General features: G+C 73.4%; 103 protein-coding genes, 2 tRNA genes and 1 riboswitch (1 of these 106 only partly in view). Of the genes, 55 read left to right on the top strand and 50 right to left on the bottom strand.

Translation table 11 applies throughout. The features are described 5' to 3' along the window. Positions 1-29, top strand: the 3' end of a protein-coding gene (locus tag BIV57_RS03980; RefSeq protein WP_071655214.1) for a helix-turn-helix transcriptional regulator. It extends 658 nt beyond the left edge of the window; 29 of the gene's 687 nt are visible here — the last part of the coding sequence; its start codon lies off the left edge, out of view; its stop codon occupies positions 27-29. Positions 30-81: 52 nt separating this feature from the next. Here the strand turns inward: BIV57_RS03980 and BIV57_RS03975 are convergent, their stop codons facing one another. Continuing rightward, entirely contained in the window at positions 82-648 is a 567-nt protein-coding gene (locus BIV57_RS03975; protein WP_245797412.1) for a TetR/AcrR family transcriptional regulator, read from the bottom strand. Between the two features lie 145 nt (positions 649-793). On the opposite strand from BIV57_RS03975, the gene hpnH reads away from it, so the two are divergent. Continuing rightward, the gene (gene hpnH, locus BIV57_RS03970) at positions 794-1801 is read left to right on the top strand and encodes an adenosyl-hopene transferase HpnH (RefSeq protein WP_071655212.1); all 1008 of its coding nucleotides are present in this window, start codon (positions 794-796) and stop codon (positions 1799-1801) included. A 99-nt stretch (positions 1802-1900) separates the two neighbouring features. Here the strand turns inward: hpnH and BIV57_RS03965 are convergent, their stop codons facing one another. Both BIV57_RS03965 and BIV57_RS03960 read right to left on the bottom strand, forming a co-directional pair. After that, positions 1901-2197, bottom strand: a complete 297-nt coding sequence (locus tag BIV57_RS03965) for a hypothetical protein (protein ID WP_071655211.1) — start codon at positions 2195-2197, stop codon at positions 1901-1903. A 29-nt stretch (positions 2198-2226) separates the two neighbouring features. After that, positions 2227-3900: a sodium:solute symporter family protein gene (locus BIV57_RS03960; RefSeq protein ID WP_071655210.1), complete on the bottom strand. Its 1674-nt coding sequence runs from the start codon at positions 3898-3900 to the stop codon at positions 2227-2229. 229 nt (positions 3901-4129) lie between these two features. Between BIV57_RS03960 and galT the strand changes: the two genes are divergently transcribed. The 3 genes from galT to galK are packed head-to-tail and all read left to right on the top strand — an operon-like array spanning position 4130 to position 7394. Next, positions 4130-5206: a galactose-1-phosphate uridylyltransferase gene (gene galT, locus BIV57_RS03955; protein ID WP_071655209.1), complete on the top strand. Its 1077-nt coding sequence runs from the start codon at positions 4130-4132 to the stop codon at positions 5204-5206. Continuing rightward, on the top strand, positions 5203-6213 hold the full coding sequence (gene galE / locus BIV57_RS03950) for a UDP-glucose 4-epimerase GalE (RefSeq protein ID WP_071655208.1): 1011 nt from the start codon (positions 5203-5205) through the stop codon (positions 6211-6213). The genes galT and galE overlap by 4 nt, the downstream gene beginning before the upstream one ends. Next, complete coding sequence (galK, locus tag BIV57_RS03945) at positions 6210-7394, top strand: galactokinase (protein ID WP_071655207.1); 1185 nt, start codon at positions 6210-6212, stop codon at positions 7392-7394. Before galE ends, galK begins: the two co-directional genes overlap by 4 nt. 99 nt (positions 7395-7493) lie before the next feature. On the opposite strand, the gene BIV57_RS03940 is transcribed toward galK, so the two are convergent. The 8 genes from BIV57_RS03940 to BIV57_RS03905 form a co-directional block, all read right to left on the bottom strand. Next, a complete protein-coding gene (locus BIV57_RS03940) occupies positions 7494-8264 on the bottom strand; it encodes an LPXTG cell wall anchor domain-containing protein (protein WP_107409430.1) in 771 nt (256 codons plus the stop codon). A 183-nt stretch (positions 8265-8447) separates the two neighbouring features. Beyond that, positions 8448-8912, bottom strand: a complete 465-nt coding sequence (locus BIV57_RS03935; protein ID WP_071655206.1) for a hypothetical protein — start codon at positions 8910-8912, stop codon at positions 8448-8450. A 72-nt stretch (positions 8913-8984) separates the two neighbouring features. After that, positions 8985-9608 (bottom strand): aminoacyl-tRNA hydrolase, encoded by a 624-nt coding sequence (pth, locus tag BIV57_RS03930; RefSeq protein WP_071655205.1) that lies wholly within the window; start codon positions 9606-9608, stop codon positions 8985-8987. A gap of 64 nt (positions 9609-9672) precedes the next feature. Continuing rightward, positions 9673-10281: a 50S ribosomal protein L25/general stress protein Ctc gene (locus BIV57_RS03925; protein ID WP_071655204.1), complete on the bottom strand. Its 609-nt coding sequence runs from the start codon at positions 10279-10281 to the stop codon at positions 9673-9675. Positions 10282-10528: 247 nt separating this feature from the next. After that, positions 10529-11503, bottom strand: a complete 975-nt coding sequence (locus BIV57_RS03920) for a ribose-phosphate diphosphokinase (protein ID WP_071655203.1) — start codon at positions 11501-11503, stop codon at positions 10529-10531. 79 nt (positions 11504-11582) lie between these two features. After that, a complete protein-coding gene (gene glmU / locus BIV57_RS03915; protein ID WP_071655202.1) occupies positions 11583-13055 on the bottom strand; it encodes a bifunctional UDP-N-acetylglucosamine diphosphorylase/glucosamine-1-phosphate N-acetyltransferase GlmU in 1473 nt (490 codons plus the stop codon). Positions 13056-13147: 92 nt separating this feature from the next. Then, positions 13148-13219, bottom strand: a tRNA-Gln gene (locus BIV57_RS03910). A gap of 21 nt (positions 13220-13240) precedes the next feature. Next, entirely contained in the window at positions 13241-14092 is an 852-nt protein-coding gene (locus BIV57_RS03905) for a helix-turn-helix domain-containing protein (protein ID WP_071655201.1), read from the bottom strand. 212 nt (positions 14093-14304) lie between these two features. Between BIV57_RS03905 and BIV57_RS03900 the strand changes: the two genes are divergently transcribed. Next, positions 14305-15288 (top strand): acyl-CoA desaturase, encoded by a 984-nt coding sequence (locus tag BIV57_RS03900; RefSeq protein WP_079169983.1) that lies wholly within the window; start codon positions 14305-14307, stop codon positions 15286-15288. Here BIV57_RS03900 and BIV57_RS03895 read toward each other — a convergent pair. Together BIV57_RS03895 and BIV57_RS03890 are read right to left on the bottom strand one after the other, a co-directional pair. After that, positions 15285-15650: a VOC family protein gene (locus tag BIV57_RS03895; protein ID WP_071655199.1), complete on the bottom strand. Its 366-nt coding sequence runs from the start codon at positions 15648-15650 to the stop codon at positions 15285-15287. The two genes, BIV57_RS03900 and BIV57_RS03895, sit on opposite strands and share 4 nt — an antisense overlap. Before the next feature lie 3 nt (positions 15651-15653). Next, positions 15654-16532, bottom strand: a complete 879-nt coding sequence (locus tag BIV57_RS03890; protein WP_071655198.1) for a methyltransferase domain-containing protein — start codon at positions 16530-16532, stop codon at positions 15654-15656. A gap of 100 nt (positions 16533-16632) precedes the next feature. Here BIV57_RS03890 and BIV57_RS03885 point away from each other — a divergent pair, with 100 nt between their 5' ends. After that, positions 16633-17121, top strand: a complete 489-nt coding sequence (locus BIV57_RS03885) for a MarR family winged helix-turn-helix transcriptional regulator (protein WP_071655197.1) — start codon at positions 16633-16635, stop codon at positions 17119-17121. A 190-nt stretch (positions 17122-17311) separates the two neighbouring features. Here the strand turns inward: BIV57_RS03885 and ppc are convergent, their stop codons facing one another. After that, a complete protein-coding gene (gene ppc / locus BIV57_RS03880; RefSeq protein WP_071655196.1) occupies positions 17312-20095 on the bottom strand; it encodes a phosphoenolpyruvate carboxylase in 2784 nt (927 codons plus the stop codon). Positions 20096-20246: 151 nt separating this feature from the next. Here ppc and BIV57_RS03875 point away from each other — a divergent pair, with 151 nt between their 5' ends. Next, positions 20247-21431: a sensor histidine kinase gene (locus tag BIV57_RS03875; RefSeq protein WP_071655230.1), complete on the top strand. Its 1185-nt coding sequence runs from the start codon at positions 20247-20249 to the stop codon at positions 21429-21431. 28 nt (positions 21432-21459) lie between these two features. Here the strand turns inward: BIV57_RS03875 and BIV57_RS03870 are convergent, their stop codons facing one another. After that, positions 21460-21939 (bottom strand): SUKH-3 domain-containing protein, encoded by a 480-nt coding sequence (locus tag BIV57_RS03870; protein WP_071655195.1) that lies wholly within the window; start codon positions 21937-21939, stop codon positions 21460-21462. A gap of 84 nt (positions 21940-22023) precedes the next feature. Then, positions 22024-22476, bottom strand: a complete 453-nt coding sequence (locus tag BIV57_RS03865; RefSeq protein WP_071655194.1) for a YwqJ-related putative deaminase — start codon at positions 22474-22476, stop codon at positions 22024-22026. Positions 22477-22655: 179 nt separating this feature from the next. On the opposite strand from BIV57_RS03865, the gene BIV57_RS03860 reads away from it, so the two are divergent. From BIV57_RS03860 to BIV57_RS03775, 18 genes are all read left to right on the top strand, one after another. Next, the gene (locus BIV57_RS03860; protein ID WP_071655193.1) at positions 22656-23648 is read left to right on the top strand and encodes an NAD-dependent epimerase/dehydratase family protein; all 993 of its coding nucleotides are present in this window, start codon (positions 22656-22658) and stop codon (positions 23646-23648) included. Further along, positions 23645-24907 (top strand): DegT/DnrJ/EryC1/StrS family aminotransferase, encoded by a 1263-nt coding sequence (locus BIV57_RS03855; protein WP_245797411.1) that lies wholly within the window; start codon positions 23645-23647, stop codon positions 24905-24907. Before BIV57_RS03860 ends, BIV57_RS03855 begins: the two co-directional genes overlap by 4 nt. 337 nt (positions 24908-25244) lie before the next feature. Next, positions 25245-26225, top strand: a complete 981-nt coding sequence (locus tag BIV57_RS03850; RefSeq protein WP_071655192.1) for an HNH endonuclease — start codon at positions 25245-25247, stop codon at positions 26223-26225. A gap of 1 nt (position 26226) precedes the next feature. After that, a complete protein-coding gene (locus BIV57_RS03845; protein ID WP_071655191.1) occupies positions 26227-28806 on the top strand; it encodes an SUKH-4 family immunity protein in 2580 nt (859 codons plus the stop codon). A gap of 172 nt (positions 28807-28978) precedes the next feature. Beyond that, positions 28979-30007 (top strand): coiled-coil domain-containing protein, encoded by a 1029-nt coding sequence (locus BIV57_RS24875; protein WP_071655190.1) that lies wholly within the window; start codon positions 28979-28981, stop codon positions 30005-30007. Between the two features lie 362 nt (positions 30008-30369). Further along, entirely contained in the window at positions 30370-33957 is a 3588-nt protein-coding gene (gene mfd / locus BIV57_RS03835; protein ID WP_071655189.1) for a transcription-repair coupling factor, read from the top strand. A gap of 52 nt (positions 33958-34009) precedes the next feature. Continuing rightward, on the top strand, positions 34010-34936 hold the full coding sequence (locus tag BIV57_RS03830) for a hypothetical protein (protein ID WP_071655188.1): 927 nt from the start codon (positions 34010-34012) through the stop codon (positions 34934-34936). 69 nt (positions 34937-35005) lie between these two features. After that, positions 35006-35599 (top strand): SurA N-terminal domain-containing protein, encoded by a 594-nt coding sequence (locus BIV57_RS03825; protein ID WP_071655187.1) that lies wholly within the window; start codon positions 35006-35008, stop codon positions 35597-35599. A gap of 35 nt (positions 35600-35634) precedes the next feature. Next, positions 35635-36615, top strand: coding sequence for a nucleoside triphosphate pyrophosphohydrolase (locus tag BIV57_RS03820; protein WP_071655186.1), 981 nt, complete (start codon positions 35635-35637; stop codon positions 36613-36615). Positions 36616-36656: 41 nt separating this feature from the next. Continuing rightward, a complete protein-coding gene (locus BIV57_RS03815) occupies positions 36657-37406 on the top strand; it encodes an endonuclease V (protein ID WP_071655228.1) in 750 nt (249 codons plus the stop codon). Further along, complete coding sequence (locus tag BIV57_RS03810) at positions 37403-38683, top strand: cytochrome P450 family protein (RefSeq protein ID WP_071655185.1); 1281 nt, start codon at positions 37403-37405, stop codon at positions 38681-38683. Before BIV57_RS03815 ends, BIV57_RS03810 begins: the two co-directional genes overlap by 4 nt. A 187-nt stretch (positions 38684-38870) precedes the next feature. Then, positions 38871-39070, top strand: a riboswitch (cyclic di-AMP (ydaO/yuaA leader). Between the two features lie 6 nt (positions 39071-39076). Continuing rightward, a complete protein-coding gene (locus BIV57_RS03805) occupies positions 39077-39988 on the top strand; it encodes a LysM peptidoglycan-binding domain-containing protein (protein ID WP_175548650.1) in 912 nt (303 codons plus the stop codon). Positions 39989-40127: 139 nt separating this feature from the next. After that, complete coding sequence (gene eno / locus BIV57_RS03800; protein WP_071655184.1) at positions 40128-41420, top strand: phosphopyruvate hydratase; 1293 nt, start codon at positions 40128-40130, stop codon at positions 41418-41420. Positions 41421-41515: 95 nt separating this feature from the next. Further along, on the top strand, positions 41516-41938 hold the full coding sequence (locus BIV57_RS03795; RefSeq protein ID WP_071655183.1) for an FtsB family cell division protein: 423 nt from the start codon (positions 41516-41518) through the stop codon (positions 41936-41938). A gap of 7 nt (positions 41939-41945) precedes the next feature. Next, positions 41946-42455 carry a DUF501 domain-containing protein gene (locus BIV57_RS03790; RefSeq protein WP_071655182.1) on the top strand — a complete coding sequence of 170 codons (510 nt, stop codon included), beginning with the start codon at positions 41946-41948 and terminating at the stop codon, positions 42453-42455. Positions 42456-42540: 85 nt separating this feature from the next. Beyond that, positions 42541-43698 (top strand): Ppx/GppA phosphatase family protein, encoded by a 1158-nt coding sequence (locus BIV57_RS25775; protein WP_071655181.1) that lies wholly within the window; start codon positions 42541-42543, stop codon positions 43696-43698. A gap of 273 nt (positions 43699-43971) precedes the next feature. Next, positions 43972-45372: an NAD(P)/FAD-dependent oxidoreductase gene (locus tag BIV57_RS03780; protein WP_071655180.1), complete on the top strand. Its 1401-nt coding sequence runs from the start codon at positions 43972-43974 to the stop codon at positions 45370-45372. 187 nt (positions 45373-45559) lie between these two features. Then, positions 45560-46846, top strand: coding sequence for a class I SAM-dependent methyltransferase (locus BIV57_RS03775; RefSeq protein ID WP_071655179.1), 1287 nt, complete (start codon positions 45560-45562; stop codon positions 46844-46846). A 94-nt stretch (positions 46847-46940) separates the two neighbouring features. On the opposite strand, the gene BIV57_RS03770 is transcribed toward BIV57_RS03775, so the two are convergent. Both BIV57_RS03770 and BIV57_RS03765 read right to left on the bottom strand, forming a co-directional pair. Then, positions 46941-49502 carry an ABC transporter permease gene (locus BIV57_RS03770; protein WP_071655178.1) on the bottom strand — a complete coding sequence of 854 codons (2562 nt, stop codon included), beginning with the start codon at positions 49500-49502 and terminating at the stop codon, positions 46941-46943. A gap of 46 nt (positions 49503-49548) precedes the next feature. Then, positions 49549-50355, bottom strand: coding sequence for an ABC transporter ATP-binding protein (locus BIV57_RS03765; protein ID WP_079169980.1), 807 nt, complete (start codon positions 50353-50355; stop codon positions 49549-49551). Positions 50356-50792: 437 nt separating this feature from the next. Between BIV57_RS03765 and BIV57_RS03760 the strand changes: the two genes are divergently transcribed. From BIV57_RS03760 to BIV57_RS03745, 4 genes are all read left to right on the top strand, one after another. Continuing rightward, a tRNA-Leu gene (locus tag BIV57_RS03760) sits at positions 50793-50874 on the top strand. A 60-nt stretch (positions 50875-50934) separates the two neighbouring features. Next, positions 50935-52647 carry an FAD-binding protein gene (locus BIV57_RS03755; protein WP_079169979.1) on the top strand — a complete coding sequence of 571 codons (1713 nt, stop codon included), beginning with the start codon at positions 50935-50937 and terminating at the stop codon, positions 52645-52647. Continuing rightward, positions 52644-53000 (top strand): hypothetical protein, encoded by a 357-nt coding sequence (locus BIV57_RS03750; protein WP_071655176.1) that lies wholly within the window; start codon positions 52644-52646, stop codon positions 52998-53000. The genes BIV57_RS03755 and BIV57_RS03750 overlap by 4 nt, the downstream gene beginning before the upstream one ends. A gap of 24 nt (positions 53001-53024) precedes the next feature. Continuing rightward, positions 53025-54323, top strand: coding sequence for an MFS transporter (locus BIV57_RS03745; RefSeq protein ID WP_336445249.1), 1299 nt, complete (start codon positions 53025-53027; stop codon positions 54321-54323). On the opposite strand, the gene BIV57_RS03740 is transcribed toward BIV57_RS03745, so the two are convergent. Then, positions 54315-54905, bottom strand: a complete 591-nt coding sequence (locus BIV57_RS03740; protein ID WP_245797410.1) for an acyl-CoA-like ligand-binding transcription factor — start codon at positions 54903-54905, stop codon at positions 54315-54317. The two genes, BIV57_RS03745 and BIV57_RS03740, sit on opposite strands and share 9 nt — an antisense overlap. Positions 54906-54983: 78 nt before the next feature. Here BIV57_RS03740 and BIV57_RS03735 point away from each other — a divergent pair, with 78 nt between their 5' ends. Further along, positions 54984-56474 carry a carboxypeptidase regulatory-like domain-containing protein gene (locus tag BIV57_RS03735; RefSeq protein WP_071655173.1) on the top strand — a complete coding sequence of 497 codons (1491 nt, stop codon included), beginning with the start codon at positions 54984-54986 and terminating at the stop codon, positions 56472-56474. Positions 56475-56514: 40 nt separating this feature from the next. Here the strand turns inward: BIV57_RS03735 and BIV57_RS03730 are convergent, their stop codons facing one another. Beyond that, complete coding sequence (locus tag BIV57_RS03730; protein WP_071655172.1) at positions 56515-56745, bottom strand: DUF4287 domain-containing protein; 231 nt, start codon at positions 56743-56745, stop codon at positions 56515-56517. Between the two features lie 160 nt (positions 56746-56905). On the opposite strand from BIV57_RS03730, the gene BIV57_RS03725 reads away from it, so the two are divergent. Beyond that, positions 56906-57226, top strand: coding sequence for a hypothetical protein (locus BIV57_RS03725; protein ID WP_071655171.1), 321 nt, complete (start codon positions 56906-56908; stop codon positions 57224-57226). Positions 57227-57256: 30 nt separating this feature from the next. On the opposite strand, the gene BIV57_RS03720 is transcribed toward BIV57_RS03725, so the two are convergent. The 3 genes from BIV57_RS03720 to BIV57_RS03710 form a co-directional block, all read right to left on the bottom strand. Next, positions 57257-58000, bottom strand: coding sequence for a hypothetical protein (locus tag BIV57_RS03720; protein WP_071655170.1), 744 nt, complete (start codon positions 57998-58000; stop codon positions 57257-57259). Between the two features lie 224 nt (positions 58001-58224). Continuing rightward, complete coding sequence (locus BIV57_RS03715) at positions 58225-59445, bottom strand: acetyl-CoA C-acetyltransferase (RefSeq protein WP_071655169.1); 1221 nt, start codon at positions 59443-59445, stop codon at positions 58225-58227. A 95-nt stretch (positions 59446-59540) separates the two neighbouring features. Next, positions 59541-60584 (bottom strand): SGNH/GDSL hydrolase family protein, encoded by a 1044-nt coding sequence (locus tag BIV57_RS03710; protein ID WP_079169977.1) that lies wholly within the window; start codon positions 60582-60584, stop codon positions 59541-59543. Between the two features lie 168 nt (positions 60585-60752). Here BIV57_RS03710 and BIV57_RS03705 point away from each other — a divergent pair, with 168 nt between their 5' ends. Together BIV57_RS03705 and BIV57_RS03700 are read left to right on the top strand one after the other, a co-directional pair. Next, positions 60753-62153: a cystathionine beta-synthase gene (locus BIV57_RS03705; protein ID WP_071655167.1), complete on the top strand. Its 1401-nt coding sequence runs from the start codon at positions 60753-60755 to the stop codon at positions 62151-62153. A 66-nt stretch (positions 62154-62219) separates the two neighbouring features. Beyond that, a complete protein-coding gene (locus BIV57_RS03700) occupies positions 62220-62522 on the top strand; it encodes a hypothetical protein (RefSeq protein WP_071655166.1) in 303 nt (100 codons plus the stop codon). 295 nt (positions 62523-62817) lie between these two features. On the opposite strand, the gene BIV57_RS03695 is transcribed toward BIV57_RS03700, so the two are convergent. Both BIV57_RS03695 and BIV57_RS23345 read right to left on the bottom strand, forming a co-directional pair. Beyond that, a complete protein-coding gene (locus BIV57_RS03695) occupies positions 62818-63312 on the bottom strand; it encodes a glutathione peroxidase (RefSeq protein WP_071655225.1) in 495 nt (164 codons plus the stop codon). Between the two features lie 43 nt (positions 63313-63355). Next, on the bottom strand, positions 63356-64294 hold the full coding sequence (locus BIV57_RS23345; RefSeq protein WP_079169976.1) for a GNAT family N-acetyltransferase: 939 nt from the start codon (positions 64292-64294) through the stop codon (positions 63356-63358). A 126-nt stretch (positions 64295-64420) separates the two neighbouring features. Between BIV57_RS23345 and BIV57_RS03680 the strand changes: the two genes are divergently transcribed. Next, the gene (locus BIV57_RS03680; RefSeq protein ID WP_245797409.1) at positions 64421-66082 is read left to right on the top strand and encodes a SulP family inorganic anion transporter; all 1662 of its coding nucleotides are present in this window, start codon (positions 64421-64423) and stop codon (positions 66080-66082) included. A gap of 16 nt (positions 66083-66098) precedes the next feature. Here the strand turns inward: BIV57_RS03680 and BIV57_RS03675 are convergent, their stop codons facing one another. After that, on the bottom strand, positions 66099-66779 hold the full coding sequence (locus BIV57_RS03675; protein ID WP_071655164.1) for a GAP family protein: 681 nt from the start codon (positions 66777-66779) through the stop codon (positions 66099-66101). Between the two features lie 82 nt (positions 66780-66861). Continuing rightward, the gene (gene msrA, locus BIV57_RS03670; RefSeq protein ID WP_071655163.1) at positions 66862-67536 is read right to left on the bottom strand and encodes a peptide-methionine (S)-S-oxide reductase MsrA; all 675 of its coding nucleotides are present in this window, start codon (positions 67534-67536) and stop codon (positions 66862-66864) included. A gap of 112 nt (positions 67537-67648) precedes the next feature. Here msrA and BIV57_RS03665 point away from each other — a divergent pair, with 112 nt between their 5' ends. Further along, complete coding sequence (locus BIV57_RS03665) at positions 67649-68806, top strand: cystathionine gamma-synthase (RefSeq protein ID WP_071655162.1); 1158 nt, start codon at positions 67649-67651, stop codon at positions 68804-68806. 19 nt (positions 68807-68825) lie between these two features. On the opposite strand, the gene BIV57_RS03660 is transcribed toward BIV57_RS03665, so the two are convergent. Genes BIV57_RS03660 through BIV57_RS03650 form a run of 3 tightly spaced genes read right to left on the bottom strand, consistent with a single transcriptional unit; the run spans position 68826 to position 70267 of the window. Further along, positions 68826-69137 carry a hypothetical protein gene (locus tag BIV57_RS03660; protein ID WP_139275420.1) on the bottom strand — a complete coding sequence of 104 codons (312 nt, stop codon included), beginning with the start codon at positions 69135-69137 and terminating at the stop codon, positions 68826-68828. A 17-nt stretch (positions 69138-69154) separates the two neighbouring features. Next, positions 69155-69682 (bottom strand): sigma factor-like helix-turn-helix DNA-binding protein, encoded by a 528-nt coding sequence (locus tag BIV57_RS03655; RefSeq protein ID WP_071655160.1) that lies wholly within the window; start codon positions 69680-69682, stop codon positions 69155-69157. Between the two features lie 24 nt (positions 69683-69706). Further along, complete coding sequence (locus BIV57_RS03650; RefSeq protein ID WP_071655159.1) at positions 69707-70267, bottom strand: MarR family winged helix-turn-helix transcriptional regulator; 561 nt, start codon at positions 70265-70267, stop codon at positions 69707-69709. A 325-nt stretch (positions 70268-70592) separates the two neighbouring features. On the opposite strand from BIV57_RS03650, the gene BIV57_RS03645 reads away from it, so the two are divergent. Both BIV57_RS03645 and BIV57_RS03640 read left to right on the top strand, forming a co-directional pair. Next, positions 70593-71633 carry an ATP-binding cassette domain-containing protein gene (locus BIV57_RS03645; protein ID WP_071655158.1) on the top strand — a complete coding sequence of 347 codons (1041 nt, stop codon included), beginning with the start codon at positions 70593-70595 and terminating at the stop codon, positions 71631-71633. Then, positions 71630-72487, top strand: a complete 858-nt coding sequence (locus BIV57_RS03640; protein ID WP_079169975.1) for an ABC transporter permease — start codon at positions 71630-71632, stop codon at positions 72485-72487. Before BIV57_RS03645 ends, BIV57_RS03640 begins: the two co-directional genes overlap by 4 nt. Before the next feature lie 102 nt (positions 72488-72589). On the opposite strand, the gene greA is transcribed toward BIV57_RS03640, so the two are convergent. Together greA and BIV57_RS03630 are read right to left on the bottom strand one after the other, a co-directional pair. Further along, positions 72590-73087, bottom strand: a complete 498-nt coding sequence (gene greA / locus BIV57_RS03635) for a transcription elongation factor GreA (protein WP_071655157.1) — start codon at positions 73085-73087, stop codon at positions 72590-72592. 208 nt (positions 73088-73295) lie between these two features. After that, positions 73296-73709 carry a DUF4307 domain-containing protein gene (locus tag BIV57_RS03630; RefSeq protein ID WP_071655156.1) on the bottom strand — a complete coding sequence of 138 codons (414 nt, stop codon included), beginning with the start codon at positions 73707-73709 and terminating at the stop codon, positions 73296-73298. 124 nt (positions 73710-73833) lie between these two features. Between BIV57_RS03630 and mca the strand changes: the two genes are divergently transcribed. The 3 genes from mca to BIV57_RS03615 all read left to right on the top strand — a co-directional run bounded on the left by mca (position 73834) and on the right by BIV57_RS03615 (position 77039). Continuing rightward, positions 73834-74703 carry a mycothiol conjugate amidase Mca gene (gene mca / locus BIV57_RS03625; protein WP_071655155.1) on the top strand — a complete coding sequence of 290 codons (870 nt, stop codon included), beginning with the start codon at positions 73834-73836 and terminating at the stop codon, positions 74701-74703. Between the two features lie 8 nt (positions 74704-74711). Beyond that, a complete protein-coding gene (locus BIV57_RS03620; protein WP_079169985.1) occupies positions 74712-74969 on the top strand; it encodes a hypothetical protein in 258 nt (85 codons plus the stop codon). Positions 74970-75332: 363 nt separating this feature from the next. Next, positions 75333-77039, top strand: a complete 1707-nt coding sequence (locus tag BIV57_RS03615; RefSeq protein WP_175548649.1) for a hypothetical protein — start codon at positions 75333-75335, stop codon at positions 77037-77039. 7 nt (positions 77040-77046) lie between these two features. Here BIV57_RS03615 and BIV57_RS03610 read toward each other — a convergent pair whose 3' ends face one another. Both BIV57_RS03610 and BIV57_RS03605 read right to left on the bottom strand, forming a co-directional pair. Beyond that, complete coding sequence (locus BIV57_RS03610) at positions 77047-77997, bottom strand: hypothetical protein (RefSeq protein WP_071655153.1); 951 nt, start codon at positions 77995-77997, stop codon at positions 77047-77049. Continuing rightward, a complete protein-coding gene (locus BIV57_RS03605) occupies positions 77994-78350 on the bottom strand; it encodes a PadR family transcriptional regulator (RefSeq protein WP_071655152.1) in 357 nt (118 codons plus the stop codon). The genes BIV57_RS03610 and BIV57_RS03605 overlap by 4 nt, the downstream gene beginning before the upstream one ends. Before the next feature lie 99 nt (positions 78351-78449). Here BIV57_RS03605 and BIV57_RS03600 point away from each other — a divergent pair, with 99 nt between their 5' ends. Continuing rightward, positions 78450-80462: a thioredoxin domain-containing protein gene (locus BIV57_RS03600; RefSeq protein ID WP_071655151.1), complete on the top strand. Its 2013-nt coding sequence runs from the start codon at positions 78450-78452 to the stop codon at positions 80460-80462. A 26-nt stretch (positions 80463-80488) separates the two neighbouring features. On the opposite strand, the gene BIV57_RS03595 is transcribed toward BIV57_RS03600, so the two are convergent. From BIV57_RS03595 to BIV57_RS03575, 5 genes are all read right to left on the bottom strand, one after another. Beyond that, positions 80489-81112 carry an acyl-CoA-like ligand-binding transcription factor gene (locus BIV57_RS03595; protein ID WP_245797408.1) on the bottom strand — a complete coding sequence of 208 codons (624 nt, stop codon included), beginning with the start codon at positions 81110-81112 and terminating at the stop codon, positions 80489-80491. Next, the gene (locus BIV57_RS03590) at positions 81066-82643 is read right to left on the bottom strand and encodes an MFS transporter (protein WP_071655150.1); all 1578 of its coding nucleotides are present in this window, start codon (positions 82641-82643) and stop codon (positions 81066-81068) included. The genes BIV57_RS03595 and BIV57_RS03590 overlap by 47 nt, the downstream gene beginning before the upstream one ends. A 154-nt stretch (positions 82644-82797) precedes the next feature. After that, positions 82798-83466, bottom strand: coding sequence for a PAQR family membrane homeostasis protein TrhA (trhA, locus tag BIV57_RS03585; RefSeq protein WP_071655149.1), 669 nt, complete (start codon positions 83464-83466; stop codon positions 82798-82800). A gap of 82 nt (positions 83467-83548) precedes the next feature. Next, positions 83549-84052, bottom strand: a complete 504-nt coding sequence (locus BIV57_RS03580) for an SCO4983 family protein (RefSeq protein ID WP_071655148.1) — start codon at positions 84050-84052, stop codon at positions 83549-83551. A gap of 89 nt (positions 84053-84141) precedes the next feature. After that, a complete protein-coding gene (locus BIV57_RS03575; RefSeq protein ID WP_107409428.1) occupies positions 84142-85167 on the bottom strand; it encodes a GlxA family transcriptional regulator in 1026 nt (341 codons plus the stop codon). A gap of 70 nt (positions 85168-85237) precedes the next feature. Here BIV57_RS03575 and BIV57_RS03570 point away from each other — a divergent pair, with 70 nt between their 5' ends. Further along, positions 85238-86536, top strand: coding sequence for an MFS transporter (locus tag BIV57_RS03570; RefSeq protein WP_071655146.1), 1299 nt, complete (start codon positions 85238-85240; stop codon positions 86534-86536). Between the two features lie 66 nt (positions 86537-86602). Here BIV57_RS03570 and mgrA read toward each other — a convergent pair whose 3' ends face one another. Beyond that, on the bottom strand, positions 86603-87607 hold the full coding sequence (gene mgrA / locus BIV57_RS03565) for an L-glyceraldehyde 3-phosphate reductase (RefSeq protein ID WP_079169974.1): 1005 nt from the start codon (positions 87605-87607) through the stop codon (positions 86603-86605). Between the two features lie 107 nt (positions 87608-87714). Here mgrA and BIV57_RS03560 point away from each other — a divergent pair, with 107 nt between their 5' ends. Beyond that, entirely contained in the window at positions 87715-88479 is a 765-nt protein-coding gene (locus BIV57_RS03560) for an isoprenyl transferase (protein ID WP_071655144.1), read from the top strand. Positions 88480-88555: 76 nt separating this feature from the next. On the opposite strand, the gene BIV57_RS03555 is transcribed toward BIV57_RS03560, so the two are convergent. Beyond that, positions 88556-90790: a transglycosylase domain-containing protein gene (locus BIV57_RS03555; RefSeq protein ID WP_175548648.1), complete on the bottom strand. Its 2235-nt coding sequence runs from the start codon at positions 90788-90790 to the stop codon at positions 88556-88558. 266 nt (positions 90791-91056) lie between these two features. Between BIV57_RS03555 and BIV57_RS03550 the strand changes: the two genes are divergently transcribed. The 4 genes from BIV57_RS03550 (at position 91057) to BIV57_RS03535 (ending at position 96198) form a co-directional block, all read left to right on the top strand. Next, a complete protein-coding gene (locus BIV57_RS03550) occupies positions 91057-92388 on the top strand; it encodes a PhoH family protein (RefSeq protein WP_071655220.1) in 1332 nt (443 codons plus the stop codon). 460 nt (positions 92389-92848) lie between these two features. Beyond that, a complete protein-coding gene (locus tag BIV57_RS03545) occupies positions 92849-93541 on the top strand; it encodes an aggregation-promoting factor C-terminal-like domain-containing protein (protein WP_071655142.1) in 693 nt (230 codons plus the stop codon). A 132-nt stretch (positions 93542-93673) separates the two neighbouring features. Further along, positions 93674-95158 (top strand): AI-2E family transporter, encoded by a 1485-nt coding sequence (locus BIV57_RS03540; protein ID WP_245797407.1) that lies wholly within the window; start codon positions 93674-93676, stop codon positions 95156-95158. A 134-nt stretch (positions 95159-95292) separates the two neighbouring features. Further along, positions 95293-96198, top strand: a complete 906-nt coding sequence (locus tag BIV57_RS03535) for a hypothetical protein (RefSeq protein WP_139275418.1) — start codon at positions 95293-95295, stop codon at positions 96196-96198. A gap of 34 nt (positions 96199-96232) precedes the next feature. On the opposite strand, the gene BIV57_RS03530 is transcribed toward BIV57_RS03535, so the two are convergent. After that, on the bottom strand, positions 96233-97621 hold the full coding sequence (locus tag BIV57_RS03530; RefSeq protein WP_071655140.1) for a class II fumarate hydratase: 1389 nt from the start codon (positions 97619-97621) through the stop codon (positions 96233-96235). Between the two features lie 151 nt (positions 97622-97772). Here BIV57_RS03530 and BIV57_RS03525 point away from each other — a divergent pair, with 151 nt between their 5' ends. Next, entirely contained in the window at positions 97773-98915 is a 1143-nt protein-coding gene (locus BIV57_RS03525; RefSeq protein WP_175548646.1) for a GDSL-type esterase/lipase family protein, read from the top strand. A 62-nt stretch (positions 98916-98977) separates the two neighbouring features. Here the strand turns inward: BIV57_RS03525 and BIV57_RS03520 are convergent, their stop codons facing one another. Further along, positions 98978-99574: a DUF4245 domain-containing protein gene (locus BIV57_RS03520; RefSeq protein ID WP_175548645.1), complete on the bottom strand. Its 597-nt coding sequence runs from the start codon at positions 99572-99574 to the stop codon at positions 98978-98980. Positions 99575-99677: 103 nt separating this feature from the next. Here BIV57_RS03520 and glpX point away from each other — a divergent pair, with 103 nt between their 5' ends. Then, positions 99678-100742, top strand: coding sequence for a class II fructose-bisphosphatase (gene glpX, locus BIV57_RS03515; RefSeq protein ID WP_071655138.1), 1065 nt, complete (start codon positions 99678-99680; stop codon positions 100740-100742). Positions 100743-100772: 30 nt separating this feature from the next. On the opposite strand, the gene BIV57_RS03510 is transcribed toward glpX, so the two are convergent. Both BIV57_RS03510 and BIV57_RS03505 read right to left on the bottom strand, forming a co-directional pair. Further along, positions 100773-101150: a WhiB family transcriptional regulator gene (locus BIV57_RS03510; protein WP_419185683.1), complete on the bottom strand. Its 378-nt coding sequence runs from the start codon at positions 101148-101150 to the stop codon at positions 100773-100775. 121 nt (positions 101151-101271) lie between these two features. Then, positions 101272-102036, bottom strand: a complete 765-nt coding sequence (locus BIV57_RS03505; protein WP_336445216.1) for a DUF1707 SHOCT-like domain-containing protein — start codon at positions 102034-102036, stop codon at positions 101272-101274. Positions 102037-102191: 155 nt separating this feature from the next. Here BIV57_RS03505 and BIV57_RS03500 point away from each other — a divergent pair, with 155 nt between their 5' ends. Then, positions 102192-103874, top strand: a complete 1683-nt coding sequence (locus BIV57_RS03500; RefSeq protein ID WP_071655136.1) for a fumarate hydratase — start codon at positions 102192-102194, stop codon at positions 103872-103874. A gap of 94 nt (positions 103875-103968) precedes the next feature. Here BIV57_RS03500 and BIV57_RS03495 read toward each other — a convergent pair whose 3' ends face one another. Genes BIV57_RS03495 through BIV57_RS03485 form a run of 3 tightly spaced genes read right to left on the bottom strand, consistent with a single transcriptional unit; the run spans position 103969 to position 106823 of the window. Then, positions 103969-104208 (bottom strand): exodeoxyribonuclease VII small subunit, encoded by a 240-nt coding sequence (locus BIV57_RS03495; RefSeq protein WP_071655135.1) that lies wholly within the window; start codon positions 104206-104208, stop codon positions 103969-103971. Then, complete coding sequence (gene xseA / locus BIV57_RS03490; RefSeq protein ID WP_071655134.1) at positions 104205-105416, bottom strand: exodeoxyribonuclease VII large subunit; 1212 nt, start codon at positions 105414-105416, stop codon at positions 104205-104207. Before xseA ends, BIV57_RS03495 begins: the two co-directional genes overlap by 4 nt. A gap of 9 nt (positions 105417-105425) precedes the next feature. Further along, the gene (locus BIV57_RS03485) at positions 105426-106823 is read right to left on the bottom strand and encodes an APC family permease (RefSeq protein ID WP_071655133.1); all 1398 of its coding nucleotides are present in this window, start codon (positions 106821-106823) and stop codon (positions 105426-105428) included. Positions 106824-106907: 84 nt separating this feature from the next. Between BIV57_RS03485 and BIV57_RS03480 the strand changes: the two genes are divergently transcribed. Together BIV57_RS03480 and BIV57_RS03475 are read left to right on the top strand one after the other, a co-directional pair. Beyond that, the gene (locus tag BIV57_RS03480) at positions 106908-107366 is read left to right on the top strand and encodes an OsmC family protein (RefSeq protein ID WP_071655132.1); all 459 of its coding nucleotides are present in this window, start codon (positions 106908-106910) and stop codon (positions 107364-107366) included. 53 nt (positions 107367-107419) lie between these two features. Next, entirely contained in the window at positions 107420-108385 is a 966-nt protein-coding gene (locus tag BIV57_RS03475) for a 4-hydroxy-3-methylbut-2-enyl diphosphate reductase (protein WP_071655131.1), read from the top strand. Positions 108386-108431: 46 nt separating this feature from the next. Here the strand turns inward: BIV57_RS03475 and BIV57_RS03470 are convergent, their stop codons facing one another. Continuing rightward, a complete protein-coding gene (locus tag BIV57_RS03470) occupies positions 108432-110168 on the bottom strand; it encodes a hypothetical protein (protein ID WP_071655130.1) in 1737 nt (578 codons plus the stop codon). Between the two features lie 197 nt (positions 110169-110365). On the opposite strand from BIV57_RS03470, the gene ppgK reads away from it, so the two are divergent. Beyond that, positions 110366-111166: a polyphosphate--glucose phosphotransferase gene (gene ppgK / locus BIV57_RS03465; RefSeq protein ID WP_079169970.1), complete on the top strand. Its 801-nt coding sequence runs from the start codon at positions 110366-110368 to the stop codon at positions 111164-111166. Between the two features lie 7 nt (positions 111167-111173). Here ppgK and BIV57_RS03460 read toward each other — a convergent pair whose 3' ends face one another. After that, entirely contained in the window at positions 111174-111734 is a 561-nt protein-coding gene (locus BIV57_RS03460; protein WP_071655129.1) for a DUF6542 domain-containing protein, read from the bottom strand. A gap of 332 nt (positions 111735-112066) precedes the next feature. On the opposite strand from BIV57_RS03460, the gene BIV57_RS03455 reads away from it, so the two are divergent. Further along, positions 112067-113413: a hypothetical protein gene (locus BIV57_RS03455; RefSeq protein WP_071655128.1), complete on the top strand. Its 1347-nt coding sequence runs from the start codon at positions 112067-112069 to the stop codon at positions 113411-113413. The last annotated feature ends 308 nt before the right edge of the window (positions 113414-113721 follow it).

The following is a 113721-nucleotide window of genomic DNA, read 5'->3' as shown; positions in this document are numbered from 1 at the left end:
TGGAACGCATGCGGCCCGCTGCCGCCTGACGCGCCCGCGGGGCGGTCGGGGTGCCGGGGCGCAGGGGCGGCAAACCCCGGCTCAGGGCACCTGAAGCCCGCTCAGCAGCCGGTCCACCACCACGCCGGCGTCGTCCCGCCCCTGCACGGGATCCTCGCAGCGCGCCATGTAGAGGCTCGCCTCGGAGATCAGCCCCGCCATCATCCGGGTCAGCGGCGCCACCGGCAGGCGCGCGATCCGCCCCTCCTCCATCGCCTTCTCCAGCCACTGCGCCAGCAGGCTGTACCCGTGCTTCTCGACGAGGCCGTCCCACGCCTCGTGCCCGAAGACCGACGGGCCGTCGACCAGCATCACCCGCTGGAAGTCGCCGTTCTCCAGACAGACGTCCAGAAATGCATGGATTCCGTCGCAGAGCTGGTCCCACGCGTCCACCTCGACGTCCTCGCGGGCACGCTGGAGTTCACGGTCGATCAGGGATTCCGCCATCTCGGTGGCGACCTCCTCCATGACCGCCCGGAACAGGTCCGTCTTGTCCTTGAAGTGGTGGTAGAGCGCGCCGCGGGTGACCCGGGCGCGGCTGACGATCTCCTCGGTGCCCGTCGCGGCGAAGCCCTGCCCGGCGAACAGCTCGCGGGCAGCCGTTATCAAAGCTTGACGGGTATCCGCAACGTGTTCGTCTCGACGGGTGCGTGCCATGCCCCTATCCTCGTACATACAGCCTGTATGTTGCAGGCCGGCAGTCAGGAAAGCGCAGCGGCTGCCGACATCAGCTCGAAGGGAGTCGTGAGGGCCGATGGGTCTGCCGATGCATCTGGTTGCCAAGCAGGGCGCGTACCTGGTCAAGCAGAAGATCAAGGGAGTCAAGAAGTTCCCGCTGCTGGTCGAGGTCGAGCCGCTGTTCGCGTGCAACCTCAAGTGCGGAGGCTGCGGGAAGATCCAGCACCCCGCCGCGCTGCTGAAGCAGCGGATGCCGGTGGAGCAGGCGGTCGCCGCGGTGGAGGAGTGCGGCGCGCCGATGGTGTCGATCGCGGGCGGCGAGCCCCTGATGCACCCCCAGGTGCACGAGATCGTCAATGAGCTGATCCGGCGCAAGAAGTTCGTGGTGCTCTGCACCAACGCCGTGCTGATGCCCAAGCACCTGCACAAGTTCACGCCGAACAAGAACTTCGCGTGGATGGTGCACATCGACGGCCTCAAGGACGTCCACGACGAGGCGGTCTCCAAGGAGGGCGTCTTCGACCAGGCGATCGAGGCCATCAAGCAGGCCAAGGCGGCCGGGTTCCAGGTCTACACCAACAGCACCTTCTTCAACCTGGACTCCCCGCAGGACGTCATCGACGTCCTGGACTACCTCAACGACGAGGTCGGCGTCGACCGGATGCAGATCTCGCCCGGGTACGCCTACCAGAAGGCCCCCGACCAGGACCGCTTCCTCGGCGTGACGCAGACCCGGGAGCTGTTCAAGAAGGCCTTCGGGCAGGGCCGGCGGAAGAAGTGGCGGCTCAACCACTCCTCGCTCTACCTGGACTTCCTGGAGGGCAAGAAGGACTTCGAGTGCACCCCGTGGGGCATTCCGTCCTACTCGCTCAAGGGCTGGCAGAAGCCCTGCTACCTGCTGGACGACGGCTACGCCGAGACCTACCAGGAGCTGCTGGACACCACCGACTGGGAGAACTTCGGCCGCGGCAAGGACCCTCGCTGCGACAACTGCATGGCGCACTGCGGCTACGAGCCCAGCGCGGTGATGGCGACCATGGGTTCCCTCAAGGAGAGCCTGCGCGCCCTCCGCGCGACCGCCTGAGCCGCACAACCGCCGTTCAACGCAAGGAACTGCGCGAGTCACCGGTGTTCTCCGGTCACTCGCGCAGTTCCTTGCGCCCCTTGCGGGGCGCCTACTCGGTCACTCGGTGGACGTGCCGTCCTGCTCGGACGCCTCGGCCGCCGGGACCTTCTGCGGGTTCAGCTTGGCCCACAGCAGGAACACCACGCCCAGCACCAGCATCCCCACGCCGGTCCACAGGTTGATGTTGATGCCCTGCGCCTTGTCGATCTCCGCCTGGCCGTCCGTCAGGCCGACGATGCCCACGATCACGCCGTAGAGCGCGAAGAGGCCGCCGATCAGCAGTCGGATGTCGAAGAGGCGGGAACTGGCGGACTTGCGCTCGAGCTCCTCGACCTCACGCTGGAGTTCGCTCATGATGACGATCTTCCTTTGGTAGCGGCGGGTCAGAAGGAGAAGGGCAGGTAGAGCAGGATCGCCAGCACGATCGCGCTCCAGCCGAGCAGCGCCGGGCGGCGGTACCACTTGCGGTCCGCCGCGTCGACGACCTCCTCGACGCCGGGCGCCTTGGTGCCGTAGACGAGGCCCGCGATCTCCTCGACCTTCCGGGGCTTGGTGACCAGGCTGACCACGACCATCACGACCGCGCCGGCGACGAAGCCCGCGATGGCCGAGACGAAGTTGGCGCCCTGGTCGCTCGGGATCGAGATGACCCCGGTCTTGTAGAGCCCGAAGTAGTTGACCATCGCCGCGGTGGTGCCGGCGACGAGGCCCCAGAACCCGGCCGCGGCCGAGGCGCGCTTCCAGAACAGGCCGACGATGAAGACCACGAACATCGGCACGTTGAAGAACGAGAAGAGCGTCTGCAGGTACGACATGATGTTCGACGCGTGCGAGGCGATGAACGCCGTGGCGATGGAGACGATCACGCCGATCGCGGTGATCCAGCGGCCGAACTTCAGGTAGTACTCGTCGGGGCGGTCCTTCTTGACGTACTTCGCCCAGATGTCGGTGGTGAAGACGGTGTTGAAGCCCGAGACGTTGGCCGCCATGCCGGCCATGAACGCGGCCAGCAGACCGGTGACGGCGACGCCGAGGACGCCGTTCGGCAGCAGCTGCTGCATCAGTGCGGGGATCGCGTCGTTGTAGCCGATCGAGGAGCCGGGGGTGCCGATCTTCGGGATCACGACGGCGGCCACCAGGCCCGGGATCATCACCAGGAAGACGATGAACATCTTCGGGAAGGCGGCGATCAGCGGGGTGCGCTGCGCGGCGGAGAGGTTCTTGGCGGAGAGCGCCCGCTGCACCTCGGCGAAGTTGGTCGTCCAGTAGCCGAAGGCCAGCACGAAGCCGAGGCCCATGACGATGGTGAACCAGTTGGCGCCGAGCGCGTTGGGGTGCCCGATGCCGGTGCCCTCCCAGGCGTGCATGAACGCCGAGCCGTGGCTCTTCGTCAGCGAGTGCGACAGCCCGTTCCAGCCGCCGACCCGCTTGAGGCCGAGGATGGAGAGCGGGATGAGCGCCGCGAGGATGACGAAGAACTGCAGCACCTCGTTGTAGATCGCCGAGGAGAGGCCGCCGATGGTGATGTACAGCAGCACGAAGACGCCGCCGACGACGATGGCCACCCACAGCGGCCAGCCCAGCAGGGCCTGGACGACGAGGGCCAGGGCGTAGAGGTTGACGCCGGAGACCAGCAGCTGCGCGAAGGCGAAGAGGATCGCGCTGAGCAGGTGGGACGAGGCCCCGAACCGCTGCTGCAGGAACTCCGGGACGGAACGCACCTTCGACTTGTAGTAGAAGGGCATCATCACCAGGCCGAGGAAGACCATGGCGGGGATCGCGCCGATCCAGTACCAGTGCACGACGGAGACGCCGTACTGCGCACCGGTGGCCGCCATGCCGAGGATCTCGGTGGCTCCCAGGTTCGCCGCGATGAAGGCGAGACCGGTGATCCAGGCGGCCATGGACCGGCCGGAGAGGAAGAAGTCGAGGCTGGTCTTGACGCTGCGCCGGGCGGCGAAGCCGATGCCCAGCACCACGACGAAGTAGATCGCCAGGATCGCGTAGTCGATGCCGTTGACGGACAGCCTGAGTCCGGAGGCGGCGAGTTCGTTCATGAGGGTCTTTCCGTTCCTAACCGGCCCGTCCGCACTGAGGGGCCGTTCGAGGGCCCAAACACCGTAAGCGCACATCATCGAACAAAGGAACACACGCAACCGCTTTGTGATGTACATATCTGCCCGCTGTGCGATCCGTGGGCGGAAGTAGGTCCAGAGTGTTGACAATTGTTGGCTTGTGTTCGAACCTGCTGGCGTAGGGTGTGGCCCCGGAGCAGGAGGAGACTCAGTGAAGAAGACCGCCACTTCGTTGGCCGACGGTCGCGAGCTCATCTACTACGACCCGGACGACGGCACCGTCCGCGACGCCGTCGACCGGCGCCCGCTGCCCGTCACCCACACCGAGTCGCAGCTGCGGCACGACCCGCTCCTCGACGAGTGGGTCGTCCTCGCCTCCCACCGGCAGAGCCGCACCTTCCACCCGCCGGCGGACCAGTGCCCGCTCTGCCCCACCCAGGGCGACCGGCTCACCGAGATCCCGGACTCCTCCTACAACGTCGCGGTCTTCGAGAACCGGTTCCCCTCCCTCTCCGGCGGCCCCGAGGGGCCCGTCACCGGTGAGCCGTTCGCCTCCCGGCCCGGGGCCGGCCGCTGCGAGGTGGTCTGCTTCACCGACGACCACACCAAGTCCTTCGGGGACCTGACGCCGGCCCAGGCCCGCCTCGTCATGGAGGCCTGGGTGGACCGCACCGGGGAGCTCTCCAGCCACCCCGGCGTCGAGCAGGTCTTCTGCTTCGAGAACCGCGGCAAGGAGATCGGCGTCACCCTGGCCCACCCGCACGGCCAGATCTACGCCTACCCCTTCACCACCCCGCGCACCGAGCGGATGCTGGCCTCCGCGGCCGCCCACCGCCGCCGCACCGGGCGCAACCTCTTCGAGGACGTCCTGGCCGCCGAGAAGGCGGACGGCAGCCGGATCGTCGTCGCGGGCGAGCACTGGACGGCGTTCGTCCCGCACGCCGCCCACTGGCCCTACGAGGTCCACCTCTACCCCAACCGCCGGGTCGGCGACCTGCTCGCGCTCGACGAGGCGGAGAAGGAGGAGTGGTCCGAGATCTACCTCGACCTGCTCCAGCGCTTTGACGGGATCTTCAGCGACGGTGAGCGCACCCCCTACATCTCCGCCTGGCACCAGGCCCCGTTCCGCGGCGGGGAGGAGTTCGCCCTCCACCAGGAGCTGTTCACCATCAAGCGGGCACCCAACAAGCTGAAGTATCTTGCGGGCTCGGAGTCCGGAATGGACGTGTTCATCAACGACGTCCGGCCTGAGGCCGCGGCGGAACGACTTCGGGAGCTCGGAGCATGAGCAGCAGCACCAGCAGTACCGCCGGCAGCGGCGAGAAGGTCCTGGTCACCGGCGGGGCCGGGTACGTCGGCAGCGTCGTCGCCGCGCATCTGCTGCGCGACGGCTACGCCGTCACCGTCCTCGACGACCTGTCCACCGGGCACCGCGGGGCCGTCCCGGCCGGCGCCGAGTTCGTCGAGGGCCGCATCCAGGACGCCGCGAAGGTGCTGGACGGCGCGGGCTTCACCGCCGTGCTGCACTTCGCCGCCTCCTCGCAGGTCGGCGAGTCGGTCGCGAACCCCGAGAAGTACTGGACCAACAACGTCGCCGGGACGCTGGCGCTGCTGACGGCGATGCGCGCGGCCGGCGTCGGGCGGCTGGTCTTCTCCTCCACCGCCGCCGTCTACGGCGAGCCCGCCACCGTCCCCATCACCGAGGACCTGCCGCAGGCGCCCACCAACCCGTACGGGGCCACCAAGCTGGCCATCGACCACACCATCGGGTCGTACTGCGCCGCCTACGGGCTCGCCGCCACCAGCCTGCGCTACTTCAACGTGGCCGGCGCCTTCGGGGAGTTCGGCGAGCGCCACGACCCGGAGAGCCACCTCATCCCGCTGGTGCTGCGCGCCGCCGCCGGGCTGCGCGAGAACGTCGCCGTCTTCGGCACCGACTACCCGACGCCGGACGGCACCTGCATCCGCGACTACATCCACGTCGCCGACCTCGCCGAGGCGCATCTGCTGGCGCTCCGCCACTCCACCGCGGGCGAGCACCTGATCTGCAACCTCGGCAACGGCGAGGGCTTCTCGGTGCGCCAGGTCATCGACACCGTCCGCCGGGTGACCGGCCGCGAGGTGCCGGTCGTCGAGGCCGACCGCCGGGCCGGCGACCCGGCCGTGCTGGTCGCCTCCTCCGAGCGCGCCCGCAAGCGGCTGGGCTGGCAGCCCACCCGCACCGACCTCGACGGCATCGTCGCCGACGCCTGGCGGTTCTTCGTCCAGGCCCACGGAGTGGAGGAGCAGAGTTGAGCGAGCCCGTGCAGCGCACCGCGGCGGAGGTCGCGGCCGCCTTCGGCGAGGTCTTCGGCGGGGAGCCCGCCGGCGTCTGGGCCGCCCCCGGGCGCGCCAACGTCATCGGCGAGCACACCGACTACAACGAGGGCTTCGTGCTGCCCGTCGCCCTGCCGCACGCCGCGTACCTCGCGGTGCGGCCGAGGGAGGACGGCCGGCTGCGGATCGTCAGCGCCCAGATGGCCGTGGACGGCGCCGGAGCCGCCGTCATCGAGGCGGACCTGGACGCCGTCCAGCCCGGCAGCCCGGCCGGCTGGGCCGGCCACCTGGCCGGCGTCGTCTGGCAGCTGCGCCGCGAGGGGCACCAGGTGCCCGGCGCGGACCTCTACCTGGACTCGACGGTGCCGGTGGGCGGCGGGATGTCCTCCTCGCACGCCATCGAGTGCGCAGTCGCGCTCGCCTACGACGAGCTGTTCGACCTGGGCCTGGACCGGCCCGAGCTGGCCCGGGTGGCCCAGCACGTGGAGAACGACTTCATCGGCGCCCCCACCGGGATCCTCGACCAGATGGCGTCGCTGTGCTGCACCGAGGGCCACGCCATGTTCCTCGACACCCGCGACCTGTCGTCGCGTCAGGTGCCGCTGGACCTGGTGGGCGAGGGGCTGCGGCTGCTGGTCGTCGACACCCTCGTCAAGCACTCGCACGCGGACGGCGAGTACGGCAAGCGCCGGGCCGGCTGCGAGGCCGCCGCGGCGGCGCTGGGCGTCCCCGCGCTGCGGGACGTCCCGCTGGACGGGCTGGAGGCGGCGCTGGCGCGTCTGGACGACCCGGAGCTGCGCCGGCTGACGCGCCATGTGGTCACCGAGGACGCCCGGGTGGAGCAGGTCGTGGCGCTGCTGGACGCGGGCCGCGTCCGGGAGATCGGGCCGCTGCTGGTCGAGGGGCACGCCTCGCTCCGCGACGACTACCGCGTCTCGGTGCCCGAGCTGGACACCGCCGTGGAGGGCGCCCTCGCGGGCGGCGCGCTGGGCGCCCGGATGATGGGCGGCGGCTTCGGCGGCTCGGCGATCGTCCTGGCGGACGCGGACGCGGTGGAGAAGGTCGCGGAGTCCGTGAAGGCGGCGTTCGCCGCGGCGGGCTACCGGGAGCCGCGGGTCTTCGAGGCGGTGCCGTCGGCGGGGGCGCGTCGCCTGGGCTGAGCCGCCGCGGGCGGCGCGGCGCCTTGTTGCTGCCGCCCCTTCGCCCCGGCACCCACCCGCCCTGCCGCGCAGGGCAGGGGGTGCCGGGGCGACGGTGTGTCAGCCGCGGGTCGCGCGGCGGCGCATCAGCCAGGCGCCGGCGGCGACCAGCACCGCGGCGACGCCGGCCAGCCCGGCGTAGAGCGGGCCGTTGCTGCCGGTCTCGGCGAGCGAGTCACCGCCCGTGGACGGGGACGGCGCCGGGGTGGCCGTGGTGTCCCCCGCCGGGGCCGTAGAGCCGGGCGAGGACGCCGAGGCGGACGGCGCGGTGCTGCCCGCGGGCGTGCTCGGCGACGCGGTCGGCGTGGACGTCCCGCCGCCGGCCGGCGGGGTGGCGGCCGGCGTGCTCGGGGTGGTGGTCGGCGGGGTGGCGCTCGCCGACGGGGAGGGCGTCGTGGTGCCGCCGCCGGAGGTGCCGCACTCCACCCAGAACACCTTCTGCTTCGCCCGGCCGTGCTCGCCGTCGAAGTTCCAGTACAGCTTGTAGTGCCCGTCGGGCAGCGTCATGACGTCGGTGCGGCCCTGGCCGGCGGCGTCCAGCGTCAGCGAACCGGTCTTCACCACCTCGCCCTTGGGGCCGGTGGGCGCCCAGGCGGCGATCCGCCAGTCGACCTTCTGGCTGCCGTCGAAGTTGAAGCCGTCCAGGTAGAACGCGCAGACATGCGGCTCGTTGCGCTGGTCGTCCGGCGGCGTGCTGTCCTTGTGGATCTTGACGTCGCCGTTGTCGCCCGGCGCCGCGGCGAACGCGGAGGGCGCGGCCCAGACCAGGCCGGCGGCGAGCGGCAGGACCGCCGCGACACGGGCCGAGCGGCGTATGAAGGGGATGGTCATCGAGATACCCCGGGGATTCTCTTGTGGCAGGGAAGAGTTGACCGTGCATGGGATGTTCAGGACAAAAACGCACGGAGGGGTGGATGCGGCACACCCCCACCTATCTGGATTCGCGCCGTCCGCGCAAGGTTGCGCAACGACGGTCACAGATGGATCACAGAATCCCCAGCGCCCCGCGGGCCTCTAGCGCCCCAACCAGGCCGCGCCCAGCACCACCGCACCCGCCAGCGCCAGCGCCCCCGCAGGACGCGGCAGGCCCGCACCCAGCCGCAGCAGCAGCCCGCCCAGCAGCAGCGCCCCGCCGAACACCACCCAGGCGAGCAGGAATCCGGCCACTCCGGTGCGCACCGCCACGTTCGTCCCGGGGCGCAGCGCCACCGCGACCTTCTCGCCCTTGTGCGCCGCGATGGTGGAGATCCGCACCGTCCGGGGCGCGCTGTCGCCGCTCCTGTCCGGCGTGAACGTCCCCGTGCAGCCGCTGGTGGTGGAGCAGGCGGCCACCGCCATGCTGCCGCGCACCCGCGTCGAACCGGTGGCGTCCTGGGTGCCCTTGACGCCCATCCAGAAACCGGACACCAGCAGCACCAGGACCACCAGCTCGAAGAAGACCACCTTCAGGCGACGCCCCGCCGCATTGCTCTTGACCATGGTCCGCCGATCCTTCGGGAACGGGGGACGGATGTCAACGCGAGGGACGGGCCATCACTCCTGAGCGGAGGCTCAGGAGTTGAACGCGGACTGCGCCCGCTCCAACCCCTGGGTGATCAGCGCCTCCGTGGCGTCCGCGGCCCGGTCCACGAACCACTCCAGGTCCTTCTTCTCGGTGGAGGAGAAGTCCCGCAGCACGAACGAGGCGACCTCCATCCGGCCCGGCGGGCGGCCGATGCCGCAGCGCACCCGGAAGTACTCCGGGCCCAGCGCCTTGGTGAGCGACTTCAGCCCGTTGTGGCCGTTGTCGCCGCCGCCGCGCTTCAGCCGCAGCGTCCCGTAGTCGATGTCCAGCTCGTCGTGGATCGCGATCAGCCGGGACGACGGGATCTTGTAGAAGTCCAGGAGCGCGGTGACCGGCCCCCCGGAGGTGTTCATATAGCTCATCGGCTCGGCGAGCACCAGCCGCGGCCCGCCGATGCCGAGCCGGCCCTCGGCCACCCGGGCCCGCGCCCGGTGCGCCTTGAAGGACGCGCCGAGCCGCTCGGCCAGCAGGTCCGCGACCATGAAGCCGATGTTGTGCCGGTTCCCCGCGTACTCGGGACCGGGGTTGCCGAGCCCGGCGACGAGCCAGGGGCCCGCGGTGTCCGCGGGCCCCTGGGCGTCACCGGCGCGCGACGAGGTGGACGCGCTCACGATCTCTTGAACTCCCGTTCGGGATCGGGCCGGATGAAGAGGAAGACGAAACCGTCCGCCGGGCTCAGGCCTCGGCGGCCTCCTCGCCCTCGGCCGCGGCCTCCTCGGCCTCCTCGGCCGGGGCCTCCTCGGCCTGCGCGGCCACGACCTGCAGCACGACGTCGTCGCCCTCGATGGCGAGCGAGACGCCCTCGGGCAGGGTGATGTCCTTGGCCTGCACGGCGTCGCCGGCGGCCAGGCCCTCGACGGAGACCGTCACGGACTCGGGAATGTGGGTCGCCTCGGCCTCGATGGGGAGGGTGTTGAGGACGTGCTCCAGCAGGTTCGGGCCGGAGGCCAGCTCGCCCTCGACGTGGATCGGGGCCTCGACGGTGACCTTCTCGCCGCGCTTGACGACGAGGAAGTCCACGTGCTCCAGGAAGCCCTTGAGGACATCGCGCTGCACGGCCTTCGGCAGCACCAGCTGGTTGTCGCCGCCCTCGACCTGCAGCTCGATGAGCGCGTTGGAGTTCTTCAGGGCCATCATCAGCTCGTGGCCGGGAACGTGCAGGTGAACCGGCTCGGAGCCGTGGCCGTAGACAACGGCCGGCACGCGGGACTCGGCGCGCAGGCGGCGCGAGGCGCCCTTGCCGAACTCGGTGCGGGACTTCGCGGGAATGTTGATCGCGGCCACGGGGGCTCCTTGCGCTGCGGGGTCGAACTGCGTCGAACCGGACGGAGGGTCTGCTTCGCCAGGCGAGCGTCCGAGCAGCACAGCAGCGGCACGAGCGGCACAGCACGTCGATCACGGACACGCGTCCTGGACGGCCTCGCGGTCGACCGGGCGCGCTCCCTCGCCGGGCATCCCGGGGAGTCTACCCGGAAGGTGCGGGATGCCGGAAATCCGCGGCCGTGCGGGCCGCGGATCCCCGGCGGGTGCCCTACTTCGGGTCGAAGAGGCTGGTCACCGAGCCGTCCTCGAAGACCTCCCGGATCGCCCGCGCCACCAGCGGCGCGATGGAGAGCACGGTGAGCGTGTCGAAGTGCCGCTCGTCCGGGATGGGCAGCGTGTTGGTGACCACCAGCTCGCTGATGTGCGAGTTCTTCAGCCGGTCGACGGCCGGGCCGGAGAGCACCGGGTGCGTCGCCGCCGCGACCACCTTCGCCGCGCCGTTGGCCATCAGGGCCTCCGCCGCCGCGCAGATCGTCCCCGCGGTGTCGATCATGTCGTCCACCAGGACGCAGGTGCGGCCCTTCACATTGCCGACCACCTCGTGGACGGTGACCTGGTTGGCCACGTCCGGGTCGCGCCGCTTGTGGACGATGGCCAGCGGCGCGCCCAGCCGGTCGCACCACTGGTCGGCGGTGCGCACCCGGCCGGCGTCCGGCGACACCACGGTCAGCGACTCCCGCTCGTAGCGGTCGCCGACGTAGTCGGAGAGCATCGGCAGCGCGAACAGATGGTCGACCGGGCCGTCGAAGAAGCCCTGGATCTGACCGGTGTGCAGATCGACCGACATCAGCCGGTCGGCACCCGCGGTCTTGAACATGTCGGCGATCAGACGGGCCGAGATCGGCTCCCGCCCGCGGTGCTTCTTGTCCTGCCGGGCGTAGCCGTAGAACGGCATGATCACGGTGATCCGCTTGGCGGAGGCGCGCTTCAGCGCGTCCACCATGAGCAGCTGCTCCATGATCCAGTTGTTGATCGGCGAGGTGTGGCTCTGGATGACGAAGGCGTCGCTGCCGCGCACCGACTCGTCGAACCGCACATAGGTCTCGCCGTTCGCGAAGTCGATGGCCTTGGTGGGAACCAGGTCCACCCCCAGCTCCGAGGCCACCTCCTTGGCCAGCGCGGGATGCGCGCGGCCGGTGAAGAGCATGAGTTTCTTCTCGCCGGACGCGGTAATGCCGGTCACTGCACGTCTCCTCGCTGCGCTAGCGCCCGTCACGCGCGGGTGGGTGTCCGGTCGCCGGTGGGGGGTGTACCAGACAACCCTAACCGCGATCTTCGGGCGATTCGTCCCCGGCATCCCCGACCGGGCCCGCGGCCGCCGCCCGCTCCGCCGCCTCCGCGGCCGCCGTGCCGGCCCGCTTGCGGAGCACCCAGCCCTCGACATTGCGCTGCTGGCCGCGGTTGACGGCGAGCGAACCGGACGGAACGTCCTTGGTCAGCACCGAGCCGGCGCCGGAGTAGGCGCCGTCCCCGACGGTGATGGGCGCCACATACATGTTGTCGCTGCCCATCCGGCAGTGCGAACCGACGGTGGTGTGGTGCTTGTTGACGCCGTCGTAGTTGACGAAGACCGAGGCCGCGCCGATGTTGGTGCCCTCGCCGATGGTGGCGTCGCCGACGTAGGACAGGTGCGGCACCTTCGAGCCCGCGCCGATGTCGGCGTTCTTGGTCTCGACATAGGTGCCGATCTTGCCCTTGGCGCCCAGCACGGTGCCCGGCCGCAGGTAGGCGTAGGGGCCGACGGTGGCGCCGTCCCCGATCCGGGCGCCGAGCGAGGTGGTGTTGCTCACGGTGGCGCCGGCGCCCACCCGGGTGTCGGTGAGCGTGGAGTTGGGGCCGACCTCGCAGCCCGCGCCGAGGTGGGTGGAGCCGTGCAGCTGGGTGTTGGGGTGCACCACCGCGTCCGGCTCGAAGGTGACGCCCACCTCCAGCAGCGCGGTGGCCGGGTCGACGACGGTGACGCCGGCCCGCATCGCCGCCTCGACCAGCCGCTCGTTGAGCAGCCGGCGGGCGGCGGCGAGCTGCACCCGGTCGTTGACGCCGAGGAACTCGCGGTGGTCGGCGCCGAGCGCGGCGCCCACCCGGTGGCCGGCGGCGCGCAGGATGCCCAGCACGTCGGTGAGGTACTCCTCGCCCTGGCTGTTGTCCGCCCTGACCTGGGTGAGCGCCTCGGCGAGCAGCTTGCCGTCGAAGGCGAAGATGCCGGAGTTGATCTCGGTGACGGCGCGCTGCTCCGCGGTGGCGTCCTTGTGCTCGACGATGCCGGTGACGGACCCGTCGGCGTCCCGGACGACGCGGCCGTAGCCGGTGGGGTCGGCGACGTCCGCGGTGAGCACGGTGACGGCGTTGCCGTCCGCGGCGTGCCCGTCGGCGAGGCGCTGCAGCGAGTCGGTGGTGAGCAGCGGGGTGTCGCCGGTCGAGACGATCACCGTGCCGTCGACGCTCTCCAGCGCCTCCAGCGCGATCCGGGTGGCGTGCCCGGTGCCGAGCTGCTCGGCCTGGTAGACGGCTTTGACCTCGGGGAACGCCTCGGCGAGGTAGGCGGTGACGGTGTCGGCCTGGCAGCCGACGACCACGGCGAGCTGCTCCGGCCCCAGCCCCTGCCCGGCGGCGGTCACATGACCCACCAGCGGCCGCCCGGCGACGGCGTGCATCGTCTTGACGAGCGCGGACTTCATGCGGGTGCCGTTGCCTGCGGCGAGGACGATGACGGCGGCCGGTCGGACGTGGGTCACGGCGGAGGTCTCCTCGGCGTCGTTGGTTGTGCTGATGGGACGACAGACCGAGGGTATCGGGGGCGAGTCGCCGGGACTCGAACCGACTGAGGTTCCGCCGCCTGGACTCGAACCAGGACAAACACCTTCAAAGGGTGCAGTGCTGCCAATTACACCACGGCGGATCATTTCGCCCGAAACGGACATCATGCACTTGTCGCGCGCTGATTCGCCTCGGCGCCCTCTACTATGCCGTACCACCACCCCTCCATGCGACGGTACCGGTCTCTGCTCTGGACAACCGAGACCGTCAGGCAGCCTCGGTAGTGCTCGCCGGTGTTCTTGCGGGCCGTCGTCGGGTTGTGCTTCTTGAGATTGGTCTTGTTGAGGTCCTCGACGCGAACCCCGACCCGCTCGGCCCAGAACCGCTCGGCCCCCGCCACGTCGGCGCGCTCGTGGATCGAGACCCGGAACCTGCGGTCCTCCCTGGCGACACCCATCAGCTCCAGCCATCGCAGGTGCACATCGATGACGTCGGGGTCGCTGTTGATGAACACCAGTCTCTCGAACCGCCGGTACGGCTTGTCCTTCGCGCCCTCCGCCCAGTAGAGCGCCGCGCCGATCAGCATCAGCTCACGATCTGTCAGCGCGCCCACCTCGCTCGCGGCCTCGCGCTTCACCCGCTGCCGCTCGATGTCGCGGATGCGGTTGACCTCGTCCCAGTTGGCCTGGATCGCCTGCCGCCGCTGCTCCAGGCCCTCCGGCGTCACCGTCGGGTGCGGCAGATCCCGGACCCACAGGGAGACCGAGCTCTTCGACACTCCCAGTTCCGCCGCGATCTGCGGATACGTCCTCCCCGCGAGGCGCAGCTCCCTCGCCCGCTCCCGCACCTCGTCCTTGGCGTTGGGCCGCCGTGTCCACCCCGGCGCGGGGATGCCCCTGCACCAGTCGCGGACCGTCGACAGCGGCACCCCCGTCGCGGCCGCGATGCCCTGGCCGCTGAGGCCCGCGCGCCGGAGGCGGCGAACCTCCTCGCGGATTTCGTCTGTGTGTGGCATGGGGTGAGCCTCGGGCAAGTCAAGGGCGGTCGGCGGGAATTGTGCGGTTCTCCCTCGTTCGAGTGGATCCGGGACGCCACAGGTGTCACCTGCGGCTACTGACGTCACAGGACGGCCCGGCCTCTTCCCAGATCACCGGGGGCGGCTGCCATACTGGCCGCGCCGAGCGTTATGGATTCGTAGCCTCGGTTCCTCTACCGCGAAGGACGCCCATGTCTGCTCCGACCGACGTGCTCCCCAGCATGACGCCCGGCGACGGTGAGGGCGGCGCCGACGACACCAAGCTCGGCACGCTTGCGTCCGACACCCGATCGGTCCTGCAGCGGGTCACGCTCGGCGCGTTCATCTTCACCCCCTTCGTCGCCCTGCTGGCGGCGATCCCGATCGCCTGGGGGTGGGGGCTGAGCTGGCTGGATCTGGTCCTCGGCATCGCCTTCTACTTCATCGGCTGCCACGGCATCACCATCGGGTTCCACCGCCACTTCACCCACGGGGCGTTCAAGGCGAAGCGGGCGCTGCGGGTGGCGATGGCGATCGCCGGCTCGCTGGCCCTGGAGGGGCCGGTGATCCGCTGGGTCGCCGACCACCGCAAGCACCACAAGTTCTCCGACCGCGACGGAGACCCGCACTCCCCGTGGCGCTACGGCGAGACGCTGCCGGCCCTGATCAAGGGCCTGTGGTGGGCGCACATGGGCTGGATGCTCGACAAGGAGCGCACCGACCAGCGCAAGTACGCCCCCGACCTGATCAAGGACAAGGCGCTGCGCCTGGTGTCCCGTCAGTTCCTGCTCTGGGTCGGCGTCTCCCTGCTGCTGCCGCCGCTGATCGCCGGCCTGGTGACGTGGTCCTGGTGGGGCGCGCTCTCGGCGTTCTTCTGGGCCTCGCTGGTGCGCGTCTCGCTGCTGCACCACACCACCTGGGCGATCAACTCCATCTGCCACGCGGTGGGCCGCCGGCCGTTCAAGTCGCGCGACAGGTCGGGGAACGTCTGGTGGCTGGCGGTGCTCTCCTGCGGCGAGTCCTGGCACAACCTGCACCACGCGGACCCGACCTGCGCCCGGCACGGCGTGCTGAAGGGGCAGATCGACTCCTCGGCGCGGGTGATCAGCTGGTTCGAGCGCTGGGGCTGGGTGCACGACGTCCGCTGGCCGAGCGCCGAGCGCATCGACGCCAAGCGGGCGGTCGCGTCCTCCTAGCCGCCGGTCGGCTCCAGGAACTCCAGGCGGTTGCCGACCGGGTCGTAGCTGTAGAAGCGGCGGTGGCCCGGGAGGTTGTCGTCCCACTCGACGTCGGCGCCGTGCTCGGCCAGCCGCGCCGCGAAGGCTTCGATGCCGGTGACTCGGATGCCCGGGTGCGCCTTGCGGGCGGCCCGGAAGTCCTGCTCGATGCCGAGGTGGAGCACGCAGCTGCCGGCGCCGAACCAGCAGCCGCCGCGGGCGGCCAGCACCGGCGGCTTGACCAGTTCGGTCATGCCCAGAGCGTCGCGGTAGTAGCCGCGCAGCGCGTCCTCGCTGCCGGGCGGGGCGGCGAGCTGGGTGTGGTCGAGCGCGCTGATCATGCGTCAGCCCTCCTTGGCGGAGCTCGCTGTGGTGTTCGCGGTGGCGCTCTTGGTGGCGACGACGAAGACGCGGCGGAACGGCAGCACCGTCCGGCCGTCGACGGACGGGAAGGCCGGGCGCAGCCGGGCGCCGTACTCCGCGAGGAAGGCGGTGCGGTCCGCGTCGTCGTGCAGGGCGCTCAGCACGGGCCGCAGCGCGGTGCCGCGCACCCAGTCCAGGACGGCGTCCTCGCCGGTGAGGACGTGCTGGTAGACGGTCTCCCAGGCGTCCACCTCGCAGCCCAGCGCCATCAGCCGGTGCAGGTACTCGGCGGGGGCGAGGACCTCCCGGTTGAACTCCCCGAGCCCGGCGAGCTTCTCGCGCCAGCGCGGCTGGTCGATGGTCTCGGCGAGCAGCAGGCGCTGCGGGCTGTCGTAGTTCGCCGGCACCTGGAAGGCGAGCGTGCCGCCGGGGGTGAGCCGGTCGACCCACCGGGGGAAGTGCTCGGCGTGGTCGGGGAGCCAGTGCAGCGCGGCGTTGGAGATGATCAGCTGCTGGTGGTGGGCGGGCTGCCACTCGACGATGTCCGCCAGCTCCAGGTCGAGCCGGCCGCGCCGGCCCTTGCCGCGCCCGTGGACGGGCCCGGCGACGCCGGCGGCGCGGCGGAGCATCTCGTCCGAGGAGTCGACGCCGGTGACGAGCGCGTCGGGCCAGCGCTCCAGCAGGTGGACGGTGGTGGTGTCGGCGGTGCCGCAGCCGAGGTCGGTGATGCGGTGGCGGAGACCCGACGACGGCGGAGCGAGGTCCGGGGGCTCGGGGACGCGGGCGAGCAGGTCGTGGAAGGGCCGGGCGCGGTGGTCCGCGTGACGAAGGTATTGCTGGGGGTCCCATTGAGCGCGCATGGTGGCTCCTCACGCCGTGTGCTGACGACGTGACGACCTTCCCGCGAAACTCTCTTGATGTCAAGAGACTTTATGTCGACAGAACGTCTACACTGATCGCATGGAGGATGAGGTCGATCGACTGGTCGCAGCGTGGCGGCGGGAGCGGCCGGACCTGGACGTCGCCCCGCTGGAGGTGCTGAGCCGGGTCAGCCGGCTGGCACGCCACCTCGACCGCGCCCGCCGGGCCGCGTTCGCGGAGCAGGGGCTGGAGTCCTGGGAGTTCGACGTGCTGACCGCGCTGCGGCGCGCGGGGGAGCCGTACCAGCTCTCGCCGGGGCAGTTGCTGACGCAGACTCTGGTGACGTCCGGGACGATGACCAATCGCATCGACCGGCTGGCGGCGAAGGGCTTCGTGGAGCGCCAGCCGGATCCCGCGGATCGCCGCGGCGTGCTGGTCCGTCTGACGACGGTGGGGCGGGACCGGGCGGACGAGGCGCTGTCGGAGCTGCTCGACCACGAACGCGAGATCCTCGGTGAGTTGACGTCCACTCAGCGGAAGGCGCTCGCCGGCTTGCTCCGGACGCTCGTGGCGCCCTTCGACAACTAGCCGCTCACCGTCCGCCGCCCCTCCGCCCCGGCACCCCACCCGCCCCGCGGGGCCGGGCCCGCGCGAACCGCCCGGCCGCGTCCCGCCGCGGCGGAGCCGCGGTTGGGGGCGCGGGGAACTGCGCGAGTGAGAACAGCGGACCGTTCACCCGGCAGCAAACCCCGCACCCCGCGGCGCGTTCCCGCCGGCGTCAGCCGGTGTTGCGGAGGCCAGCGGCGATGCCGTTGACGGTGAGCAGCAGCGCCCGCGCGATCTGCTCGTTCTCCGGGCTCTCCATGTCTTCGCCCGCCTCCGCCGCGTCCCGCTGCCGCCTCAGCAGCGCGACCTGCGCATAGGAGATCGGGTCGAGGTAGGCGTCCCGCACCCGCAGGGTCTGCTGCAGCACCGGGTCGTTGTCGAGCAGCTCCTGCTCGCCCGTCAGCGCCAGCAGCTCCTTCATGGTGCGCGCGTGCTCCGCCTCGATGTCCGCGAAGACGTGCCGCAGCTCCTCCGGCACGAGCGTCTCCACGTACTGCCCGGCGATCCGCAGGTCCGTCTTGGCCATCGTCATCGCGACGTTGGAGAGGAAGTTGCGGAAGAAGTGCCAGTGCCCGTACATCTCCTCCAGCACGTCGCTCAGCCCGGCCTCGCGCGCCGCCGCCAGGCCCGCGCCGACGCCGAACCAGCCGGGGACGATCTGGCGGGACTGCGTCCAGCCGAAGACCCACGGGATGGCCCGCAGCCCCGACAGGCCCGCGCCGGAGTCGGGCCGGCGCGACGGGCGCGAGCCCAGGTGCAGGTTGGAGAGCTGGTCGACCGGCGTGGAGGCGAAGAAGTACGGCGGCAGGTCGGGGTCGTCCACCAGCTTCTTGTACGCCGTGAAGGACGCGTCCGAGACCAGGTCCATGCACGCGTCCCAGCGCGCCAGTGCCTCCTCGGACTGCCGCGGCTTGGTCAGCAGCGACGCCTCCAGCGTGGCGGAGACCGTCAGCTCCAGGTTCTCCCGGGCCAGCGACGGCACCAGGTACTTGTCGGAGATGACCTCGCCCTGCTCGGTGACCTTGATCGAGCCCTCCAGCGTGCCGTACGGCTGCGCCAGGATCGCGTCGTAGGTCGGGCCGCCGCCGCGGGCGACCGTGCCGCCGCGGCCGTGGAAGAGGCGCAGCTTGACGCCGTGCCGGTGCGCCACGTCGCGCAGCCGCCGCTGGGCGCGGTGCAGCTCCCACTGGGAGGTGGTGATGCCGCCGTCCTTGGAGGAGTCCGAGTAGGCGAGCATGACCTCCTGGAGGTCGCCGCGCAGCGCCACCAGCCGACGGTAGGACGGGTCGGAGAGCATGTCGTCGAGGATCGCGTCGGCGGAGCGCAGCTCGTCCGTCGTCTCCAGCAGCGGCACGATGCCGATCCGGGCGGTGCCGGAGTGCAGGTCGATCAGGCCGGCCTCGCGGGCCAGCACCACGGCGGCGAAGACGTCGTCCGCGGCCCGGCACATCGAGATGATGTACGACTCGATGATCTCGTCGCCGAAGGTCTCCAGCGCCTCGCGCATGGTGTGGAAGACGCCCAGGGTCTTGGCGCCGGCCGGGTCCAGCGGGGCCGGGGTCGGCGACAGCGGGCGGCGGGAGCGCATCTCCTTGGCCAGCAGCGCCTGCCGCTCCTCGCGGGGCATGTCGGTGTAGCGCCAGGACTCCTCGCCGAGCCGGTCGAAGAGCTGGCCGAGGGCGTGGTGGTGGGCGTCGGCGTGCTCGCGGACGTCCATGGTGGCCAGCTGGATGCCGAAGGCGGCCAGCGTGCGCACCACCCGGCCGAGCCGGCCGTCGGCGATCAGCTCGCCGCGGTGGGCGCGCAGCGAGTCCTGCATCACCGTCAGATCCTTGATCAGATCGGCGGATCCCAGGTAGTCGCGGCCGGCCTGGTGGGGCGTGCCGGAGATGAGGCGCTTGCGGGTGTTGAGCAGCTTGTGGCGGATCGCGGTGGCCTTGAGCCGGTAGGGCTCCTCCGCGTTGATCCGGCGGTAGCGGGCCGGGATCTCCGGCAGCGCCTCCAGGTCGGCGCGGAGCGAGTCCAGCAGCTCCTGGTTGGCCTCGGCGTTGCGCAGCGAGGACGACAGCGAGGAGCGCAGCTCGTCCACCATGGCGAGCGCGTCGTTGATGCCGTGCTCGTGCTGGAGGTTGAGCACCTGCCGGGTCACCTCGGGGGTGACGTTCGGGTTGCCGTCGCGGTCGCCGCCGATCCAGGTGCCGAAGGTCAGCGGGCGGGCGGTGGCCGGCATCTCGATGCCGATCTTGGCGAGCTGGGCGGCCAGCTCCTCCAGGACGTCGCCGGCGGCCTCGGCGTGCAGCTCGTCCAGGTAGTAGACGGCGTTGCGGGCCTCGTCGGCGGGCTCGGGGCGGTTGCCGCGCAGCTCGTCGGTCTGCCAGAGCAGGTCGATGATCTCGGCGAGGCGGCGGCCCACATGGTGGCGGTCGATGCCCGCCGGGTCGGCGTCGAGCAGCTCGGCGAGCTTGCGCTGCTTGGTCAGCACGCTGCGGCGGGCGGCCTCGGTGGGGTGCGCGGTGAAGACCGGGCGCACCTCGAGGTTGGCGGCGACCAGGCGCAGCCGCTCCGGATCGGCGTCCTTCAGCCGCTCGGCGGTGCGGGAGAGGATGCTGCCCTCCGCGGCGCTGCGGGCGCGCAGCTCGCGGCCGCGGTGCACCTGCTCGGTGACGTTCGCGAGGTGGAAGTACGTCGAGAAGGCCCGGACCAGCTTGGCGGCGGTGGCGGGTTCGACGGTGGCCAGGTGACGGGCTGCGGCCTCGCCGTCCGATCGGGTGAGGGCGCGCACGCGCTCCACCAGATCCAGCAGCTCGGCGCCCTCCTGGCGGACGAGGGTCTCGCCCAGGAGATCGCCGAGCCGGCGGATGTCGGCGCGGAGTGCGGCATTGGCGCGCAGGGTGGCCTCGTCCGGCGTGGCGGAAGCGGGGGACGGGGCAGGGGACGGAGCGTCCGGAGCGGTCATCGAATTCCTGGTTCCTTAGAGTGCGGCTCTCTCAGGGTGTGCGGACCGCGCTGTCCACGCATGCATACCTTATTAGGTTTACCCATTGTGTCGATGGAGCGTTCACCGTGCGGACCGCAGGCGCGGAAAGTGATCACGTAGGGTGACCGGCATGGAGGCGGCAGGCGTGGCGGCTCGCGGGGCGGAACTCCGCAGAGCCATGGGGTGGGAGCACCGGCGCAGCCTGGTGCTGGACGCGGTGCTGGCGCTGCTGTCCGGGGTGGAGTTCGCGGCCGAGCTGCCGATGTTCGCGCAGCGGTTCGGCGTGCCCGTGTGGGTGTCGACCGTGCTGGGGTTCCTCCTGGGCGCCTCGCTGCTGGTGCGGCGGCGCTGGCCGGTGCAGCTGGTGCTGCTCTCGGCGGCGACCTCGCCGACGTCGTCCGGCTATCTGCTGGGGATCGTGGCGCTGTACTCGCTGGGCGTGTACTGCCGCGACCGGCGGATGGTGCTGGGCGTGGGCGGGATCGCGCTGGCGGCGGCGCTGGTGGTGGTCTTCACCGTCGACCTTAGGCAGCGCGGCGGGGCGGCGGCGCATCTGCCGCTCTGGCAGTGGACCGTGATCGGCCTCCTGATGACGGTCGGCGGGATCGTCACCCCGGTGCTGCTGGGCCTCTACTCGGGTGCCCGGCGCCGGCTGGTGGCCGGTCTCCAGGAGCGGGCGCGGGCGCTGGAGGCGCAGCAGCGGCTGCTGGCCGAGCGGGCCCGGACGGAGGAGCGGGCGCGCATCGCCCGGGAGATGCATGACGTGGTGGCGCACCGGGTGTCGCTGATGGTGGTGCATGCGCGGGCGATCGAGGCGGTGGCGCCGCGGGACGCCGGACGGGCCGTGGAGAGCGCCAACCTGATGGGCGAGATCGGGCGGCAGGCGCTGGACGAGCTGCGGCAGATCCTGGGGGTGCTGCGGTCGGACGGGGCCGCGGCGGCGCCGGTGCTGGCGGACGTGGAGGCGCTGGTCGCGGAGTCGCGGGCGGCGGGGATGGACGTGGTGCTGGAGGTGCGCGGGGAGCCGCGGCGGATGCCGGGTGACGTCGAGGGGGCGGCGTACCGGGTGGTGCAGGAGGCGCTGACCAATGTGCACAAGCATGCGGTGGGGGCGGCGGTGCACGTCGCCGTCGCGTACGGGGACGGGGTCGCGGTGACGGTGGTGAACGCCTGCCCGCCGGGGGCGGGGGGCGCGCTGCTGCCGAGCGGGGGGAACGGGCTGCGGGGGATGCGGGAGCGCGTGGAGGCGCTCGGCGGGCGCTTCGCGGCCGGGGCGACCGAGGAGAGCGGCTTCCGGGTGCACGCGGCGCTGTGACGGCCCCGGCCGCGGGTCGCGGTCGGCGCTAGGCGAACAGCAGGCGCAGCGGTCTGCGGCCCAGGACGAGGGTCGTGACGGCCTCGGCCGTGGTCTCGCCCAGCAGCCACTCGCCGGTGTGGTCCAGGCTGTGCACGCGGCCGGACTCGTCGATGGCGAGCACCGCCTGCCCGCCCTCCTCCTCGCCGAGCGGCGCGACCCGCGAGCCGAGCGAGCGTCCGAAGTCCGTGAAAGTGCGCGGCAGATGGAGGCCGGCCAGCGGGTCGATCCGGAAGCCCGTGCGGGCCACCTCCACCCCCGGCCCGTCCAGCCGCAGGGCCAGCCCGCCCCACTCGGCCCACGCCTCGACCGCGGCCGGGAAGATGCTGTGCCGGTGCCCGTCCTCTCCGCTGTGCGCCGTGAGGCGGTCCGCCCATGCCTCGGCCTGCTTCATGTTCCACTGCCCGGGAAGCCAGCCGGTGGCCCGGAGGAGCTGCTCGACCTCGCCGGGAATCTCTGTCGATGCCACCCGAGAACCGTAATGGACCGAAGTCGGCCATGATCATCGGATCCCGGAATTGATCGGGGTTTCTCCCCGGTTTCAGGGAATTGATCAGGATTCGACCGTTCTGACCCCGAGATGTTCCAGCAGCGCCGCGCACGACCGGCACGGCGCCTGGTACGTGCCGTGGTCGGGGTCGCCGGTCTCGCGTATCCGCCGCAGCGTCAGCTTGGCGCCCTTCAGCGCCTTCCGGGCGTCCTGGTCGGTGAACGGCTTGCGCGCCGCGCGCCGTCCGCGGCCGGCCTCCGCCTCGGCGAGGTGCCGGGAGAGCAGCACCGCCTCCGGGCAGCGGCCCACCCAGCGCTCCCGCGCCCGCACCGGCAGGGCGTCCAGGAACTCGGCGATGACCGGGTGCAGCGTGGGAGGCTCGCTCTCCTTGCCGGAGGCGGCCGTGCGGGTGCTGCCCTTGACCGACAGCGCCGCGGCCACCGTCGGCAGCAGGCTCTCCCTGGGTCTCACCAGTAGCGGGCCCGCCGCCGCCCCCTCGGTCGTGCTGGTGCTCACGGGTGTGCGTCCTCCCCGGACCGCCGTCCTCGCTGGTCCTCGCCCAGTGACGATACCTCTCGCAACCCCCTTGGCAGGCCCGGGTATTTCTTAAATAGCCGCCACCTCGCGCGGGTGTGCGGGCTAGCGTGGTCGCACGGCTACGAGGCGTCAGGGGGAGGCGCGGGGAAGGGGCGACGGTGGGCGCTGTCTCGCTCGCGGGGGCCCGCTGCCTGGTCACGGGCGGCGCGGGCACCATCGGTTCCGCGGTGGTGGACGGCCTGCTGCGGGCCGGCGCGGCCCGCGTCACCGTGCTGGACGACTTCAGCCGCGGCCGCCGCGCCAACCTCGAGCCCGCCGGCCGCCGCGGCCTGCGCGTCGTCGAGGGCGATGTGCGCGACCGCGCGCTGGTCGACCGGCTGATGCCCGGCACCGACGCCGTCTTCCACCTCGCCGCGCTGCGCATCACCCGGTGCGCCGCCGAGCCGCGGCTCGCGCTCGGCGTGCTGGTCGACGGCACGTTCGAGGTGGCCGAGGCGGCGGCGGAGGCCGGGGCGGGCCGGCTGGTCTTCTCCTCCTCCGCATCGGTGTACGGGGCGGCCGAGGAGTTCCCCACGCCGGAGAGCCACCACCCCTGGGCGGACGACACCCTCTACGGCTCGGCGAAGGCCTTCGGCGAGGGGATGCTGCGCAGCCTGGCGGCCACCCGCGGGCTGGACGCCGTCTGCCTGCGCTACTTCAACGTCTACGGGCCGCGGATGGACGTCCACGGCCGCTACACCGAGGTGCTGGTCCGCTGGATGGAGCGGATCGCGGCGGGCCGGCCGCCGCTGCTGCTCGGCGGCGGCGCCCAGACACTCGACCTGGTGCATGTCGCGGACGTGGCCCGCGCCAACCTCGCCGCGGCGAAGGCGGAGTTGGGGCCGGGCGCGCCCCGGGCGTTCAACGTCGGCGCGGGCGCGGAGGTCCCGCTGCGCGAGCTGGCCGGGCGGCTGGCGGCGGCGATGGGGGCGGAGGGCATCGGGGTGGAGCACGGCCCGGCGCGCGGCGCGGGCGGCGGGGTGCCGCGCCGGCGGGCCGACACCGCCCTGGCGCGCGCCGCGTTGGGCTGGAAGCCGGAGATCGGGTTGGACGAGGGGCTGCGCGGGCTGGTCGCCTGGTGGCGGTCGGCGACGAAGGGTGCACGGTCATGACGGAGCTGCAGGAGGCCGTTGCGGCCGGGGCAGTGGACGAGGCGACCGACGGAGCGACGAGCAGGGCGCCGGAGGCGGCCCCGGACGGGGCGGGGCGGCCCGCCGAGCCGCCGGTGCCGCTGATGGTGCCGTGGCTGGGCGAGGAGGAGGCGCAGGCCGCCGCGGAGGCGGTGCGCTCCGGCTGGGTGGCGCAGGGCCCGCGGGTGGCCGAGTTCGAGCGGTGCTTCGCCGCCGCGGTCGGCGCGCCGCACGGGGTGGCCGTCTCCTCGGGGACGACGGCGCTCCATCTGGCGCTGCTGGGTGCCGGGGTGGGGCCGGGCGACGAGGTGGTGGTGCCGTCCTTCTCCTATGTGGCGACCGCCAACGCCGTCCGGCACGCGGGCGCCGAGGTGGTCTTCGCCGATGTGGAGGAGGCGACGGGCAATCTGGCGCCGGCCGCCGTCGCCCCGCTGCTCGGGCCGCGGACGCGCGCGGTGGTCCTGGTCGACCAGGCCGGCGTCCCCGCCGATCTGGACGCCATGAGGGCGCTGTGCGATCCGCGCGGGGTGGCGGTGGTGGAGGACGCGGCGTGCGCGGCCGGATCCCTGCTGCGCGGGTGTCCGGTGGGCGCGGGCGCGGAGTTGGCGGCGTTCTCCTTCCATCCGCGCAAGCTGCTCACCACCGGCGAGGGCGGCATGGTGCTCTGCGCGGACGGGGCCGTCGCGGAGCGGCTGCGGCGGCTGCGCGAGCACGGCGTCAGCGCCGGCGCGCTGGCCCGGTTCCGGGCCTCGGGCGAGGGCCGGGCGGTGGTGGAGAGCTACGACGAGGTGGGCTTCAACTACCGGATGACGGACATCCAGGCGGCCGTCGGGCTGGTGCAGCTGGGCCGGCTGCGGGCGGCGGTCGCCGAGCGGCGGCGGCTGGCCGAGGCGTACCGGCTGCTGCTCGCCGAGGCGCTGCCGGGCTGGCGGATGGTGGGCGATCCGGCGTTCGGCGAGGGCAACTACCAGTCCTGCTGGGTGCTGGGGCCGGACGGCTTCGGGCGCGCCCGGCGGGACGCGGTGCTGGGCCGGATGGCGGCGGCCGGCGTGGCGGCGCGGCGCGGCATCAGCGCGATCCACACCGAGCCGGCCTACCGGGGGACGGGCGTGCGCGGGGCCGGCCTCCCGGCGACCGAGCGGCTCGCCGACGGGTCGCTGGTGCTGCCGCTCTTCCACGGCATGGGCGCGGCGGTGCAGCGGCGCGTGGTGGCGGCACTGGCGGACGCGGCCCGCGGCTGAGCGGGCCCGGCCCGCGCCGGCGGCCCGCGCGCGCCGCCGCACCCCTGCGGCCCGAATCCAGAGCACCTTCAGAAGTTGACGCGTCCGGGACGGAACCATCGGCGGGCGCGACGGCGTCAGCACAGCCGAGGGATTCGGAGGGGAGAGCGACGTGGCCGGCCCGCCGGTCTCGTCCGTGAATCGCGCCCCTCGCCCGGGTTTGGGCGGGGGCGCGATTCCGCATGCGGGGATCCACATCGCGGAGCCCCATGTCACAAGTCGTTCGGGACGTCCTAGGCTGGGGCAACAACCAGTGACGATGACAGGTGTTCAGGGACAGAGCAGCATGGGGGCAGTGATGACGCCAGGCCGGCCCGGAGCCGTGACGGCGCCCAATCTCGCGTATGCGGGACAGGTCGTGCACTTCCCCGACCCGGTCCGCCACGCCCAATTCCCGGACGGCGTGCGGATCGACGACCGGGGTTTTCCGAACTTCTCGCCGTACGCCCGCGCGGCGGCCGAGATCGACGACCCGCCGCAGGGCTTCGGCGTGGACGAGCTGCGGCTCACCGACTACGTGTCGGCCAACGCCGTGCTCGCCGCGTCCGGCCACAAGCTGTGGGAGGGCCTGGACTGCCCGGTCGCGACGCCGATCGGCTGGACGTGGCACCACGTCCCCGGCAGCCGGCGCCTGGAGCTGGTGCCGACGCCCGTCAAGGCGCTGCTGCGCCACCACGGCGGCGTCGCCACCAGCGCGGCCGACCAGGGCAAGCGCGGCACCCGCCCGCTGCAGGACCCGCGCCCCGCGCACCTGCGGCTGCCGGAGGGCCCGCAGCCGGTCAGCGAGCAGCAGGTGCGCTCCCTGGAGGAGTCGCTGGGCTACCAACTGCCCGGCCCCTACCGGGCGTTTCTGAAGGTCGCCGGGGGCTGCACGCCGGTCGGCACCGCCCTGGACCCCGCCCACGGGATCCTCGTCGACCAGCCGTTCCTCACCCTCCGCGGGCAGCACTCGCTCGACGACCTGCACTACGTCAACAAGTGCCTGCGCGAGTTCCTCACCAAGGACTACCTGGGCATCGCCTATGTGCAGGGCGGCCTGCTGGCGCTCAAGGTCAAGGGCGAGGGCGCCGGTTCGGTGTGGTTCTCGCCCTGGGACGACGCCCGGGACTACGACGGCTACCCCGTCGAGCAGCGGGTGCGCGAGCTGCTGCTGCCGTGCGGCGACGACTTCGACGATTTCCTGACCCGGCTGGCGGGCCGTCCCCCGGAGCTGGAGACCGTGGCCAAGCTGATGGTGGACGGCGGATTCGCCCGCGCCGTCCCGGTGGAGGTGCGCTGAAGTGGCCGACCTGGCAACGGCGCGGGAGCGCGCCGAGACGTGGATCAACGGCGAGGTGCCGTCCTATCTCAAGCGGACGGTCCGCCTGCAGGAGTTCTCCGGCGGCTTCGTGGCCTGGGGCGAGACCCCCGGCGGCGGCTCCGAGGCGGAGGGCGCCCGGATGCGGATGGTCGTCGACCGCTCGAGCGGCGAGGCCACGCTGTGGCCGGGGCTGCCGGTCGACGAGGTGATCCGCCGCTGGGAGGAGTCCTACGGCCACCGTGAGGCGCCGCCGGAGCCGGTCGCCCCGGAGTCGGCGCGCTCGACCGCGGAGGCCACCTCGTTCCTGATCCGGCCGCCGGAGCTGGGCGGGCCCCAGCCCGCGCCGTCGCCGGTCCCGCCGACTCCGGCACCGATGTCGGCACCGATGTCGCCCCCCGTGCCGCCGCCCGTGATGCCGCCGGCGCCCGAGCCCGGGCCCGCCCCGGCGTTCGAGCCGGAGCCGTCGTTCGGCGGGTCGTCCGGGCTGTCGTTCGCCAAGCCGTCGCCCGCGGCCCCGGAGCCGGAGGGCTCGCTGCCGATGCCGCCGCCCCCGGCGCCCGCGCCGTTCGCGCCGGCCGCCGAGGAGTCCTTCGGCACGGGCTCGTCGGGGCTGTCGTTCGCCAAGCCGGCGGGGGAGGCCTCCGGTGCGGTGCCGCCGCCGCTGCCGGCGCCGGGTCCGGCTCCGTCGCTGGACGGGGGCGCCTCCGGGCTGTCGTTCGCCAAGCCGGCGGGTGAGGAGGGGGCGCGTCCGACGCCGCCGCCTCCGCCGCCGTTCGCCTCGCAGGGCGGGGACTCGCTGGGCGGTGCCTCGTCCGGCGGCCTGTCGTTCGCCAAGCCGACCGGGGAGCCCGAGCCGCTGGGCGGTGACAGCTCGTCGGGGCTGTCGTTCGCCAAGCCGGCGGGGGAGTCCGGTGCGGTGCCGCCGCCGCTGCCGGCGCCGGGTCCGGCTCCGTCGCTGGACGGAGGCGCCTCGGGGCTGTCGTTCGCCAAGCCGGCGGGTGAGGAGGGGGCGCGTCCGACGCCGCCGCCTCCGCCGCCGTTCGCCTCGCAGGGCGGGGACTCGCTGGGCGGTGCCTCATCCGGCGGCCTGTCGTTCGCCAAGCCCGCCGGGCAGCCGGCGCCCGAGGAGTCGTCCTCGCGCTCCTTCGCCCCGCCCGAGCAGGCGTCCGGCGCGCCCGTGCCGCCGCCCCCGCCCGGCCCGGTCGGCGGCGGAAGACGCCCGCCGTCCTCCGAGGCGGCCACCGAGCTGATGCGCCCGGACAGCATGCCCGGCCTCACCCCGCCGCCCGCCGCCCCGCAGGAGGACGAGGAGGAGGGCCCGCAGCAGCTCCCCACCATGTTCGCCAGCCCGCTGCCGGACGACGGCCCCGAGCCGCCGCCCGCGCCGCCGGCCACCGTGCTCGCGCCCCCGCCCGGCCCCGCGCCGAGCCTCTCGCCGGCCCCGCCGGCGCCCGGCCCGGCGCCCGGCCCGGCGCCCGAGCCGACGGGGACGTCCGCCGCGCCGCCGCTGCCGCGCACCACGCTGGAGCCGCGCGTCGAGGAGCCCCCGGCGGCGCCGCTGCCCGCGATGCCGCCCGGCACGCCCGCCGTCGGCCCCGGCTACCTCGCAGTGCTCCGCTACCGGGCGCAGGACGGCAGCGAGCAGCAGATCATCCACCGCAGCGAGCTGGGCAAGCCGCACCCGGAGTGGCGCATCCTGCACGAGCTGCGGCAGCAGAACGTGCAGCCGCACCAGGTGCTGGAGCTGCACACCGAGTTGGAGTGCTGCTCGCTGCCCGGCGGCTACTGCAGCCGGATGGTGCGGGAGACCTGGCCCAACGTGCGGGTCAGCCACACCGCCCCGTACGGCCGCGACCACGCCTCCCGCCAGCAGGGCGTCCAGCATCTGCAGGAGCACCACGGCGAGCTGGCCACCCACGCCGAGGCGCCGCAGCGCCCGGCCGCCGTCCGGGTGCCGCTGCCCGCGCCGGGCTCGGTGCAGAAGGAGCAGCTGCCGCCGCCCGAGGTGCTCACCCAGCAGCTTCAGGCCGCGTTCGGCCCGCAGCGGGTGCACCGCTGGGAGCAGCGGGCCGTGGCGCGGCAGGGCGTGCCCGAGGTGGTCGCCCATGTGCTCGTCTGGGTGGGCCTGCCCGCCGAGTTCGCGCCGTTCTTCTGGCCGCAGGCGCAGCCGGGCCGCCCGGTGCCGACCCTCGGCGAGCTCGCCCAGGAGCAGGGCGTGCAGGCCGGCCCGAACGCCGCCACCTACCTGGTGCTCGGCAACGACTGGGGCCGCCAGCTGTGCGTCGAGTACGGCACGGCGCACATCGTCGCCGTCGACATGCAGGGCGGTCCCGAGCAGGACGCGCCGCGCTTCGTCAACAGCGGCATCGTGGAGTTCGCGCGCTGCCTGGCGATCCTCGGCGAGATGTGGCCCCTGCGGCTGGGCCTCAACCCCTACGAGGCCGGACGCTGGACGACGGATCTGCAGGCCCGCCTCGTGGCGGCCGACCCGCAGGCGATGTCGGCGCCGGACACCTGGTGGGCGGTGCTGGTGGAACAGATGTGGGACGGGTTGCTCTGAGGGGCACGGGTGTACGGCAGGGCGGGTCCCCCCGACTCGCCCTGCGTCGCCGACCGGTGACGCAGCATCACGATCGGTGACCGACTCGTCACCGGCCTGCGCATTACCCCGGAGCGCTGCGAGACTGGGGGCAGGACGGCAGGCAACGGCACCGGCAAAAGGCAGGGAAGACATGAGCGACGCCGCTTCACCGCACGGTCTGCGTGTCGAGAAGCGCGGCGGCTACCACCGCGAGCAGGTCGACGAGTACCTCGCGCGGCTGTCCGCCGACCGGGACGGCCGCTGGCAGCGGGTCTCGGAGTTGGAGAAGCGGATAGCGCAGGCGGAGGAGCGGCTCGCCGCGCTCCGGCGCCACAACGAGGAGATCGTCCCCGAGTACGACGCCCTGGGCAGCCGCGCGCAGCGGATCCTGGGCCTCGTCGAGGAGCAGGCCACCGCGCTGCGGCAGGAGGCCGAGGCGGCCGCCGAGCGCGACGACGCGACCGCGCGCGACGAGGGCGAGGCCGCGCTGAACCGCGCCCGCGAGGAGGCGGACGCGTACCGCGCCGCGGCCGACGAGCGCGGCGAGGGCGTCGTCGAGCTGGCCCGCCGGGAGGCCGGCGGGCTCACCGACGAGGCCACCGCGGAGGCGTCGCGGCTGCGCGACGAGTCCGCGGCGGCGTACCGCTCGGCGCGCGAGGAGACGGCGCGGACGGTCGCGGAGTTCGAGGAGGGCCTGAAGCGGCGCTCCGAGGAGCAGGACACCGCGGCGCGGCGCAAGGCGGAGGAACTGGACGCCCGCATCGAGGGGCTGACGCGGCGCGCGGAGGAGATCCTGGCGCGGGCCGAGGCGGAGCGGACGGCGGCGGAGCAGCGCTCGCGCGAGCTGGAGGAGTCCTCCGAGGCGGAGGCGGAGCGGCTGGGGGCGGAGTCGCGGGAGCGGGTCTCCTCGATCCGGTCGCAGAGCGAGCGGTCGCAGCGCGAGCATGTGCGGCGGGTCGACGCGATCAACTCGCACCTGGACCACATCAAGCAGATGCTGGCGACGCTGACCGGGGCGGGCGCGGCGAGTGCCGCGGCGGCGGCGATGGAGGCGGAGGCCGACGCCGGGGCGGCGGCGGAGGCGGCGGCGCCGGTCGAGGACGAGGTGCCGGCCGAGGACAAGACGATGGTCTTCGAGACCGACGCTCCGATCGACCCCCGCAGGGCGTACCGCGGGTAGCAGCCGGGACGGCGGCCGCCCGCCCGGCGCGGTGCCCTGTCCGCGCCGCCCCTCCGCCCCGGCACCCCACCCGGGGCGGGCGCGGCGCGAGCGCCGTCGGCGGCCGCCGGGCCCGCGCGCGAAGCGCCGCGGCTTCGCCCGGCGCCCCACCCGGCTCTGGGTCACCAGGTGTGCGGTCACCCCGCGGACCCCGGGTGGGGTGCCGGGGCGGAGGGACGGCGACGCAGCGGGCGGCGTCTCGGCGTACGCTGGGACGGCGATCCCACCCGACACCCCCCTTCCGCGAGGTGCCGGGCGATCCGCGTTGCGCCCGCGTCGCCCCGTCGCGCCCACGTCCAAACCGAGAGGTGCCGCACCCGACCATGAGCCTCAACGGTCTCCTCGACGTCCTCGCGGAGGACCCCGCCCTCGCCGAGGCCACCGCCGCCGCCGGCCGCGGTGACCGCCCGCACCTGGACCTCATCGGCCCGCCCGCCGCCCGCCCCTTCGCGCTCGCCGCCGCGGCCCGCTCGGGCCGCCCCGTGCTGGCCGTCACCGCCACCGGGCGCGAGGCGGAGGACCTGGTGGACGCCCTCGCCTCGCTGCTGCCCCCCGACACCGTCGTGGAGTACCCGGCCTGGGAGACGCTCCCGCACGAGCGCCTCTCGCCGCGCTCCGACACCGTCGGCCGCCGCCTCGCCGTCCTCCGCCGGCTCTCGCACCCCGCCGAGCATGGCGGGCCGGTCTCGGTGGTCGTCGCCCCCGTCCGCTCAGTGCTCCAGCCGCAGGTCGCCGGCCTCGCCGAGCTGAAGCCGGTGGCGCTCAAGGCCGGCCAGGACGTCGCTCTCGACGACACCGTCGAGGCGCTCGCCGCGGCCGCCTACACCCGGGTGGAACTCGTCGAGAAGCGCGGCGAGTTCGCCGTCCGCGGCGGCATCCTGGACGTCTTCCCGCCCATCGAGGAGCACCCCCTTCGGGTGGAGTTCTGGGGCGACACCGTCGAGGAGATCCGCTACTTCAAGGTCGCCGACCAGCGCTCCCTGGAGATCGCCGCGGACGGGCTCTGGGCGCCGCCGTGCCGTGAGCTGCTCCTCACCGACCAGGTGCGGGCCCGCGCCGCCGAGCTCGCCGAGGAGCACCCCAACCTCCGCGAGATGCTCGACAAGATCGCCAACGGGATCGGCGTCGACGGCATGGAGTCGCTCTCCCCGGTCCTCGTCGACCGGATGGAGCTGCTCCTCGACGTGCTCCCCGCCGGCGCCCTGGTGGTCTCCTGCGACCCCGAGCGGATCCGCACCCGCGCCGCCGACCTCGTCGCCACCTCCGCCGAGTTCCTGCACGCCTCCTGGGCGGCGGCCGCCGGCGGCGGCGAGAGCCCCATCGACCTGGGCGCCGCCAGCCTCTGGCCGCTCGCCGAGGTCCGCGCGCACGCCGCCGAGCTGGGCATGCCCTGGTGGTCCGTCAGCCCGCTGGTGCAGGACGCGGAGCTGGCCGCCGAGGACGACAACGGTGCCGACACCCTCACCCTGGGCCTCCACGAGGCCTCCCCCTACCGCGGCGACACCGCCCGCGCGCTCGCCGACACCAAGCAGCGCCTCGCGGACGGCTGGCGCTGCGTCTTCGTCACCGAGGGCCACGGCCCCGCCTCCCGCCTCGTGGAGGTGCTCGGCGGGGAGGGCGTGCCGGCCCGCCTCGCCTCCGCGGACGGCCGGGCCGGCGACCTCGCCGGGCCGCCCGAGCCGTCCGTCGTCCTCGTCGCCACCGGCGGCATCGACCACGGCTTCCTCGCGGAGGAGCTGAAGCTCGCCGTCCTCACCGAGACCGACCTCGCCGGGCAGAAGTCCTCCACCAAGGACATGCGCCGGATGCCGTCCCGGCGCCGCAACGCCGTCGACCCGCTGACGCTCAACCCCGGCGACTACGTCGTCCACGAGCAGCACGGCGTCGGCCGCTACATCGAGATGGTGCAGCGCACCGTGCAGGGCGCCACCCGCGAGTACCTGGTGCTGGAGTACGCGCCGGCCAAGCGCGGCCAGCCCGGCGACCGGCTCTTCGTCCCCACCGACCAGCTGGAGCAGATCACCAAGTACGTGGGCGGCGAGTCCCCGTCGCTGCACCGCCTGGGCGGCGCGGACTGGACGAAGACCAAGTCCCGCGCCAAGAAGGCCGTCAAGGAGATCGCCGCCGACCTGATCAAGCTCTACTCGGCGCGGATGGCGGCGCCCGGCCACCCCTTCGCCCCCGACACGCCCTGGCAGCGGGAGCTGGAGGACGCCTTCCCCTACGCGGAGACGCCCGACCAGCTCTCCACCATCGCCGAGGTGAAGGGCGACATGGAGAAGCCGATCCCGATGGACCGGCTGGTCTGCGGCGACGTCGGCTACGGCAAGACCGAGATCGCCGTGCGGGCGGCGTTCAAGGCGGTGCAGGACGGCAAGCAGGTGGCCGTGCTGGTGCCCACCACGCTCCTCGTCCAGCAGCACTTCTCGACGTTCTCCGAGCGCTACGCCAACTTCCCCGTCGTCATCAAGGCGCTCTCCCGCTTCCAGACGGACACCGAGGCCAAGGCCGTGCTGGAGGGGCTGCGGGACGGCTCCGTCGACCTGGTCATCGGCACCCACCGGCTCTTCTCCTCGGAGACCAAGTTCAAGGAGCTGGGCCTGGTCATCGTCGACGAGGAGCAGCGCTTCGGCGTGGAGCACAAGGAGCAGCTGAAGAAGCTCCGCGCCAACGTCGACGTGCTGACGATGTCGGCGACGCCGATCCCGCGGACGCTGGAGATGGCGGTCACCGGCATCCGCGAGATGTCGACGATCACCACCCCGCCGGAGGAGCGCCACCCGGTGCTCACCTTCGTCGGCCCCTACGACGAGAAGCAGATCGCCGCCGCGATCCGCCGCGAACTGCTGCGCGAGGGCCAGGTCTTCTACATCCACAACCGGGTGGAGTCGATCGACAAGGCCGCCAAGCGCCTCGCCGAGCTGGTCCCCGAGGCGCGGATCGCCACCGCGCACGGGCAGATGTCGGAGACCGCGCTGGAGAAGGTGGTCGTCGACTTCTGGGAGAAGGAGTTCGACGTGCTGGTCTCCACCACGATCGTGGAGTCGGGCATCGACATCTCCAACGCCAACACCCTGATCGTGGAGCGCGGCGACACCTTCGGCCTCTCCCAGCTGCACCAGCTGCGCGGCCGGGTGGGCCGCGGCCGGGAGCGCGGCTACGCCTACTTCCTCTACCCGCCGGAGAAGCCGCTCACCGAGACCGCGCACGAGCGGCTCGCCACCGTCGCCCAGCACACCGAGATGGGCGCCGGCATGTATGTGGCGATGAAGGACCTGGAGATCCGCGGCGCCGGCAACCTGCTCGGCGGCGAGCAGTCCGGGCACATCGCCGGCGTCGGCTTCGACCTGTACATGCGGATGGTCGGCGAGGCGGTGGCCGAGTTCCGCGAGGGCCTGTCGAAGGGCGGCGATGCGGCGGCCGCCGAGGAGGAGCTGCTGGAGGTGAAGATCGAGCTGCCGGTGGACGCGCACGTCCCGCACGACTACGCGCCCGGCGAGCGGCTGCGGCTGCAGGCCTACCGGTCGATCGCCTCGATCTCCACGCCCGAGCAGATCACCCAGGTGCGGGACGAGCTGGCGGACCGCTACGGCCCGCTGCCCGAACCGGTGGAGAACCTGCTGATGGTGGCGGATCTGCGGATGCTCGCCCGGCGCTGCGGCATCACCGACGTCACGCTGCAGGGCCCCAATGTGCGCTTCGGCCCGGCCGAGCTGCGGGAGTCGCAGGAGCTGCGGCTGAAGCGGCTCTACCCGCGCTCGGTGATCAAGCGGGCGACGCACCAGCTGCTGGTGCCGCGGCCGGCGGCCAAACAGATCGGGGCGAAGCCGGTGGCCGGCCGCGAACTCCTCGCCTGGACGCGTGAGTTCCTGACAGCCATCTTCGAGGAGCTCGCCGTCAAGGACGGCTGAGGACGGCCCGGCCCGGCGGGACTCCGCCGGGCGGGCCGCTACCGTTGGCGGCATGGCACTTGCACTGACCGCGGCGCTGCTCGCCGCGGCCTGTTTCGGGGTGGCGACCGTCCTCCAGGCGATCGGCGTGCGCGCCAACGGCGCCGTCCGGGCGATGGTCTCCGCACCGTTCATCGGCGGCCTCGCCCTGGACGGCCTCGGCTTCGTCTTCGAGCTGGTGGCGCTCCGGATGCTGCCGCTCTACCTGGTGCAGGCCGCCGTCGCGGGCAGCCTGGCGGTCACCGCCGTCACCGGGGCGGTGCTGCTCAAGTCGCGGCTCGGGCGCGCCGAGTGGGGCGGCGTCATCGCGGTCTGCGCCGGGCTGGCGCTGCTCGGCATCACCTCCGGCGAGGAGGGCCACCGCCACCCCGGCCCGGCCGTGCACTGGGTCGGGCTCGGCGTCGCCGCGCTGCTGGGCGTGCTGGGGCTGCTCGCCGCCCGCGGGCTGAAGGGCGCCGGACGGGCCGCGGTGCTCGGCGCGATCGCCGGCCTCGGCTACGGCGACGTCTCGCTGTCGGTGCGTCTGCTGCCCGAGCTGCACATGCCGTTCTGGTCCGGGACGGTGCTGCCGCTGCTGCGGGAGCCGGCCACCTATGCGCTGATCGCCTCGGGGGCCGTCGCCTTCGCCCTGCTCGCCCAGTCACTGGTCGGCGGGCGGGTGGCGGTGGCCACGGCCGGCCTGGTGCTGGGCGAGACCGCGGTGCCGGCGGTGCTGGGCGTCTGGCTGCTGGGCGACACCACCCGCCACGGCATGGTCCCGATCGCCGTCCTCGGCTTCCTCCTCGCGGTCGCCGGCGCTCTCGCCCTCGCCCGCTTCGGCGAGGTCGACGCCCCCGGCGACGCGCCCCGTGAGGGGAACGAGGAACCGCGCGAGGGAGCCCAGATCACCGGTCAGCCGGCGGCGGACCGCGAGTCGCACGGCGAACCTCCGTCCCAGTAGTAGATCCGGCGAAGCATTGCGCATAGCCTCGTGAGCCGAGTCACAAGCTGCATCGACCCGGGAGGTCGCATGTCCGCTCGTCGCACGTGTTCGCTCGCCGTCCTCGCCTGCGCGGGCATGCTCGCGCTCAGCGGCTGCGGGGGGACGCCCCACCCGGGCGCCGCCGCGGTGGTCGGCGGCCACCGCATCACCGTCGCCGCCGTCCAGTCCCAGGCGGGGCAGCTCCGCGGCGCGGTCGGCGCCGACGCCAAGACCGTCAACCTGCCGCGCTTCACGCTCAACCGGATGATCAACGACCGGGTGCTGGACCGGGCCGCGACCGCGCAGGGCATCACCGTCCAGGCTTCCGACTGGCGCCGCCTGGAGGCGGCCGACGAGAAGACGGTCGGCGGCCGCGCCGCGCTCGAGCAGACGCTCCTTCAGCACGAGGGCCTGCTGCCCGGCCAGATCGACGACTTCTACCGCCAGCAGGCGGAGTGGCAGCAGCTGCAGGCCTCCACCGGTCAGCCGGCCGGCAGCAAGGCGGCGGCGACCGCCGGACGCAAGATCCTCGCGGACACCGCCGCCGGGCTGCACATCGACATCAACCCCCGGTACGGATCGTGGGACGTGGCGAAGATGCAGCTGGGCAAGGCGTCGGAGCCGTGGCTGAAGCAGGCCTGATCGCGTGACGAGGGGATCGCGGTAGGTTCGGGCGTGTGAGTGACAACAACCCGGGCCGGCTCGTCCTGCTCAGCACCACCCATCGCGTCGCCCCCGGCCTGCTCTCCTGGCCGGCCTGGCGGACGCTGCACGAGGCGGCGGCGGTGCGGGTCGCCGACGAGGGCCACCCGCTGCTGCCGGCGCTGCGCGAGGCGGACGTCGCGGTCGAGGTGGGGCCGTGCGCGGCGCTCGCGCTCCTGGAGGAGGCGCGGGCCGCGGACGGCGACGTGGTGTGGGTGCTCGGCGCGGACGGCGAGCCCGGGCTGGTGACGGGGCTCGCCTCGGCGGCGGTGCGCGGCGAGACGCTGCCCGAGGTGGAGATGCTGCCCGCGTCCTACGACCTGCCGGGCGCGCGGCTGCTCGACCTGGTCGCGGTGATGGACCGGCTGCGCTCGCCGGGCGGGTGCCCGTGGGACGCGCGGCAGACGCACGCCTCGCTGGTGACGTATCTGATCGAGGAGTGCTACGAGCTCGTCGAGGCGATCGAGGACGGGGAGCGGGCGGATCTGCGCGAGGAGCTGGGGGATGTGCTGCTCCAGGTGGTCTTCCACGCGCGGATGGCGGAGGAGGACGAGGACGAGCCGTTCTCCATCGACGATGTGGCGGGCGGGATCGTCGAGAAGCTGATGAACCGTCATCCGCATGTCTTCGGGGATGTGGTGGCGGACTCGGCGGACCAGGTGGCCCGCAACTGGGAGCAGCTCAAGGCGGAGGAGAAGGGGCGGGCGTCGTCGATGGACGGCGTGCCGATGGCGCAGCCGGCGCTGTCGCTGGCGGGGAAGCTGATGTCGCGCGCGGAGAAGGCGGGGGTGGCGGTGGACGTGCCGCGGGGCGGTTCCGCGGCGGACGGCGCCGCGCTCGGGGATCTGCTGCTGGGCATCGTCGCCGACGCGCGCGAGCGGGGCCTGGACGCGGAGGCGGCGCTGCGCGGGGCGGCGCGCCGGTACGCGGAGCGGGTCCGCGGGGCCGAGCGATGACGCCGTTGCCGCCCGGGGTGGGCGCGGTGCAGGCGCCGTCGGTGCCTCTCGGAGCCGGGGCGGAGGAGCGGCGGGGGTGGCCCGCCACCGAGCGGGAGGCGCTGGCCGAGCAGGCGCGGCTCAGGCCGCTGGCGGTGCTCGACGCCGAAGGCCCCGCGCGCCCGCGCACCCTCGCCGGCCTGGACGTCGCCTACGCCGGCACCGGCGGTCCGGAGGACCGCGTCGCCGGAGCCGTCGTCGTGCTGGACGCGGCGACGCTCGACGTCATCGAGGAGGCCACGGCCATCGGCCCGGCCCGCTTCCCCTACATCCCCGGCCTCTTCGCCTTCCGCGAGGTCCCCGTCCTGCTCGCCGCCCTGGCCAAGCTCACCGCCCCGCCCGACCTGCTGCTCTGCGACGGCCACGGGCTCGCCCACCCCCGCCGCTTCGGCCTCGCCTGCCATCTCGGCGTCCTCACCGGCCTGCCCACCGCCGGCGTCGCCAAGACCCGCCTGATCGGCACGCACGCCGAGCCCGGCCCCGAGCGCGGCGACCACGCCGACCTCGTCGACGAGGCGGACGGCGCGGTCCTGGGACGCGTCCTGCGCACCCAACGCGGCGTCAAACCCGTCTACCTCTCGGTCGGCCACCGCGTCGGGCTGGACGACCTCACCCGCCACGTCCTCGCCGCCGCGCCCCGCTACCGCCTCCCGGAGACGACCCGCCGCGCCGACCGCCTCTGCCGCGACGCCCTCGACGCCGACACCCGCAACGCCGACACCCGCAACGCCGACACCGAAGCCCGCGCATGACCGAGCTCTTCACCCGCGCCTTCGCCGACGACCCCTACCCGGCGTACGCCGCCCTCCGCCGCGACGCCCCCGTGCACCGCACCACCCTCCCCAGCGGCGTCGACGCCTGGCTCGTCAGCCGCTACGAGGACGCCCGCTCCGCCCTCGCCGACCCGCGGCTGAGCAAGAACCCCGACACCCACAGCCGCGCCGCGCACGCCGCCGGCAAGGTCGGCATCCCGGGGGAGCGCAGCTCCGGCCTGATCACGCATCTGCTCAACATCGACCCGCCCGACCACACCCGGCTGCGCCGGCTCGTCTCCCGGGCCTTCACCCCGCGCCGCGTCGCCGCCTTCGAGCCGCGCGTCCAGGCGCTCGCCGACGGGCTGCTGGACGCCTTCGCCGCCCGCGGCAGCGCCGACCTGATCCACGAGTACGCCTTCCCGCTGCCCATCTACGCGATCTGCGACCTGCTCGGCGTCCCGGGCGAGGACCAGGAGCAGCTGCGCGACTGGGCCGGCCAGATGATCCGCCACGGCGCCCGCGCCCCGCGCGGCGGCGTCGCCCGCGCGGTGAAGCGGATCCGCGGCTACCTCGCCGAGCTGATCCACCGCAAGCGCTCCGACCTCGGCGACGACCTGATCTCCGGGCTGATCCGGGCGAGCGACCACGGCGAGCACCTCACCGAGTCGGAGGCCGCCGCGATGGCGTTCATCCTGCTTTTCGCCGGCTTCGAGACCACCGTCAACCTGATCGGCAACGGCACCCGCGCGCTGCTCGACCCCGTCCACGGCGCCCAGCGGGCGGCCTTCGAGAAGTCCGTCGCGGACGGCGACGCCGCCGCCCAGACCGCCGCCGTCGAGGAGCTGCTGCGCTTCGACGGACCGGTGGAGATGGCCACCTGGCGGTTCGCCAGGGAGGACCTTGTTCTCGGCGGACCCGGCGGACCCGGCGGGCCGCGCATCGCGGCCGGCGAGCCGGTGCTCGTCGTGCTCGCCGCCGCGGACCGGGACGGCGCCCGCTTCGCCGATCCGGACCTGCTGGACCTGGCCCGCGCCGACAACCCGCACCTCGGTTTCGGCCACGGCATCCACTACTGCCTGGGCGCCCCGCTGGCCCGCCTGGAGGGGCGCGTCGCGCTCGCCGCGCTCTTCCGCCGGCTGCCCGACCTGGAACTTTCCGCCGACCCCTCCGAGCTGCGCTGGCGCGGCGGGCTGATCATGCGCGGGCTCCGCGACCTGCCGGTCTCCTTCGCCCCTTTGTCCGGGTTGCTCCATGGACCTGACGGGGAGTCCTGACATGTGCTCACTAAGCGGACGCGATGCCGCCGCTGACGAGGCGTCACCTTAAGCCATTCTGAAGTGATGCGCGTGTGACGATTGCTATACAGGCTTGTGATCATCTGAGTCAGTCGTTACCGTTCCCGTTGGCCTGCACCCGCGGGCCCTGCCGCCGGACCGCCCAATCCTGCCGTCGGCGGCAGGCAGACAGGGCGCACCGACAACCCGAAGGCAGGAGCGGGGGAACCAACGTTCCCGCCGGCCGCAGACCCGCTGTCCGCACGGACAACGGGCAGGCGGACGGCTTGGGGTGAAGCCGAGTCAGGCCCTCGGGCCGGGCCCGGCCGGGCCATCCTCCCGGCCCGAACCCGACAGCTCACCTCGCAGGCGTCGGAGAGGGACGGAACGTCCATGCTGCAGTCCGGAAACGGGCGACACCGTCGCCCCAGGCCGGTCAACCGGGTCGTGCTCAAGGCGGGCGTCGCCGGAGCGGGAGTCGCACTCCCGCTGCTGGGCGTCACCACCGCGCACGCCGCGGACTCCACCACCTGGCAGAAGGTGGCGGACTGCGAGAGCGGCGGCGACTGGACGCTCAACTCGAGCAACGGCTTCTACGGCGGCCTGCAGTTCACCCAGTCCACCTGGGAGGCCTTCGGCGGCACGCAGTACGCCGAACGGCCCGATCTGGCCACCGAGTCGCAGCAGATAGCCGTGGCCGAGAAGGTCCTCGCCGAGCAGGGTCCGGAGGCGTGGCCGGTGTGCGGCGCCACGGCCGGCCTCTCCGACGACGGCAGCGGCGGTGACGGCTCGTCCGCCTCGCCGTCCCCCAGCTCCTCGCCGTCCTCCTCGGCCTCCCCGTCCCCGTCCTCCTCGTCGTCCTCCTCCGGCGGCGACCAGGGCAAGCGGCACCACGGGCACTCCGGCGGCAGCGGCTCGGACGACTCCTTCCCGTCCCCCTCCGCCACCCCCTCGCAGACCGGCACGCCCACCCCCACGCCCTCGGCGACGTCCCCCTCCACGCCGCCGTCGACGTCCCCCGGGCAGGGCGGCGGCAGGCACGCCGGACCGTCCGGTGACGGCGGCAGCACCGGCTCCGACGACGGCGGCCAGGGCGGCGGCAAGCACGCCAAGGGCGGCGCCGAATACACCGTCAGGCCCGGCGACAACCTCTGGGACATCGCGCACAGCCACGGTGTCGACGGCGGCTGGAAGAACCTCTACCGCGCCAACAAGTCGACGGTGGGCGACAACCCGTCGCTGATCCTGCCGGGCCAGCACCTCGCTCTGGACGGGGCCGACGGCTCCGACGGATCGGACTCCTGACCGACGCCCCGGCGAGCGGGCCCGACGTCCCATCACCCGGCGGGACGCGGGTCCGCGCACCGGCCCGTCCGCGGCCGGTTAGGCTCGTGTCCGCAGTACGTCTGCGAAACGAGCATCCACTCTCTGTAAGGAGACAGCCGTGCCCTCCATCGACGTCGTAGTGGCCCGGGAGATCCTCGACTCTCGAGGCAATCCCACCGTTGAGGTCGAGGTCACGCTCGACGACGGGAGCTTCGGCCGCGCCGCCGTCCCGTCCGGCGCCTCCACCGGCGAGTTCGAGGCCATCGAGCTGAGGGACGGCGACAAGGGCCGCTACCTGGGCAAGGGCGTCGAGAAGGCCGTCACCAACGTGCTCGACCAGATCGCCCCCGAGCTGCTCGGGTACGACGCGGACGAGCAGCGCCTCATCGACCAGGCGATGCTCGACAAGGACGGCACCCCGGACAAGAGCAACCTGGGCGCCAACGCGATCCTCGGCGTCTCGCTCGCCGTCGCCAAGGCCGCCGCGGACGCCGCCGGCCTGGAGCTCTACCGGTACCTGGGCGGCCCCAACGCCCACATCCTGCCGGTGCCGATGATGAACATCCTGAACGGCGGCTCGCACGCCGACTCGAACGTGGACATCCAGGAGTTCATGATCGCCCCGATCGGCGCCTCCTCGTTCCACGAGGCCGTCCGGATCGGCACCGAGGTCTACCACTCCCTCAAGGGCGTGCTGAAGGAGCGGGGCCTGTCCACCGGCCTCGGCGACGAGGGCGGCTTCGCCCCCAACCTGGACAGCAACCGCGAGGCCCTGGACCTGATCCTCGACGCGATCAAGAAGGCCGGCTTCACCCCCGGCAAGGACGTCGCGCTCGCCCTGGACGTGGCCGCCTCCGAGTTCTTCGACAAGGACTCCGGCACCTACAGCTTCGAGGGCAAGGCCCGCACCGCCGCCGAGATGACGGCCTACTACGCGGAGCTCGTCGCCGCGTACCCGCTGGTCTCCATCGAGGACCCGCTGTTCGAGGACGACTGGGACGGCTGGAAGACCATCACCGCCGAGCTGGGCGACAAGGTCCAGCTGGTCGGCGACGACCTGTTCGTCACCAACCCGGCGCGGCTCAAGCGCGGCATCGACGACGGCGCCGCCAACGCGCTGCTGGTGAAGGTGAACCAGATCGGCTCGCTCACCGAGACGCTGGACGCGGTGGAGCTGGCGCAGCGCAACGGCTACCGCTGCATGATGTCGCACCGCTCGGGCGAGACCGAGGACACCACGATCGCCGACCTGGCGGTGGCGGTGAACTGCGGTCAGATCAAGTCCGGTGCGCCGGCCCGCTCGGAGCGCGTCGCCAAGTACAACCAGCTGCTGCGGATCGAGGAGGACCTCGACGACGCGGCGGAGTACGCGGGCGCGAAGGCCTTCCCGCGCTTCTCCTACGACGCCTGACGCCCCGTCGGTCGGGCTTCGCCGCCCTTCGCCCCGGCACCCCACCCGGACGGCTTCGCCGTCCGGAAGGGTGTCGGGGAGGTAGTTTGATCCCTATGGTCCGCCGCCGCCTCACCTCGCGCGCCGCCGTCCTGGCCTTCGTGCTGGCCGGCCTGGTCATCGCCCTCGCCGTGCCCACCCGCCAGTACATCGCCCAGCGCGGCCAGATCGCCGATCAGCGCCGTCAGGCGGCCGCCGCCGACCGCGAGGTCAAGACGCTGCGCCGGGAGGCCGCCCGCTGGCAGGACCCGTCGTACGTCGAGGCCCAGGCCCGCGCCCGGCTGCACTTCGTCCGGCCGGGCGAGACCGGCTTCGTCTTCCCGCAGGGCAGCCCCGGCGGCGGGGACGCGCCGGTGCCCGGCGGCGGCGCCTCCGCGTCCGGGCAGCTGCGTCCGCCGTGGTACCAGTCGATGTGGTCGTCCGTCGACAGCGCCGCCGCGACCGACGCGGCGTCGGACCGCACCACCCAGAGCCGATAGAGGACCGTTGAGCACCCCCGAACCGAGCATCACCGACGCCGACCGCGACGCCGTCGCCGCCCAGCTGGGCCGCCCGCCGCGCGGCCTGCGCGGCGTCGCGCACCGCTGCGCCTGCGGGCTGCCCGACGTCGTCGAGACCGCGCCCCGCCTGGAGGACGGCTCGCCGTTCCCGACGCTCTACTACCTGACGTGCCCGCGCGCCGCCTCGGCGATCGGCACGCTGGAGGCGGACGGGGTGATGAAGGAGATGACGGCCCGTCTGGCCGAGGACGAGGACCTCGCCGCGCGGTACCGCGCGGCCCACGAGGACTACGTGCGGCGGCGGGACCTCATCGAGGAGCTGAAGGGCTTTCCGAGCGCCGGCGGGATGCCGGACCGGGTCAAGTGCCTGCACGTCCTGGTGGCCCACGCGCTGGCCGCCGGGCCGGGCGTCAACCCGCTCGGCGACGAGGCGCTGGCGATGCTGCCGGAGTGGTGGCGCAAGGGCCCCTGCGCCGAGGCCGCGGCGGAGTCCTGACGGCCGCGGCGGCCGCCGTCGGCCGCCGTCCCGAACCCCGGCACCCCGACCGGCGCGCGGCGCGCGCCGCGAACCCTGGAGAGGCATGTCCGAGAGCACGCGCGTCGCCGCAATCGACTGCGGGACCAACTCCATCCGCCTCCTCGTCGCGGACGTCGACCCCGTCGACGGCACGCTGAAGGACCTCGACCGCCGGATGGAGATCGTCCGCCTCGGCCAGGGCGTCGACCGCACCGGCCGCCTCGCCCCGGAGGCGCTGGAGCGCACCTTCGCCGCGTCCCGCCGCTACGCCGAGCTGATCGCCGCGCACGGCGTCGCCCCCGACCGGATCCGCTTCGTCGCCACCAGCGCCTCCCGGGACGCCGAGAACCGCGACGAGTTCACCGCCGGGATCCGGGAGATCCTCGGCACCGACCCCGAGGTGATCAGCGGCGACGAGGAGGCCCAGCTCTCCTTCACCGGCGCCACCCGCGAGCTCGCCGGCTCCGCGGACGCGCCCGGCCCGTACCTGGTGGTCGACATCGGCGGCGGCTCCACGGAGTTCGTGGTGGGGACGGAGTCCGTCGAGGCCTCCCGCTCCGTCGACATCGGCTGCGTCCGCCTCACCGAGCGCCACCTGGCCCGCAACGGCACGCTCATCGACCCTCCCACCCGTCGCCCGACCACCACCCCTCAAGGACAGGCTTCGCCTGGCTGGGTCACCCGTCGCCCGACCACCACCCCTCAAGGACAGGCTTCGCCCGGCTGGGTCACCCGTCTCCCGACCACCCCTCAAGGACAGCCTTCGCCCGGCTGGGTCGAATCCGAGGCGATCGCCGCCATCGAGGCGGACGCCGACGCCGCGCTGGACTCCGCCGCGGCGGCCGTCCCGCTGGCGACCGCGCGCACCTTCGTGGGTCTCGCCGGGACGGTGACCACGATCGCCGGCATCGCGCTCGGGCTGGACGCCTACGACCCGTCCCGCATCCACCACGCCCGGATCGGCCGCGAGCAGGTCCGCGACGTCACCGGGATGCTGCTGGTCGCCGACCACGAGCAGCGCGCCGCGATCCCGGTGATGCACCCCGGCCGCACCGACGTGATCTGCGCCGGAGCGCTGATCCTGCTCCGCATCATGGACCGCCTCGAACTGCCCGAGGTGGTCGTCAGCGAGCACGACATCCTCGACGGGATCGCCTTCTCCGCGGCCGCCGCGGCCGGCTCCCAGGGGCCCGTCTCAGGGGGTGGACGGGCACCGGAGTGAATCCCTCCGAAACTCGCTCGTGAAATACTTCACATGCGACCTCGCCCGCTTTGCCCCTTAATGTGACCGAATGCTCCGGTCTTCTGACGTCCTATCAAGGGCCGTCGGACCCCGGGAACCATCCCCCGACCCCGATCGTTGCTGCTCATTGCCCCCTACCCGCGGTTGCCCCGCCAACCCCCCGGGTGAAACCGCGCAGTTTAGCACCACCCGCGACCCGGCAACGTCAGGGGCGCCCTCGTGCTGCTCCAACCCCTGTTGGATACTTTCCATATGAGCACCTCGGAGCGTCCCCGCATCCTCATCATCGGAGGCGGATACGTCGGTCTGTACGCCGCGAAGCGCATCCTCAAGAAGATGCGCTACGACGAGGCGACCGTCACGGTCGTCGACCCCCGGTCGTACATGACGTACCAGCCCTTCCTGCCGGAAGCTGCCGCCGGGTCCATCTCGGCGCGCAACGTTGTCGTCCCGCTGCGCCGCGTGCTGCCGCGCGCGGAGATCCTGACCGGCCGAGTCACCAGCATCGACCAGGAGTCGAAGAAGGCGACCATCGCCCCGGTGGCCGGCGAGCCCTACGAGCTCCCCTTCGACTACCTGGTGCTGTCCCTCGGCGCCGTCTCCCGGACCTTCCCGATCCCGGGCCTGGCCGAGAACGGCATCGGCGTCAAGAGCGTGGAGGAGGCCATCGGCCTGCGCAACCACGTCCTGGCGCAGATGGACAAGGCCGACTCCACCACCGACCCGGAGATCCGCAAGAAGGCTCTCACCTTCTGCTTCGTCGGCGGCGGCTTCGCCGGCGCGGAGACCCTGGCCGAGGTCGAGGACATGGCCCGCGACGCGGCCAAGCAGTACAACAACGTCCGACGCGAGGACATGCGGTTCGTCCTCGTCGAGGCCGCCAACCGCATCCTCCCCGAGTTCGGCCCGGACATGGGCAAGTGGGGCCTGGAGCAGTTCAAGCAGCGCGGCATCGAGGTCTACCTGGAGACCTCGATCGACTCGGCCGTCGACAACCACATCGTGCTGAAGAACGGTGTCGAGTTCGACGCGTCCACGCTGGTCTGGACCGCCGGCGTGAAGCCGAACCCGGTGCTCGCCGAGTACGGCGTGGCGCTCGGCCCGCGCGGCCACATCGACGTGGCCCCGACCCTTCAGGTCGCCGGCACCGACTACGTCTGGGCCGCGGGCGACAACGCCCAGGTCCCCGACCTGGTCGGCCGCAAGGCGGGCAACGAGAACGCCTGGTGCCCGCCGAACGCCCAGCACGCGCTGCGTCAGGCCAAGGTCCTCGGTGACAACGTCATCGCCGGGATGCGCGGCTTCCCGCAGCACGAGTACGAGCACAAGAACCTGGGCGCCGTCGCCGGCCTGGGCCTGCACAAGGGCGCCTGCATCCTGCTCGGCAAGATCAAGCTCAAGGGCCGTCTCGCCTGGTACGTGCACCGCGCCTACCACGGCATGGCGATGCCGACCTTCAACCGGAAGTTCCGGATCGTCGCCGAGTGGACGACCTCCGCGTTCCTGAAGCGCGAGATCGTCAACCTGGGCGCGATGGAGAACCCGCGCGCCGAGTTCGAGGCCGTGGCGCTGCCGTCGCCGGCCAAGAAGCCCGAGGAGACCCCCGCCCCCAAGGCGGAGGCCCCCAAGGCCGGAGAGAAGGTCGCCTCCTGACCGGGGCTCACCCCGGGTGAGCCGGTGAGTATGGGCCGACCCCACCCGCCGCTCCGCGGTTGCTCCCCCTAACGGCGGGAATACCTGCACCAGCCATCGGCTTACCCGTGAAAGGGCCGGTACTGTCCCAGACAGTACCGGCCCTTTTCTGTACATTCCTGTCCTCGGATTTCACCGGAGGTGCCCGGTGTCGACCACGGCCGACCGGCTCACCACCCTGTTCACCGACACGCTCGGCGTGGAGCTCCCCGTCCGCATCCGCGCCTGGGACGGCAGCGAGGCCGGCCCGCCCGACGCCCCCGTCCTGGCCCTGCGCAAGCGGCGCGCGCTGCGCCGACTGCTCTGGCGGCCGGACGAGTTGGGCCTCGGCCGGGCCTGGGTCTCGGGCGACCTCGACGTCGAGGGCGACCTGTACGACGCGCTGCACCGCTTCGACCGGCTCGCCGCCCAGCTCTCCGACGTCAAGGTGCCCGTCCGCGAGGTGCTGAAGGCCGCCGTCGGGCTCCGGCTGGCGGGGCCGCCGCCGCGGCCCCCGGCGGAGGAGGCCCGGGCCGTCGCCGGCGCCGGGAGCCGGCACAGCAAGGCCCGGGACGCGGCCGCCATCAGCCACCACTACGACGTCGGCAACCGCTTCTACGAGCTGGTGCTGGGCCCGTCCATGACCTACTCCTGCGCCTACTGGGGCGCGGACCGCCGGCCCGGCGACCTGGCGGCGGCGCAGGCCGCCAAGTTCGACCTGGTCTGCCGCAAGCTCGACCTGAAGCCCGGTCAGCGGCTGCTCGACGTGGGCTGCGGCTGGGGCTCGATGGCCGTCCACGCGGCCCGCGAGTACGGGGTGTCGGTCACCGGGGTGACGCTCTCCAAGGAGCAGGCCGCCTACGGCCGCAAGCGGGTCGCCGAGGAGGGGCTCGCCGAGCGGGTGGACATCCGCGTCCAGGACTACCGGGACGTCGCCGACGGGCCCTACGACGCCGTCTCCTCGATCGGGATGGCCGAGCACGTCGGCGCCTCCCAGTACCGCGTCTACTGCGCGGACCTCTTCCGGCTGCTGCGGCCGCAGGGGCGGCTGCTCAACCACCAGATCGCCCGCCGCCCGGACCACCGCGGCGGGAACGGCAAGCGGGAGCCGTACCACCTCAACAAGTTCATCGCCGGCTACGTCTTCCCGGACGGCGAGCTGGCGCCCCTGGCGGGCACGGCGGCGCTGCTGGAGGAGGCCGGCTTCGAGGTGCGGGACGTCCAGGCGCTGCGCGAGCACTACGCGCTGACGCTGCGTGAGTGGGTGGCGAACCTGCGGGAGCACTGGGACGAGGCCGTGCGGTTGACCTCGCCGGGGCGGGCGCGGGTGTGGCACCTGTACATGGCGGCGTCCGCGGTCTCCTTCGAGACCAACCGCCTGGGCGTCAACCAGGTCCTGGCCGTCAGGCCGGACGCCTCCGGCGCCTCCGCGATGCCGTTGGTGCGGAACTACTGACGCGACCGCCCCGGCACCCGCGGACCGCGAAGCGGTCCGGGCGGGGCGCCGGGGCGAAGGGGCGGCGCACACGGCACCGCCCCGACCGCGACGGTCAGTCGGACTTGATCGCCTCCAGGGCGTTCAGCCGGGCCGCCCGCCGCGCCGGCCACAGCGCCGCCAGCACACCGACCACCAGCGCCGCCCCGAAGAAGATCCCGTACTGCGACCACGGCACCTTCATCGCGTACGTCGCGAAGCTCGGCTTGATCAGCCGCCCCGCCGCCCACGCGAGGAACGTCCCCGCGCCCATCCCCAGCAGCGCGCCGAAGACGGAGATCACCAGCGACTCCAGCCGCACCATCCGCTTCACCCGGCGCCGGTCCAGGCCGATCGCCCGCAGCATCCCGATCTCCCGGGACCGCTCGAAGACCGACATCGCCATGGTGTTGACGACCCCGATGACGGCCACCACCACCGACATCCCCAGCAGGCCGTACACCATGTACAGCACCTGGTCGATCTGGGTGTTGAAGGAGTTGAGCAGGTCGTCCCGGGTCTGCACCTGGACGATCGGGCTGTTGCCGAGCGCCTCCTTGATGTCCGACTTCAGCGCGGACCCCGCCTTGCCCGGCGCGGCCTTCACGAAGACCCGCTCCACCGGCTCCTTGAAGGTGTGCCCGGAGAGCATGGTGCGGTCCACCATCGTGGCGGGCAGGCCCGGACCGCCCTTGTAGGTGCCGGAGACGACGGCCTGCCGGCTGCTGCCGTCCGGCAGCTTCACCGTCACCGACTGCCCGGTGCGCCAGTGCTCCTTGGCCGCCGTCTTGTCGGAGACCGCGATCTGGGACGGGCTCAGCGCCCCGACCGTGCCGCTGATCCGGTCGACGTGGAACAGCTGGCTGAGCACCGTGGTGTCCATCGCGTTGACCTCGGGCTGCTTGCCGTCGATCGTGACGTCCGCGCGCTCGGTGCCGCTGGCCGCGGCGATCCCGGGCACCTGCTTCACCTTCGCCACCACCGACTGGTCCATCGGCGTGAAGTTGGCGTTGCTGATCGAGTAGTCGGCGCGGATGCCGTCGGTGGCCGCCGCCGCGATGCCGCTCTTCAGCGAGGTGACGACGACGCCGAGGGCGCTCATCAGGGTGAGCCCGATCATCAGCGCGGTGGCGGTGGCCGCCGTCCGCCGCGGGTTGCGCAGCGAGTTGCGCTTGGCGAGCCGCCCGGAGACGCCGAACATCGACAGCAGCGGGGTGAACGCGCCGATCACCGGACGGGAGATCAGCGGGGTGAGCACGATGATCCCGACGAGGCCGACGGCCGCGCCGCCGCCCAGGGTCAGGGCCTTCTGGCCGGTCGACCCGGAGGAGTGCAGGCCCAGGGCGATCAGCGCACCGCCGACGGCCACGAAGAACGCGCCGATCGCGTTGCGGACGATCAGGCTGCGCTGCTTCGGCGGCGCGTCCGAGCTGCTCATCGCCGCCACCGGCGGGATCTTAGCGGCGCGCCGGGCCGGCAGCCACGCCGACAGCACGGTGATGACGATGCCCACCGCGAGCGCCGAGATCACCGAAGTAGGCGTGATCACCAGCGGGTTGTTCGGCAGATTGCCGCCGTTGCTGCTGATCAGCGAGCGCATGCCGAGCGAGAGCCCGAGGCCGACCAGATAGCCGACCACCGACGAGACCACGCCGACGATGACCGCCTCGATGAGCACCGAGCGGGTCACCTGGCGGCGGCTCGCGCCGATCGCCCGCAGCAGCGCCAGCTCACGGGTGCGCTGCGCGACCAGCATGGTGAAGGTGTTGGCGATCAGGAAGATGCCGACGAAGAGCGCCACTCCCGCGAACGACAGGAAGATGGTGTTCATGGTGCTCATGCCGGCCGAGATCTGCTTGGCCTGATCGTCGATCAGCTGCTGGGCGGTCTTCGCCTCCAGGCCGCTCTGGCCCTTGATCGCGGTGTTGACGCGGTCCAGCAGCTGCTGCTGGGAGGTGCCCGGCGCGGCGCGCAGGTTGACCCCGCCGGAGAGGCCGGGCGCCAGGAACAGCTTCTGCGCGGTGGCGGTGTCGAAGAGGGTGAGCGTGCCGCCGGAGGCGACGTTGCCGTCCTGGGTGGTGAAGATGCCGGCCAGCTTCTCGTGCATCACCGGGCCGGTGACGGCGACGTCCACGGTGTCGCCGACCCGGTACCCGCCGTCCTTGGCGGTCTTGGCGTCCAGCGCGACCTGCCCGGCGCCGGTGGGCGCCGCCCCGGAGGTGAAGTGGTAGCGCGGGTCGGTGTGTCCGGCGCCGACCGGGGCGTAGTTGCCGCCGTAGGTGCCGAAGCTGCTGCCGCCGATGAGGTTGTGCTTGGCGTCGGCGACCCCGGTGAAGCCGGTGAGCACGGGCTGGGCGGAGGCGACCCCGTCCAGCCTGCCGAGCCGGCCGAGCAGGGCGTCGCTGACGCCGTCGGGCCGCTTGCCCTGGTCGGCGTCGCGGGCGGACGCGCCGGTGGTGGTGACGGCCACCGATATGCCGGCGTAGTCCTTGCTGGAGCTGTCGCGCAGCCCCTTGTCCATGGTGGCCGTGAAGACCAGCGTGCCCGCCACGAAGGCGACGCCGAGCAGCACGGCGAGCATCGTCATCAGCAGGCGCAGCTTGTGCGCCAGGACGGTGCGCAGCGCGGTGCGGAACATGTCGGATTCTCCTGAATGCCTGGAAGCGTCTCGAGTCGGCGCTGCGTCAGCTCGTCCGGCCCTTGCCGTCGAACTGCTTCATGCGCTCCAGCACCCGGTCGGCGCTGGGCGCGACGAGTTCGTCGACGAGACGTCCGTCGGCGAGGAAGAGCACGCGGTCGGCGTAGGAGGCGGCGACGGCGTCGTGCGTCACCATCACCACGGTCTGGCCGAAGCTGCGGGCGGACTCCCGGAGGAAGGAGAGGATCTCGGCGCCCGACCGGGAGTCGAGGTTCCCGGTGGGCTCGTCCGCGAAGACGATCTCGGGACGGCCGGCGAGGGCGCGGGCGCAGGCGACGCGCTGCTGCTGGCCGCCGGAGAGCTGGCCGGGGCGGTGCTTGAGGCGGTCGCGGAGGCCGACGGTGTCGACGATCTGGTCCAGCCACTGGCTGTCGGGCTTCCGCCCGGCGATGTCCATGGTCAGGGTGATGTTCTCGATCGCGGTGAGCGTCGGCACCAGGTTGAAGGACTGGAAGACGAACCCGATGCGGTCCCGGCGCAGCCGGGTGAGGTGCTTGTCCTTCAGCCGGCTCAGCTCGACGTCCCCGATGGTGGCGGAGCCGGAGGTTATCGCGTCCAGGCCGGCCATGCAGTGCATCAGCGTCGACTTGCCGGAGCCCGACGGCCCCATGATGGCGGTGAACTGGCCGCGGCTGAACTCGACGTCGATGCCGTCGAGGGCCACGACGCGCGTCTCGCCCTCGCCGTACACCTTGGTCAGGGCCGTGGCCCGCGCGGCGGCGCTGCTCTCGCCGGTCGTCGCGAAGGGGGGCTGGGTGGTGGTCACGCGTGGCTCCTCGATCCTCGGATCCATGGGTCTTGTCCGGACTCGACCATCTTCGGTGCCCGCCGGGGGTCCTCGCGTCGCCCGCAGTGACCGACTGCGGGGCATCCGTCGGCGTACCGCGGGGCGCGGCCGTTACTACCCAGGTATGACCGCACCGCCCCGGCCTCCCCGACTGCGTCTCCGGGACGTCCCCCGGTCCACCGCCACCAGCAGCGCGGACGCCGCGCGCCGGGGCAGGCCCGCGCCCGGCCGGGGGCGGCGGAGCATGGTAGACCCCCGGGCCAGGTGACTGTGCGTCAATTTCCTTCCTCCACAGGACTTTCCCTGTCGGAGCACTCCCCTCCGGTGCACCTGCCCCGCTACGCTCAACTCCGCTGTCATGCCCCGGGAAACAAAGTGGTGTCTCGGCATGGGGGGACGCCGGGGAGCTGTGCGGGGGCACGGCGCGGCAAGGCTCAACGAACGCCCGGATGGTGGAACGCAGACACGGGGGCCTTAAAAGCCCTTGGCCGCCAGGCCGTGCGGGTTCGAGTCCCGCTCCGGGCACGACTGCCCGCGGGCCGCTGCGGCCCGCGGGGAGGGTTCGACCGGTCCTAAGGTGGCTGCATGGCCGATTCCCCCGCCAGTCCCGACACTGCCGATCCCGCGGACATCGGTGCCGCACCGACGGACAACGATTTCGACTTCGTGGTGGTCGGCAGCGGTACGGGGATGCTCGCCGCACTCGCCGCCGCCGAGGCCGGGCTGCGGGTGCTGGTCGTCGAGAAGTCCCGGTACTTCGGCGGCTCCACCGCGCTGTCCGGGGGCGGCTTCTGGGTGCCCGGCAACGGCCTGCTGCGGCGGGCCGGGGTGGTGGACGCGCCCGGCAGGGCCCGCGAGTACCTGGCGAACGCGACCGCCGGGGAGACGCCGGAGAGCCGCTGGGGCACCCATCTGAAGCACGGGCCGGCCGCCGTGGAGCTGCTCGCCCGCCGCACCCCGCTGCGCTTCGCGCACATGGCAGGGTACGCCGACTACTTCCCCGAGCTGCCCGGCGGCTCGGCGGTCGGCCGGGCCATGGAGCCGCGGCCGTTCGACCTGCGCCGGCTGGGACGGGACCGCGCCCGGCTGCGGCCCGCGGCGCTCGCCGCGCCCGTCCCGATGCCGGTCACCGGCGCCGGCTACCGGGCGCTGAACCTGGTGGCCCGGAGGCCGCGCGGGGCGCTCACCGGGGCGCGGCTGCTCGGCATGGGCCTCGGCGGGATGGCGCTGGGCCGCGAGTACGCGGCCGGCGGGGCGGCGCTCGCCGCGGGGCTCTTCGCGGCGGTGCGGGCGGCCCGGATCCCGGTGTGGTTCGAGGCGCCGCTGCGCGAACTGGCCGTCGAGGACGGCCGGGTGACGGGCGTCGTGGTGGAGCGGGGCGGCCGCCGGGTGGCGGTGCGGGCCCGGCGCGGGGTGCTGCTCGCCGCGGGCGGCTTCGACCGCAACACCGAGCTGCGGCACAGGCACCAGTCCGCGCAGCTCGACCCCGCGTGGTGCTTCGGCAACCCGGAGAACACCGGCGACACCCTCGGGCTCGCCCGGCAGGCCGGCGCGGACACCGCGTTCCTCGACGAGGCGTGGTGGTTCCCGGCGCTGCCGCTGCCCGGCAAGGCGCCCGGCATCCTGCTCGCCGAGCGGTCGCTGCCCGGCCAGATCATCGTGGACCGCTCGGGCCGCCGCTTCATGAACGAGGCGGTCAACTACATGACGGCCGGTCAGCTGATGATCCGCCGGGAGCTGCCGGTGTGGATGGTCTTCGACCAGCGCTACCGCAACCGCTATCTGCTGGCCGGCGCGGTCTTCCCCCGCCAGCCGCTGCCGCGCGCCTGGTACGACGCCGGGGTGGCGGTCCGCGCGGGCAGCGTCGCGGAGCTCGCCGAGCGCGTCCGGCTGCCCGAACTGCCCGCCACCGTCGACCGGTTCAACCTGCTGGCGGCCGCCGGCCGGGACGACGACTTCCACCGCGGCGACAGCGCCTACGACCGCTACTACGGCGACCCGACGATCCGCCCCAACCCCTGCCTGGGCCCGCTGGACCGCGGCCCCTACTACGCGCTCCAGGTCGTCCCGGGCGACCTGGGCACCTGCGGCGGGGTGCGGGCCGACGGCCTGGCGCGGGCGCTGCGCCCGGACGGCACCCCCGTCCCCGGCCTCTACGCCGCGGGCAACGCGGCCGGCAACGCCTTCGGCCGGGTCTACCCAGGCCCCGGCGCCACCATCGGCCAGGGCCTCGTCTACGGCTACGCCGCCGCCCGCCACGCGGCCGGCCGCCTGCCCGACCCCGAGGGGGCGGCATGAGCGCGGAGGACCGGATCGCGGCGGACCGCCAAGTGGTGACCGACCATCTGGAGGGGCGGGTGACCCCGGAGACCGATCCCTGGATCTACGACGACGACGTGCTGTACTTCGCGGCGCTGCGGCTGGCGAAGGCCGACCGCGGCTGGCTGGAGGAGCGCGCCGCGGACCCCTCCCGGCCGGCCTCGCGCCGCAGCTGGCTGCGGTCGGCGCTGCAGGTGACGGCGCCGGGCGCGGGCGCCACCGCGGTGATCGGCTTCCGGGCGGCGGACGGGGGGCTCGCCACCGAGGCGCGTACCCGCCGCGCCGGCGGCCCGCAGGAGCCGGAGGGTGAGACGGACGGGGAACGGCATTGATCGGGGGGCCGGGGCTCTGCTCTGATGGGGCTTCGACGTTCTCCTGACCCCCGCCGACCCGTCCCAGCCCGAGGTGCCCCCATGCCCGTCGTCCCCCTGCGGCCCTGGCGCAACGCAGTCTTCGTCGCCTTCGCCGCCTGCGGGTTCGCCTTCGCCAACTGGGTGGCGCGCATCCCGGCGGTGCGCGACTCGCTCCATCTGTCCACCCAGGACATGGGGCTGGTGCTGCTCTCGCTCTCCGGCGGCTCGGTGATCGGGCTGACGGCCGCGGACGCGGTGACGCAGAAGCTGGGGCCGCGCCGCACCATCCGGTTCACCATGGTCCTCGCCGGGGTCGCGCTGGTGGTCGTCGGGCTGGGCGCCAGCGCCTTCCCGGCGGTGCCGCTGATCTGCGTCGGCCTCGCCGCCTTCGGCATGGGCTACGGCGCCTGCGACGTCGCCATGAACGTCCAGGGCGCGCTGGTGGAGCGCGAGGTCGGAAAGACGATCATGCCGCTGCTGCACGCCACCTTCAGCCTCGGCACGCTCGCCGGGGCCGGGCTGGGGGCGCTCGCCTCGGCCGCCGGCGTCCCGGTCGCCGTCCACCTCGGCATCGTCGGCGTGCTGGCCGGCGCCTCCGTGGTGGTGACGGGACGCCACTTCCCGCAGCAGCTGCCCGGCGGCGGGCAGTCGGCGCAGGACGGCCCGCGCGGCCTCGGCGCCCGGCTCGCCGCCTGGGGCTCGGTGTGGGCGGACCGCCGGATCCTGCTGATCGGCGTGGTGATGCTCGGCATGTCCTTCGCCGAGGGCTCCGCCAACGACTGGATCTCGCTGGGCTCGGTGGACGGCCACGGCTTCGACAACACCGGCGGCGCCCTCGCCTACGCAGCGTTCGTCGCCTTCATGACGGTCGGCCGGCTGCTGGGCGGCCCCGCGCTGGACCGCTGGGGACGGGTGCCGGTGGTGCGCTGCACCGGACTGCTGGCCGCGATCGGCCTGGCGCTCTTCATCTTCACCTCCTGGCCGCCCGCGGTGATCGTCGGCGCCGCGCTGTGGGGCGTCGGCGCCTCGCTCGGCTTCCCGGTGGGCATGTCGGCGGCGGCGGACGACCCCGAGCGGGCCAGCGCCCGGGTGGGCGCGGTGGCCACCATGGGCTATGCCGCGTTCCTGGTGGGGCCGCCGCTGCTGGGCCTGCTGGGGCAGCACTTCGGCATCCTGCACGCGCTGCTGGCCGTGCTGGCGCTGATCGCCGCGGCGTGCGTGGCGGCGCCGGCGGTGGCGCCGCCCAAGCCCGGCCCGGCGGCGCGCAGTTCGCGCGACGGGAGCGCGGTCCGCTCAGGGTGACTTCAGCCCGTCGGCGAGGTGGTCGAAGGCCTCGCCGACGAGGGTGAGCAGCGCGTCGGCGCCGTCCTCCGGCGTCCAGGCGACGAACGCCGAGCGCATTGCGGTCATCGCCGAACCGGCCAGCACCTGCGGATAGACCGTGGTCGGGGGGACGCCGAGGCGCTCCGCGACGGCCTGGGTCAGCTCCTCCTCGCTGCTGCGGATGACATGCGCCAGCCGCGCCTGCAGAGCGGGGTGCGCGGTGATCAGACGGGTGCGTTCCGGCCAGTCGGCGTCGGTGCCGAACTCCGGAAGCGTCTCCAGCAGCGCGTGCCGCACCGCGGTGAGCGGGCTCTCCCGCCGCGGGCGGGCGGCCAGGTGCCGGATCATCTGCCGGGTCAGCCTGCGGTCCCAGCCGAAGAGCGCCTCCTCCTTCACCGCGAAGTAGTTGAAGAAGGTGCGCGGCGAGACGCCGGCCGCCGCGCAGATCTCGCTGACGGTGACGGCCTCCGGCCCCCGCTCCAGGGAGAGCCCGATCGCCGCGCGGCGCAGCGCCGCCCGGGTGTCCGCCTTCTTGCGCTCCCGCAGGCCCGGTTCGTCCACGCCGACCACCGTACCCGTCCACGCCTTGATTGCATCCCTGCATGTTTGCATGACTGCAAGTTTTGCTACGGTCGGAGCATGGCAGCCCTTGCTTCCGCACCCGCAGCACCCGCAGCACCCGCACCCGCGCGCGTCCGCACCCTCGCCGAGGCGCTCTGGCTGCCGGCGCTCTTCCTCGCCGGCTTCGTCTTCTCCTACCTGGTGGCGTTCCACCACCCCGTGCCGCACCACGTCCGGGTCGCGGTCGCCGCCCCCGCGGCCGCCGCGGGCCGGATGCAGCACGGCCTGGACGCGGCGCTGCCCGGCGGCTTCGACCTGCGCCCCGCCGCCGGTCCGGCCGCCGCCCGGCACGCCGTCCTCGACCACGAGGTGCCCGCCGCCGTCGCCGTGCACGGCCGCGACCTGGTGCTCTACGGCGCCAAGGCGGACGGCGCCGCCCTGGAGACCGTGCTGCAGCAGGCCTTCACCGGCGTCGCCCGGCACGGCGGCGGGCAGCTGCGGTTCACCGAGCTGGTGCCGACCGCGCCCGGCGACGGCATCGGCAACGCCGCCTTCTACCTCGTCCTCGCCTGCACCCTGCCCTGCTACTTCGCCGTCGTCGGCCTGCAGCGCGCCGTCGGCTTCGGGCTCGGCCGGCGCCTCGCCGCCTACGCCGGGGTCGCCGCGGTCACCGCCGCGATCTGCTGGTTCTTCCCCGTCTACGGCCTGGACGCGCTGCCGCGCCAACCCCTCGCGCTGGTCTGCCTCTTCCTGCTCTGCATGGCCGTGTCGCTCACCTCGCAGGCGCTGGTGCCCTTCCTGGGACGGTTCTTCCCCGGCGCCGCCGTGCTGGTCTTCATGATCCTGGGGATGCCGGCCAGCGGCGGCGTCGTCCCGGTCCCGCTGGTGCCCGGCCTCTTCCGGGCGCTGCACCCGGTGCTGCCGCAGGGCAACGCGGTGGACGCGCTGCGCTCCGTCGACTACTTCGACCGCACCGGGCTGCTCCGCCCCGTGCTGGTGCTGCTCGCCTGGATCGCCGCGGCGCTGCTGCTGCTCCCGGTCGGCGCCGCGCTGCAGCGCCGCCGGCTGGCCCGCTCGGTCGCCGCCGCGGACGGCGTCCCGGTGCCCGAACCGCCCGTCGAGGACCCGGACATCGAGCTGCCCCGCCCCACCGCGCTGCCCACCGGGCGGCGCCCGCCCGTCGCCCACCACCACCCTTCCAAGGAAGCGCTGCGCGCCTTCTTCAGTGATTTCGGCGCCCCCGAGCCCGAGCTGGGCGGGGTGGTGACGGACGGCCGCGGGCACCCGCTGCCCGACACGGTGATCACCGTGACCTCGGCGCAGGGCCGCGCGCTGGTGCGCACCCGCACCGCGGCCGACGGCCGCTACGCGGTGGCGGGGCTGCCGGACGGGCCGCTGCTGGTGCTCGCCCGCGCCGAGGGCCGGCATCCGGTGGTGCACCGCGCGTCGCTGCGCGCGGCGGCCGGACCGCTCCGGCAGGACTTCGCGCTGGACGCCGAGCTGGTGGGCGCGGCGGGCGCGCCGGACGGGGCGGGCACGGCGACGGCGCCCGCTTCCCGAGGAGTCTGAGGGTGGGTCGCGGGCGCCGCGGGCCGGTCGGTTCGGTGGGCTACTGCAGCCTCCGCGCTGCGCGGCGCATCTCGTGTTCGTGGACGAGGGCCTTGGCGTAACCGTGCGGGAGGTTGTGGGCCTCCTTCAGGTACGTGACCTTTTCTTCGATGCGGAGCAGTGCTGGACCGTCATCCACCGCCTTCATCCAGTCGCAGATCTCCCGCCCGGTGACTGAGGGGATCCGGGCGAGCATGCTCTCGTGGACCTCGGCGGAGTGGAGATGGGACATGGGCGCCTCCGGTAGAGCGTTCCGTGACCTGACTGTGCCTGAGCGGCTACCTGTTGGCAATCCCCCCCGTCGCCTCCGCGGGCGCCAAGTGGCGCGGACCCGGCGCGCGGGGCGACGCATGCGTCGGGTGGGGGTTTGGGGACGCCTTAGCCTTGCCGACATGGGCAATCAGGAGGAGCTGGCGTCGCTCTCGGCGGCGGTCGACCGGCTGGCGGACCGCTACCGCACGATGCCGGAGAGCAGGCTGCGGCGTTTCGCGGGGGACGGGCTCGCCGTCGCCCGCGCGCTGGCCGCCGCCGCGGCCGGGCTGGAGGGCGTGGAGGCGGGGGCGGAGGTTCCCGACGAGGGCGGGTTCGTGATCGGCGATCAGATCGCGGTGACCGGACACGACCTGGTCGAGGCGGCCCGGGGCCGCGACGACGCGGGCGGGGTCGTGGCGGCGGAACTGGGGCGCGTGACGGAGCTGTTGGGGCGCGCGTAGCCGCCGCGCCCCTGACGGGGCGCGGTCCGCCTACTGGGCGGAGGCGACGACGCGGTCCGCCAGGAGGTAGACGGCGGGGGCGTCGGGGGTGTCGGGGGCGGCGATCTCGAAGGTGAGGGCGAAGGACCCCGCGATCGTGGAGCCGCCGAGCATCCGCACCGCGTGGCCCGCGCGCAGCGCGTCGACGAGGCGCTCGGTGACCTCGCGGTCGCCGGGGATCACGCAGAGCGTGGTCTCGTCCTCGAAGACGTAGAGGTCGAGCGTGCCCAGCGGGCCCGGGCGGACGTCGGCCAGCGGGGTGCCCTGCGCGCACAGCTCGGTGAGGCGCCGCTCGGTCCACGCCTGGTCGGGCGTGTTCGGCACCCAGGCCGGGTTGGAGGGGTGCCGCATGGGGTCGGGGACGCCCGGGCCGGCGGGGCCGGCGTCGGGGCCGGTGCCCGCGGCCGCCGGGGGGACGGCCGGGCCGGCGAGGTCGGAGTCGGCGATGTCCTCCAGCGCGTGGCGCAGCGCCGCGGCGAACTCCGGGTCCATGTCGGCGTCGAGGGGCAGCAGGTCGTCGACCGCTATCCGCTGCTCGGGCATGCCCGCCTCGTCCTCCAGCTCGCGCCGCCGCTGCTCGTTCCAGTAGGCGCGGGCCTCGGCGGACTCGCGGTCCCGCTCGGCGGCGAATTCCGCCGCGACGGCGGACCGGACGGTGTGGCGGAGACCCCGCGCGGCCGCGGCGATACCGGCGGCGACGACGGGCACGGCGATGAGCAGGCGAGCGAGCTTCACGGCGGTTCTCCTCGTAAGGCGGGGCCCGGGCGGAACGGACATATTGGTCTACTCCACAGTGCGACGGTTGAAGTCGTCGCACCAGGGGTAAAGGGTCCTTTTTGTCCTAAATCACACCGCGGTGCGCCCTTCGCGGTGGCGTGGTGTTCCCCACGCCACCAACGACCCCGCCGTCCTGCGGGTTCCCCGCCGCCCCGCCGCCCGCCCGGCTGCCGCCCGGCGCGTCAACTCATCCGCTCCAGAACCATGGCCATGCCCTGGCCGCCGCCCACGCACATGGTCTCCAGCCCGAACTGCTTGTCGTGCCACTGCAAGGAGTTGATCAGCGTGGTGGTGATCCGGGCGCCGGTCATCCCGAAGGGGTGGCCCACCGCGATCGCCCCGCCGTTGACGTTCAGCCGGTCCAGGTCGATGCCCAGCTCCCGGTAGGAGGGGATGACCTGGGCGGCGAAGGCTTCGTTGATCTCCACCAGGTCGATGTCGGAGACGCTCAGCCCGGCCCGGGAGAGCGCCTGGCGGGAGGCCTCCACCGGCCCGAGGCCCATGATCTCGGGGGAGAGCGCGGAGACCCCGGTGGCCACGATCCGGGCCAGCGGCGTCAGCCCCAGCTCGCGGGCCCTGGTGTCGGACATGACCACCACGGCCGCGGCGCCGTCGTTGAGCGGGCAGCAGTTGCCGGCGGTGACGGTGCCGTCCGGGCGGAAGACCGGCTTCAGCCCGGCGACGCCCTCGGCGGTGACGCCCGCCCGCGGGCCGTCGTCCTTGGCGACGACGGTGCCGTCCGGCAGCGTCACCGGCGTGATCTCGCGGGCCCAGAAGCCGTCCGCTATGGCCTTCTCGGCGAGGTTCTGGGAGCGCACCCCGAAGGCGTCCTGCTCCTCGCGGGTGACGCCCTTGGCCTGCGCCAGGTTCTCCGCGGTCTGGCCCATCGCCAGGTAGACGTCCGGCAGCAGGCCGTCCCGGCGCGGGTCGTGCCAGGTCTCCGCGCCCGCCTCGGCGCGGGCCAGGCTGCGCGCCTCGGCCTCGGCGAAGCGCGGGTTGCGGGTGTCCGGGAGGGTGTCGGACGTCCCCTTCACGGCGCGCGAGACGCACTCCACGCCCGCCGAGACGAAGACGTCGCCCTCGCCGGCCCGGATCGCGTGCAGCGCCATCCGCGTGGTCTGCAGCGAGGAGGCGCAGTACCGGGTGACGGTGCAGCCGGGCAGGTCGTCCAGGCCGAGCAGGGTGGAGACCACCCGGCCCATGTTGAAGCCCTGCTCGCCGCCGGGCAGGCCGCAGCCGAGCATCAGGTCGTCGATGTCGTGCGGGTCGAGCTCCGGGACCTCGTCCAGGGCGGCGCGGACGACGGTCGCGGCCAGGTCGTCCGGGCGCAGCTCCTTCAGCGACCCCTTGAAGGCCCGGCCGATCGGCGAGCGGGCGGTGGCGACGATGACGGCCTCGGGCATGGCTTCCCCTTCGATCCCTCGACTGGCGCGGAGGCGGATCCGCGGCGGTGCGGCCGCCGCGGACTCTTCCGGGACGGAATGTTACCCGTGGGTAGTCATTCCGCCTCGGCGAGACTAGCCGGGGCCCCGCGCGCCGTAAAGAGCTGCCGCAGCCGACGCCGCTTGAGCTGCGCCCAATGCGAGCGCGGCGTGCCGGCCACCTCGGTGCCGGCCGTCTCCACGGCCTCGGCGGCCGCCTCCGCGACCGGCAGCAGCGCCTCGCCGCGGGCCGGCTCCAGCACCTCGACCGCGGCCTCCTCCTCCGGCCACAGGCTCAAGCAAGCGCCCAGCGTGGGCAGCACCGCCATGGCCGCCGTCAGATAGCCCTCCGCGGAAGGGTGGAAGCGGTCCGGGCCGAACATCTCCGACGGCCGGGCCGCGAACTCCGGGCCCAGCAGGTCGCCCAGCGACACCGTCCGCCCGCCGTTCTCCACCACCGCGATGGTCTGCGCCGCCGCCAGCTGGCGGGAGGCCCGCCGCGCCAGGTAGCGCAGCGGCTGCTTCACCGGGCGGACCGTGCCCAGGTCCGGGCAGGTGCAGACGACCACCTCGGCGCCCGCCTCGCGCAGCGCCCGCACCGCGTCCGTCAGCAGCCGCACCGACTCGGCCGGCTTCACCCGGTGGGTGATGTCGTTGGCCCCGATGATGACGACGGCCGCGTCCGGGCGCTCCGCCAGCGCCAGCGGCGTCTGCCGCGGCAGGTCCGTCGAACGCGCCCCCGACAGGGCCACATTGACCAGCCGGACGGGACGCTCCGCGAGCGCCGCCAGCCCGCCGGCGAGCAGCGCCCCCGGCGTCCGGCCGGGCTCGGCGACGCCCAGGCCGGCCGCCGTCGAGTCGCCCAGCACCGCCAGGGTCAGCGTCCCGGCCGCCCCCGGCGGCACCGCCTCCAGCGCCGCCGAGCGCTCCCGCTCGGCGAACCCGGCCCCGTAGAGGCCGTCCGCGTTCGGCGCCCGGCCCTCGGTGATCCCGATCGCCCTCATGGCCAGCCGCGCCTCCGCGAGCAGCAGACCGATGGCGGCACCGCCCAGGACGCCGATCCCGCCCCCGCCGACGGCGGCCGCCGCGGCGATGCGGCGCGCAACACGAGCCCGCGACATCTGCCCCTCCTCTCGCCCGTTCATCACATTCCGGCACGTGTGCGAATCATGTCGTGCCGTGGGTGATTTCCCCGGAGACGCCCCCGCCGAACCGTCCGCACCCCGACGACCAGTCAGAAGCGGCACAGGTTTCGCCCGATGGGACGCCGCGCGTCATAGGGTGTTCGCGTGCGCTACCACGACTCGATCATCGACCTCGTCGGCAACACCCCGCTGGTGCGGTTGAACACCCTCCCCGCAGCGGGATCCGCACCTCTGCTGGCGAAGGTCGAATACTTCAATCCCGGCGGCTCGGTGAAGGACCGCATCGCGGTCCGCATGATCGAGGCCGCGGAGAAGTCCGGGCAGTTGGCCCCGGGCGGCACCATCGTCGAGCCGACCTCCGGCAACACCGGGGTGGGCCTGGCGATCGTGGCCCAGCAGAAGGGCTACCGCTGCGTCTTCGTCTGCCCCGACAAGGTCTCCACCGACAAGATCAATGTGCTGCGGGCCTACGGGGCCGAGGTGGTGGTCTGCCCGACCGCCGTCGCCCCCGAGCACCCCGACTCCTACTACAACGTCTCCGACCGGCTGATGCGGGAGATCCCCGGCGCCTGGAAGCCGGACCAGTACTCCAACCCCAACAACCCGCGCTCCCATTACGAGTCCACCGGGCCGGAGCTGTGGGAGCAGACCGAGGGCCGGATCACCCACTTCGTCGCCGGCATCGGCACCGGCGGCACCATCTCCGGCACCGGGCGCTACCTCAAGGAGGTCTCCGGCGGCAGCGTCCAGATCATCGGCGCGGACCCGGAGGGCTCGGTCTACTCCGGCGGGTCGGGCCGGCCGTACCTGGTCGAGGGCGTCGGCGAGGACTTCTGGCCGGAGGCCTACGACCGCGACATCTGCGACCGGGTCATCGGCGTCTCCGACAAGGACTCCTTCCAGATGACGCGGCGCCTCGCCCGCGAGGAGGGCCTGCTGGTCGGCGGCTCCTGCGGGATGGCGGTCGTCGCCGCGCTCCAGGTCGCCAAGGAGGCCGGGCCGGAGGCCGTGGTGGTGGTGCTGCTGCCGGACGGCGGCCGCGGCTACCTCTCCAAGATCTTCAACGACGAGTGGATGGCCGACTACGGCTTCCTCGGCGGCAACGAGGGCAGCGGCCCGCTGGTCAAGGACGTGCTGGACCGCAAGGTCGCCATAGAGCAGGCCGGCATCCCCGAGTTCGTCCACGTCCACCCGACCGAGACGGTCGGCGAGGCCATCGAGGTGCTGCGGGAGTTCCACGTCTCGCAGATGCCGGTCGTCTCGCCCGGCGCCGGGCACCCGGACGTGATGGCCGGCGAGGTCGTCGGCGCGATCGCGGAGCGCGAACTGCTCGCCGCGCTCTTCGCCAAGCAGGCCGAGTCCGGCGACCCCCTGGAGCGCCACATGTCCCCGCCGCTGCCGGTGGTGGGCAGCGGGGAGCCGGCCACCGCGCTGATGAGCGCGCTGGAGAAGGCGGACGCGGCGGTGGTGCTGGTCGACGGCAAGCCGGCCGGCATCGTCACCCGCTCCGACCTGCTCGCCTACCTCGCGGCCGAGAAGGGCTGAGAAGTGGCCGTCCGGCGGCCTAAGCTGACGCATCGGCAACAGGAAGCACAGGGGGAGTGACGGACGATGCCCACCAGGCCACCGCTCACCGCGACGGCGCTCGGCGTCGCGCTGCTGCTCGCCCTGGCCTGCGGGGCCGGTGCGACCGGCCTCGCGGCCTACGCGACCGACGTCCCCGTGCTCGCCGAGACCGGCTTCGACCGCAGGCCGTACGTGATCGGCGGGGCGGTCTTCCTCGTGGTCGGCGCCGCCGCCCTCGGCCTCGCCCTCTGGGCCCACCACCGCGCCGCCCTCCAGGCCGAGGGCGCCGAGGACTGGCCGGACGACGGCGACGACGCCCCGCAGGGGCGCGGGGAACTGCACGAGTGACCGGACACGGCCGCGACCCGCACACCGGATCGCGGCCGTCACGGCGCCGCCGCCGCAAAAAAGCTAGGCGCGGGAACCGCCGCACTCCTGCCGAGGCAGGAGCGGGACGACGGCGGTTCCCGCGGCAGGCCGCCGGGCCGGATGTCAGAGACCGGACCCGGGCGACCGTGAGACCGGCGGCGCGCACGGGAGCCGCTCCGTGTGCTCGCGCCGCCACCCCTGCTCCGGGGGGCTCACGGGAACCACTCTGCCCGCCGCGTGTTACGCCGGTGCTGCCGCTCGGTGACGCCCGGGTTCATTCTTCCGGCAGCTGCGCCTCGATCGCCGCGACCAGCTCCGGCGCCTCCGGCTCGGTCCGCGGGCGGAACCGGCCCACCACCTCGCCCGCCGGCGAGACCAGGAACTTCTCGAAGTTCCACTGGATGTCGCCGGCCGCGCCCTCCGCGTCCGCCGCCTTGGTCAGCTCGACGTAGACCGGCTGCCGCTCCGCACCGTTGACGTCCGCCTTCTCGTACATCGGGAAGGAGACGCCGTACGTCGCCGAGCAGAACGTCGCGATCTCCTCCGCGGTGCCCGGCTCCTGGCCGCCGAACTGGTTGCAGGGGAAGCCGACGACGCTGAACCCGCGGTCGGCGTACCGCTGCTGCAGCCGCTCCAGCCCCTCGTACTGCGGCGTCAGCCCGCACTTGGAGGCGACGTTCACCACCAGCAGCGCCTTCCCGGCGTGGTCGCCGAGCGAGCCGGCCCCGCCGTCCAGGGTGCGCAGCGGGATCTCGTGGAGTGTGCTCATCGAGGTCAACCCCTCACTGTGGACATGTCCTTGCCCGCCATCCTCACACGCGGCGCCTGCTGTAGAGCACGGCCCGGTACGGGCCGTCGTCGAACTCGCCCTCCCTGCGCATGCCGAGGCGCTCCATCACCGCCGTCGAGCGGGTGTTGGCGACGTCGGTGAAGGCCACCACCTCCTGCGCGCCGAGGTCGCGGAAGGCGAAGTCGAGGCCGGCCGCGCCGATCTCGGTGGCCAGGCCCCGGCCCCACACCTCGGGGAGCAGCGCCCAGCCCAGCTCCAGGCGGCCGGGGACGCCCGCCACCTCGCGGACCGACAGGCCGCCGCGGCCGACCGGTCGCCCGGTCGCCCTGGAGTAGGCGATCCACTTGTGCACGCCGTCCGCGTCCCAGGCGTCGCCCCACGCCGCCGCGGTCCCGGCCGCGTGCGCGGGCGTCCACGGCTCCTCGCCGTAGGCCCGCGCCACCTCCGGGCGGGAGTGGATCCGCCACAGGTGCACCGCGCTCCGCGGGCCGGCGGGCTCCAGCCGCAGACGCTCCGTCAGCCGGGTGCGGGCGGCGCGCGCGATCAGCTCGGCGAGGCGGCGGTCGCCGTCCGTGCGGCCCTCCATCAGCCAGTCGAAGTCGGACGCGCGCAGCGCGCCCGGCCCGCCCGCCCAGCCGGAGGCGTCGTGCTTGCCCTCCTCCAGCCGGGGCGCCGCCAGGTCGCCGTCCACCTCGACCAGGTAGTCCAGCTCGCGGCGGTGCCGGCCGTCGTCGCCCGTCCACTCCCAGTCGGCGATCTGCGCCTCGACGCGGGACAGCCGCCAGCCGGTCTCCTCCTCGATCTCCCGGGCCAGCGCCTGCTCCGGCGACTCGCCGGCCTCCAGATGGCCGCCGACCACGTCCCAGGTGCCCGGCAGCAGCCGCCGCTCGGCGGTACGCCGGTGCACGTACACCCGGCCCGCCGGGTCCCTGATGAGCGCTCCCACACAGTCGATGTCCATCCCGGCAGCCTGGCACAGCCTCACCCGGTCGGACGCCAGGGGACGGTCCGGGGCGCCCTGGTGACGGAGGATCAGAGCGGAACCCGGAGGCGGAGGCGGAGGGGGCGGCGGATGCGAGGGCGGCGAGTGGCCGCGCGCTTGCGCAAGGTCGGGCGGCCGACGGGCGCGGATGTGGCGTCGGGCCTGGTCACCGGGTTGTTCTCGATCCCGGAGGGAATGGCGTACGCGGCCATCGGCGGCTTCAGCCCGATCGCCGGCCTCTACGCGGGGGTGGTGCCCGCGGTCGTCGGCTCGCTGCTGGCCCGCACCGTGCTGATGGTCACCACCCTCACCAGCGCCATCGCGCTGACCTCGCAGAGCGTCCTGGCCGACGCCCACCTCGACCCGCACGCCGCGGGGAACATCGCGCTGCTGGCGGTGCTCGCCGGCGTGGTGATGCTGCTGATGGGCGTGCTGCGGCTGGGCGCGGTGATGAGCTTCGTCTCCAACGCGGTGATGACCGGGTTCTCCACTGGCATCGCGCTGCAGATCATCACCGGGGTGCTCAAGGACGCCACCGGCTACGCCCCGCACGGCCACAACCGCCTCGTCCAGCTCGGCGACTGGCTCGTCCACCTGCCGCACTGGGACGGCACCGCGACGGCGCTCGCCGCCGGGACGGTGGCGGCCTGGGCCGCCGCGCACGCGGTGAAGGCGCTGCGGGCCACCGCGCTGCTGCTCGCCATGGTGGCCGCCTCGCTGGTCTCCGGGCTCGCCGGGCTGGACGTGGAGACGGTCCGCGACATCGCCCGCATCCCCGCGGCGCTGCCGCACTTCACCGCCCCCGACCTCGGCGCTACGCCGCACCTGATCGGCGGGGCCGTCTCGGTGGCGCTGGTGGCGCTCGCCCAGGCGGCCGGGATCGGGCCGACGGTGCCCAACCCGGACGGCTCGCGCTCCTCGGTGAACGGCGACTTCCTGGCGCAGGGCGCGGCGAACGCGGTCGGCGGCCTCTTCCAGGCGCTGCCGGTCGGCGGCTCGCTCTCCCGCACCGGGGTGGCGGTCGCGGCGGGCGCGCGCACCCGCTGGGCGGGGGTGTTCTCCGGGGTGTGGCTGGCGCTGATCGTGCTCGCCGTCGGGTCGCTGGCCGAGCGGATCCCGATGCCGGTGATCGGCGGGCTGATCCTGGTGGTCGGGGGCGAGCTGATCTGGGGCAAGCGCGCCGACATCGCGCTGGTGCTGCGCACCTCGCCGCTCTCCGCGGCGGCGATGGTGCTGACCTTCCTGGCCACCACCCAACTGCCGCTGCAGCGGGCGATCATCCTCGGCGCGGTGCTGTCGCTGCTGCTGTACTGCGCGCAGGCGGCGCGGCGCGCCCGGCTGGTGGCGCTGACCCCGCAGGACGGGCACTGGCGGGTGGCGGAGCCGCCCGCGGAGTTCCCGTCCGGGGCGGTGACGGTGCTCTACTACGACGGCGTCAGCCTCTTCGCGGAGGTGCCGCGGATCGACGCGGCGTGGCCGCGCACCGCGGCGGGCTCCCGCGCGGCGGTGGTGCTGGTGGTTCGGGGCATGCCGGACGTGCCGTCCTCGGCGGTGGTGAAGGTGCTGCGCCGCTACGCCCGCACGCTGCGCGACGGCGGCGGCCGCCTCACCCTCGCCGGCGTCGAGCCCCGCCTCGCCCGCATCCTCGCCGCCACCGGCGCCACGGCGGACGTCGCCCTCGTCCCTGCCGAACCGACGCTCTTCGCCCCGCTGGAGAAGGCGGTGGCCGACGCCGAGGCGTGGCTGGCGGAGCCGCCCGGGCGGTGACGCCGCCGACGGGGCGTCAGCCCGTCAGTGCGGTGATCGCGTCGCCGAGGTACTTGGCGCCGAGCACGGCGAGGACCGTGATCATGATGGCCGCGTTGTGCGCGCCCAGCCAGGACTTCCAGCCGTCGAGGACACGGGCCGCACGGCTGCCGCCGCACAGGTAGACGCCGAGCGGGAGCAGCGCGCAGAGCGAGCCGATGACGACCATGACCGCGGCGGCCACCGCCGTGCCGCCGCCGCTCGCGCCGCTGGAGGCGATCGCCAGCGCGCCGCCCACGGCGAGCACCAGGTTCTTGGGGTTGAGCGCGGCGAGCGCGGCGGCCAGCCCCGCCGACCGCACCGGGGTGAACCGGTCGATCGCCGCCATCCACCCCGGGGTGCTCGGCTGCTGCCCGTCGCGCGGCCTGCCCCGCCACTGCTGCGCGGCGAGCAGCAGGAAGACGAGGCCCAGCGCGAGCTTGAGCCAGGCCGCCCAGCCGCCGGTGCCGTGCGCGTGCCCGGCCGCGTCCGCCCCGCCGGCGGCCGCCGTCACCGCCCCGACGACCACCGCCAGCGCGACCACCCAACCGGCGGTGAAGGCCAGCCCGTTGGCGCGGCCGCGCGGCGTCGCCAGCATCAGGATGACGGCGATCAGCGGGAGCGGACTGATGGCGATGCCGACCGCGGAGGCCAGCATCTGCCCGATGGCGTCGCCCATGTCGGAGGCATCCTTGCGGCGTCGGTTCCCCCAACCTCAGCCGCACCCGCCGCCGTGGCGACCCCGATGACCCGATCGGGTCTCAGCCGTCCGTCCGCGCGATCCCGATCGGGCACGACGCGCCCTCGATGCCGCCGAGGCCGCAGTAGCCGTTGGGGTTCTTGGTCTCCGCGAGGTACTGCTGGTGGTACGGCTCGGCGGGCCAGAAGGTGCGGGCCGGGGTGATCTCGGTGGTGATGGCGGGCTTGCCGAGGCCGTCGAGGACCTTCTGGAAGGCCTCGCGGGAGGCCTTCGCCGCGGCCTCCTGGGCCGGGCCGTGGGTGAAGACGGCCGAGCGGTACTGGGTGCCGACGTCGTTGCCCTGGCGGTTGCCCTGGGTCGGGTCGTGCGACTCCCAGAAGACCTTCAGCAGCTGCTCGTAGGAGACCTTCGCCGGGTCGAAGACGACCCGCACCGCCTCGGCGTGGCCGGTGCGGCCCGAGCAGACCTCCTCGTAGGTCGGGTTCTCGGTGAGGCCGCCCTGGTAGCCGGCGAGCGTCGTCCGGACGCCGTCGGTCTGCCAGAAGCGCCGCTCGGCGCCCCAGAAGCAGCCCAGCGCGAAGTCGGCGGTCTCCAGGCCGTCCGGGTACGGCGCGGCGAGCGCGGTGCCGAGCACCTCGTGCCGCTCGGGGAGGGTGAAGGTCGGCTCGGGGCGGCCCGGGAGGGCCTCGTCGGGGGCCGGCAGGCGGTCCTTGAAGTTCTGGCGGTGCTGGAACATCCGTCCGGCTCCTTCGGGGTGGGGGGACTCCATCTCACCATGTCCAACACGCGAGGGACCGCCCGTTGTTTCCGGCCCGGCGGCCCGGTCCGCCGCTATACCCTCGGGCAGCATGAGCAACGACGACCAGCATCCGCACGGCTTCGAGACTGTCGCCATCCACGCAGGCCAGGAGCCGGACGCCCTGACCGGGGCGGTGGTCCCGCCGATCTACCAGGTGTCCACGTACAAGCAGGACGGCGTGGGCGGGCTGCGCGGCGGCTACGAGTACAGCCGCTCGGCCAATCCCACCCGCACCGCGCTGGAGGAGAACCTCGCCGCGCTGGAGCAGGGCCGCCGCGGGCTGGCCTTCGCCTCGGGGCTGGCGGCCGAGGACTGCCTGCTGCGAACGGTGTGCAAGCCCGGCGACCACGTGGTCATCCCCGGCGACGCCTACGGCGGCACCTTCCGGCTCTTCGCCAAGGTGCTGCAGCGCTGGGGAGTGGCCTGGACGGCCGCGGACATGACGTCCCCCGAGGCGGTGCGCGCCGCGCTCCGCCCGGAGACGGTGGCGGTCTGGGTGGAGACGCCCAGCAACCCGCTGCTCGGCATCGCCGACATCGCGGCGCTGGTGCAGGTGGCGCACGGCGCGGGCGCGCTGCTGGTGGTCGACAACACCTTCGCCAGCCCGTATCTGCAGCAGCCGCTGGTGCTCGGCGCGGACGTGGTCGTCCACTCCACCACCAAGTACATGGGCGGCCACTCGGACGTGGTCGGCGGCGCGCTGGTGGCGGCGGACGCCGAACTGGGCGAGCAGCTGGCGTTCCACCAGAACTCGATGGGCGGCGTCTCCGGCCCGTTCGACTCCTGGCTGGTGCTGCGCGGCATCAAGACGCTCGGGGTGCGGATGGACCGGCACTGCGCGAACGCCTCGAAGGTGGCCGAGTTCCTGGCCGGGCATGCGAAGGTCGCGCAGGTGCTCTATCCGGGGCTGCCGTCGCACCCCGGCCACGAGGTGGCGGCGAAGCAGATGCGCGGCTTCGGCGGGATGGTCTCCTTCCGGCACGCGGACGGGCCGGACGCGGCGGTCGCGATGTGCGACCGGACGCGGCTGTTCACCCTCGGCGAGTCACTCGGCGGGGTGGAGTCGCTGGTCGAGCACCCGGGCCGGATGACGCACGCCTCGGCGGAGGGCTCCCCGCTGGAGGTCCCCGCCGACCTGGTGCGCCTCTCGGTCGGCATCGAGTCCCTGGACGACCTGCTGGAGGACCTCGGGCAGGCCCTGGGCTGACCGGTCGGCCGCGCCGCGTTCAGAACGGCCGCATGCCCTCCAGCGGCAGCACCCCCGGCGGGCGGGTGAACCACCACGCCAGGAAGGCCGCCCCGGCGAACAGCGCCAACCACGCCACCAGCGCCGCCCAGCGGCGCCAGGCGCGGAGCCGCCGGGCCCGTCCGAAGACCTCGCGGGCGAGGCCCGCCGGCGGTGCCGGGTCGGGCGCGGCGAGGGCGCGCCGCGCGCCCTCCTCGCGGCGGTCGGGGAAGCGCGTCCAGTTCTCCCGGACGTCGCACCCCGGCATCCCGGTGAGCCCGCGCGCTCCCGGCTGCCCTGCCGTTCCCTGCATCCCTCCCACCGCCTCCCTCACCCCACCAGGCCGAGCCGCGGCCCCGCGGCGGGCGCTCGGTCGGGGAGCATCGCGCGGACCGCGCTCTCGGCGAGCCGCTCCACCTGTTCCGGCTGCATGCCCAGCGCCGCCGCGGTGGCCTGGACGTCGAGGTTCTCGAAGTAGCGCAGCACCGCGACGGTGCGCTCCCGGGCGCTGAGCCCGGCGAGCGCGGCCGATCCGGCGAGGCCGGTCGGCTCGCCGCGCGGACGGATCCGGCGCGGGGTGCGGGCGCGCAGCCACAGCCCGGGGACGCGCCGGGTGTACCCGCCGAGCAGCTGCTGGCGGGCGTGGGCGTAGGGGTCGCCGCCGCGCAGCGCGGGCCAGGAGAGCCAGGTGCGGGTGAGCGCGCCGCGCAGCACCGCGCGGGCCACCGCCCGGTCGCCGGTGAGGAGTTCGGCGACGTGCAGCAGCCGCGGGGCGGCGCCGGCGACGAAGGCGCGGAACTCCTCGGCGGGCTCGGCGGGTTCCGCCGGAAGGCCGGGGCGGCGCGGCGGAGAGCTCATCTCATCCGACCCTCCTCCCGGGTGTCAGCCGGCCGCGGCCGGCGCGGGACGTTCGTCGGACTCGTCCGACTCATCGGCGGCGGCGGGCTCGTGGGTCGCGGGCGGCGCGTCCTGCGGCGCGTCGCCCTGCGGATAGCCCAACTGGCGCTGCCTCAGCCGCAGATTGAGGCGGGTGAGCAGTTCGGCGAAGTGCTCCTGCTCGTCGCGCGTCCAGCCCTCGGTGAGCTCGGTGAGCAGCGCGCGCCGCGAGGTGCGGACCTCTTCGAGGCGGAGCCGCCCCGCCGGGGTGAGGGCGAGGACGACCGCGCGGCCGTCGTCCGGGTTGGGCACCCGGCGCACCAGGCCCTGGTCGACCAGCGGGGCGACCTGCCGGGTGACCGTCGAGGAGTCGATGCCCATCGCGGCGGCGAGCGCCTTGACGCCCAGCGGGCCTTCGCCGTCGAGCCGGTGGAGCAGCAGGAACGCGGCGCGGTCCATGACCCCGCGGCGCTGGTCGACTCCACCGATGCGGCTCTGCTCGGCACGGCGTGCGAACAGGGCGACCTGGTACTGCAGGTCCTCGAGGAGGGTGTCGTAGTCCGTCATGGGCTCGCGTTCCGTCTCGGCCGGATGGATGGGTACCACTGTGGCATCGCGCCGCGCCTTCCGGAAGCCGCTCGGGAAGGTCTCGGAAGGGTCTCGGAACGGGAGATGTCGGACCCCCCGGCTACCGTCGGAACCGGTGATGGGTCACCCGGTCGCGGCGCTCCGCTGGAGTGCCGCGACCGGTGCGGCGACCGTTGCACCACGTGGGCCGAACGGGTCCCGAAGCGGGTGTATGCCGCATGGACAGTTGACGCGATATATCGCGTCTTTCATACTCTCGACGCGACACATCTCGAAGAGCCGCACGCCACGAAACGAGGGAATCATGGAGGCTGCCATCCGAGCCGAGGGGCTGGTGAAGACCTTCGGCGACGTCCGTGCCCTGGACGGCGTCGATCTGGAGGTCCCGCCCGGCACCGTCCTCGGCCTGCTCGGCCCGAACGGCGCCGGAAAGACGACCACCGTCCGATGCCTCACCACGCTGCTGCGGCCCGACTCGGGCACCGCGCACGTGGCCGGCGAGGACGTGCTGCGCCACCCCGACCGGGTCCGCCGGCTGATGGGCCTCTCCGGCCAGTTCGCCGCCGTCGACGAGTACCTGACGGGCCGGGAGAACCTGGTGATGGTCGGCCGCCTCTACCAGATGCCGCGGCGCGCGGCCCGGGCCCGCGCGGACGAGCTGCTGGAATGGTTCAACCTCGCGGACGCCGGGGACCGCATCACCAAGAACTACTCCGGCGGCATGCGCCGCCGCCTCGACCTGGCCGCCGCGCTCGTCGTCCGCCCCCCGGTGATGTTCATGGACGAGCCCACCACCGGCCTCGACCCGCGCAACCGGCTCGCTCTCTGGGACGTCATCAAGAGCCTGGTGGAGGAGGGCACCACCCTCCTGCTCACCACCCAGTACCTGGAGGAGGCCGACCACCTCGCCGACGACATCGCCGTCGTCGACCACGGCCGGGTGATCGCCCGCGGCACCGCCGACAAGCTCAAGGCCCAGGTCGGCGGCGAGCGCGTGGAGGTCGTCGTCCGGGATCCCGCCCGGCTGGACGACGCGCGCGCCGCCCTCGTCCGGCACGCCCAGGGCGAGCCGGTCGTCAACGAGCGGATGCGCCGCATCACCGTCCCGGTCAGCGGCGGGGCCGGGCTGCTCGCCGAGGCCATCCGCGACCTCGACGCGATCGGCGCCGAGCTCGACGACATCGGGCTGCGCCGCCCCACCCTCGACGACGTCTTCCTCTCCCTCACCGGCCACGCCGCCGAGCAGGGCAACGGCGAGGGCGCCACCACCGAGGGCGGCGACGAGGATGCCGACGCCGCGAAGGACAAGAAGAAGGACCGGAAGGACCGGGTGAGCCAGCGATGACCGTCGTCCACCACGAGGCCTCCCCGGAGCTGCGGCTGGGCCGCCTCGGCGGGCTCTTCCACGACACCTGGGTGGTCGCCCTCCGCAACACCCGCCGGATGCTGCGCATCCCCGAGATCTTCATGTTCGGGCTGCTCCAGCCGATCATGTTCGTGGTGCTCTTCACGTACGTCTTCGGCGGCTCGATGAAGATCGGCAACACCACCGACCCCAACGTCTACAAGAACTTCCTGATGGCCGGGATCTTCGCGCAGACGGTGACGTTCGCCACCGCCGGCGCCGGCGCCGGCATCGCCGAGGACATGCACAAGGGCCTCGTCGACCGGTTCCGCTCGCTGCCGATGGCCCGCGGCGCGGTGCTCACCGGCCGCACCGTCGCCGACCTGGTGCAGACCGCCCTGACGCTGGTGGTGCTCGCCGGCGTCGCGCTCATCGTGGGCTGGCGACCCGGCTCGATGAACCCCACCGACATCGGCAGGATCCTCGGCGGCTTCGGCCTGCTGCTGCTCCTCGGCTACGCCTTCACCTGGATCGGCGCGCTCATCGGCCTCTCGGTGCGCACCCCCGAGGCGGCCACCTCCGGCGGCCTGATCTGGCTCTTCCCGGTGACGTTCATCTCCAACGCCTTTGTGGACTCCAGCCAGATGACGCCCTGGCTGCGGCACATCGCGGAGTGGAACCCCTTCAGCGCCACCGTCCAGGCGGCCCGCAAGCTCTTCGGCGACCCCGGCCTCTCGCAGTCCCACGCCTGGCCGATGCAGCACCCGGTGTGGGCCTCGCTGATCTACTCGGTGCTGATCATCGTCGTCTTCCGCACCTTCGCGGTGCGCAAGTACCGCAGCGCGGAGGGCTGAGCCGGCACCCCCGCCGGCGGGGGAACACCGACGCCCCGGCCCCGGACGCGAGTTGGGCGCGTCCAGGGGGCCGGGGCGTCGGCGGCGCCGGGTGACGGGGCGTCAGCCGGAGTACGGCTTCGCCTCCAGCACCTTCACGGCGGCCTTCTTGCCATTGGGCAGCTCGTACTCGGCCTCGTCGCCCACCTTCTTGCCGGTGATGGCGGAACCGAGCGGCGACTGCGGCGAGTAGACGTCGAGGTCGCCCTCGGCGTACTCGCGGGAGGCCAGCAGGAAGGACATGGTGTCGTCCGGGTCGCCGTCGAAGGCGATCGTCACGACCATGCCGGGGTTCACCACGCCCGTGTCGGCGGGCGCCTCGCCCACCTTCGCGTTCTGCAGCAGCTGCACCAGCTGGCGGATGCGCGCCTCCTGGTGGCCCTGCTCGTCCTTGGCCGCGTGGTAGCCGCCGTTCTCCTTGAGGTCGCCCTCCTCGCGGGCGGCCTCGATCTTCTTGGCGATCTCAACGCGGCCGGGTCCCTTCAGATACTCCAGCTCGGCCTTGAGCCGCTCGTACGCCTCCTGAGTGAGCCAGGTGACGCTGTCGCTGGTCTGAGTCACGGGTACTCCTCGTCGGTCGCTCGGCTGCCTTATAAATCAACGCCCCGGTCCGAAGAACGGGGCGAAACCATCAGCCTAACAATTCCTCCCTCGCGGCGAGCGGATGCAAACGCCGCGCCTGCGCCCCCGGACGCCCCCGCGCGCCCTCCGCACCGGCCCCCCGCCAGGGCCTCTTCAGGCCCTGGTCAGCCCCCTGCCGAGTGCCGGTTCAGCCCTTGGAGCAGCCGACCAGCTCGGCGTTGGTCGCCTTGGACGTCGTCCGCAGCGATACCCACTCTGTCACCGAATCACGGTCCTTGGCGATGGGCACGGTGCGACGTCCCACCTCGCTGCCGTCCCGGGCCCGGGAGCGCACCGTGCACGAGGCCGCCATCCCCTTGCTCTTGTTCACCTGCAGCAGCGCCCGCACCTGGTGCCCGTTCTGCACCTGGTAGGAGACCAACTGCCCGGAGACGTCGTCGCGCTGCAGGTAGGAGACACCCGACCAGCCGACGAAGGCGAGCAGCGCGGCGCCGAGCAGCGCGCCGAGGATCTTCAGCCCGCGGTTGGAGCCGGATCCGCCGCCGGAGCCCGGCCCGCGGCCCGCGCGGCCGTAGCGCGCGGGAATGTCGGTGGTCGCCATGCGTGTTCCGATCCGTGGACGGTGTGCGTCGGATGCGGTGCCCGGTGCACGGGGTCGTGCGGGGAATGTCGCACCCGTCCGTCACTATAGGAGGCGACCACCTACTGCCCGGAGGGACCCGGCCTTGACCGACCACCTGAGAATGATGGCCGTGCACGCGCACCCCGACGACGAGTCGTCCAAGGGCGCGGCCACCATGGCCAAGTACGTCGCCGAGGGCGCGGATGTGCTCGTGGCGACGTGCACCGGGGGCGAGCGCGGCTCGATCCTCAACCCCAAGCTCCAGGGCGACCCCTACATCGAGGAGCACATCCACGAGGTCCGGGCCCATGAGATGGACGAGGCCCGCCAGATTCTCGGCGTCAAGCAGTCGTGGCTGGGCTTCGTCGACTCCGGCCTCCCGGAGGGCGACCCGCTGCCGCCGCTGCCCGAGGGCTGCTTCGGGCTGCAGGAGGTGGACGTCGCGGCGGAGCGCCTGGTGAAGCTGATCCGCGAGTTCCGTCCGCACGTGATCACCACGTACGACGAGAACGGCGGCTACCCGCACCCCGACCACATCATGACGCACCGGATCACGATGGCGGCCTGGGAGATGGCCGGCGACCCGGAGGCGTGCCCCGACGCGGGCGCGCCGTGGACGCCGCTGAAGCTCTACTACAACCAGACGATGTCGCGGCAGCGCACCGTCGCCCTGCACGAGGCGCTCACCGCGCGCGGCCTGGAGTCGCCGTACGGGGAGTGGCTCAAGCGCTGGGAGGACCGCAAGCCGCGCGAGCTGACCACGCGGGTGCCCTGCGCGGACTACTTCGGGGTGCGCGACAAGGCGCTGCTGGCGCACGCCACGCAGATCGACCCGGACGGGCCGTGGTTCCGCGTCCCCATGGAGGTCCAGCAGGAGGTGTGGCCCACGGAGGACTTCGAACTGGTGAAGACGCGCGTCGACACGACCCTGCCGGAGGACGACCTGTTCGCTGGGGTCACACTGGAGGGGTGAACACCGCCATGCCAGTCGTGCAGCTCGCCCTCGACGCGAACAAGGTGACGCCGGGGATCCTCGGATTCGTGGTGTGCCTGGCCGTCGGCCTCGCGCTCTGGGGCCTGCTCAAGTCCATGAACAAGCAGATGCGGAAGATCGACTTCGACGAGGGCCCGGCGGACGAGGGCCCGCGCAAGCAGCCGCGCGGCCTGCGCGCGCACCGGATCGCGCAGCAGCAGGCGCAGCGCCAGGCGATGGGCGCGTCGGACCGGCCCGCGAAGTAGCGGGGCGCCCGCCTCGCGGGCCTATCCGTTGACGCGGGGCCGGTGCTCGTCGCGCCCAGCGGGCCGCCCGCTGTGCGGCGACGGTCTCCGGCCTGCCCCGCCGCGCCCGCCGTTCCCCCTCCGCCCGGCGAGTCGTCGGACGGGTCGGTGGGGGGTTCGATCTGATGGTGCATCAGGAGCGTGGTGCGCGGCCGCCGCCATTCGGGTGCGGGTCCCGTGTCGGGCCCGGGATGGCTTGTCATGGCACCGCTGAGAGCGATTTGATCGGAAACCGCCGGAACCGTCCCGGCGCCCGATGCGTTCTCCGGGTTCGGGCGGTCGTCCGAGCGCCCCGCCCGCCGAGTCAGGACGGAGCTGGTGCAGGTGACCCGAGCCGCTGTGCCGGCGACAACCCGTCCGGCGCTTCGCGCGCACGGCGCGAGCGCGATCGCGGTGAGCCGCGCCGACCTGCTTCGGCTGCGCGTTCCGCTGATCGCGACCGCCGCCGCCGTCCCGCTCTACGGGGTGTGGGCGGCGTTCCTCGCCACCGGCGGCGGTGATCTGGCGGCCCAGGACGTCTGGGCCTCCTTCGTCTCCCGGCACCCCGGCTCGCTCTACGACCTCGCCTGGTACGGGGGCAGCAATCTGGCCAACTACAGCCTGATGTCGCCGTATCTGATGGCGCTGTTCGGGGTGCGCCCGGTCGCGGTGCTCGCCGGGCTCGCCACCACCTGGGGGGCGGGCGCCGCGCTCGTCCGCACCGGAATGTCCCGCCCGCTGGGGCCGGCGCTGCTGGCCGCGTTCGCGGTCTGGTGCGATGTGGCGTCCGGGCGGACAACGTTCGCGCTGGGCGCCGCGTTCGGGATCGCCGCCTGCCTGGCGGCCGGCCGCACGCCGCGCCGGATCGCCGGGGCGGCGGCGCTCGCCGCGCTGGCGACGCTGGCCAGCCCCGTCGCCGGGGTGTTCCTGGTGGCGGTGGGGGCGGGCTGGTTCCTGGTGCGGGACCGCCGCCGGGGGGTGTCGGTGGCGGTCCCGCCGCTGGCGGTGATGGCGCTGGTGGAGGTGGTGCTCTTCCCCATCTCGGGGGAGCAGCCGATGGAGTTCGTCCGGCTGTGGCCGCCGCTGCTGCTGGCGCTGGTGGTGGCGGCGTGCGCGCCCCGGCGCCGGCGGGCGGTGCGGGCGATCGCGCTGGTGTACGCGCTCGGGGTGGTCCTGGCGTATGTCGCGGACTCGCCGCTGGGCACCAATGTGGAGCGGCTTGCCGAACTGGCCGCCCCCGCGCTGCTGCTGGCCTGCGCGCTGGAGCGGCCCGGGGGGCGGCCTGAGGGGCGGCAGGACGGGCGCCGGGACGAACGACGGGCGGGGCGGTTCGCGGGGCTTCGGCGGCTGCGGCTGCCGGTGCTGCTCACCGCGCTGGTGCTGTCGCTGGTCTGGGTCGGCGTCAAGACCGAGCAGGACCTGGTGGCCAACACGGCCGTCCCGGGGTGGGCGGCGCGCTCCGGCGGGGTGGTGGCGGAGCTGCGCCGGCTCGGCGCCTCGCGCTCGCGGGTGGAGGCGGTGCCCACCCATGCGCACCGGGAGTCGGCGCTGCTGGCGCCCTACGTGAACCTGGCGCGCGGCTGGAACCGGCAGCTGGACGTCGTCCGCGGCCGGCTCTTCTACGCCGACGGCCCGCTCTCGCCCACCGCGTACCGCCGTTGGCTGGACGGGCACGCGGTCGGCTATGTGGTGCTCCCCGCCGGCCAGCCGGACGACGCCGCGGTCGCCGAGGCCGCGCTGGTCGGCGGGGCGCACCGGCCCGGCTGGCTGCAGCCGGTGTGGCGGGATGCCGGCTGGCGCGTCTTCAGGGTGCGCGACGCCGCCCCGCTGGCGGTCGGGGCGGCGGTGGTGCGCTCGGACGAGGCCGGGCTGGTGCTGCGGTTCGCGCGGCGCGGCTCGGCGGTGGTCCGGATCGCCTACTCCCGCTGGATGCGGGTCGACGGCGGCGCCTGCCTGTCACGGGACGGCGACTGGACGCGGGTGACGGTGGCGCACGCCGGCACCTACCGGATCGGCTCCGGCTACCGGCTGCCGTGGGGGCGTGCCTGCTGAGGCGCCGTCACCACGCCCGACCGTCGCCGCCGGTGCCCGTGCCCGCGCCGGTGCCGCGCCGCCGGACGGCCCAGACACCCAGGCCGGCGCCCGCGGCGAACAGCGCGGTGTCGATCAGCAGCGCCAGCTCGGCGGGGGCGCCGGACTGCGCGGCCAGCGGCAGGCCGACGGCGAGCACCAGCGCGGCGAGCGGCAGCCAGCGCCGGGAGACCGCGAGCGCGAGCGGCATCGCGACGGCCGCGATGTCCATCGCGACCCGCACCACCGGCCCGAAGGCGGGCGTTTGATCCTGGTGGGTCATCAGGAAGAGCAGCACGGTCAGCGTGCCGCGGTCGGCGAGGAACGCGGCGGCCAGCAGCGCCAGAAGCGGCGGGACCCGGCGGGCCGCGGTCTTCGGCAGCAGGTCCGTCGGCGCGGCCAGCAGCCCGAGCAGCCCGAGCACGAACGGCAGCAGGGACGCGACCGCGAACAGCACGCCGGACGCCGAGGAGCCCGACCCGAGCATCCAGCCTGCCTTGCCCCAGCAGCCGACGAGCAGCAGCGGGACGGCGACCAGCCGCGCCGCCCCCCACCGTCCGGCGAGCAGCGTGACGAGCAGCGCCGCGCCGAGCACGAAGGTGGCGAGCTGGGCGCCGTAGGCGGCGTCGGTGTGCCAGCCGGGGTCGGAGAGCATGGTGACGCTGTAGAAGGTGCCGACCATCATCGGGACCACCGCGGCGGCGGCGAGCAGCGGCCCGAGCGCGGCGGCGAACCGTCCGCCGGGGTGACGGGAGGTCAGCCGCAGCCGGACGCGCAGCAGATGGCCGGCGACGTCCAGCGCCTCCCGCCACACCGACCAGGTGCCGGCGCCGTCCGCGGTGGCGGCGAAGACCCCGGCGATCTCGTCGCCGCGCTCCCGGCGGTAGGCGGCGGGGGTGAGCCGCAGCGCGGCGTTGACGGTGCTGTGCGCGAGGCTCATGCGAGCCCCCCGGCCTCGGCGCCGGCGCCCGCGCCGCCCCGCTTGAGCCGGCGCGCGGCCTCCGCGGCGACGGCCTGCAACCGGGCCGCCTCGGCGGCGAGCACCTCGCGGCCGGCGCCGGTGAGCGCGTAGCTGCGCCGCGCCCGCCCGTCGACGATCTCCTCCTTCTGCACGGCGATCAACCCCTGCTGCAGCAGCCGGTCGAGCGCCCCGTAGAGCGTCCCCGTCCGCATCGTCACCCGCCCGTCGGAGATGGCGGAGACCTCCTGGATGAGCGCATAGCCATGCCGGGGCGCATCGGCCAGCGCGGTGAGCAGCAGCAGGGTGGGTTCCTGCAGGGATCGATTGACCATGGCCCTGATATATATCGTCGAACGACATATGCCGTCAAGGAAGCAGTGGCGCGGCGGGGCGCTTCGGCGCGCCATCGGCGGTGCGTCAGGATGGGAGGCATGACCAACCGGCTCGCGCACTCCACATCCCCGTACCTGCTGCAGCACGCCGAGAACCCGGTGGAGTGGTGGGAGTGGGGCGACGAGGCCTTCGCGGAGGCGCGGCGGCGGGGGGTGCCGGTGTTCCTCAGCGTCGGGTACTCGAGCTGCCACTGGTGCCATGTGCTGGCGCACGAGAGCTTCGAGGACGAGGCGGTGGCCGCGTTCATGAACGAGCACTTCGTCTCGGTGAAGGTGGACCGGGAGGAGCGGCCAGACGTCGACGCCGTCTACATGACGGCGCTGCAGGCGGCGACCGGCCAGGGCGGGTGGCCGATGTCGGTGTTCCTGACGCCCGATCAGCGGCCGTTCTACTTCGGGACCTACTACCCGCCGAAGCCCCGGCACGGCATGCCGTCCTTCACCCAGGTGCTGCAGGGCGTCGCCGAGGCGTGGCGGACCCGGCGGGACGAGGTCGGCGAGGCCGCCCAGCAGATCACCGGCCGGCTCGCGGAGGCCTCCGGCTTCGGGGAGGCGGCCGGCGACGGCCCGCCCGGGGCGGCCGACCTGCACACCGCGCTGCTCGGCCTGGCCCGCGAGTACGACGCCGGCAACGGCGGCTTCGGCGGGGCGCCCAAGTTCCCGCCGTCCATGGTGCTGGAGTTCCTGCTCCGGCACCGCGCCCGCACCGGCAGCGACGCCGCGCTGGAGATGGCGGAGCACACCTGCGCGGCGATGGCCCGCGGCGGCCTCCACGACCAGCTCGGCGGCGGCTTCGCGCGCTACGCGGTGGACGCCACCTGGACGGTGCCGCACTTCGAGAAGATGCTCTACGACAACGCGCTGCTGCTGCGCGTCTACACCCATCTGTGGCGGCTCACCGGGGACCCGGAGGCGCGGCGCGTCGCGCTGGGCGCGGCGAGGTTCCTGATGGACGAACTGCGCACCGCGGACGGCGGGTTCGCCTCCGCGCTGGACGCGGACAGCGAGGGCGGCGAGGGCGCGTTCTACGTCTGGACGCCGGAGCAGCTCGCCGAGGTGCTGGGCGCGGAGGACGGCGCCCGGGCGGCCGCCCTCTTCGGGGTGACCGAGGAGGGCACGTTCGAGCACGGGGCGTCGGTCCTGCGCTGGCTGGGCGACGGCGACGCGGACACCGCGTTCCTGGAGTCGGTGCGGGGCCGGCTGCTGACGGCCCGTGAGGCGCGGCCGCGTCCCGGGCGGGACGACAAGGTGGTGGCCGCCTGGAACGGGCTGGCGATCGCCGCGCTCGCCGAGGCGGGCGCGCTCTTCGGGCGCCCGGAGCTGGTGGACGCGGCGGTGGCGGCCGCCGACCTGCTGGTGGGCGTCCACCTCGACGAGCGCGGCCGGCTGCGGCGGACGTCCAGGGACGGCGCGGTCGGTGCCTCGCCGGGTGTGCTGGAGGACTACGGGGACGTCGCCGAGGGCCTGCTGACGCTGTACGGGGTGACGGGCGAGGCGGCGTGGCTCTCGCTGGCCGGGGCGCTGCTGGGCGTGGTGCTGGAGGAGTTCGCGGACGGGGAGGGCGGCTTCCACGACACCGCGGCCAGCGCGGAGCGGCTGATCGTGCGGCCGCAGGACCCGACCGACAACGCCGCGCCGTCCGGGTGGACGGCGGCGGCCGGGGCGCTGCTGACCTACGCGGCGTACACCGGGTCCTCGCCCCATCGGGAGGCGGCGGAGCGGGCGTTGGGCGTCGTCTCGCTGCTGGCGGCGCGGGCGCCGCGGTTCGCCGGGTGGGGGCTGGCGGTGGCGGAGGCCGCGCTGGACGGGCCGCGGGAGGTCGCGGTGGTGGGCGCGGTGGGCGGCCCGCTGCACGCGGTGGCGCTGGCGGGGGCGGCGCCGGGGCTGGTGGTCGCGGTGGGGGAGGGCGACGCGGAGGGCGTGCCGCTGCTGGCGGGCCGCACCCGGGTGGGCGGCGCCGAAACGGCGTACGTCTGCCGGGGGTTCGTCTGCGAGGCGCCGACGGCGGACGCCGAGGCGCTCGCCGCCTCCGTGGGACCGAGTCTCGGGTAGCGGCGCCGTCCCGCGCGCGGCCGGGTTCAGTGCAGCAGTTCGGCGAGGCCCCGCATGGAGGTGTCGAAGAGGGTGGCGAGGTCGTCGGTGGCGCCGGAGTCGACCCAGTCGAGGACGACCTCGGTCATCGCGCCGATCAGCGCGCCCGTCGCGGCGCGCACCGCGAGGTCGTCCGCGGTGCGGCCGGTGCGCTCGGCGAGCCAGTCGCGGAGCATGTCCCGGGTCTCGTCGCTCGCCTCGTACATCATGACCCGCAGCGCCGGCACTTCCTTGACCAGTCGGACGCGCAGCAGCAGCGCGGCGCGGTCCTCCTCGACGATCTGCCGCAGCGGCGCGAGCACCGCGTGCCGGAGCGAGTCCAGCAGCGGCTCGTCGGCCGGCCGGGCGCGCAGCTCCGCGGCGATGATCGGGTCGTAGTCGTCCGAGAGGACGAGCTGCTCCTTGGTGGCGAAGTAGCGGAAGAAGGTGCTCGGCGAGACCTCCGCCGCGGCGGCGATCTGCTCCGTGGTGGTGGCCTCCCAGCCCTGCTCCTCGAAGAGCCGGAAGGCCGCCGACCGGATGGCCTCGCGGGTGCGGCGCTTCTTCCGCTCCCGCAGGCCCTCCTCAGGAAGCGCCGACGTCCGACGGCTGCTGCTGCTCACGCTGCTCATGGTCGCCATTGTGGTCCGGTCGGGGGCTGCGGCCCAAGGCGGACGGCATGAAGACCAGGACCGCGAGCATCGTCGCGGCGGAGACCGCGCCGCAGACCGCCAGCACCGTGGTCATCCCGGAGACGAACGCGGCGTGCCCGGAGGCGATCAGGTCGGGGCGGTGCAGCGCCGCGCCGATCCGGTCCGAGGCCACCACCGAGGCGCGGGCGGTGCGGGCCGCGGCCGGCGTCAGGCCGCGGACGTCGAGCGCGGCGGTGAACCGCGTGGTGAGCAGGCTGCCGAGGAGCGCCACCCCGAGCGCCCCGCCGACCTGACGGAGCGTCTGGAAGACGCTGGAGCCGGCCCCGGCGCGCTGCGGCGGGAGCGCGGCGAGGGCCGCGTCCAGCGAGGGGATCATGGCGAACCCGATGCCGGCGCCGAGCACCGCCAGCCACAGCGCGGTGGGGGCGTAGCCGTCGGAGGCGCTGGTGCGGGCGCCGAGCAGCGCGCCGACGGTCGCGCCGGCGAGGCCGAAGGCGACCACCCAGCGGGCGCCGGTGCGCGGCACGATCCTGTCGCAGAGCAGCCCGGAGACGAGCAGCCCGCCCATCATGGGCAGCAGCCGCACCCCGGTGCCGAAGGCGTCGTTGCCGAGCACCGCCTGGAGGTAGAGCGGCAGCAGGAAGAGGGTGCCGGACATCAGGAAGGAGACGAGCACCCCGGCGACCATGCCCCAGGTGTAGCCGCGGTTGCGGAAGAGGGCGAGCGGCACCATCGGGTGCGTCGAGCGGCGGTCGGTCAGCAGGAAGGCGGCGAGCAGCGCCAGGCCGGCGACGAGCGGGCCGAGGGTGCGGGCGTCGCCCCAGCCGTGCTGCGGGGCCTCGATGATGCCGAAGACGATGCCGACCAGGCCGGCCGCGGCGAGCAGTGCGGCGAACGGCCGCACCCGCGGGGCGTCCGGGTCGCGCGACTCGGGCAGCAGCAGGGCGATGGCGACCAGCGCGACGGCGAGCGTGCACAGGTTGAGGACGAAGATCGAGCCCCACCAGAAGTGGTTGAGCAGCAGGCCGCCCAGCAGCGGCCCGACGGGCAGGCCGAGCGCGAAGCCGACGGTGACGATGCCGACGGCGCGGCTGCGCTCCCGGTCGACGGGGAAGAGCGTGGGCAGCGCGGAGAGCATCAGCGGGAAGACGACGGCCCCGCCGAGGCCCATCGCCGCGCGCGCCGCGATCAGCGGCCCGGGGCTGTGGACGAGCGCGCCGGCGAGCGAGCCGAGCGCGAAGAGCGCCAGGCCGGCGACGAGGGTGCGCTTGCGGCCGAGCCGGTCGCCGAAGAGGCCGGCGGGGAGCATCGCGGCGGCGAAGGCCACCAGGTAGGCGTCGACGATCCACTGCTGCTGGCCGGTGTCGGCGCCCAGGTCGCGGGCGAGCGTGGGCAGGGCGACGTTGAGGATCGTGGCGTCGAAGCCGATGACGAGGCCGCTGAGGCAGAGCGCGAAGAGCGCGCCCCAGCGGGCGGTTGCGGTCGGTGCGGTCGGTGCGGTCGTCTTCATGGGAGCCACCCCCTGGGAGGTCCAGGAATGTGAGAGCTACTGTCAAGTGACAGTAACTCTCATTTTGAAGTGGCTGTCAAAAACCCCTGCAGGATGCACCTGCAGGGGTCGGCCGGCGTCGGTCCGCCGGCGCCGGGCTGTCGGCCTCGCGGCCTCAGATGGCGATGAGCGAGATCCCGACGAAGTGGACGGCGAAGGCCGCCAGCGTGAAGGAGTGGAAGACCTCGTGGAAGCCGAACCAGCGCGGGGACGGGTTCGGCCGCTTGGTGCCGTAGACCACGCCGCCGATCGAGTAGAGCAGCCCGCCCACCATGATCAGTGTCAGCACCGCGATGCCGCCGGTGCGCAGGAAGTCCGGCAGGAAGAAGACCGCCGCCCAGCCCAGCGCCAGGTAGCAGGGGGTGTAGAGCCAGCGCGGCGCCCCGACCCAGAAGACCCGGAAGGCGATCCCGGCCAGCGCCCCGCCCCACACCAGCCACAGCAGCAGCTGCTTCTGGCCGTTGGGCAGCAGCAGGATGGTGAACGGCGTGTAGGTGCCCGCGATGATCAGGAAGATGTTGGCGTGGTCGAGGCGGCGCAGCACCGCCTGGGCCTTCGGCCCCCAGGTGCCGCGGTGGTACAGCGCGCTGACCCCGAAGAGCAGGCCGGCGGTGAGGCTGTAGATGGCGCACGCGATTCTCGCCTGGAGGCTGTCGGCGAGGGCGGTCAGCACCAGCCCGGCGGCGACGGAGGCGGGGAACATCACGGCGTGCAGCCAGCCGCGCAGGCGCGGTTTGGCCTCCGCGGGGGCGGGGGCGGCGGCGCTGGTCGTGGGGGCGCTCATGCGCGAAGGGTAAGGGGTCGAGGTGTCGCCCTCGGGTAAAACCGTCCGGTTGTTCAGAGGGCGGGCGGGGGTCGGACGGGTGTCAGGGGGCGGAGCCGAGGGCGGCGAGGGCCTCGCTGTGCGCGTCCATCCGCCGGCAGGCGAGCATTGCCGTCCGGGTGTCCTGGCGGGAGGCGGCCGAGACCAGCGCGCGGCCGGCGAGGGCGTGCGCCTGCTCGTGGAGCGAGAGCAGCGAGCGGATCTCGGCGGGCGCGTCGGCGTCCGCGGCCGGCACGCGGGTGCCCTGCCAGAAGCGGGTGCGGTGGCCGGACGGGGCGAGCTGGGCGATCCGCTCGGTGAGGGCCGGCTCGGCGGACTCCAGGTCGGCGAGCTGGGCGCGCAGCGGCGCGGCGAGCGCGTCGTCCGCGTCGTCGTGGCGGGCGAGGAGCTCGGCGGTGAGCCGGCGCAGCACGCCGGTGTGCGGGAGGAGCGCGCCGAGGTGGCCGGCGAGCTGCTCGGCGAGCTGGTCCCGCCGGGCGGCGTCGGCGCGCGGAGCGGCGGGGGCGGGCACGGTGTGGACCGATTTGCCGCGGATGGGCTCGTACACGGGGGGACCTCCTCGTGGGGCGCGGGGTTTCCCGGGGAAGGCCTCATCCTACCCTAGACTTAGACCAAGTCTAAGAAAGTTCGCACCCGTCATGTCCCGAAAGTGCGCCGGTACTGGGCCGGGCTGACCCGCAGCGACGCCGACATGTGCTTGCGCAGCGACGCGCCGGTGCCGAAGCCCGCCTCCCGCGCGACCTGCTCGACCGTCAGGCCGTCCCGCCGCTCCAGCAGCTCGCGGGCCCGCTCCAGCCGCTGGCCGGCGAGCCACTCGCCGTAGCTCATCCCGGTCTCGGAGCGGAACCGCCGGGTGAACGTCCGGACGCTCAGGTGCGCGCGCTCGGCCAACTCCCGCAGCCCGGGCGGCTGCTCCAGCCTGGTCAGCACCCAGGCACGGGCCTCCGCCGTCGAGCCGGACCCCGCCGCCTCCGGCACCGGGCGCTCCACGTACTGCGCCTGGCCGCCGTCCCGCCACGGCGGGACCACGCAGCGGCGCGCCACCGAGTTGGCCACCGCGCTGCCGTGGTCGCGGCGCAGCACGTACAGGCACAGGTCCATCCCGGAGGCGACGCCGGCCGAGGTGAGCACGTCGCCGTCGTCGACGAAGAGCACATCGGGGTCGAGCAGCACCTGGGGGAAGAGCCGGGCGAAGAGGTCGGTGTGCATCCAGTGGGTGGTCGCCCGGCGCCCGTCCAGCAGGCCGGCCGCGGCCAGCACGAAGGCGCCCGTGCAGATCGACACCAGCCGGGCGCCCGGACGGATCCGGGACAGCGCGGCCGCCCACTCCGGCGGGGCGGTGCGGTTCTCGAAGAGGTCCTCCAGCTCGTAGGTGGCCGGGACGATCACCGTGTCCGCCTCCTCCAGCAGTTCCGGCCCGTGGTCGGCCACCACGCGGAAGTCCGTGGAGGTGCTCAGCGGGGTGCCGGGCGGGTACGGCGAGCAGGTCGCGACGCGGTACAGCTTCCGCCCGTTGGGGTGACCCGCGTCCGGTTCCAGGCGGGCCGAGTCGAACACCCGGGAGGGGATGCCGAGTTCGAAGGGGATGACGCCGGGGAGCGCCAGGACGGCCACGCGGTGGCGGCTGTCGATCGGGCGGGAGGACTCCGACGGTGCAGGCATGGCCCGATCCTTGCACATCGCGTCCCACGGGCCGCTGTCATGGACGGAACCCGTGCCCGAGACTCGTCGCATGAGCAACGAAACCGCAGTTCGGCCTGACGCCGAACCCGGCACCCAGCCCCCTCGGCAGCGCCGCGGCCTCCACCCCGCGTGGACGGTCGCGGCCACCGCTCTCGTCGTCCTGCTCGGCGCGGCCGGCATCCGCTCGGCGCCCGGCCTGCTCATCGACCCCCTGCACAGCGAGTTCGGCTGGTCGCGGGGCACCATCTCCTCCGCGGTCTCCGTCAACCTGCTGCTCTACGGACTCACCTCGCCGTTCGCCGCCGCGCTGATGGAGCGGTTCGGGATGCGGCGGGTCGCGCCCGTCGCGCTGCTGGCGATCGCGGCCGGCAGCGGGCTCACCGTCTTCATGACGCAGAGCTGGCAGCTGGTGCTGCTGTGGGGCGTGCTGGTGGGGCTCGGCGCCGGCTCGCTCTCCATGGCGTTCGTGGCGACCGTCACCGGACGGTGGTTCGCCGGCCGGCAGGGCCTGGTCACCGGGGTGCTGACGGCGTCCAGCGCGGCCGGGAACCTGGTCTTCCTGCCCGTCCTGGGCGCGCTGATCACCCATCACGGCTGGCGGACGGCCGCGACGGTGGTGGCGTGCTGCGCGCTGGCCGTCGCGATACCGGCGGCGGTGCTGCTGCGCGAGCACCCGCGCGACAAGGGCGTGCTGCCCTACGGTGCGACGCAGGAGCCGCCCCCGCCGAAGCGGGCGGTGCGGCCCTCCCATGCGCTGCACGTGCTCCGGACGGCCTCCCGCACCCGGGTGTTCTGGCTGCTGGCCGGGGGCTTCGCGATCTGCGGGGCGTCGACGAGCGGGCTGATCGCCACCGACTTCGTGCCGGCCGCGCAGGACTGCGGGATGCCGATGACCACGGCGGCCGGGCTGCTGTCGGTGATCGGGATCTTCGACCTGGTGGGGACGATCGGCTCGGGGTGGCTCACCGACCGGGTCGACCCGAAGCTGCTGCTGGGCGTCTACTACACGCTGCGCGGCGCGTCGCTCTTCCTGCTGCCGATGCTGCTGGGGCCGACGGTGCACGCCACGACGCTGGTGTTCGTCGTCTTCTACGGGCTGGACTGGGTGGCGACGGTGCCGCCGACCGTCGCGCTGTGCCGGAGGTACTTCGGGGAGGACGCGGCGGTGGTGTTCGGCTGGACGTTCGCGGCGCACCAGGCGGGGGCGGCGGTGGTCGCCGCGGTCGCGGGGGTGGTGCGGGACTCGATGGGGACGTACGCGCCGGCGTTCTACGGGGCGGGCGTGCTCTGCGCGTTCGCGGCGGTGATGTCGGTGATGGTGCGGGGCCGGACGGTGGCTGCTGCTTGAGCCGGTGCCCGGTTGCCGCCCCTTCGCCCCGGCACCCCACCCGGGGTGGGGTGCCGGGGCGGGGGATCAGCCGAGGATCTTGTCGATGGCGGCGAGCTCCTCCGGCGTGAGCGCCGGCCCGCGCAGCGCGCCGACGTTCTGGTCGAGCTGCGCCGTCGAGGACGCGCCGATCAGCGCCGAGGTGACGCGCTCGTCCCGCAGCACCCACGCCAGCGCCAGCTGCGCCAGCGACTGGCCGCGGCCGCGCGCGATCTCGTTGAGCGCCTGCAGCCGCCCGACCATGGCGTCGTCGATCCGCGTCGGGTCCAGGGACTTGCCCTGGGTGGCGCGCGAACCCTCCGGGATGCCGGTCAGGTAGCGGTCGGTCAGCAGCCCCTGCGCCAGCGGCACGAACGGGATGCAGCCCGCGCCCGCCGCCTCCAGGGTGTCCAGCAGGCCGTCGTCCTCGATCCAGCGGTCCAGCATCGAGTAGGACGGCTGGTGGATCAGCAGCGGGACGCCCAGGTCGGCGAGGATCGCCGCCGCCTTGGCGGTCTCCTCCGACTTGTAGGAGGAGATGCCGACATAGCGGGTCTTGCCGGACTTCACCGCGTCGGCCAGCGCCCCCATCGTCTCCTCCAACGGGGTGTTGGGGTCGAAGCGGTGCGAGTAGAAGATGTCGACGTGGTCGAGGCCCATCCGGGTCAGCGACTGGTCGAGGCTCGCCAGCAGGTACTTGCGCGAGCCCCACTCGCCGTACGGGCCGGGCCACATGAGGTAGCCCGCCTTGGTGGAGATGACCAGCTCGTCCCGGTACGGACGCAGGTCCTCGCGGAGCAGCCGGCCGAAGTTGGTCTCCGCCGAGCCGGGCGGCGGGCCGTAGTTGTTGGCCAGGTCGAAGTGGGTGATGCCGAGGTCGAAGGCATGCCGGATGATCTCGCGCTGCGAGGCGAAGGTACGGTCGTCGCCGAAGTTGTGCCACAGGCCCAGCGAGATCTCCGGGAGCTTGAGCCCGGTGCGCCCGCTGCGCCGGTAGGCCATCCGGCCGTCGTAGCGGCCGTCGTATGCGCGATAGAGGTCAGTAGAGGTCACCCGGGCGATTCTGGCACCGTGCCGCCCACTTCAAACAGTCGGAGTAACCTGACCTGTCGTCGGGGGTGGGCAGTTCGGGGGCCGGGGAGACAAGGCGAGGCAAATTCATGGGCATCCGCGATCTGGTTTACGGCGCGTACGAGCGGCGACTGGAGCGCAAACTGGACCGCGGCCAGCTGCCCCGCCACGTCGGCGTCATCCTGGACGGCAACCGGCGCTGGGCCACCGCGGTGGGGGGCAACGCGGCGCACGGGCACCAGCAGGGCGCGGTCAAGATCCGTGAGCTGCTGGGCTGGTGTGACGAAGTCGGAGGCGTGGAGGTGGTCACGCTGTGGCTGCTGTCCACCGACAACATGAGCCGCTCCGAGGAGGAGCTCACCGCCCTCACCGGCATCATCGAGCAGACCGTCCAGGACCTGGCGGCGGCGCGCAAGTGGCGGATCCGGATGGTCGGCGCGGCGGACGTGCTCCCGGAGCGGACGCGGGCCGTGCTGAAGCAGGCCGAGGAGGACACCGCCGGCGTCGACGGGATGTGGGTCAACGCGGCGGTCGGGTACGGCGGTCGGCGGGAGATCGCGGACGCGGTGCGCAGCATGATGCTGGAGCACGCGGACCGCGGGGTGACGCTGGAGGAGCTGGCGGAGGACCTGAAGGTCGAGCACATCGCCGAGCACCTGTACACGCGCGGCCAGCCCGATCCGGACCTGGTGATCCGCACCTCGGGGGAGCAGCGGCTCTCGGGCTTCCTGCTGTGGCAGAGCGCGCACTCGGAGTTCTACTTCTGCGAGGCGTACTGGCCGGCGTTCCGGCGCACGGACTTCCTGCGGGCGCTGCGCAACTACGCCGACCGGCACCGGCGGTTCGGGACGTAGCCGCCCTTCGCCGCCCCACGGGTCGGCCCCCCGCCCGGACGCGGTGCGTCCGGGCGGGGGGCCGACGTCGTTCGTCCTAGCCGCGGGCGTTGGAGGTGGCGGTGGCGCCGGGGGACATCATGCCGCCGGTGTCGGTCGGCGAGGGCCGGGTGCTCGGCAGCCCGCCGTTGCCGTTGCCATTGCCGTTCCCGCCGCCCCCGTTGCCCTGCCCGGACGACGGCGTGCCGCTCGGCGTCGAGGACGGCGTGCTGCTCGGCGTCGAACTCGGGGTGGTGGACGGGGACGCCGAGGTGGACGGCGAGGACGTCGGGCTCGGCTTCTGCGTCGGCACCGGCGCCAGCGTGTCCAGCTGGAAGGCCTGCGCCGGCTGGTCGGCGAGCGCCGCCTGCATGTAGCCCGTCCAGATCTTCGCGGGGAAGCCGCCGCCGTTGATGCGCGGCAGCCCGGCGACGCCGTGCAGCGAGGTCTGGCCGCCCTGCTTGGTCTCGCCGAACATCGCGACGGCCGTGACCATCTGCGGGGTGTAGCCGATGAACCACGCCGACTTGTTGTCGTCCGAGGTGCCGGTCTTGCCCGCCACCTGGCGGCCCAGCGCCGAGGCCACGCTGCCGGTGCCGGTGGGGTCGTCGACGACGCCGCGCAGCACCTGCGTCACCGTGTCGGCGGCCTGCCGGGAGATCACCTGCTTGCCGTCGCCCGCCTTGGGCAGGTCGAGCTTCTCGCCGGCCCGCTGGGCGGAGGTGACCAGCTTCGGGGTGACCAGCTTGCCATGGTTGTCGAGCGTGGAGTAGACGCCGGCCATCTGCACCACCGAGGGGGTGGCGACACCGAGGGAGATCGACGGGTTGGCGTGCATCCCGGCGGTGTCGGAGGGCAGGCCCAGGTCGATCGCGGTCTTCCGGACGCTGTCCAGGCCGGCGTCCACGCCCAGCTGGGCGAAGACGGAGTTGACCGAGTTGTTCATGGCCTGCTGCACGGTGATGTCGCCGTAGGAGCGGTCGTCCTCGTTGGGCGGCGCGTACGGCGTGGCCGAGCCGACGACCGGGCGCCCGCTCCTGCCGGAGTAGATCGTGGAGGGGCTGATCGCCTGCCCGTCCTGCGTCTTGGCCGCCTCGTTGAGGGCGGTCGCCAGCACGATCGGCTTGAAGGTGGAGGCGACCTGGAAGTCCTCGCGGGTCGCGTTGTCCACATAGTGGGTGACGTAGTCCGAGCCGCCGTACAGGGCCTTCACCTCGCCGCTGGACGGGTCCATCGAGGCGGCGCCGAGCTGGGCGTTCTTGTTCTTCGCGTTCCCGGAGGACAGCAGCGAGGTGAACCGGTCCTTGACCGCCTGCTCCAGCTGCTTCTCCCTGGTCGGGTCGATGGTCAGCCGGATCCGCCAGCCGCCGGCGGCCAGCGTTTTCTCGTCCACCTTGCCGGTGGAGGTGAGGTAGCTGGTGGCCGCCTGGATCAGGTACCCCTTCTGCCCGGAGACGCCGGTGGTGTCGGCGGCCGAGGGGGCCCGCAGCTTCGGGAAGGAGACGGCGCCCCGGCGGGACTGGTCGAGCCAGCCCATCATCACCATGTTGTCCAGGGAGTTGTTCCACCGGCCGAGGGCCAGCTGCTTGCCGGCGGCCGTCGCGGTGGCCATGTCGTACTGGCTGGGGGCCTGGACCAGCGCCGCGAGGTAGGCGCCCTGTGCGACGGTGAGCTTGCTCGCGTCGACGCCGAAGTAGGCCTGCGAGGCGGCCTGGATGCCGTAGGCGCCGCGGCCGAAGTAGCTGGTGTTGAGGTACCCGACGAGGATGTCGTTCTTGCTCATGGTGCGGTCCACCTTGAGCGAGATGACGAGTTCCTTGATCTTGCGGCTCGCCGTCTGGTCCTGGTTCAGGTAGTAGTTCTTGACGTACTGCTGGGTGATGGTCGAGCCGCCCTGGGTGCCGCGGCCCAGCGCGGTGCTGGCGACGGCCCGCAGCGTGCTGGTGACGTCGACGCCCTTGTCCTTGTAGAACGTCTTGTTCTCCAGGGCGACGAAGGCGTGCTGGACGTCGACGGGCACCTGGGAGAGCGTCACGTTCTCGCGGTTGACCTCGCCGGTCCGGGCGATCACCGAGCCGTCGGACGCCTCCCAGACGTTGGCCTGCTTGGTCGCGGCGGCGTTGGGCTCCGGGATGGAGACCGACTGGTAGTAGATGAAGCCGGCGGCGGCGGCGCCCAGGATGATCACGAAGAGGCCGCCCACCGTCATCTTCCAGGTGGGGAGGAGCCGTCGTATGCCGGATCTGCGCGGCTTGGGACGCCTGCCGCGCCCAGTGGTGCGGTACCCGGTCACTCCGGACTCCCTTCCCGTGTTTCGCCCGTGTCGACTGTGCCCCATTGGGGCCATGGTGCGCCGAAAGACGCTAACACTTGCATCAAACCCTTATTGTGGACAATAAGGAAATAACAGTCAGTCAGTAGCGATGTGGGAGGTGCAGGATCGGTCACACACCCGGCATGACCGGGGCCTCCGCGGGAATACTGACGCCAGAGATCCGCAAGCAGAGGGCGGGCACCAAGCCGCCCCGCGAGGGGGTACATCCACAGGTGCCAGGTGCAATCTCCGCGTCTTCCAAGGCCCGCAGGGCCCACGACCGGCGCACATATGTTCTCGACACCAGCGTGCTGCTGGCCGACCCCGCGGCACTCATGCGGTTCGACGAACACGAGGTCGTTCTCCCCGTTGTCGTCGTCTCTGAATTGGAGGCCAAGCGACACCATCCTGAACTGGGATATTTCGCCCGTCAGGCACTCCGGCTCCTCGACGATCTGAGGATCCGTCACGGCCGGCTCGACGCCCCGGTGCCCATCGGCGACCTGGGCGGCAGCCTCCGGGTGGAGCTCAACCACTCGGACGCCTCGGTGCTCCCGCCGGCGATGATCCGCAACGGCACGGTCGACAACGACGCCAGGATCCTCGCCGTCGCCCGCAATCTGCAGGCCGAGGGGTACGACGTCACGGTCGTCTCCAAGGACCTGCCGATGCGGGTGAAGGCCTCCTCGGTGGGCCTGCTCGCCGAGGAGTACCGCGCCGAACTGGCCATCACCGCCGGCTGGACCGGTATGGAGGAGCTCGCCGTGGCCGGCGAGACCGTAGACCGGCTCTTCGCCGACGAGACGGCCGCCGTCCCGGAGGCCGCCGAACTGCCGGTGCACACCGGGCTGGTGCTCACCTCCGAACGCGGCAAGGCGCTCGGACGGGTCGCCGGCGACGGCAGCGTCCGGCTGGTCCGCGGCGACCGCACGGCCTTCGGGCTGCACGGCCACAGCGCCGAGCAGCGCGTCGCGCTCGACCTGCTGCTCGATCCGGACGTGGGCATCGTCTCGCTCGGCGGGCGCGCGGGCACGGGCAAGTCGGCGCTGGCGCTCTGCGCCGGGCTGGAGGCCGTCATGGAGAAGCGGCGGCACCGCAAGGTCATGGTCTTCCGTCCGCTGTACGCGGTCGGCGGCCAGGACCTGGGCTATCTGCCCGGCAGCGAGTCGGAGAAGATGACGCCCTGGGCGCAGGCCGTCTTCGACACCCTCGGCGCCGTCGCCAGCGGCGACGTCATCGAGGAGGTCATCGACCGCGGGATGCTGGAGGTCCTGCCGCTCACCCACATCCGCGGGCGCTCGCTGCACGACGCCTTCGTCATCGTCGACGAGGCGCAGTCGCTGGAGCGCAACGTCCTGCTGACCGTGCTCTCCCGGATCGGGACCAACTCCAAGGTGGTGCTCACCCACGACGTGGCGCAGCGTGACAATCTCCGCGTCGGCCGCTACGACGGCGTGGTCGCGGTCGTGGAGAAGCTGAAGGGCCACCCGCTCTTCGCCCATGTCACCCTGACGCGCTCGGAGCGCTCGCCGATCGCGGCGCTCGTCACGGAGATGCTGGAGGGCCTGGTGCCCTGACGGGGTCACCCGAACGGGGGTTGATCGAACATCAGTGGCCCGGCCCTCACCTGGGGTCGGGCCACTTCCATGCCCGATCAGGTGATCGTTCGGAGGATCCCCACAACTTCGGGGTAAGGGCCCTGTGAGGTTTCCCACCTTCCCGGAAATTGCCCTGAGAGCGCGTCCGAGGGCTATGGTCTGTTGTCTGTCAGGCCCCGCGCTTGCTCTCGTGTGCCACAAGCGGCATACGGACCCGAAGCACCACCAGCACCACAGCACCTCAGAACTGAACACGGGTCAGGGAGCCAAGCGCCGCCGGAGGCCCGCCCCTAGGGGAAACCCTGGGGACGACCGCCGGCCAGTGCGGACCTCACCCCCGGCTGCAGTACCGCGTGACCGGTAGCCGGAGAGGAGCCCGCCAGTGCCCGGGGCGCGATCGCCCGGACGTCACGAGCCGGAGCAGCTGGAAGGAAACAGCGTGAGTCCGATCTCGGTCCGGGGTGTTGCCGTGGCGTCTGCCACCGCGGTGACCGCCGTGGGTGCCGTCGTGGGTATGAGCACGGGCGCCAACGGCTCCTCGACTCAAGCGGTCCACACGGCCGAGGCCGCAGATTCCACTCTCCTGGCGAACGTCCCCACCGGCGGCGCCCAGGCTCAGACCATCAGCGCCAACATCGCCAAGCAGGCGGACGCGCAGCAGGTCGCCGCCGACACCGCGGCCAAGAAGAAGGCCGAGGAGGCCCGCCGCAAGGCCGCCGCCGAGGCCAAGGCGAAGGCCGAGGCGAAGGCGAAGGCGGAGGCCGAAGCAAAGGCCAAGGCCGCCGCCGCCAAGAAGGCGAAGGCCGCCGCCCAGGCGCAGTCCGCCGTGGTGTCCGCCGCGCCGGGCTCGGTCAAGGCCCTGGCGCAGTCGATCATCGGCGACTCCTCGCAGTTCCAGTGCTTCAGCAACATCGTCACGCGCGAGAGCGGCTGGAACTACCAGGCGACCAACGCCGGCAGCGGTGCCTACGGCCTCGTCCAGGCGCTGCCCGGCAGCAAGATGGCGAGCGCGGGCGCCGACTGGCGGACGAACCCGGCCACGCAGATAAAGTGGGGCCTCAACTACATGAACTCGCGCTACGGCAGCCCGTGCGGCGCGTGGTCCTTCTGGCAGGCCCACAGCTGGTACTGATGCCGAAGGAGCGTCAGGGAGGCGGCGGAACGCGCCGCCCCTGACACCGCCTCCGGAATCCCCCTGACTCGCAACGCGGGTTGGGGGGATTTGTCCGTCTGCGGCCCCAACGCGGCTAGTAACCTGTGCGGCGTGTCTGGACGAGGAACCGGCTGGCTCGACGCGCTGCGGGCGCGCGTGGCCACGGCGCTGGAGAAGCAGCAGGCGGGGGAGCCGAACGAGGAGGCCGCCGGGTATCCTCCGCTGCCCGACCGCGGTCCCGACGACGGGCCGCGGGGTGCGGGCGGCCGCGACGGGGCGGGCGATGCCGTCGATGTGACGAGCCGTCAATCCGCTCATCGGGCCGACGGTCCGGCGTCCGGGCCGCCGTACGGCGGCGATGCCGGCCGGTCCGGCGGCGACGCGGGGCCGCCCCCGGCCTACCCGCCGCGGCCGAGCGGGCCGGCGCCGGTGCCCTCCGCGGCGTCCGCGGTGCCGTGGGGCCTGCGCGTCACCGCCGAGGTGGCCTGGCGGCTGGTGGTCGTCGCCGCCGCGGTCTACGTGGTGCTCATCGTCATCGGCTCGCTCAAGCTGGTGGTGCTCGCCTTCGCCGCCTCGCTGCTGATGGCGGCGCTGCTGCAGCCGACCGTCGCCTGGCTGCGCCGGCACGGCATGCCGCGGGCGCTCGCCGCGGCGCTCACCTTCATCGCCGGCCTCGCCGCGCTCGGGCTGATCGGCTGGTTCGTCTACTGGCAGGTCAGCGAGAACATCGACGAGCTGACCGGCAAGATGCAGGACGCCCTCGGCCAGATGCGGACCTGGGCCAGCCACGGCCCGCTGCACCTGAGCGACAAGCAGATCACCGACATCACCAAGTCGCTGTCGAACGCGCTCGGCACCAACACCGAGAAGCTGACCAGCGCGGGCGTCACCGGCGTCACGGTCATCATCGAGGTGCTCTCCGGCGTCGCGCTGGCCGCGTTCTCCACCTTTTTCCTGATCTACGACGGCGAGCGGATCTGGAACTGGCTGCTGAAGCTGTTCCCGCCGATAGCGCGCGGGCCGGTGGCCGGCGCGGGGCCGCGCGCGTGGTCGACGCTGACCAACTACATCCGCGGCACGGTGGTCATCGCGTTCATCGACGCGGTGAGCATCGGGATAGGGATCGCCCTGCTGGGGGTACCCCTGGCCATCCCGCTCACCGTGGTGGTCTTCCTGGGCGCTTTCGTCCCGCTGATCGGCGCGCTGGTCTCGGGGGCGCTGGCGGTGGCGGTCGGCCTGGTCACGCACGGCGTGGTGACGGCGCTGCTGGTCCTCGCGGTGCTGATCGCCGTCCAGCAGATCGAGGGGCACCTGCTCCAACCGCTCATCCTGGGCCGGGCGGTGAAGGTCCATCCGCTGGCCGTGGTGATGGCGGTGGCCTCCGGCTCGCTGCTCGCCGGGATCGGCGGGGCGGTGGTGGCGGTGCCGCTGGTCGCGGTCCTCAACACGGTGGTCTCGTACCTGATGCGCTACCGCAAGCTGAAGGTCGCGGCGGCGTCCGGCGGCGGGGCGACGACCGGGGCCGAGGCGGAACGGGTGGCGGGGCCGACGCTGGAGCAGGCGGAGCGCGAGGCGGAGGAGGACGAGCCGCAGTAGGCCTGCGGCCGTTCCGCGCTCGGCCCGCGCTCGGCCCGTGGTAGTCAACGGTTCCGTCACGATGGCGTCCGCGATCGGAGACGATCGACGCATACCGCCCACCCGGACCCCTCCACCCCGTACGATCGGTGCCCATGGGTGGAAATGATCAGTGGGGATACGGGGGCGCCGGCGGATATGGCCAGCCCCCGCAGCAGCAGACACCCGGTGGATGGGGCGCGCCCCCGCCGAGCGGGCCGGCGCGTCCGGGCCTCGGCGGCGGCAAGGTCGCGCTGATCTGCCTGGCGGCGGTGATGGTGGTCGGCGGCACGGCCGGCACGGCGCTCGCGCTGGGCGGCGCGGGCAAGGCGCTCAACAACACCAACGCCAAGATCCACGAGGCTGCCAAGCACCCCAAGCCGAAGCCGACCGCAACCCTCCCGGACGCCAGCCCGTCCCCGACCCCGACGCCTTCGCCGAGCTCGTCGGCGAAGTCGCTGGGGACGAACACCTACGCCAAGCGCGGGCCGATCACGCCGAAGATCTACTCGAGCGTGTACCAGTTCGGCGGGCCGAAGATCATCCGTACGTCCACCCGCCAGAGCGCGAAGTGCCTGGACTACGTGCAGACGAAGGCGCCGAGCCGGCCGGACTTCACCGCGCAGGACTGCGAGAAGGCCACCCAGGCCACGTATGTCAGCGAGAAGAAGGACGCCTACATGTCGGTGACCGTCTTCCAGTTCAAGGACCCCGAGCACCGCAAGGCGCTCGAGGACGCCATCGACCTGCAGAAGGACGGCTCGCCGAACATCTACTTCCGGCCGCCGGCGGGCTACGACTTCTCCAAGGTCAACAGCAAGACCACGCTCTACACGGTCTTCAAGAGCGACAGCGAGTGCCTGGTGATCGGTCAGGCCATCTTCGCCGACGGCCGCAACGCCTCCTCGAAGGACGACAGCGACACGCTGCAGAGCTGGGCCAACCTCAGTGGTTCCGACGCGGCGATGAACCTGGCGACGGTCTACCAGAAGATGTCGAACAAGACGCCCTCGTCCTCCTGATCCACCCCCGCCCCCTGGCCCCGGGCGACCGGGGTCAGGGGTGCGTCATGCCCAGGACGTCGAGGGCCGCGTCGAGTTGGGCCTCGGTGAGGTCGCCGCGGGCGATGTAGCCGCGTTCGAGGACGACCTGGCGGATGGTCTTGCGCTCGGCGAGGGCCTGCTTGGCGACCTTGGCCGCCTCCTCGTAGCCGATGTAGCGGTTGAGGGGGGTGACCACGGACGGGGAGGACTCGGCGTACTCGCGGGCGCGCTCCGCGTTCGCGGTGATGCCGTCCACCGTGGTGTCGGCGAGCAGGCGGGAGATGTTGGCGAGCAGCCGGATCGACTCGAGGGTGTTGCGGGCCAGCACCGGGAGCATCACGTTGAGCTCGAAGTTGCCCTGCGCGCCCGCGAACGCCACCGTCGCGTCGTTCCCGACGACCTGCGCGGCGACCATCACCGCCGCCTCGGGGACCACCGGGTTCACCTTGCCCGGCATGATCGACGACCCCGGCTGGAGGTCCGGCAGCGCGATCTCCGCGAGCCCGGTCCGCGGGCCGGAGCCCATCCAGCGGATGTCGTTGGCGATCTTCACCAGCCCGACCGCGATCGTCCGCAGCTGGCCGCTCGTCTCCACCAGCCCGTCCCGCGCGCCCTGCGCCTCGAAGTGGTTGCGCGCCTCGGTCAGCGGCAGCCCCGTCGCCCGCACCACCTCGTCGATCACCGCCGCCGCGAACCCGGGCGGGGTGTTGATGCCGGTGCCGACCGCCGTGCCGCCGAGCGGCAGCTCGGCGAGCCGGGGGAGCGCCGCCCGCACCCGCTCCACGCCGTAGCGGATCTGCGCCGCGTAGCCGCCGAACTCCTGACCGAGCGTCACCGGCGTGGCGTCCATCAGATGGGTCCGCCCCGACTTCACCACGTCGGCGAACTCCTCCGCCTTCCGCTCCAGCGCCTCCGCCAGATGCTCCAGCGCCGGGATCAGATCGCCCAGCACCGCGCCCGTCGCCGCGATGTGGATCGACGAGGGGAAGACGTCGTTGGACGACTGGCTCGCGTTGACGTGGTCGTTGGGGTGGACGGCCCGCCCCAGCCGCTCCGTCGCCAGCGTGGCGATCACCTCGTTGGCGTTCATGTTCGACGACGTCCCCGAGCCGGTCTGGAAGACGTCCACCGGGAACTCGCCGTCCCAGCGCCCCTCCGCGACCTCCTCCGCCGCCGAGGCGATCGCCGCGGCCATGTCCTTCTCCACGACACCCAGCTCCGCGTTGACCACCGCGGCCGCCGCCTTGATCCGGGCCAGCGCCGCGATGTGCGACCGCTCCAGCCGCGCCCCGGACACCGGGAAGTTCTCCACGGCCCGCTGGGTCTGCGCCCGCCACTTGGCATCCTTCGGAACACGGACCTCGCCCATGGAGTCGTGCTCGATCCGGTACTCGTCAGACATGGGGGGACCCTTTCCGTTTGGCTGCCGCTCGGTGCTGCCGTACCCACGTCAACATGCCACGGCCGGGCGCGCTTCCCCGGACCGGCACACTGGGTGGGGGCGACGAGATGCGGGACGCGTACTGAGCGGGCGGAACCGGAGGGAGACCGGGGTGGCGGGACGACGGGGACGGCCATGGGCCGCGGCGCTGGCCGCGGCCGTGCTGGTGCTGGTGGCGGGGTGCGGGTCCGGCGCGGCCGACCCGCCGGCCAAGGCGGGGCGCTCCGCCTCCGCCCAGGCGTCCGCCAGGCCGAAGCCGCCCGCCCGGCCCGCCGCCAAGCCGCTGCCGGCCGGGCAGCGGGCCCTGCTCGCCAAGGAGGCCCGGGCGATGTACGGCGCCGCGTCGGGCGGCGCCGTCCCCGCCTTCGACCGGCGGCGCACCGCGATCGTCGGGATGGGCGACAGCGAGATGTCCGGCGAGGGCATCGGCGACTACACCCCGTCCACCGACCGCCCCTCCGACGAGTGCCACCGCTCGCCGGCCTCGCTGATCGACCGCACCGGCGCCCGCGTCGACACCGCCGTCAACCTGGCCTGCTCGGGCGCCGCCTCCGCGGACGTCCGGGCCGGCGGCGACGCCCAGTACGCCGATCAGCCCGCGCAGGCCGACCAGTTGGCGGTGCAGGCCCGGCTCACCCGCGTCACCGCGGTCGCCGTGCTGGTCGGCGCCAACGACCTGGACTACGGCGAGGTGATGGCCGACTGCGTCACCCGGCGGCTGCGGCTGGGCCGGCCGTGCGCGAAGACGTACGGGCCGGGCTGGGGCGACCGCGTCTCCGGGGCGATGACGCGGGTGCGCGGGGCGGTGGGCAGCATCCGCGAGGTGATGCGGGACGCGGGGTACCGCGAGGCGGACTACCGGCTGGTCCTGATGAGCTACCCGTCGCCGCTGGGCCCGGGGACGGGCGGCAAGGGGCTGGGCTGCCTGGCGTACCCGTCGGACGGGAGGTGGGCGCGGGACACCGCGGTGCCGGCGCTGGCCCGCGGGTTGCGGGCCGTGGCGGGGGAGACCGGGGCCGGGTTCCTGGATCTGAAGGGGCTGTTCGACGGGCACGAGGCGTGCAGTCCCGCACCGTGGGTGCGGGGGTTGCAGCTGGACCTGGGGGCGGGGAAGAACGCGGTGGCGGGGTCGTTCCACCCGAACGCGGCGGGGCACGGGGTGATGGGGCAGTGCCTGGGTGCGTTCCTGCACGGTGGACGCGCCACCGCGGTGTGCACGGCCAACGGCGTGTCGGTACGCCTCGGGCCGGCGTAGCTCGCTGTTCGCCGCCCTGAACCCCGGCACCCCACCCGGGGAGGGGCGGGGCCGTTCGGCGCTTACTCCTTGAGGGCGGTGGCGAGCTTTTCCAGGTCGGACCAGGACGCCGTGCCGACCACCGCGGTCGTGCCGTGCGGCACCGCGCGGACGAGCCCGCGGTAGCCGTGCTTGCCGCCCGTCCACTTCGTCCAGCTCACGCCGGAGACGTCGACGCTGCCGCCGGCCCTGCCGCCTTGAGTCCGCGACTTGGCGAACTTGGCCGCGTTGCCGCCGCCCTGCTCCACCGCCGCGTACTCCCGGCTGCCGGAGAGGTAGAAGCCCAGGTGCCAGGTCGGCGCGAACGCGGTGTCGCCGCCGTCGCCGCCGTCGCCCCCGTCACCGGCGTCCGTGCCCTTGGCGCTGTACGACACCGAGGTGGCCTTCCACCCGGCCGGCGTCGCCGCGGGCGCCATCAGCGGGTACGGCGCCGCGCGCCGCGCCGAGGAGACCGCGTCCTGGTAGGTCACCGCCGGCGGCCCGCCGTTGTTGCTGCTCCGCGGAACGGCGAAGAACCAGACCGCCACGACGAGGCCCATGACCGCCATGGACAGCACCATGTCGCGGACCCGGAACTGCTTCCTCAGGCCTCGGCCCGAGCTGTTGCCTGCTGATGCCACCCCACCATGGTGGCGCATACGCCCCGTGTCCCCGTCATCGGGCCCCGGTTACCATCCAGTGCAAACCCTCGATCGGACCCTGACACAGGGAGGTACGGTCGCGATGACCGCCACCCCGCCCCACGCAGACCCCCACCGCACCAACCATGAAGTGCCGCCCCAGCTGGAGGTGGGTCCGGAAGCCCCGGACCGCAACCTCGCGCTGGAACTGGTCCGAGTCACCGAGGCGGCCGCCATGGCCGCCGGCCGCTGGGTCGGCCGCGGCGACAAGAACGGCGCGGACGGCGCCGCGGTCAAGGCCATGCGCACCCTCGTCCACACCGTCTCGATGAACGGCGTCGTCGTCATCGGGGAGGGGGAGAAGGACGAGGCGCCGATGCTCTTCAACGGCGAGCGGGTCGGCGACGGCACCGGCGCCGAGTGCGACGTCGCCGTCGACCCCATCGACGGCACCACGCTCACCGCCAAGGGCATGACCGGGGCGCTCGCCGTCCTGGCCGTCGCCGAGCGGGGCGCGATGTTCGACCCGTCCGCGGTCTTCTACATGGAGAAGATCGCCACCGGGCCGCTGGCCGCCGAGTACATCGACATCACCGCTCCGCCCGCGGTCAACGTCCGCCGGGTGGCCAAGGCCAAGGGCGGCACCCCGCAGGACGTCACCGTGGTGGTGCTGGACCGGCCGCGCCACGCCGACCTGGTCAAGGAGATCCGGGCGACCGGCGCGCGCATCAAGTTCATCTCGGACGGCGATGTCGCCGGGGCGATCGAGGCGTGCGACGACTCGACGGGCGTCGACCTGCTCTACGGCATCGGCGGCACCCCCGAGGGCATCATCGCGGCCTGCGCGATCAAGTGCCTGGGCGGGTCGATCCAGGGCCGGCTGTGGCCCAAGGACGACGCCGAGCGGGCGAAGGCGCTGGAGGCCGGCCACGACCTGGACCGCGTGCTCACCACGGACGACCTGGTCCGCGGCGACAACGTGTTCTTCGTCGCCACCGGCATCACCGACGGCGAGCTGCTGCGCGGGGTGCGCTACAGCGCGCAGACCGCGCGCACCAGTTCGCTGGTGATGCGCTCGAAGAGCGGGACGATCCGCCAGGTCGAGGCGACGCACAAGCTGAGCAAGCTGCGCGCCTACAGCTCGGTCGACTTCGACCGCGGGGTCTGACGGGGAGCGGGCCCCGGGCCCGCCGGCCCGCTAGCCCGCGACGCGCTGGCGCGGCAGCGCCCGCTCGGCCTCGCGGCGGCGCCGGCGCGAGAGGACGACGCGCCGCTCGGCCGCCGTGAGGCCGCCCCAGACGCCGTACGGCTCGGGCTGGGCGAGCGCGTGCTCCCTGCACTCCATCAGCACCGGGCAGCGCGCGCAGACCCGCTTGGCGGCCTCCTCACGGGACAGCCGGGCGGCCGTCGGCTCCTTGGACGGTGCGAAGAACAGCGCGGCCTCGTCCCTGCGGCAGGCGGCGGAGCCGTGCCACGGGCCGCCGTCGTCCGGGGAGAGTCGTTCCTGCTGCGGCGGTTGCGGGCCGGCGGCGGGGTTCCTGCAACTGTCGAACGTGGGCGTCCCGATCGAATGCAGCACTGCCTACTCCTGACGACGGCTCCGGCGTGAGCGACATTGCTCCAAGCACTACCCGCCGGATCGCCCCGTCATGCGCCGTCGATCAAGAAGCCCCGCCCGAACGGGGTTTGACGGACCGTCAGACGCCGCCCCGGCCCCACCGCTCCGCGTGCTTCTCCCACTTGAGCGCGGCCTTCTCCGCGTGCCGCTCCGCGCGCTCGGCGAGCTTCTTCGCCCGCGACTTCCGGCGCTTCGCCGAAACGCCCCCGAACAGCGCGAACCCGGTGATGTTGACCACCGGTGCGTTGGGGTCGTCGGACTCGTGCTCGTCGATGTCGAAGCCGCCGAAGATGCCGACGCCGTGGCCGCGCACCGTGACGTTCTCGGGGAGCTTGATGTCGGCGCCGCCGAAGACCGCCACCATGTTGAGGGTGATCTCGCGGTGCTCGAAGACGGCCTCGGTGAGGTCGAGGTCGAAGCCGCCGAACATCATGAAGCCGTCGACCCGCTCGGGGACGTTCCACCGCCCCTTGCGGTTGATCCCGCTGAAGACGGCGACGAGTTGGCGGGAGAACTGCCGGGCCGGCGGGCGGCCGTCGTCGCTCGTCCGGGGCTCCTTGTCGAAGGAGACGGACGGCGCCGGCGGCGCGGGTACCCCGTGCACCCCGGGCAGGTCGCGCACCAGGGGCTGGAGTTCTCCGACGGTCTTCGCGGCGTAGACGGCGTCGATGCGCTGGCCGTGCTCCTCGGCGGTCAGCCGGCCCTCGGCCATGGCCTCGCGCAGGATCTCGGCGTAGCGGTCTCGTTCGGCGTCGGACGCGCGCATCTCCGCCGCGGGCGCCGGCCCGGGACGGTGCGCGGGGTCGTGAGAGGGGCGCTTGTCGAGCGACGATGACTCATCCACATGTTCACGATATAGCGCAAGTTCCCCCGGGCCCAGCGTCTCCGGGAGACTTGGGGGATCTACCCTGGTTGCCGGTCCCCGCGACCGGCGGATCCCGCCGCGGATCCGCAGTACCCCGCAGCCCCCCACACGCGCTCAGGAGCCGAGGAAGCCTCATGGCCGCATCGCCCGCATTCGCCTACACCGACCTGCTCCCCACCGGCGCCGACCCGACGCCCTACCGGCTGCTGACCACCGAGGGGGTCTCGGTCGTCGAGGCGGCCGGGCGGAAGTTCCTGCAGGTCGAGCCGGAGGCACTGCGGCTCCTCACCGAGACCGCGATCCACGACATCTCGCACATGCTGCGTCCGGCGCACCTCGCCCAGCTGCGCAAGATCCTCGACGACCCGGAGGCCTCGGCCAACGACCGGTTCGTCGCGCTGGACCTGCTGAAGAACGCCAACATCGCGGCGGCCGGGGTGCTCCCGATGTGCCAGGACACCGGCACGGCGATCGTGATGGGCAAGCGCGGGCAGAACGTGCTGACGGCGGGCGGCGACGAGGAGGCCGTCTCGCGCGGCGTCTTCGACGCCTACACCAAGCTGAACCTGCGCTACTCCCAGATGGCGCCGCTGACCATGTGGGACGAGAAGAACACCGGCTCCAACCTGCCGGCGCAGATCGAGCTCTACGCCACCGACGGCGACGCCTACAAGTTCCTGTTCATGGCGAAGGGCGGCGGCAGCGCCAACAAGTCGTTCCTGTACCAGGAGACGAAGGCCGTCCTCAACGAGAAGTCGATGCTCTCCTTCCTGGAGGAGAAGATCCGCTCCCTGGGCACGGCGGCCTGCCCGCCGTACCACCTGGCGATCGTGGTCGGCGGCACCAGCGCCGAGTTCGCCATGAAGACCGCCAAGTACGCCTCCGCGCACTACCTGGACGAGCTGCCGAAGGAGGGCTCGCCGACCGGGCACGGCTTCCGGGACGTGGAGCTGGAGCAGCAGGTCTTCGAGCTGACGCAGAAGATCGGCATCGGCGCGCAGTTCGGCGGCAAGTACTTCTGCCACGACGTGCGGGTGGTGCGGCTGCCGCGGCACGGCGCGTCCTGCCCGGTGGCGATCGCGGTGTCCTGCTCGGCCGACCGGCAGGCGCTGGGGAAGATCACGCCGGAGGGCGTCTTCCTGGAGCAGCTGGAGACGGACCCGGCGAAGTACCTGCCGGAGACGACCGAGCAGGAGCTGATCGCGGGCGCGGGCGCCAGCACCGAGGGCGCGGTGCGGATCGACCTCAACCGGCCGATGGACGAGATCCGCGCGGAGCTCTCCAAGCACCCGGTGAAGACCCGGCTCTCGCTGACCGGCCCGCTGGTGGTGGCCCGCGACATCGCGCACGCGAAGATCAAGGAGCGGCTGGACGCGGGCGAGGGGATGCCGCAGTACCTGCGCGACCACGCGGTGTACTACGCGGGCCCGGCGAAGACGCCGGAGGGCTACGCGTCCGGCTCCTTCGGCCCGACGACGGCGGGGCGGATGGACTCCTACGTGGCCCAGTTCCAGGCGGCCGGCGGGTCGTTCGTGATGCTGGCGAAGGGCAACCGCTCGGCGCAGGTGACGAAGGCGTGCGCGGAGCACGGCGGGTTCTACCTGGGGTCGATCGGGGGGCCGGCGGCGCGGCTGGCGCAGGACTGCATCAAGAAGGTGGACGTCCTGGAGTACGCGGAGCTGGGCATGGAGGCGGTCTGGAAGATCGAGGTCGAGGACTTCCCCGCGTTCGTCGTCGTGGACGACAAGGGGAACGACTTCTTCGCGGACCCGGCGCCGTCCACGCCGACGTTCACCTCCATCCCGGTCCGCAAGTAGGAAACCGCCCCGGCGCCCCGCGGACGGCGAAGCCGTCCGGGTGGGGTGCCGGGGCGGAGGGGGGCGAACAGAGGCCACGGGCGGCCGCGTGGTGCTACTCGACCTCGCCCTCCTCCGCCTCCAGCACGGCGTTCAGCCGGGCCCGCGCGCCGTCGAGCCACCGCTGGCACACCGCCGCCAGCTCCTCGCCGCGCTCCCACAGCGCCAGCGACTCCTCCAGGGAGCCGCCGCCCGTCTCCAACTTCCGCACCACCTCGACGAGTTCGTCCCGCGCCTGCTCGTAGCCCAGCGTGTCCTGCGTGCCCTGCGTGCCCTGCGTGCCTGCGTCGCTCACTTGCCCTCCACCTTCACCTTGAACTCGCCCTCGGCGACCCGCGCGCGCAGCGCGTCGCCCACCGCCACCTCGTCCGCGGCGCGGACCACCCCGCCGTCCTCCGCCTGCAGCACCGCGTACCCGCGCTTGAGCGTCGCCGCGGGCGACAGCGCCAGCACCCGGGCCCGCACATGCTCCAGCTCGGACGCGGCCCGCTCCAGGCGGTGGTCGAAGACCCGCCGCGCCCGCTCGACGAACCCGCGCACCTCCGCCTCCCGCTCCTCCACCATCCGCAGCGGCGCCGCCAGCACCGGCCGCGTCCGCACCCCGTCGAGGCCGGCCTGCTCCCGCTCGATCCGGGCGGCGACCGCCCGCCGGGCCCGCTCGCGGGCCTGGGCGACCCCGGCCAGCTCCTCGCCGACGTCCGGGACGATCCGCTTCGCCGCGTCCGTCGGCGTCGACGCCCGCACGTCCGCGACCAGGTCGAGCAGCGGGGCGTCCGGCTCGTGCCCGATCGCCGAGACGACCGGCGTGGACGCGGCCGCCACCGCCCGCATCAACTGCTCGTCGGAGAACGGCAGCAGATCCTCGACGCTGCCGCCGCCGCGGGCGACGACGATGACGTCCACCTCCGGGTGCGCGTCCAGCTCCTGGAGCGCGCCGATCACCTCGGCGACCGCGTGCACCCCCTGGACGGCGACCTCCCGCACCTCGAACCGCACCGCCGGCCACCGCTTGCGGGCGTTCTCCAGCACATCCCGCTCGGCCGCCGAGGCGCGCCCGCAGACGAGGCCGATCAGCTGCGGCAGGAACGGCGGGCGGCGCTTGCGGTCGGCGTCGAAGAGGCCCTCGCCGGCGAGCCGGCGGCGCAGCCGCTCCAGCCGGGCCAGCAGGTCACCGACGCCGACCGGGCGGATCTCCCTGGCCCGCAGCGAGAGTTGGCCGGTGCCCTGGTACCAGTTGGGGCGGGCGGCGACCACCACCCGGGTGCCCTCCGTGACGGTGTCGGCGACCGCGTCGAAGACGGCGCGGAAGCACGTCACCGTCATCGAGACGTTCGCCGAGGCGTCGCGGAGCTGCATGAAGACCACGCCCGCGCCGGGCCGCCGGCTGATCTGCACCAGCTGGCCCTCCACCCACACCTCGCCGAGCCGGTCGATCCAGGCGCCGATCCGCCGGGTCACCTCGGCGACCGGCATCGGCTCCTCGGGGGACGTGCTGTTGGCCATGCGTGCAGGCTACTGGTCCGCGCCGACGTTCCCGTCCCGGCGCGACCCCGCCCGCGCGGTCTGGACGCCGAGCACGATCAGGCCGAGGACCAGCCAGGCGAGGCCGACCCACTGCGCGGCGCGGTTCGCCTCCACGATGATCCACACGGTGACGGCGGCGCCGATCACCGGCACCACCACGTGCTGCAGCGGCCGCACGGCCGCGTCCCCGCCCCGCTTCCTGACGGCGTACCAGCCGACCACCGAGGCGTGCAGCAGCGTGAACCCGCAGAGCGCGCCGACGTTCACCACCGAGCTGAGCTGGTCGAGGCCGTCGTCCCGGGTGGCCGCCCAAATCGCCGCGGCGCAGGTGATCACCGCGGAGAGCAGCAGCGTGCGGCGCGGCACCCCGGCCTGCGCGTCCAGATGGCCGAGCATCCGCGGCAGCCGGCGGCGGCGGGCCATGGCGAAGAGCAGCCGCCCGGCCGCGGCCTGCGCGGTGAGCGCCGAGAAGGACGCGCCGAGCGCCTTGGCGAGCGTCATCAGCACCTGCATCCAGTGGCCGATGGTGTGGTCCACCGAGGTGTAGAAGATCGAGCCCTGGTCGGCCGGGTGCGCGGCCAGCTGCGCCGGCGTCTCGGTGGTGAGCATCGAGCCCAGCCAGGTCTGGACGACGAAGAGCGCCGCCGTCACCAGCAGGCACACCAGCAGCGCGCGGCCCACCCGGGCGGAGGGCCCCTCGTGCTCCTCGGCGAACGAGGCGATGGCGTCGAAACCCAGATAGGACAGCACGGCCACCGAGACGGCGCCCATCACCGCGCCCAGCGCGAACCCCGAGGTGCCGTGGAGCGGGCTGTCCCAGGGGCGTGCTGCGCCGTGCTGCGCCAGCCAGACCACCGCGGCCACCACGAAGATCGCCAGCACCACCACCTCGAAGGCCACCACCAGGAACGACACCCGGGCGGCGATCCGCACCCCGAGCATGTTCAGCAGCGTGGTGACGACCAGCGCCAGCGCCGCCCACACCCACCGCGACACCGAGGGGACCAGCGAGTTCAGCGCGATGCCGGTGAAGGTGTAGGCGACGGCCGGGATCAGCACGTAGTCGAGCATCACCATCCAGCCGGCCATGAAGCCCGGCCCCTCGCCCAGCCCGGCGCGGGCGTAGGAGAAGACCGAGCCGGCGCGCGGCACCACCCGCACCATCTGGGTGTAGGAGAACGCGGTGAGGCCCATCGCCACGGTGGCGATCAGGTAGACCAGGACGACGGCGCCGCCGCTCTTGGCGTCCAGCACGCCGAAGATCCCGACGGGGGCCATCGGGCCGATGAAGACGATGCCGTAGACCATCAGGTCGCGGAAGGTGAGGGTGCGTCGGAAGCCGGGCTCGGACTCCGATGCCGGGGTCTGCGGGGGTGCGGTGCTCATGGGGGCCGCCTCGGGGCGCGCGGGGGGTATGGGACGGTGATCATTAGGCAGCATCATCCCCAGAGCCGACGGAGGCATTCCGAGATGGCCGATTACCGCGTGGAAACCACTCGTGACGGTTACCGGCGCTGGACCGCGCGCAACGACCGGGGCGCCGAGGTCCGCATCGCCGCGGCGGACGACGACGGCGCGCAGCCCTCCTTCACCCCGGTCGAGCTGCTGCTGGCGGCGTTCGGCGGCTGCGGCGGCCTGGTGGTGGACCGCACCGCCCGCGCGGTCGAGCACGACGGGCTGTCGATCACCGTGGAGTCGCAGGAGCACCCGGAGGACCCCTCGCGGGTCGGCACGGTGCGCGTCACCTACTCGGTGGACCTCCCGGCGGACGCCAACGGGGGGAAGGCCGAGGAGGTGTTCGCCCGCGCGGTGCGGCTCACCCATGAGAGGTACTGCACCGTCAGCCGCACCGTGGAGCACGGCGTCCGGGTCGAGGCGGTCCTCCCGTCCGGCGAGACCGGCTTCGCGGCGGGCCCTCCGCTGGGGTGATCCGGCCGGCCCCCCGCTGGGGTGATCCGGGAGCCGCGGGCGGTGTGCCTACCATGGGAGGCATGTCGACTACCACCGCCCGCCGCGTCCTGCTCGCCGCCCCGCGTGGGTACTGCGCGGGCGTCGATCGCGCCGTCATCGCCGTCGAGAAGGCCCTGGAGCAGTACGGGGCGCCGATCTACGTGCGCAAGGAGATCGTCCACAACAAGTACGTGGTCCAGACGCTGGAGAAGAAGGGCGCGATCTTCGTCGACGAGACGGAGGAGGTCCCCGAGGACTCCATCGTGGTCTTCTCCGCGCACGGCGTCGCCCCCGTCGTCCACGAGGAGGCCGCCGACCGGCGGCTGCGCTCGATCGACGCCACCTGCCCGCTGGTGACCAAGGTGCACCGCGAGGCGGTGCGCTTCGCCGACGAGGACTACGACATCCTGCTCATCGGCCACGAGGGCCACGAGGAGGTCGTCGGCACGATGGGCGAGGCGCCGGAGCGGATCCACCTGGTGGACGGGCCGGAGGACGTCGCCAACGTCAAGGTGCGCGACCCCGAGAAGGTCGTCTGGCTCTCCCAGACGACGCTGTCGGTGGACGAGACCAAGGAGACGGCGGCCGCGCTCAAGGAGCGCTTCCCGCACATGATCGACCCGCCGTCGGACGACATCTGCTACGCCACCCAGAACCGCCAGCAGGCCGTCAAGGAGATCGCGAAGGAGGCGGAGCTGGTCATCGTCGTCGGCTCGCGCAACTCCTCCAACTCCAAGCGGCTGGTGGAGGTGGCGAAGGAGAACGGCTCGCGGGACGCGCGGCTCGTCGACTTCGCCGACGAGATCGACGAGGCCTGGCTGGAGGGCGTCTCCACGGTGGGCCTGACCAGCGGCGCGTCGGTGCCGGAGATCCTCGTCCAGGGCGTCGTGGAGTGGCTCGCCGAGCGCGGTTACGCGGATGTGTCCGTCCACACCTCGACGGAGGAGCACATCCAGTTCTCCCTCCCCAAGGAGCTCCGGCGCGATCTGCGCTCCTGAGCCTCGGGGCGGTTGCGGGCGCTGTTCCGCCGCGGGCCGGCTGTGCTCAGCCGGGCGCCGACGCTGCTTTCCCGGCCTGCGCCGGCGTCGCCGCACCCCAGCCCGCCGGCGTGCTGGAGATCGTCATCGGGTGGTTGGTGACTGCGTAGAGCACCATGCGCGGCGAAGGGGCGTAGCCCCCGTACCGCGAGCGCAGCACGTACGTCGCCGTCTGCCCCGGCGCCAGCCGCGCCGGGCCCGCGTCCTGGCGCCAGTAGTTGGAGAGCCCGTCGGAGAGCGACAGCGCGAACTTGGGGCTCAGCGTCTCGCCGCTGCGGTTGGTGAGGCGCATCGTCACCCCGTCCAACTCCGCGCCGCGCGCGGCGAAGTGCCGGGCCGTCACCGCCATCGCGAACGGCGCCGGGGTGGCCAGCGCGACGCCCAGGCAGGACGCCGCCGCGGCCAGCAGCACCGCGGGCAGCGCGAACCGCGCCCGCCGCGGCCACCGCAGCTGCGCCGCCCCGGCGAAGGACGCCGGCGAGGTGGTGCCCAGGGCGACCACCCACAGCGGCGTCATCATCGTGTAGTAGCTGTCCTGGGAGCGCGTGGAGAGGTAGAACGCGCACCACGGCAGGATCGCGGCGGCCGGGCCCAGCCGGCGGAAGCAGACCGCGTAGAGCGCCAGCAGCCCGGCGTAGAGCAGCAGGGTGGCGTAGCTGAAGAAGTCCACCGCGCCGCTGCCGCCGACGAAGTAGTACGAGATGTCGATGAGGCCCTGCCCGTGCGGCACCGAGTGGTCGGTGAGCGGCAGCAGGATCGCCTCCCACCAGGCCGCCGGATCGCGCACCGCGAAGAAGGCGTTGATCGCGGCGAACGCGGCGAACGCCAGGCCCAGGTAGCGGGCCGCCACCGTGACGGCCTGCCGGGCGGGCATCTCCCCGAGGCGCATCAGCAGGATGCCGACGACCAGGAACGGCGTCAGGAACCAGGCCATCTGCTGGGTGGCGCAGGCCGCGCCGAGCAGCAGCGCCGCGGTGACACCGCGCCGGCCGAGTCTGCCGCTCGCCCCGGTGCGGTGCCAGCTCGCCACCACGGGCACCAGCAGGGCGACGGCGATCACCGCCGGATAGCCGTCCCGGGCGTAGTTGAGGACGTGGTCGAGGCCGATGCCGACCAGCACCGCGGCCGGCCGCACCGGCGCCGGCAGCAGCAGCCAGGCGGCGATCACGCCGAGCAGGAATACCGCGGTGGCGGTGACCGTGGCGGCCATCGCGGCGGGCACCCCGGCCGCCGTCGCGGCCGCGGCGAGCAGCACCGACAGCGGCGGGTAGTCGTAGCCGTAGACGACCTGGCCGCCCATGGTCTTGGTGGCGCCGACCCGCGGCCCGCCGAAGATCTGCGGCCAGTCGACGCCGTAGACCCGGTGCCCGGCGAGCAGCTCGTGGGCGGCCTGGGTGGTGAGCGCCCCCTCGTCGGTGAAGGAGTGCTGCACCACGAACCCGGCGAGCGCCAGCACCACCGCGACACCCAGCACCGCGAGGTCGAGGCGGCCCAGGCCGCGGCGGGTGCGGGCGACGGCGGCGAGGACGCCGAGCAGCACCAGCGTCCCGTAGCCGGCCATGCAGACGGCGGCGTCCCAGGGGACGCTGTCCAGCGCCTCGGACCAGAAGAGCCCGAGCATGGTGAAGAGGCTGACGACGGCCAGCACGCTGAGGCAGCGGTGGGCGAGTGACGGCGCGTCGGGGGACGCCTCGTCCGCCGCGGCCGCGTCCTTCGCCGATCCGGTGGTCATGGAGCCGGACATCGGCATCCCTCCTCGCGTCTTGCCGTGCTGCCCCTGAGTGAGGTGCTGGGGCGGTGCCGGGGTTGGCGGTGCGACGGAACCCAGACGGAGTTCACAGGGCTGTGGACGGCCGTTCGACAGGCGAGGGCCGCCGGGACGGCCGCCGCTTGGCGGCCGGGAATGGGCGGACCGGGCGGCCCTTGGGTAGATTCCAGGGCGTGGCAGAACACGCGCTCGGTATCGATATCGGCGGCTCCGGCATCAAGGGCGCCCCGGTCGACCTGACGACCGGTGAGCTCACCCGCGAGCGGGTCCGCATCCCGACCCCCCAACCGTCCCGGCCGCACGACGTCGCGGACGTCGTCCGGCAGCTCTGCGAGGAGTTCGCGTGGACGGGCCCGGTGGGCATCACGTTCCCGGCCGTGGTGCTCGACGGGCACACCATGTCGGCGGCCAACGTCGACAAGCACTGGATCGGCACGGACGCCCGCGGCCTCTTCGCGAAGACGACGGGCCTGCCCTGCGAGGTGGTCAACGACGCGGACGCCGCCGGGATGGCCGAGGTGGCGCACGGCGCCGCCCGGGGGGCGGGCGGCGTGGTGCTGCTGCTCACCTTCGGGACGGGCATCGGCAGCGCGCTCTTCACCAACGGCCAGCTCGTCCCGAACACCGAGTTCGGGCACATCGAGCTGCGCGGCAAGGACGCCGAGAAGCGGGCGTCCTCCGCGGCCAAGGAGGAGCACGATCTGAGCTGGCACGAGTGGGCCGGCCGGGTCGAGGAGTACCTGCTGGAGATGGAGAAGCTGCTGTCGCCGGAGCTGTTCGTGGTCGGCGGCGGGGTGAGCAAGAAGTCGGAGAAGTTCCTGCCGCTGATGACCAAGGTGCGGGCACGGGTGGTGCCGGCGGCGATGCGGAACAACGCCGGGATCGTGGGCGCGGCACTTGCGGCGCCGGGGCCGAACGGCCCGATGTGGCGGGAGCACCTGGAGGAGGGGACGGGCCCGTCGAAGTCGGCCTGACGGCCGCTCAGCGGCGGGCGCCGGTCTTTCCGGTCCGGGTCTTCGGACCCTTCCGGGGGCCGGCCTTGGCGGAGCCGGCGCGGCGCGGGCGGAGCGCGAACCGGGCCAGCACGACGGCGCCGGCCAGCGCGGTGCCGAGGAAGAGCCACGGCGCCCCGGCGGAGAGCATGGCCAGCACGGCGACGGCGTTGTTGCCCCGGGCCTGGCCCGTCTGACCGAGGATCCCCGCGGAGCAGATCAGCGCGGCCGCGAAGGCGAGCGGCGCGCTGATCGGGGCGGCCAGCAGGTCGGTGCGGCGCACATGGAGCGCGCCGACGGCGCAGGCGCCGAGGAAGACCAGCTCGAAGAGCGATCCCGGGCCGCCGCGCATCGCGCCCTCCAGGACGGCGGCGCCCAGCACGGGCGCGCCCATCACGACGCCGACGCCCAGCGGGGTGAGGGTGCCGCGGCGCTTGAGCTGCCGCAGCAGGCGCCCGGGCAGGGCGGTGCCGCGGCCCTGGGCGGCGTCGGGGTTCCGGCGGTCCTCGCGGTCGCCGCGTTCGCGCTCGGGGCGGCCGGTGGCGCGCATGTTTCGCTCCGGGGGCCTGCGGCCCGAGGGGACGGAGGGCCGGTTGTCGGCTCTGGTACGGGTGCTTCGCTCCACCTGATCAAGGTAGGAGGTGAGGCGGCGTCAGGAGTCGGGGACACGCGGGTGTGTGGGACAAAAGCAATAAATGACAAGGATGGGGGAACGGGGGCGGGGGTGGCGGTGGTGTAGGCCAAGGGATGGTCAAGAGCCGCGTCTTTCGCCTACCGGGAACATGGATGGACCTTGGTCCGTTGGATTCTGTGAAAGGTAAAATGTTGGTATAGCGCATTGATGCAGTGCGAACACTGCGACCTCGGACCTCCGGGAAGGCCATGAACACCTCACGCAGAGCACGAACCCTTGCCGCGGCCCTGCTGCTCACGGTGCTGGCGCCGGCCGTGGCCGGCCTCGCCGCGGCCGGTCCGGCGTCCGCCGCGACCTCGGCGTCCGCCGCCGCGTCCACCTCGACCGAGGCGGGGACGGGGATCGAGGCGGCCGCGGCCGCCCTGAAGAAGGGCCCCGTCTACGTCGACCCGCGGGCCCGCGCGGCGCTCTCCGCGGCCGACGCGAAGGCGCTCGCCGCGAAGATCGAGGACAAGGGGAAGCCGGTCTTCGTCGCCGTCGTCCCGGCCGCCGACGAGTACCCGGCCGACTCGCTGCTGCGCAGCCTGCGCTCCGCGGTCGGCGTCTCCGGCGTCTACGCGGTGGTCCGCGGGGACCGGTTCGACGCGGCGGCCGACGCCCGGGTGATGTCCCCGATGTCCGTCCGCAACCTCGGGCAGCTCGCCCAGGACACCCACCCGGGCGACGCCGGCGCGCAGCTGGAGTCGTTCGTCGGCAAGGCCGTCGAGCAGGCCCGCGGCCGGGCGTCCGGCTCCTGGGCGGGCGGCGGCGGGGACGGCCTCGGCACCGGCGCGCTGATCGGCACCGGCGCGGTGCTGGTGGCGGCGGGCGGCGGCGCGGTCGCGCTGCGGCGCTCGGCGCGGCGGCGGGCGGAGCGCCAGGAGCGGGAGCAGCTGGAGCAGCTGCGGACGGTGGTGGACGAGGACATCACCGCCTTCGGCGAGGAGCTGGACCGCCTGGACTTCCACCCCGCCGAGGACGGCGCGACGGACGCGATGCGCGAGGACTACGGCACGGCGCTGGACGCGTACGAGGACGCCAAGCGGAAGATGGCGGCGGCGCGCCGGCCGGGGGACGTCAAGCCGGTCACCGAGTCGCTGCAGGATGGGCGGTTCGCGCTCGCCGCGCTGGACGCCCGGCGCGAGGGGCGGGCGCTGCCGGAGCGGCGGATGCCGTGCTTCTTCGACCCGCGGCACGGGCCGTCCGTCCGGGACGTCGCGTGGGCGCCGGCGGGCGGCGCCGTCCGCGAGGTGCCGGCGTGCGCGGCGGACGCGGCGCGGGTCGCCTCCGGCGCGGACCCGGAGATGCGCACCGTCCAGACCGAGAACGGCCCCCAGCCCTACTGGAACGCCGGCCCGGCGTACACCCCGTGGGCGGGCGGCTACTTCGGCGGCATGCTCCCCGGCTTCCTGATGGGCACCATGCTCGGCCACATGATGGCGGGCCCCGCGATGTGGGGCGGAGCCGACACCGGAGCCGAAGGCGGCGACTTCACCGGCGGAGACTTCGACGGCGGCGACTTCGGAGGCTTCGGAGGCGGCTTCGGCGACCTGTAGCCCCGGCGGCGCCCCGGCGGCGCCCCGGCCCCGGCCGGACGGGCGCAAGGCTCCCGAAGGGGCACAGCACACCGGGCCCTCAGTCCACGGCCCGGGCCGTTTCTGACGCCCCGTCCGGTCCGGGTTGCCCTGGCGTCGCCGGCCGAGTGGTGGCTCTTGCCGGCGGCGGCAAGGGGGCGGGAACCGCCGCTGACGGATTGCGGGCGCGGTCGGCCGGTCGGTCCTCCGGCCGCTGCCCGGGTCGCTTCTGACGCCCCGTCCGGTCCGGGTTGCCCTGGCGTCGCCGGCCGAGTGGTGGCTCTTGCCGG

The organism is Mangrovactinospora gilvigrisea (genome assembly GCF_001879105.1).
GTDB classification, from domain to species: domain Bacteria; phylum Actinomycetota; class Actinomycetes; order Streptomycetales; family Streptomycetaceae; genus Mangrovactinospora; species Mangrovactinospora gilvigrisea.
Note: the sequence above shows the minus strand (reverse complement) of the source record. Positions and strands in the feature narration are given on the sequence as shown.

Coding starts and splice junctions, on each gene's coding strand:
- BIV57_RS03590 (WP_071655150.1), bottom strand. CDS start 82,643: ATGAAGACGACCGCACCGACCGCACCGACCGCAACCGCCCGCTGGGGC.
- BIV57_RS03745 (WP_336445249.1), top strand. CDS start 53,025: ATGGGGCTTCGACGTTCTCCTGACCCCCGCCGACCCGTCCCAGCCCGA.
- BIV57_RS03735 (WP_071655173.1), top strand. CDS start 54,984: ATGGCAGCCCTTGCTTCCGCACCCGCAGCACCCGCAGCACCCGCACCC.
- BIV57_RS03605 (WP_071655152.1), bottom strand. CDS start 78,350: ATGGTCAATCGATCCCTGCAGGAACCCACCCTGCTGCTGCTCACCGCG.
- BIV57_RS03455 (WP_071655128.1), top strand. CDS start 112,067: ATGAACACCTCACGCAGAGCACGAACCCTTGCCGCGGCCCTGCTGCTC.
- BIV57_RS03610 (WP_071655153.1), bottom strand. CDS start 77,997: ATGAGCCTCGCGCACAGCACCGTCAACGCCGCGCTGCGGCTCACCCCC.
- msrA (WP_071655163.1), bottom strand. CDS start 67,536: ATGTTCCAGCACCGCCAGAACTTCAAGGACCGCCTGCCGGCCCCCGAC.
- glpX (WP_071655138.1), top strand. CDS start 99,678: ATGACCGCCACCCCGCCCCACGCAGACCCCCACCGCACCAACCATGAA.
- BIV57_RS03710 (WP_079169977.1), bottom strand. CDS start 60,584: ATGTCGCGGGCTCGTGTTGCGCGCCGCATCGCCGCGGCGGCCGCCGTC.
- BIV57_RS03695 (WP_071655225.1), bottom strand. CDS start 63,312: ATGAGCACACTCCACGAGATCCCGCTGCGCACCCTGGACGGCGGGGCC.
- hpnH (WP_071655212.1), top strand. CDS start 794: ATGGGTCTGCCGATGCATCTGGTTGCCAAGCAGGGCGCGTACCTGGTC.
- BIV57_RS03765 (WP_079169980.1), bottom strand. CDS start 50,355: ATGGATCCGAGGATCGAGGAGCCACGCGTGACCACCACCCAGCCCCCC.
- BIV57_RS03620 (WP_079169985.1), top strand. CDS start 74,712: ATGCCAGTCGTGCAGCTCGCCCTCGACGCGAACAAGGTGACGCCGGGG.
- BIV57_RS03560 (WP_071655144.1), top strand. CDS start 87,715: ATGGGCATCCGCGATCTGGTTTACGGCGCGTACGAGCGGCGACTGGAG.
- BIV57_RS03895 (WP_071655199.1), bottom strand. CDS start 15,650: ATGATCAGCGCGCTCGACCACACCCAGCTCGCCGCCCCGCCCGGCAGC.
- BIV57_RS03470 (WP_071655130.1), bottom strand. CDS start 110,168: ATGTCCGGCTCCATGACCACCGGATCGGCGAAGGACGCGGCCGCGGCG.
- BIV57_RS03900 (WP_079169983.1), top strand. CDS start 14,305: ATGTCTGCTCCGACCGACGTGCTCCCCAGCATGACGCCCGGCGACGGT.
- xseA (WP_071655134.1), bottom strand. CDS start 105,416: ATGGCCAACAGCACGTCCCCCGAGGAGCCGATGCCGGTCGCCGAGGTG.
- BIV57_RS03500 (WP_071655136.1), top strand. CDS start 102,192: ATGGCCGCATCGCCCGCATTCGCCTACACCGACCTGCTCCCCACCGGC.
- BIV57_RS03830 (WP_071655188.1), top strand. CDS start 34,010: ATGGCACTTGCACTGACCGCGGCGCTGCTCGCCGCGGCCTGTTTCGGG.
- BIV57_RS03855 (WP_245797411.1), top strand. CDS start 23,645: ATGACGGAGCTGCAGGAGGCCGTTGCGGCCGGGGCAGTGGACGAGGCG.
- BIV57_RS03965 (WP_071655211.1), bottom strand. CDS start 2,197: ATGAGCGAACTCCAGCGTGAGGTCGAGGAGCTCGAGCGCAAGTCCGCC.
- BIV57_RS03600 (WP_071655151.1), top strand. CDS start 78,450: ATGACCAACCGGCTCGCGCACTCCACATCCCCGTACCTGCTGCAGCAC.
- BIV57_RS03725 (WP_071655171.1), top strand. CDS start 56,906: ATGGGCAATCAGGAGGAGCTGGCGTCGCTCTCGGCGGCGGTCGACCGG.
- BIV57_RS03630 (WP_071655156.1), bottom strand. CDS start 73,709: ATGGCGACCACCGACATTCCCGCGCGCTACGGCCGCGCGGGCCGCGGG.
- BIV57_RS03530 (WP_071655140.1), bottom strand. CDS start 97,621: ATGTCTGACGAGTACCGGATCGAGCACGACTCCATGGGCGAGGTCCGT.
- BIV57_RS03755 (WP_079169979.1), top strand. CDS start 50,935: ATGGCCGATTCCCCCGCCAGTCCCGACACTGCCGATCCCGCGGACATC.
- BIV57_RS03940 (WP_107409430.1), bottom strand. CDS start 8,264: ATGACCATCCCCTTCATACGCCGCTCGGCCCGTGTCGCGGCGGTCCTG.
- BIV57_RS03665 (WP_071655162.1), top strand. CDS start 67,649: ATGAGCAACGACGACCAGCATCCGCACGGCTTCGAGACTGTCGCCATC.
- BIV57_RS03770 (WP_071655178.1), bottom strand. CDS start 49,502: ATGTTCCGCACCGCGCTGCGCACCGTCCTGGCGCACAAGCTGCGCCTG.
- BIV57_RS03810 (WP_071655185.1), top strand. CDS start 37,403: ATGACCGAGCTCTTCACCCGCGCCTTCGCCGACGACCCCTACCCGGCG.
- BIV57_RS03890 (WP_071655198.1), bottom strand. CDS start 16,532: ATGCGCGCTCAATGGGACCCCCAGCAATACCTTCGTCACGCGGACCAC.
- BIV57_RS24875 (WP_071655190.1), top strand. CDS start 28,979: ATGAGCGACGCCGCTTCACCGCACGGTCTGCGTGTCGAGAAGCGCGGC.
- BIV57_RS03875 (WP_071655230.1), top strand. CDS start 20,247: ATGGAGGCGGCAGGCGTGGCGGCTCGCGGGGCGGAACTCCGCAGAGCC.
- BIV57_RS03730 (WP_071655172.1), bottom strand. CDS start 56,745: ATGTCCCATCTCCACTCCGCCGAGGTCCACGAGAGCATGCTCGCCCGG.
- galE (WP_071655208.1), top strand. CDS start 5,203: ATGAGCAGCAGCACCAGCAGTACCGCCGGCAGCGGCGAGAAGGTCCTG.
- BIV57_RS03460 (WP_071655129.1), bottom strand. CDS start 111,734: ATGCGCGCCACCGGCCGCCCCGAGCGCGAACGCGGCGACCGCGAGGAC.
- BIV57_RS03480 (WP_071655132.1), top strand. CDS start 106,908: ATGGCCGATTACCGCGTGGAAACCACTCGTGACGGTTACCGGCGCTGG.
- trhA (WP_071655149.1), bottom strand. CDS start 83,466: ATGAGCGCCCCCACGACCAGCGCCGCCGCCCCCGCCCCCGCGGAGGCC.
- BIV57_RS03780 (WP_071655180.1), top strand. CDS start 43,972: ATGAGCACCTCGGAGCGTCCCCGCATCCTCATCATCGGAGGCGGATAC.
- BIV57_RS23345 (WP_079169976.1), bottom strand. CDS start 64,294: ATGGACATCGACTGTGTGGGAGCGCTCATCAGGGACCCGGCGGGCCGG.
- BIV57_RS03715 (WP_071655169.1), bottom strand. CDS start 59,445: ATGCCCGAGGCCGTCATCGTCGCCACCGCCCGCTCGCCGATCGGCCGG.
- BIV57_RS03675 (WP_071655164.1), bottom strand. CDS start 66,779: ATGGGCGACGCCATCGGGCAGATGCTGGCCTCCGCGGTCGGCATCGCC.
- BIV57_RS03645 (WP_071655158.1), top strand. CDS start 70,593: ATGGAGGCTGCCATCCGAGCCGAGGGGCTGGTGAAGACCTTCGGCGAC.
- BIV57_RS03750 (WP_071655176.1), top strand. CDS start 52,644: ATGAGCGCGGAGGACCGGATCGCGGCGGACCGCCAAGTGGTGACCGAC.
- BIV57_RS03850 (WP_071655192.1), top strand. CDS start 25,245: ATGACGCCAGGCCGGCCCGGAGCCGTGACGGCGCCCAATCTCGCGTAT.
- BIV57_RS03960 (WP_071655210.1), bottom strand. CDS start 3,900: ATGAACGAACTCGCCGCCTCCGGACTCAGGCTGTCCGTCAACGGCATC.
- BIV57_RS03905 (WP_071655201.1), bottom strand. CDS start 14,092: ATGCCACACACAGACGAAATCCGCGAGGAGGTTCGCCGCCTCCGGCGC.
- BIV57_RS03935 (WP_071655206.1), bottom strand. CDS start 8,912: ATGGTCAAGAGCAATGCGGCGGGGCGTCGCCTGAAGGTGGTCTTCTTC.
- BIV57_RS03535 (WP_139275418.1), top strand. CDS start 95,293: ATGGGTGGAAATGATCAGTGGGGATACGGGGGCGCCGGCGGATATGGC.
- BIV57_RS03825 (WP_071655187.1), top strand. CDS start 35,006: ATGTCCGCTCGTCGCACGTGTTCGCTCGCCGTCCTCGCCTGCGCGGGC.
- BIV57_RS03475 (WP_071655131.1), top strand. CDS start 107,420: ATGGGAGGCATGTCGACTACCACCGCCCGCCGCGTCCTGCTCGCCGCC.
- BIV57_RS03640 (WP_079169975.1), top strand. CDS start 71,630: ATGACCGTCGTCCACCACGAGGCCTCCCCGGAGCTGCGGCTGGGCCGC.
- BIV57_RS03595 (WP_245797408.1), bottom strand. CDS start 81,112: ATGAGCAGCGTGAGCAGCAGCAGCCGTCGGACGTCGGCGCTTCCTGAG.
- BIV57_RS03575 (WP_107409428.1), bottom strand. CDS start 85,167: ATGCCTGCACCGTCGGAGTCCTCCCGCCCGATCGACAGCCGCCACCGC.
- BIV57_RS03700 (WP_071655166.1), top strand. CDS start 62,220: ATGCCCACCAGGCCACCGCTCACCGCGACGGCGCTCGGCGTCGCGCTG.
- BIV57_RS03805 (WP_175548650.1), top strand. CDS start 39,077: ATGCTGCAGTCCGGAAACGGGCGACACCGTCGCCCCAGGCCGGTCAAC.
- BIV57_RS03655 (WP_071655160.1), bottom strand. CDS start 69,682: ATGAGCTCTCCGCCGCGCCGCCCCGGCCTTCCGGCGGAACCCGCCGAG.
- BIV57_RS03660 (WP_139275420.1), bottom strand. CDS start 69,137: ATGCAGGGAACGGCAGGGCAGCCGGGAGCGCGCGGGCTCACCGGGATG.
- BIV57_RS25775 (WP_071655181.1), top strand. CDS start 42,541: ATGTCCGAGAGCACGCGCGTCGCCGCAATCGACTGCGGGACCAACTCC.
- mfd (WP_071655189.1), top strand. CDS start 30,370: ATGAGCCTCAACGGTCTCCTCGACGTCCTCGCGGAGGACCCCGCCCTC.
- BIV57_RS03485 (WP_071655133.1), bottom strand. CDS start 106,823: ATGAGCACCGCACCCCCGCAGACCCCGGCATCGGAGTCCGAGCCCGGC.
- BIV57_RS03795 (WP_071655183.1), top strand. CDS start 41,516: ATGGTCCGCCGCCGCCTCACCTCGCGCGCCGCCGTCCTGGCCTTCGTG.
- BIV57_RS03650 (WP_071655159.1), bottom strand. CDS start 70,267: ATGACGGACTACGACACCCTCCTCGAGGACCTGCAGTACCAGGTCGCC.
- ppc (WP_071655196.1), bottom strand. CDS start 20,095: ATGACCGCTCCGGACGCTCCGTCCCCTGCCCCGTCCCCCGCTTCCGCC.
- BIV57_RS03885 (WP_071655197.1), top strand. CDS start 16,633: ATGGAGGATGAGGTCGATCGACTGGTCGCAGCGTGGCGGCGGGAGCGG.
- BIV57_RS03570 (WP_071655146.1), top strand. CDS start 85,238: ATGAGCAACGAAACCGCAGTTCGGCCTGACGCCGAACCCGGCACCCAG.